Source organism: Pseudomonas putida (assembly GCF_016406145.1).
GTDB classification, from domain to species: domain Bacteria; phylum Pseudomonadota; class Gammaproteobacteria; order Pseudomonadales; family Pseudomonadaceae; genus Aquipseudomonas; species Aquipseudomonas putida_E.
Genome location: NZ_CP066306.1, coordinates 4,855,230 through 4,967,213, shown reverse-complemented (window position 1 = coordinate 4,967,213; position 111,984 = coordinate 4,855,230). Strand labels below are relative to the sequence as shown.

At 62.9% G+C, this 111,984-nt stretch carries 107 protein-coding genes, 2 tRNA genes, 1 pseudogene and 1 riboswitch (2 of these 111 running past the window's edge); of the genes and pseudogenes, 65 read left to right on the top strand and 45 right to left on the bottom strand.

Annotation, left to right across the window (positions count from 1 at the left end):
* On the top strand, positions 1–242 hold the 3' portion of the coding sequence (locus JET17_RS22910) for a DUF6482 family protein (RefSeq protein WP_012316303.1). Its footprint begins 64 nt before the window's first position; the window shows 242 of its 306 coding nt (coding positions 65–306); its start codon lies beyond the left edge, outside the window; the stop codon is at positions 240–242.
* An 85-nt stretch (positions 243–327) separates the two neighbouring features.
* The gene (locus tag JET17_RS22905) at positions 328–945 is read left to right on the top strand and encodes an FKBP-type peptidyl-prolyl cis-trans isomerase (RefSeq protein ID WP_012316302.1); all 618 of its coding nucleotides are present in this window, start codon (positions 328–330) and stop codon (positions 943–945) included.
* Between the two features lie 117 nt (positions 946–1,062).
* Here JET17_RS22905 and JET17_RS22900 read toward each other — a convergent pair whose 3' ends face one another.
* From JET17_RS22900 to JET17_RS22890, 3 genes are all read right to left on the bottom strand, one after another.
* Entirely contained in the window at positions 1,063–1,308 is a 246-nt protein-coding gene (locus tag JET17_RS22900; RefSeq protein WP_012316301.1) for a hypothetical protein, read from the bottom strand.
* A gap of 82 nt (positions 1,309–1,390) precedes the next feature.
* On the bottom strand, positions 1,391–1,732 hold the full coding sequence (locus JET17_RS22895) for a zinc ribbon domain-containing protein YjdM (protein WP_012316300.1): 342 nt from the start codon (positions 1,730–1,732) through the stop codon (positions 1,391–1,393).
* A gap of 160 nt (positions 1,733–1,892) precedes the next feature.
* Entirely contained in the window at positions 1,893–2,861 is a 969-nt protein-coding gene (locus JET17_RS22890; protein WP_012316299.1) for a polyprenyl synthetase family protein, read from the bottom strand.
* Positions 2,862–3,106: 245 nt separating this feature from the next.
* On the opposite strand from JET17_RS22890, the gene rplU reads away from it, so the two are divergent.
* The 5 genes from rplU to JET17_RS22865 all read left to right on the top strand — a co-directional run bounded on the left by rplU (position 3,107) and on the right by JET17_RS22865 (position 6,798).
* Positions 3,107–3,421 carry a 50S ribosomal protein L21 gene (gene rplU / locus JET17_RS22885; protein WP_008092021.1) on the top strand — a complete coding sequence of 105 codons (315 nt, stop codon included), beginning with the start codon at positions 3,107–3,109 and terminating at the stop codon, positions 3,419–3,421.
* 38 nt (positions 3,422–3,459) lie between these two features.
* Positions 3,460–3,717: a 50S ribosomal protein L27 gene (gene rpmA / locus JET17_RS22880; RefSeq protein WP_008092023.1), complete on the top strand. Its 258-nt coding sequence runs from the start codon at positions 3,460–3,462 to the stop codon at positions 3,715–3,717.
* A 190-nt stretch (positions 3,718–3,907) separates the two neighbouring features.
* A complete protein-coding gene (gene cgtA / locus JET17_RS22875) occupies positions 3,908–5,134 on the top strand; it encodes an Obg family GTPase CgtA (protein WP_012316298.1) in 1,227 nt (408 codons plus the stop codon).
* A gap of 87 nt (positions 5,135–5,221) precedes the next feature.
* The gene (gene proB / locus JET17_RS22870) at positions 5,222–6,340 is read left to right on the top strand and encodes a glutamate 5-kinase (RefSeq protein WP_012316297.1); all 1,119 of its coding nucleotides are present in this window, start codon (positions 5,222–5,224) and stop codon (positions 6,338–6,340) included.
* Positions 6,337–6,798 (top strand): CreA family protein, encoded by a 462-nt coding sequence (locus JET17_RS22865; RefSeq protein ID WP_012316296.1) that lies wholly within the window; start codon positions 6,337–6,339, stop codon positions 6,796–6,798. Before proB ends, JET17_RS22865 begins: the two co-directional genes overlap by 4 nt.
* Before the next feature lie 118 nt (positions 6,799–6,916).
* Here the strand turns inward: JET17_RS22865 and mksF are convergent, their stop codons facing one another.
* From mksF to mksB, 3 genes are read right to left on the bottom strand one after another with little or no spacing between them, the layout of a single operon-like run.
* Positions 6,917–9,748, bottom strand: coding sequence for an Mks condensin complex protein MksF (gene mksF, locus JET17_RS22860; RefSeq protein ID WP_012316295.1), 2,832 nt, complete (start codon positions 9,746–9,748; stop codon positions 6,917–6,919).
* Complete coding sequence (gene mksE, locus JET17_RS22855) at positions 9,745–10,452, bottom strand: Mks condensin complex protein MksE (RefSeq protein ID WP_012316294.1); 708 nt, start codon at positions 10,450–10,452, stop codon at positions 9,745–9,747. Before mksE ends, mksF begins: the two co-directional genes overlap by 4 nt.
* Positions 10,442–11,719 (bottom strand): Mks condensin complex protein MksB, encoded by a 1,278-nt coding sequence (gene mksB / locus JET17_RS22850; RefSeq protein ID WP_012316293.1) that lies wholly within the window; start codon positions 11,717–11,719, stop codon positions 10,442–10,444. The genes mksE and mksB overlap by 11 nt, the downstream gene beginning before the upstream one ends.
* Positions 11,720–11,940: 221 nt before the next feature.
* Between mksB and JET17_RS22845 the strand changes: the two genes are divergently transcribed.
* From JET17_RS22845 to JET17_RS22835, 3 genes are all read left to right on the top strand, one after another.
* On the top strand, positions 11,941–12,729 hold the full coding sequence (locus tag JET17_RS22845) for a hypothetical protein (RefSeq protein WP_042111761.1): 789 nt from the start codon (positions 11,941–11,943) through the stop codon (positions 12,727–12,729).
* Complete coding sequence (gene rimI / locus JET17_RS22840) at positions 12,726–13,181, top strand: ribosomal protein S18-alanine N-acetyltransferase (protein ID WP_012316291.1); 456 nt, start codon at positions 12,726–12,728, stop codon at positions 13,179–13,181. Before JET17_RS22845 ends, rimI begins: the two co-directional genes overlap by 4 nt.
* A gap of 106 nt (positions 13,182–13,287) precedes the next feature.
* Positions 13,288–13,872 (top strand): D-Ala-D-Ala carboxypeptidase family metallohydrolase, encoded by a 585-nt coding sequence (locus JET17_RS22835; RefSeq protein ID WP_012316290.1) that lies wholly within the window; start codon positions 13,288–13,290, stop codon positions 13,870–13,872.
* Here the strand turns inward: JET17_RS22835 and JET17_RS22830 are convergent.
* The gene (locus JET17_RS22830; protein ID WP_012316289.1) at positions 13,812–14,726 is read right to left on the bottom strand and encodes a LysR substrate-binding domain-containing protein; all 915 of its coding nucleotides are present in this window, start codon (positions 14,724–14,726) and stop codon (positions 13,812–13,814) included. The genes JET17_RS22835 and JET17_RS22830 overlap by 61 nt on opposite strands.
* Before the next feature lie 145 nt (positions 14,727–14,871).
* On the opposite strand from JET17_RS22830, the gene JET17_RS22825 reads away from it, so the two are divergent.
* Positions 14,872–15,483: a LysE family translocator gene (locus tag JET17_RS22825; protein WP_012316288.1), complete on the top strand. Its 612-nt coding sequence runs from the start codon at positions 14,872–14,874 to the stop codon at positions 15,481–15,483.
* Positions 15,484–15,558: 75 nt separating this feature from the next.
* Here the strand turns inward: JET17_RS22825 and JET17_RS22820 are convergent.
* Together JET17_RS22820 and JET17_RS22815 are read right to left on the bottom strand one after the other, a co-directional pair.
* Positions 15,559–15,635 (bottom strand) — tRNA-Met (locus JET17_RS22820).
* Positions 15,636–15,731: 96 nt separating this feature from the next.
* Entirely contained in the window at positions 15,732–16,664 is a 933-nt protein-coding gene (locus JET17_RS22815; RefSeq protein WP_012316287.1) for a FecR family protein, read from the bottom strand.
* 179 nt (positions 16,665–16,843) lie between these two features.
* Between JET17_RS22815 and JET17_RS22810 the strand changes: the two genes are divergently transcribed.
* From JET17_RS22810 to JET17_RS22800, 3 genes are all read left to right on the top strand, one after another.
* The gene (locus JET17_RS22810) at positions 16,844–18,055 is read left to right on the top strand and encodes an MFS transporter (protein WP_012316286.1); all 1,212 of its coding nucleotides are present in this window, start codon (positions 16,844–16,846) and stop codon (positions 18,053–18,055) included.
* 203 nt (positions 18,056–18,258) lie between these two features.
* The gene (locus tag JET17_RS22805; RefSeq protein ID WP_176512188.1) at positions 18,259–18,402 is read left to right on the top strand and encodes a hypothetical protein; all 144 of its coding nucleotides are present in this window, start codon (positions 18,259–18,261) and stop codon (positions 18,400–18,402) included.
* An 84-nt stretch (positions 18,403–18,486) separates the two neighbouring features.
* Positions 18,487–19,647, top strand: coding sequence for an MFS transporter (locus JET17_RS22800; protein WP_012316285.1), 1,161 nt, complete (start codon positions 18,487–18,489; stop codon positions 19,645–19,647).
* 99 nt (positions 19,648–19,746) lie between these two features.
* Here the strand turns inward: JET17_RS22800 and JET17_RS22795 are convergent, their stop codons facing one another.
* The 3 genes from JET17_RS22795 to JET17_RS22785 all read right to left on the bottom strand — a co-directional run bounded on the left by JET17_RS22795 (position 19,747) and on the right by JET17_RS22785 (position 23,776).
* Positions 19,747–22,221 carry a TonB-dependent siderophore receptor gene (locus JET17_RS22795; RefSeq protein WP_012316284.1) on the bottom strand — a complete coding sequence of 825 codons (2,475 nt, stop codon included), beginning with the start codon at positions 22,219–22,221 and terminating at the stop codon, positions 19,747–19,749.
* A 96-nt stretch (positions 22,222–22,317) separates the two neighbouring features.
* Entirely contained in the window at positions 22,318–23,274 is a 957-nt protein-coding gene (locus tag JET17_RS22790) for a FecR domain-containing protein (protein WP_012316283.1), read from the bottom strand.
* On the bottom strand, positions 23,261–23,776 hold the full coding sequence (locus JET17_RS22785; RefSeq protein ID WP_012316282.1) for a sigma-70 family RNA polymerase sigma factor: 516 nt from the start codon (positions 23,774–23,776) through the stop codon (positions 23,261–23,263). The genes JET17_RS22790 and JET17_RS22785 overlap by 14 nt, the downstream gene beginning before the upstream one ends.
* A 169-nt stretch (positions 23,777–23,945) precedes the next feature.
* Between JET17_RS22785 and JET17_RS22780 the strand changes: the two genes are divergently transcribed.
* From JET17_RS22780 to JET17_RS22770, 3 genes are read left to right on the top strand one after another with little or no spacing between them, the layout of a single operon-like run.
* Positions 23,946–24,572, top strand: a complete 627-nt coding sequence (locus tag JET17_RS22780; RefSeq protein ID WP_012316281.1) for a DNA-3-methyladenine glycosylase family protein — start codon at positions 23,946–23,948, stop codon at positions 24,570–24,572.
* Between the two features lie 30 nt (positions 24,573–24,602).
* Positions 24,603–25,655, top strand: a complete 1,053-nt coding sequence (ada, locus tag JET17_RS22775; protein ID WP_012316280.1) for a bifunctional DNA-binding transcriptional regulator/O6-methylguanine-DNA methyltransferase Ada — start codon at positions 24,603–24,605, stop codon at positions 25,653–25,655.
* A gap of 56 nt (positions 25,656–25,711) precedes the next feature.
* Positions 25,712–28,111 carry a DUF3772 domain-containing protein gene (locus JET17_RS22770; RefSeq protein WP_012316279.1) on the top strand — a complete coding sequence of 800 codons (2,400 nt, stop codon included), beginning with the start codon at positions 25,712–25,714 and terminating at the stop codon, positions 28,109–28,111.
* A 98-nt stretch (positions 28,112–28,209) separates the two neighbouring features.
* Here JET17_RS22770 and JET17_RS22765 read toward each other — a convergent pair whose 3' ends face one another.
* The 3 genes from JET17_RS22765 to JET17_RS22755 all read right to left on the bottom strand — a co-directional run bounded on the left by JET17_RS22765 (position 28,210) and on the right by JET17_RS22755 (position 31,639).
* Entirely contained in the window at positions 28,210–29,640 is a 1,431-nt protein-coding gene (locus JET17_RS22765) for an aldehyde dehydrogenase family protein (RefSeq protein ID WP_012316278.1), read from the bottom strand.
* 13 nt (positions 29,641–29,653) lie between these two features.
* Complete coding sequence (locus JET17_RS22760) at positions 29,654–31,156, bottom strand: purine-cytosine permease family protein (protein ID WP_012316277.1); 1,503 nt, start codon at positions 31,154–31,156, stop codon at positions 29,654–29,656.
* 93 nt (positions 31,157–31,249) lie between these two features.
* Positions 31,250–31,639, bottom strand: a complete 390-nt coding sequence (locus JET17_RS22755; protein WP_012316276.1) for a YybH family protein — start codon at positions 31,637–31,639, stop codon at positions 31,250–31,252.
* A gap of 246 nt (positions 31,640–31,885) precedes the next feature.
* Between JET17_RS22755 and ycaC the strand changes: the two genes are divergently transcribed.
* The 7 genes from ycaC to JET17_RS22720 are packed head-to-tail and all read left to right on the top strand — an operon-like array spanning position 31,886 to position 39,356.
* Positions 31,886–32,506, top strand: a complete 621-nt coding sequence (ycaC, locus tag JET17_RS22750; protein ID WP_012316275.1) for an isochorismate family cysteine hydrolase YcaC — start codon at positions 31,886–31,888, stop codon at positions 32,504–32,506.
* 51 nt (positions 32,507–32,557) lie between these two features.
* Positions 32,558–33,376, top strand: a complete 819-nt coding sequence (gene ppk2 / locus JET17_RS22745; protein ID WP_012316274.1) for a polyphosphate kinase 2 — start codon at positions 32,558–32,560, stop codon at positions 33,374–33,376.
* 36 nt (positions 33,377–33,412) lie between these two features.
* Positions 33,413–34,609: a monovalent cation:proton antiporter-2 (CPA2) family protein gene (locus JET17_RS22740; protein WP_012316273.1), complete on the top strand. Its 1,197-nt coding sequence runs from the start codon at positions 33,413–33,415 to the stop codon at positions 34,607–34,609.
* 39 nt (positions 34,610–34,648) lie between these two features.
* Positions 34,649–35,746 carry an AI-2E family transporter gene (locus tag JET17_RS22735; protein ID WP_012316272.1) on the top strand — a complete coding sequence of 366 codons (1,098 nt, stop codon included), beginning with the start codon at positions 34,649–34,651 and terminating at the stop codon, positions 35,744–35,746.
* 13 nt (positions 35,747–35,759) lie between these two features.
* Entirely contained in the window at positions 35,760–37,271 is a 1,512-nt protein-coding gene (locus JET17_RS22730; RefSeq protein ID WP_012316271.1) for an efflux transporter outer membrane subunit, read from the top strand.
* The gene (locus JET17_RS22725) at positions 37,271–38,356 is read left to right on the top strand and encodes an HlyD family secretion protein (protein ID WP_012316270.1); all 1,086 of its coding nucleotides are present in this window, start codon (positions 37,271–37,273) and stop codon (positions 38,354–38,356) included. The genes JET17_RS22730 and JET17_RS22725 overlap by 1 nt, the downstream gene beginning before the upstream one ends.
* Positions 38,346–39,356, top strand: coding sequence for a DUF2955 domain-containing protein (locus JET17_RS22720; protein WP_012316269.1), 1,011 nt, complete (start codon positions 38,346–38,348; stop codon positions 39,354–39,356). Before JET17_RS22725 ends, JET17_RS22720 begins: the two co-directional genes overlap by 11 nt.
* Positions 39,357–39,360: 4 nt before the next feature.
* Here the strand turns inward: JET17_RS22720 and JET17_RS22715 are convergent, their stop codons facing one another.
* The 9 genes from JET17_RS22715 to JET17_RS22675 form a co-directional block, all read right to left on the bottom strand.
* Positions 39,361–41,082, bottom strand: coding sequence for a SulP family inorganic anion transporter (locus tag JET17_RS22715; protein WP_012316268.1), 1,722 nt, complete (start codon positions 41,080–41,082; stop codon positions 39,361–39,363).
* Positions 41,083–41,357: 275 nt separating this feature from the next.
* Positions 41,358–42,458 carry a redox-regulated ATPase YchF gene (ychF, locus tag JET17_RS22710; protein WP_008099042.1) on the bottom strand — a complete coding sequence of 367 codons (1,101 nt, stop codon included), beginning with the start codon at positions 42,456–42,458 and terminating at the stop codon, positions 41,358–41,360.
* A 22-nt stretch (positions 42,459–42,480) separates the two neighbouring features.
* On the bottom strand, positions 42,481–43,065 hold the full coding sequence (pth, locus tag JET17_RS22705) for an aminoacyl-tRNA hydrolase (protein ID WP_008099045.1): 585 nt from the start codon (positions 43,063–43,065) through the stop codon (positions 42,481–42,483).
* Between the two features lie 76 nt (positions 43,066–43,141).
* Positions 43,142–43,738 (bottom strand): 50S ribosomal protein L25/general stress protein Ctc, encoded by a 597-nt coding sequence (locus JET17_RS22700; protein WP_012316267.1) that lies wholly within the window; start codon positions 43,736–43,738, stop codon positions 43,142–43,144.
* Between the two features lie 118 nt (positions 43,739–43,856).
* On the bottom strand, positions 43,857–44,798 hold the full coding sequence (locus JET17_RS22695) for a ribose-phosphate pyrophosphokinase (RefSeq protein WP_003247410.1): 942 nt from the start codon (positions 44,796–44,798) through the stop codon (positions 43,857–43,859).
* Between the two features lie 48 nt (positions 44,799–44,846).
* Positions 44,847–44,921: transfer RNA gene (locus JET17_RS22690), tRNA-Gln, on the bottom strand.
* Between the two features lie 19 nt (positions 44,922–44,940).
* On the bottom strand, positions 44,941–45,801 hold the full coding sequence (gene ispE / locus JET17_RS22685; RefSeq protein WP_012316266.1) for a 4-(cytidine 5'-diphospho)-2-C-methyl-D-erythritol kinase: 861 nt from the start codon (positions 45,799–45,801) through the stop codon (positions 44,941–44,943).
* 3 nt (positions 45,802–45,804) lie between these two features.
* A complete protein-coding gene (gene lolB, locus JET17_RS22680; RefSeq protein WP_012316265.1) occupies positions 45,805–46,422 on the bottom strand; it encodes a lipoprotein insertase outer membrane protein LolB in 618 nt (205 codons plus the stop codon).
* 4 nt (positions 46,423–46,426) lie between these two features.
* Positions 46,427–48,148: a tetratricopeptide repeat protein gene (locus JET17_RS22675; protein ID WP_012316264.1), complete on the bottom strand. Its 1,722-nt coding sequence runs from the start codon at positions 48,146–48,148 to the stop codon at positions 46,427–46,429.
* 188 nt (positions 48,149–48,336) lie between these two features.
* Here JET17_RS22675 and hemA point away from each other — a divergent pair, with 188 nt between their 5' ends.
* From hemA to JET17_RS22645, 6 genes are all read left to right on the top strand, one after another.
* Positions 48,337–49,614, top strand: a complete 1,278-nt coding sequence (gene hemA, locus JET17_RS22670) for a glutamyl-tRNA reductase (RefSeq protein WP_012316263.1) — start codon at positions 48,337–48,339, stop codon at positions 49,612–49,614.
* A complete protein-coding gene (gene prfA, locus JET17_RS22665; RefSeq protein WP_012316262.1) occupies positions 49,611–50,693 on the top strand; it encodes a peptide chain release factor 1 in 1,083 nt (360 codons plus the stop codon). The genes hemA and prfA overlap by 4 nt, the downstream gene beginning before the upstream one ends.
* A complete protein-coding gene (prmC, locus tag JET17_RS22660; protein WP_012316261.1) occupies positions 50,693–51,523 on the top strand; it encodes a peptide chain release factor N(5)-glutamine methyltransferase in 831 nt (276 codons plus the stop codon). The genes prfA and prmC overlap by 1 nt, the downstream gene beginning before the upstream one ends.
* Positions 51,517–52,272 carry a molybdopterin-synthase adenylyltransferase MoeB gene (locus tag JET17_RS22655; RefSeq protein ID WP_012316260.1) on the top strand — a complete coding sequence of 252 codons (756 nt, stop codon included), beginning with the start codon at positions 51,517–51,519 and terminating at the stop codon, positions 52,270–52,272. Before prmC ends, JET17_RS22655 begins: the two co-directional genes overlap by 7 nt.
* Positions 52,265–53,062: a glutamate racemase gene (murI, locus tag JET17_RS22650; RefSeq protein ID WP_012316259.1), complete on the top strand. Its 798-nt coding sequence runs from the start codon at positions 52,265–52,267 to the stop codon at positions 53,060–53,062. Before JET17_RS22655 ends, murI begins: the two co-directional genes overlap by 8 nt.
* 105 nt (positions 53,063–53,167) lie before the next feature.
* A complete protein-coding gene (locus tag JET17_RS22645) occupies positions 53,168–53,686 on the top strand; it encodes an acyloxyacyl hydrolase (RefSeq protein WP_012316258.1) in 519 nt (172 codons plus the stop codon).
* Between the two features lie 61 nt (positions 53,687–53,747).
* Here JET17_RS22645 and JET17_RS22640 read toward each other — a convergent pair whose 3' ends face one another.
* The 5 genes from JET17_RS22640 to JET17_RS22620 form a co-directional block, all read right to left on the bottom strand.
* Positions 53,748–54,446: an SDR family oxidoreductase gene (locus JET17_RS22640; protein ID WP_012316257.1), complete on the bottom strand. Its 699-nt coding sequence runs from the start codon at positions 54,444–54,446 to the stop codon at positions 53,748–53,750.
* Positions 54,443–55,885 carry a deoxyribodipyrimidine photo-lyase gene (gene phrB, locus JET17_RS22635; protein WP_012316256.1) on the bottom strand — a complete coding sequence of 481 codons (1,443 nt, stop codon included), beginning with the start codon at positions 55,883–55,885 and terminating at the stop codon, positions 54,443–54,445. The genes JET17_RS22640 and phrB overlap by 4 nt, the downstream gene beginning before the upstream one ends.
* Positions 55,886–55,892: 7 nt before the next feature.
* Entirely contained in the window at positions 55,893–56,774 is an 882-nt protein-coding gene (locus tag JET17_RS22630) for a MerR family transcriptional regulator (RefSeq protein WP_012316255.1), read from the bottom strand.
* Complete coding sequence (locus JET17_RS22625; protein ID WP_012316254.1) at positions 56,764–57,732, bottom strand: YbgA family protein; 969 nt, start codon at positions 57,730–57,732, stop codon at positions 56,764–56,766. The genes JET17_RS22630 and JET17_RS22625 overlap by 11 nt, the downstream gene beginning before the upstream one ends.
* Positions 57,733–57,838: 106 nt before the next feature.
* On the bottom strand, positions 57,839–58,825 hold the full coding sequence (locus tag JET17_RS22620; RefSeq protein ID WP_012316253.1) for an NAD(P)/FAD-dependent oxidoreductase: 987 nt from the start codon (positions 58,823–58,825) through the stop codon (positions 57,839–57,841).
* Positions 58,826–59,011: 186 nt separating this feature from the next.
* On the opposite strand from JET17_RS22620, the gene JET17_RS22615 reads away from it, so the two are divergent.
* A complete protein-coding gene (locus JET17_RS22615; RefSeq protein ID WP_012316252.1) occupies positions 59,012–59,917 on the top strand; it encodes a TIGR01777 family oxidoreductase in 906 nt (301 codons plus the stop codon).
* Between the two features lie 13 nt (positions 59,918–59,930).
* Positions 59,931–60,944, top strand: coding sequence for a ferrochelatase (gene hemH / locus JET17_RS22610; protein ID WP_012316251.1), 1,014 nt, complete (start codon positions 59,931–59,933; stop codon positions 60,942–60,944).
* Between the two features lie 45 nt (positions 60,945–60,989).
* On the opposite strand, the gene JET17_RS22605 is transcribed toward hemH, so the two are convergent.
* Positions 60,990–62,255, bottom strand: a complete 1,266-nt coding sequence (locus JET17_RS22605; protein ID WP_012316250.1) for a uracil-xanthine permease family protein — start codon at positions 62,253–62,255, stop codon at positions 60,990–60,992.
* Between the two features lie 2 nt (positions 62,256–62,257).
* Positions 62,258–62,896 carry a uracil phosphoribosyltransferase gene (gene upp, locus JET17_RS22600; RefSeq protein ID WP_012316249.1) on the bottom strand — a complete coding sequence of 213 codons (639 nt, stop codon included), beginning with the start codon at positions 62,894–62,896 and terminating at the stop codon, positions 62,258–62,260.
* Positions 62,897–63,056: 160 nt separating this feature from the next.
* Here upp and JET17_RS22595 point away from each other — a divergent pair, with 160 nt between their 5' ends.
* The 4 genes from JET17_RS22595 (at position 63,057) to JET17_RS22580 (ending at position 64,972) form a co-directional block, all read left to right on the top strand.
* The gene (locus tag JET17_RS22595; protein WP_012316248.1) at positions 63,057–63,614 is read left to right on the top strand and encodes a hypoxanthine-guanine phosphoribosyltransferase; all 558 of its coding nucleotides are present in this window, start codon (positions 63,057–63,059) and stop codon (positions 63,612–63,614) included.
* 2 nt (positions 63,615–63,616) lie between these two features.
* Entirely contained in the window at positions 63,617–64,090 is a 474-nt protein-coding gene (locus JET17_RS22590) for a WbuC family cupin fold metalloprotein (RefSeq protein ID WP_012316247.1), read from the top strand.
* Between the two features lie 53 nt (positions 64,091–64,143).
* Positions 64,144–64,614: a hypothetical protein gene (locus JET17_RS22585; RefSeq protein WP_012316246.1), complete on the top strand. Its 471-nt coding sequence runs from the start codon at positions 64,144–64,146 to the stop codon at positions 64,612–64,614.
* Positions 64,615–64,681: 67 nt separating this feature from the next.
* Positions 64,682–64,972 (top strand): PA4642 family protein, encoded by a 291-nt coding sequence (locus tag JET17_RS22580; protein ID WP_012316245.1) that lies wholly within the window; start codon positions 64,682–64,684, stop codon positions 64,970–64,972.
* 168 nt (positions 64,973–65,140) lie between these two features.
* On the opposite strand, the gene mqo is transcribed toward JET17_RS22580, so the two are convergent.
* Together mqo and JET17_RS22570 are read right to left on the bottom strand one after the other, a co-directional pair.
* Positions 65,141–66,646, bottom strand: a complete 1,506-nt coding sequence (mqo, locus tag JET17_RS22575; RefSeq protein WP_012316244.1) for a malate dehydrogenase (quinone) — start codon at positions 66,644–66,646, stop codon at positions 65,141–65,143.
* 603 nt (positions 66,647–67,249) lie between these two features.
* Positions 67,250–67,483 (bottom strand): hypothetical protein, encoded by a 234-nt coding sequence (locus JET17_RS22570; protein WP_012316243.1) that lies wholly within the window; start codon positions 67,481–67,483, stop codon positions 67,250–67,252.
* Between the two features lie 204 nt (positions 67,484–67,687).
* On the opposite strand from JET17_RS22570, the gene JET17_RS22565 reads away from it, so the two are divergent.
* On the top strand, positions 67,688–68,272 hold the full coding sequence (locus tag JET17_RS22565; RefSeq protein WP_012316242.1) for a YajG family lipoprotein: 585 nt from the start codon (positions 67,688–67,690) through the stop codon (positions 68,270–68,272).
* A 74-nt stretch (positions 68,273–68,346) separates the two neighbouring features.
* On the opposite strand, the gene JET17_RS22560 is transcribed toward JET17_RS22565, so the two are convergent.
* A complete protein-coding gene (locus JET17_RS22560; protein ID WP_012316241.1) occupies positions 68,347–68,553 on the bottom strand; it encodes a hypothetical protein in 207 nt (68 codons plus the stop codon).
* A gap of 160 nt (positions 68,554–68,713) precedes the next feature.
* Here JET17_RS22560 and JET17_RS22555 point away from each other — a divergent pair, with 160 nt between their 5' ends.
* A complete protein-coding gene (locus tag JET17_RS22555) occupies positions 68,714–68,974 on the top strand; it encodes a hypothetical protein (protein WP_012316240.1) in 261 nt (86 codons plus the stop codon).
* A 31-nt stretch (positions 68,975–69,005) separates the two neighbouring features.
* Here the strand turns inward: JET17_RS22555 and JET17_RS22550 are convergent, their stop codons facing one another.
* Positions 69,006–70,175 (bottom strand): 1-acyl-sn-glycerol-3-phosphate acyltransferase, encoded by a 1,170-nt coding sequence (locus JET17_RS22550; protein ID WP_012316239.1) that lies wholly within the window; start codon positions 70,173–70,175, stop codon positions 69,006–69,008.
* 122 nt (positions 70,176–70,297) lie between these two features.
* Between JET17_RS22550 and JET17_RS22545 the strand changes: the two genes are divergently transcribed.
* The 4 genes from JET17_RS22545 (at position 70,298) to JET17_RS22530 (ending at position 72,292) form a co-directional block, all read left to right on the top strand.
* A complete protein-coding gene (locus tag JET17_RS22545; RefSeq protein WP_012316238.1) occupies positions 70,298–70,483 on the top strand; it encodes a CPXCG motif-containing cysteine-rich protein in 186 nt (61 codons plus the stop codon).
* Entirely contained in the window at positions 70,483–70,743 is a 261-nt protein-coding gene (locus JET17_RS22540; RefSeq protein ID WP_012316237.1) for a putative signal transducing protein, read from the top strand. The genes JET17_RS22545 and JET17_RS22540 overlap by 1 nt, the downstream gene beginning before the upstream one ends.
* Before the next feature lie 15 nt (positions 70,744–70,758).
* Positions 70,759–71,379 (top strand): SOS response-associated peptidase, encoded by a 621-nt coding sequence (locus JET17_RS22535; RefSeq protein WP_012316236.1) that lies wholly within the window; start codon positions 70,759–70,761, stop codon positions 71,377–71,379.
* A 97-nt stretch (positions 71,380–71,476) separates the two neighbouring features.
* Positions 71,477–72,292, top strand: coding sequence for a M48 family metallopeptidase (locus JET17_RS22530; protein WP_012316235.1), 816 nt, complete (start codon positions 71,477–71,479; stop codon positions 72,290–72,292).
* A 72-nt stretch (positions 72,293–72,364) separates the two neighbouring features.
* Here the strand turns inward: JET17_RS22530 and JET17_RS22525 are convergent, their stop codons facing one another.
* From JET17_RS22525 to JET17_RS22515, 3 genes are all read right to left on the bottom strand, one after another.
* Complete coding sequence (locus tag JET17_RS22525) at positions 72,365–72,946, bottom strand: TMEM165/GDT1 family protein (RefSeq protein ID WP_174141606.1); 582 nt, start codon at positions 72,944–72,946, stop codon at positions 72,365–72,367.
* A 91-nt stretch (positions 72,947–73,037) separates the two neighbouring features.
* Positions 73,038–73,157, bottom strand: a riboswitch (yybP-ykoY riboswitch).
* 41 nt (positions 73,158–73,198) lie between these two features.
* Positions 73,199–74,194: a class I SAM-dependent methyltransferase gene (locus JET17_RS22520; RefSeq protein WP_012316233.1), complete on the bottom strand. Its 996-nt coding sequence runs from the start codon at positions 74,192–74,194 to the stop codon at positions 73,199–73,201.
* 53 nt (positions 74,195–74,247) lie between these two features.
* Complete coding sequence (locus JET17_RS22515) at positions 74,248–75,213, bottom strand: 2-hydroxyacid dehydrogenase (RefSeq protein WP_012316232.1); 966 nt, start codon at positions 75,211–75,213, stop codon at positions 74,248–74,250.
* 161 nt (positions 75,214–75,374) lie between these two features.
* On the opposite strand from JET17_RS22515, the gene JET17_RS22510 reads away from it, so the two are divergent.
* The 10 genes from JET17_RS22510 (at position 75,375) to JET17_RS22465 (ending at position 88,438) form a co-directional block, all read left to right on the top strand.
* A complete protein-coding gene (locus JET17_RS22510; RefSeq protein WP_012316231.1) occupies positions 75,375–77,057 on the top strand; it encodes a fatty acid--CoA ligase in 1,683 nt (560 codons plus the stop codon).
* A gap of 331 nt (positions 77,058–77,388) precedes the next feature.
* On the top strand, positions 77,389–79,308 hold the full coding sequence (locus JET17_RS22505; RefSeq protein ID WP_012316230.1) for a DUF1302 domain-containing protein: 1,920 nt from the start codon (positions 77,389–77,391) through the stop codon (positions 79,306–79,308).
* 25 nt (positions 79,309–79,333) lie between these two features.
* Entirely contained in the window at positions 79,334–80,698 is a 1,365-nt protein-coding gene (locus tag JET17_RS22500; protein ID WP_012316229.1) for a DUF1329 domain-containing protein, read from the top strand.
* 273 nt (positions 80,699–80,971) lie between these two features.
* Positions 80,972–83,689, top strand: a complete 2,718-nt coding sequence (locus JET17_RS22495) for a LuxR C-terminal-related transcriptional regulator (RefSeq protein WP_012316228.1) — start codon at positions 80,972–80,974, stop codon at positions 83,687–83,689.
* 159 nt (positions 83,690–83,848) lie between these two features.
* The gene (locus JET17_RS22490) at positions 83,849–85,456 is read left to right on the top strand and encodes a tetratricopeptide repeat-containing response regulator (protein WP_012316227.1); all 1,608 of its coding nucleotides are present in this window, start codon (positions 83,849–83,851) and stop codon (positions 85,454–85,456) included.
* Positions 85,453–86,145, top strand: coding sequence for a sensor histidine kinase (locus tag JET17_RS22485; RefSeq protein WP_012316226.1), 693 nt, complete (start codon positions 85,453–85,455; stop codon positions 86,143–86,145). Before JET17_RS22490 ends, JET17_RS22485 begins: the two co-directional genes overlap by 4 nt.
* Before the next feature lie 178 nt (positions 86,146–86,323).
* Complete coding sequence (locus JET17_RS22480; RefSeq protein WP_012316225.1) at positions 86,324–86,602, top strand: AbrB/MazE/SpoVT family DNA-binding domain-containing protein; 279 nt, start codon at positions 86,324–86,326, stop codon at positions 86,600–86,602.
* Positions 86,599–86,946, top strand: a complete 348-nt coding sequence (locus JET17_RS22475; RefSeq protein WP_012316224.1) for a type II toxin-antitoxin system ChpB family toxin — start codon at positions 86,599–86,601, stop codon at positions 86,944–86,946. Before JET17_RS22480 ends, JET17_RS22475 begins: the two co-directional genes overlap by 4 nt.
* Positions 86,947–86,961: 15 nt before the next feature.
* Complete coding sequence (locus JET17_RS22470) at positions 86,962–87,606, top strand: MBL fold metallo-hydrolase (protein ID WP_012316223.1); 645 nt, start codon at positions 86,962–86,964, stop codon at positions 87,604–87,606.
* Between the two features lie 109 nt (positions 87,607–87,715).
* Positions 87,716–88,438 carry an OmpA family protein gene (locus tag JET17_RS22465; protein WP_012316222.1) on the top strand — a complete coding sequence of 241 codons (723 nt, stop codon included), beginning with the start codon at positions 87,716–87,718 and terminating at the stop codon, positions 88,436–88,438.
* Positions 88,439–88,558: 120 nt separating this feature from the next.
* Here JET17_RS22465 and pta read toward each other — a convergent pair whose 3' ends face one another.
* Complete coding sequence (gene pta / locus JET17_RS22460; protein WP_012316221.1) at positions 88,559–90,646, bottom strand: phosphate acetyltransferase; 2,088 nt, start codon at positions 90,644–90,646, stop codon at positions 88,559–88,561.
* 31 nt (positions 90,647–90,677) lie between these two features.
* The gene (locus JET17_RS22455; RefSeq protein ID WP_080516522.1) at positions 90,678–90,980 is read right to left on the bottom strand and encodes a DUF3565 domain-containing protein; all 303 of its coding nucleotides are present in this window, start codon (positions 90,978–90,980) and stop codon (positions 90,678–90,680) included.
* Between JET17_RS22455 and JET17_RS22450 the strand changes: the two genes are divergently transcribed.
* From JET17_RS22450 to JET17_RS22440, 3 genes are all read left to right on the top strand, one after another.
* Complete coding sequence (locus JET17_RS22450) at positions 90,979–91,464, top strand: FKBP-type peptidyl-prolyl cis-trans isomerase (RefSeq protein WP_012316220.1); 486 nt, start codon at positions 90,979–90,981, stop codon at positions 91,462–91,464. The genes JET17_RS22455 and JET17_RS22450 overlap by 2 nt on opposite strands.
* Positions 91,465–91,606: 142 nt before the next feature.
* Positions 91,607–92,089: a glutathione peroxidase gene (locus JET17_RS22445; protein WP_012316219.1), complete on the top strand. Its 483-nt coding sequence runs from the start codon at positions 91,607–91,609 to the stop codon at positions 92,087–92,089.
* A gap of 125 nt (positions 92,090–92,214) precedes the next feature.
* Entirely contained in the window at positions 92,215–93,318 is a 1,104-nt protein-coding gene (locus tag JET17_RS22440; RefSeq protein ID WP_012316218.1) for an NADH:flavin oxidoreductase, read from the top strand.
* Here the strand turns inward: JET17_RS22440 and JET17_RS22435 are convergent.
* A complete protein-coding gene (locus tag JET17_RS22435) occupies positions 93,287–94,501 on the bottom strand; it encodes a glycosyltransferase family 4 protein (protein ID WP_012316217.1) in 1,215 nt (404 codons plus the stop codon). The genes JET17_RS22440 and JET17_RS22435 overlap by 32 nt on opposite strands.
* 174 nt (positions 94,502–94,675) lie before the next feature.
* Here JET17_RS22435 and JET17_RS27545 point away from each other — a divergent pair, with 174 nt between their 5' ends.
* Positions 94,676–95,992 (top strand): methyl-accepting chemotaxis protein, encoded by a 1,317-nt coding sequence (locus tag JET17_RS27545; RefSeq protein ID WP_012316216.1) that lies wholly within the window; start codon positions 94,676–94,678, stop codon positions 95,990–95,992.
* Between the two features lie 103 nt (positions 95,993–96,095).
* On the opposite strand, the gene cysZ is transcribed toward JET17_RS27545, so the two are convergent.
* Positions 96,096–96,824, bottom strand: coding sequence for a sulfate transporter CysZ (gene cysZ, locus JET17_RS22425; RefSeq protein WP_012316215.1), 729 nt, complete (start codon positions 96,822–96,824; stop codon positions 96,096–96,098).
* 330 nt (positions 96,825–97,154) lie between these two features.
* Here cysZ and trxB point away from each other — a divergent pair, with 330 nt between their 5' ends.
* Complete coding sequence (gene trxB, locus JET17_RS22420; RefSeq protein ID WP_003247318.1) at positions 97,155–98,117, top strand: thioredoxin-disulfide reductase; 963 nt, start codon at positions 97,155–97,157, stop codon at positions 98,115–98,117.
* Between the two features lie 73 nt (positions 98,118–98,190).
* On the opposite strand, the gene nadC is transcribed toward trxB, so the two are convergent.
* The gene (nadC, locus tag JET17_RS22415; protein ID WP_012316214.1) at positions 98,191–99,039 is read right to left on the bottom strand and encodes a carboxylating nicotinate-nucleotide diphosphorylase; all 849 of its coding nucleotides are present in this window, start codon (positions 99,037–99,039) and stop codon (positions 98,191–98,193) included.
* A gap of 243 nt (positions 99,040–99,282) precedes the next feature.
* Between nadC and JET17_RS22410 the strand changes: the two genes are divergently transcribed.
* The 5 genes and pseudogenes from JET17_RS22410 (at position 99,283) to JET17_RS27885 (ending at position 105,048) form a co-directional block, all read left to right on the top strand.
* Positions 99,283–101,448, top strand: a complete 2,166-nt coding sequence (locus JET17_RS22410; RefSeq protein ID WP_012316213.1) for a DUF1631 domain-containing protein — start codon at positions 99,283–99,285, stop codon at positions 101,446–101,448.
* Between the two features lie 85 nt (positions 101,449–101,533).
* On the top strand, positions 101,534–102,106 hold the full coding sequence (gene ampD / locus JET17_RS22405) for a 1,6-anhydro-N-acetylmuramyl-L-alanine amidase AmpD (protein WP_012316212.1): 573 nt from the start codon (positions 101,534–101,536) through the stop codon (positions 102,104–102,106).
* Positions 102,103–102,933 carry a regulatory signaling modulator protein AmpE gene (ampE, locus tag JET17_RS22400; RefSeq protein ID WP_012316211.1) on the top strand — a complete coding sequence of 277 codons (831 nt, stop codon included), beginning with the start codon at positions 102,103–102,105 and terminating at the stop codon, positions 102,931–102,933. The genes ampD and ampE overlap by 4 nt, the downstream gene beginning before the upstream one ends.
* A 135-nt stretch (positions 102,934–103,068) precedes the next feature.
* Positions 103,069–104,190, top strand: a pseudogene (locus JET17_RS27890) (HAMP domain-containing protein); the annotation flags it as partial.
* Between the two features lie 144 nt (positions 104,191–104,334).
* Complete coding sequence (locus tag JET17_RS27885) at positions 104,335–105,048, top strand: methyl-accepting chemotaxis protein (protein WP_420094558.1); 714 nt, start codon at positions 104,335–104,337, stop codon at positions 105,046–105,048.
* Between the two features lie 6 nt (positions 105,049–105,054).
* On the opposite strand, the gene JET17_RS22390 is transcribed toward JET17_RS27885, so the two are convergent.
* Together JET17_RS22390 and cra are read right to left on the bottom strand one after the other, a co-directional pair.
* Positions 105,055–105,831 (bottom strand): TatD family hydrolase, encoded by a 777-nt coding sequence (locus JET17_RS22390; protein ID WP_012316209.1) that lies wholly within the window; start codon positions 105,829–105,831, stop codon positions 105,055–105,057.
* Between the two features lie 2 nt (positions 105,832–105,833).
* Positions 105,834–106,829 carry a catabolite repressor/activator gene (gene cra, locus JET17_RS22385; protein ID WP_012316208.1) on the bottom strand — a complete coding sequence of 332 codons (996 nt, stop codon included), beginning with the start codon at positions 106,827–106,829 and terminating at the stop codon, positions 105,834–105,836.
* 296 nt (positions 106,830–107,125) lie between these two features.
* Between cra and ptsP the strand changes: the two genes are divergently transcribed.
* The 3 genes in view from ptsP to JET17_RS22370 are tightly spaced (each overlapping or abutting the next) and all read left to right on the top strand, a layout consistent with a single transcriptional unit that may run on beyond the window.
* On the top strand, positions 107,126–109,978 hold the full coding sequence (ptsP, locus tag JET17_RS22380) for a phosphoenolpyruvate--protein phosphotransferase (protein ID WP_012316207.1): 2,853 nt from the start codon (positions 107,126–107,128) through the stop codon (positions 109,976–109,978).
* Positions 109,979–110,926 (top strand): 1-phosphofructokinase, encoded by a 948-nt coding sequence (gene pfkB, locus JET17_RS22375; RefSeq protein WP_012316206.1) that lies wholly within the window; start codon positions 109,979–109,981, stop codon positions 110,924–110,926.
* Positions 110,923–111,984 carry the 5' portion of a PTS fructose-like transporter subunit IIB gene (locus JET17_RS22370; protein WP_012316205.1) on the top strand. The gene runs 678 nt beyond the window's last position, so the window shows 1,062 of its 1,740 coding nt (coding positions 1–1,062); its start codon is at positions 110,923–110,925; its stop codon lies off the right edge, out of view. Before pfkB ends, JET17_RS22370 begins: the two co-directional genes overlap by 4 nt.

Sequence of the window (111,984 nt, the reverse complement as noted above, 5' to 3'; positions counted from 1 at the left end):
CCATCGAAGGTGGTGATTATCTGCTCGAGGCCCGCATCAAGGGCCACGCCCACCCCTTGGCTGATACCCGTGGTGAACGCCTGCGTGTGCACTCGGTGGAAGACGCCCGCAAGTTGCTGCAAACCATCCCGATGGTCTCGATGAACCTGGTGCATTGGTCCGTGCAGGACGAAATGTGCGGCATGGGTTCGCATCCCGAAGAAGACCTCAAGGTACCCATCTCCCAGCGTTCGGCCTGGTAGCTGCTCGCAGCTTCCCAGTGTGCTAGGCTGCTCGCCCTTTTCATCAAGGGCGCGGCTGCACTGCGCCCTGCAGTGGAGCACGACAATGTCCGAACTCAACCTGTCCACCGACGAAACCCGCGTAAGCTACGGCATCGGCCGTCAGCTGGGCGGCCAGCTGCGCGACAACCCGCCACCGGGCGTCAACCTGGAAGCGATCGTGGCCGGCCTGACCGACGCCTTCAACGGTGCCGACAGCCGCGTCAGCGAAGCCGACCTGTCGGCCAGCTTCAAGGTCATCCGTGACGTGATGCAAGCCGAAGCCGCTGCCAAGGCTGAAGCCGCGGCTGCCACCGGCAAGGAATTCCTGGCCGAGAACGCCAAGCGCGAAGGCATCACCACCCTCGCTTCGGGCCTGCAGTTCGAAGTGCTGACCGCTGGCGAAGGCGCCAAGCCGACCCGCGAAAGCAACGTGCGTACCCACTACCACGGCACGCTGATCGACGGCACCGTGTTCGACAGCTCCTACGAGCGTGGCCAGCCTGCTGAATTCCCGGTCGGTGGTGTGATCGCTGGCTGGACCGAAGCCCTGCAGCTGATGAATGCTGGCAGCAAATGGCGCCTGTATGTGCCGAGCGAGCTGGCCTACGGCGCCCAAGGCGTTGGCAGCATCCCGCCGCATAGCGTGCTGGTATTCGACGTCGAACTGCTCGACGTTCTGTAATGCCTCTGGGGCCGCTTTGCGGCCCATTCGCGACACAAGGCCGCTCCTACAGGCCCATGATGCTCTTGTAGGAGCGGCCTTGTGTCGCGAACGAGGGCAAAGCCCTCGCAATGCCGATCAATTCCAGTCTGTTCCCACCGGGCGCAATGCCCGCGCATAGCAAAACAGGAACAGATTACGCACCAGCTCCTTGAGCACCACCGGCTCACTCGAGTTCAGCCCGCTCATGTCCAGGTCGCCTTGGTCACGCAGTTCGTCGAGCGCTTCTTCTTCGAGCACAGCGCACACTTCGCCGGTTTCGCGATGCAGGATGCGCAGGTAAGGATGGGGACGGTCCAGCCAAGCGTCGATCAGATAAGTCATGGCTATTCTCCTTGGATAGCAGTCCAATGAGAATAATTCTTATTATCAAAATAGCAAGAGACTATTGGCTGTTTTTATGTAATCAGACCTTGCGCACGAATTCCGACTTCAGCTTCATGGCGCCAATGCCGTCGATCTTGCAGTCGATGTCGTGGTCGCCGTCGCACAGACGGATGTTCTTGACCTTGGTGCCGACCTTTACCACCAGGGAGGAGCCCTTGACCTTGAGGTCCTTGATCACGGTGACGGTGTCGCCGTCCTGCAGCACGTTGCCCACCGAATCCTTTTTCACCACGTCATCGCTGCCGGCATCGGCTTCGCCGTTGGCCGACCACTCGTGGGCGCATTCAGGGCAGATCAGCTGGGTGCCATCCTCGTAGGTGTATTCAGAATTGCATTTGGGGCAGGGCGGCAAAGTGCTCACTTCGGTTCCTTAAACAGACAGACGGTTAAAGGCCCATATTGTATAAGGTTTTAACGGGGAAGTGTTTTTGTCCGTACAAATGCATCGCGGGCAAGCCTGCTCCTGCGGAACCATGCGGATCCTGTGGAGCGGGCTTGCCCGCGAAGAGGGGGACGCGATTTTAGTGCGTGCGCGCTACCGCAAACTCACTCAGCTCGACCAGTGCATCCCGGTATTGGCTGGCCGGCAGCACTTCCAGGCACTCAATGGCCCGCTTCACGTAATCACGGGCCAGCTGCGCGGTGTAGTCCAGCGCACCCGAAGCTTCGACCGCCACGCGGATCTGCTCCAGGTCTTCCAGGCCACCCTTCTGGATCGCCTTGCGCACCAGTGCAGCCTGCTCTGGCGTGCCTTCGCGCATGGTGTAGATCAGCGGCAGGGTTGGCTTGCCTTCGGCCAGGTCGTCGCCGACGTTCTTGCCCAGGGTCTGCGAATCGCCTTTGTAGTCCAGCAGGTCGTCGACCAGTTGGAAAGCCACGCCCAGGTGGTCGCCGAAGGTGCGCAGCGCCTCGCGCTGCTCGTCGGTGGCACCGGCCAGCGCTGCGGCGCTGTGGGTCGAGGCCTCGAACAGCATCGCGGTCTTGCCGCGGATGACCTCCATGTACACCTCTTCGCTGGTGCTGGCATCGCGCACGCGCGACAGCTGCAGCACTTCGCCTTCGGCGATCACCCGGGTGGCCTTGGAGAGGATCTGCATGACCGGCATGGAGCCCAGCTCGACCATCATTTCGAACGAGCGCGAATAAAGGAAGTCGCCCACCAGCACGCTCGGTGCGTTGCCCCACAGGGCATTGGCGGTGGAGCGGCCGCGGCGCATGCCGGACATGTCGACCACATCGTCGTGCAGCAGGGTGGCGGTGTGCAGGAACTCGATGGTTGCGGCGAGCAGGCGCAGGTCGTCACCCTCGCGGCCCAGGGCCTTGCCACACAGCAGCACCAGCAGGGGGCGCAGGCGTTTGCCGCCGGCCGACGTGATATAGTCGCCGATCTTCGATACCAGCGGCACGCGCGAGGTCAGCTGCTTCTTGATGATCTCGTCGACGGCGCTGAAATCGTCAGCTACCGCGCGGTAGAAGGTTTGGGGTTGCATCGGCTGCTCCAGTGAGGTTGCGCGGCATGCTAGGTCGCGGGTCCCGGTGTGTCAAGGCGCGCCGCCCGGTGAGCGGGGCCGGTACTTGCAAGCAAAACCCGGGTTGCGTACAATCGCGCACCCTAACTTCCTGGGCAGCACCTGCCTTACGCAATTGCGCCGGGCCGTTCCAGCCCTGTGCAGCCATGCCAGCCAATACTCATCATATAAAGCGCTGGGTGAGCAGGATTATCGGAGAAATACCCATGTCTTACGCAGTAATCGTTACCGGCGGCAAGCAGTACAAAGTCGCTGAAGGTGAATTCCTCAAAATCGAAAAGCTGGAAATCGCCACTGGCGAATCCGTGACTTTCGATCGCGTTCTGCTGGTTGCCAACGGTGAAGAAGTCACCATCGGCGCTCCAGTCGTCGCTGGCGCTAAAGTTGTTGCCGAAGTCGTTTCGCAAGGCCGTCACGATAAAGTACGCATCATCAAGTTCCGTCGTCGTAAGCACCACATGAAGCGTATGGGCCACCGCCAGTGGTTCACCGAGATCAAAATCACCGGTATCCAGGCTTAATCGCTCAGATCCCCTGAATTTATTTGGAGAATTGAACCATGGCTCACAAGAAGGCTGGTGGTAGTACTCGTAACGGTCGCGACTCAGAATCGAAACGCCTTGGCGTGAAGATGTATGGCAGCCAGGTCGTCAAGGCCGGCAACATCATCGTCCGTCAGCGCGGCACCCAGTTCCACGCCGGCTACGGCGTTGGCATGGGCAAGGATCACACCCTGTTCGCCAAGATCGAAGGCGTGATCAAGTTCGAGAAGAAAGGCGAGTTCAACCGCCGTTACGTGAGCATCGTCGCCGCTTAATCGCGACGTCGCTCCAGAAGCCCCGTCATGCGACGGGGCTTTTTCGTTTGTGGTGAGCCTCTTGCAAAGCTGTTTGTATGGGCTGCCGGCGTGGGTTTCTTCGGTCGTACGGGGCCGCCGCGCTCATTTTTGCAAGAGCCTCAGGTTTTTTAAGTATTCAGCTCGTCGGAAGGCGAGAGGCGGTTTTTGAATGAAGTTTGTTGACGAAGTATCCATCCGGGTCAAGGCCGGTGATGGCGGTAACGGTTGCATGAGCTTCCGCCGTGAGAAGTTCATCGAGAACGGTGGCCCCAACGGGGGTGACGGTGGCGATGGCGGCTCGGTTTACATGGTGGCCGACGAAAACCTCAACACCCTGGTTGACTACCGCTATACCCGTCACCACGAAGCCCAGCGCGGCGCCAACGGTGGCAGCACCGATTGCACCGGCAAGAAGGGTGAGGACCTGTTCCTGCGTGTGCCGGTCGGTACCACGGTGATCGACGCCTCCACCCAGGAAGTGATCGGTGACCTGGTCACCCCTGGCCAGAAGCTGATGGTCGCCCAAGGCGGCTGGCACGGTCTGGGTAACACCCGTTTCAAATCCAGCACCAACCGTGCGCCGCGCCAGACCACCCCAGGCAAGCCGGGTGACCAGCGCGACCTGAAGATGGAGCTGAAGGTCCTGGCCGACGTGGGCCTGCTGGGCCTGCCGAATGCCGGCAAGAGCACCTTCATCCGTTCGGTGTCGGCCGCCAAGCCGAAGGTCGCCGACTACCCGTTCACCACCCTGGTGCCGAACCTGGGTGTGGTCAGCGTCGACCGCTGGAAGAGCTTCGTCATCGCCGACATCCCTGGCCTGATCGAAGGCGCATCCGACGGTGCCGGCCTGGGTATCCGCTTCCTCAAGCACCTGGCCCGTACCCGCGTGCTGCTGCACCTGGTCGACCTGGCGCCGCTGGACGGCAGCAGCCCGGCCGACGCCGCCGAAGTGATCATCAACGAGCTGACCCGCTTCAGCCCGTCGCTGACCGACCGTGAGCGTTGGCTGGTGCTGAACAAGGCGGACATGCTCATGGACGATGAGCGTGACGAGCGCGTCAAGGAAGTGGTCGAGCGTCTGCAGTGGGAAGGCCCGGTCTACGTGATCTCGGCTATCGCCAAGCAGGGCACCGAGCAGCTCACTCATGACCTGATGCGCTACATCGAAGACCGCGCCGATCGCCTGGCCAATGACCCGGCCTACGCTGAAGAGCTGGCCGACCTCGACCAGCGCATCGAAGACGAAGCCCGCGCCCAGCTGCAGGCCCTGGACGACGCCCGTACCTTGCGCCGCACTGGCGTCAAGAGCGTGCATGACATCGGCGACGATGACGCGTGGGACGATGATTTCGAGGACGACGAAGACGGCCCGGAAATCATTTACGTGCGCGACTGACCGGTTGCAGTACACTAAACGCCGCTCTCTGGAGCGGCGTTTTTGTATCCACGGTATCTACAGATTCGACATAGGTTGGAAGAGAAGATGCGAAGCAAGGTGACTGGCGCCAAGCGCTGGGTCGTGAAGATCGGTAGTGCGCTGCTCACGGCCGATGGCAAGGGCCTCGACCGCGGTGCCATGGCCGTATGGGTCGAGCAGATGGTTGCCCTGCGTGAGGCGGGTGTTGAGTTGGTGCTGGTGTCCTCCGGGGCCGTGGCTGCCGGCATGAGCCAGCTTGGCTGGACCGCACGACCGAGCGCGATGAACGAGCTGCAGGCTGCCGCTTCGATCGGCCAGATGCGCCTGGTGCAGGCGTGGGAGTCGAGCTTTGGCGAGCACGGCAAGCACACCGCGCAGATCCTTCTGACCCACGACGATCTGTCCGACCGCAAGCGTTATCTCAACGCCCGCAGCACTCTGCGGACGTTGGTCGACCTGGGCGTGGTGCCGGTGATCAACGAAAACGACACCGTGGTTACCGACGAGATCCGCTTCGGCGACAACGATACCCTGGCCGCGTTGGTGGCGAACCTGGTCGAGGCCGACCTGCTGGTGATCCTCACCGACCGTGACGGCATGTTCGACGCCGACCCACGTAACAATCCAGAGGCACAGCTGATCTACGAGGCCCGTGCCGATGACCCGTCGCTCGACGCCGTAGCCGGCGGTACCGGCGGTGCCCTGGGCCGTGGCGGCATGCAGACCAAGTTGCGCGCCGCGCGCCTGGCAGCCCGTTCCGGCGCCCATACCATCATCATCGGTGGCCGTATCGAACGCGTACTCGACCGCCTCAAGGCTGGCGAGCGCCTGGGTACCCTGCTGTCGCCTGAGCGCGGCATGTTGGCGGCGCGCAAGCAGTGGCTGGCTGGCCACTTGCAAACCCGCGGCACGCTGGTACTGGACGCCGGTGCGGTTCAGGCCCTGCGCCAGGCCAACAAGAGCCTGCTGCCGGTAGGCGTGAAGACCGTACAAGGCAGCTTCCGCCGTGGCGAAATGGTGGTGTGCGTAGGCCCCGACGGCCTTGAAGTGGCGCGCGGCCTTGCCAACTACAGCGCGCTGGAAGCACAGAAAATCATTGGCCAATCGTCCGATGCCATCGAGTCCCTGCTTGGCTACAGTGCCGAGCCGGAGCTGGTCCACCGCGACAACCTGGTGCTGGTATGAACATGCTCAAGCGCGCGATTGCCGTGGCAGCCCTGGCGCTGCCGATGCTGGCAGGGGCCGAGGAAATCGGCCAGGTATCTACTGTGTTCAAGTTCGTCGGGCCCAACGATCGCATCGTGGTCGAGGCGTTCGACGACCCCAAGGTCGAAGGTGTGACCTGCTACCTGTCGCGCGCCAAGACGGGCGGAGTGAAGGGTGGCCTGGGCCTGGCCGAGGACCGTGCGGAAGCGTCGATTGCTTGCCGCCAGGTCGGGCCGATCAACTTCAAGGGTGAGTTGAAAGACGGTGAGGAGGTGTTCAAGGAGCGCACCTCGCTGGTGTTCAAGACCATGCAGGTGGTGCGCTTCCTGGACAAGAAGCGCAATACACTGGTGTACCTGGTTTACAGCGACCGCATGATCGAAGGCAGCCCGCAGAATGCGGTGACGGCGATTCCGATTCTGCCTTGGGCTCACTGATACTTTAGGGGAGGCCTTTGGCCTCCTTTCGCGACACGAGGCCGCTCCTACAGGCGAACGTATATGCCTGTAGGAGCGGCCTCGTGTCGCGAAAGGGCCGCAAAGCGGCCCCAGTTCCTCAGGCCAGCTCCTCAGCCTGATCCTCGCGCACGATCGCTTTCTCCACATCACGTCGGCTGATGTACTTCCAGTCCGCCTCGTCGATATAGATGCCATTCGGCCCGCTACCGCCTTCCAGGTCGATCGCCACATGCGCCGATACCTGTGGCTTCACACTCGCCAGAATCGGTACGAAGCCTAACTGCAGGCTGGTCTCCAGCAGTGCGGCCTGGTTGCGCTCGTCGATGTCCGCCGCCTCGTCGAGGTAGTAAGGCAGGCGAATGCGCCCGGCCAGGTCGCGGTCCATCAAGTGCAGCAACAGGTACATGTTGGTCAGCGCCTTGATGGTCATGGTGGTGCCGTTGGAGGCGGCGCCGTCGATGTCGGCGTGGATCACCGGCTGGCTGTTGATCTTGGTGATCTCGAAAGCCAGTTCGAACAGGTCTTTGAGGCCCAGCTGGTTGTGGTTGGCCGCCACCAGCCGCGCCAGGTATTCCTTGGCTTCTTCGTTCTTGTGATCCTGCTCCGAATTCTGAGTCAGGTCGAACACCGACAGGGTCTCGCCTTCCTCGTACTGGCCGGCGCTGTGGATGATCTGGTCGATGTGCTTGAGCGCTTCCTTGTTCGGCGCCAGTACCACGCGGAAGCTCTGCAGGTTGGAAACCTGGCGCTTGTTGATCTCGCGGTTGAACAGGGCCAGCTGGTGTTCGAGGCTGTCGTAGTCGCTGCGGATGTTGCGCAGGGTGCGGGCGATGTCGGTGACTGCGGCGCGGCGCGCCTTGGCCAGGGTCAGGGCCTCGTCGGTGCGGTGCGCATAGGCATTGACCAGCAGTTGCAGGCGCCGCTCCATGTCATCTTCGCTGTCGAACTTGGCCACGCCCTTGAGGCGTACCTGGGCGTACAGCGCCTCGATCTGGTTGTCGACGCGCTGCAGGGCCTGCCAGCTGTCCTGGTAATCGTTGAGTAGCGGCAACAGGTTGTCCATGGAGTCGTCGACCGCTTCCATGAACGGCGTGCCGAATGGCAGGTCGGCGGGCAGCAGCTGACGACGGCGCAAGGCGTCTTCCAGGGTGCGCTGCTTGGCTTCCAGGTCGGCGATCTGGCGGCCGACCAGCTGCAGCTTGGCCGACAGTTGCTGGACGCGCTCGGTGAACGCATCGCTGGAGCGCTTGAGTTCGTCCTGGGCCGCTTCCAGTTGCGCCAGCTGCTCCATCTTCTCCGGCTCTTCAGCTGCCAGGGTTTCGCTGCGACGGTAGTCTTCCAGGGCCTTCTGCGCATCCAGCACCTGCTGGTACAGGGCTTCTGTCTGGGCTTTGGAAGCGGTACGGTCGGCGGCCACCGATTGCTGGGTCTTGAGCTGCTTGAGCTCGCGCTCCAGGCGGTCCTTCTGGTCGCGCAGGGCGGCGCGGTCGGCCAGGGCCTGCAGGGCCGGTGGGTCGATGTGCGAAAGGTCGATGGAAATGCCCGGGGCTTCGAAGCGCTCGCCCTTGAAGCCATCGAGCACCGCTTCCAGCGATTTCACCCACAGATCGCTGTCGTCCAGTTCGATACCGCGCTCGCCCAGTGGCAGGCTGAACAGTGCGCCGTTGAACAGGCGCATCAGGCGGTCGACGTCTGCCTGCGAGAACTCTTCGCGCAGGCGGGCGTAGCTGTTGTTGTCGGCGTGATCGAGCTGCTGCTTGACCTGCTTGAGGCGCTTTTCCAGGTCGCGCACACGCTCGTCGAGGTCCTCGGCAGAGAACTGCCGCGACTGGGCCAGGGCGCCAGCCAGTTCGTCGTGGGCATCCTTGGCGGCCAGCAACTGCTGCTCCAGCACTTTGACGTCATCAACCAGGGCGAAGCGGTGCTTGAGTACCGACAGCTCGCCGAGCCAGCGCTGGATACCGGTGATTTCACGCTCCAGGCGCATCAGCTCCTGGGTGCCGCCACGCTGATCGTTCTGCAGGCGGTCCTGCTCGCCGCGGTAGTGCTCGGCCTGGATCACCAGCTCTTCCTTGCGCGCCATGGCGTATTCCTGCCAGGTGCCCAGCAGGTTGTCGAGCAGCGGCGAGAGGCGGTGCAGCTTGCCGCGCAGGATGTCGCGCTGGGCCACGCCGCCGGCCAGGGCTTCGACCAGAGGGCCGGCGGCAACCAGGGCGTTGTAGTCCTGCTCCATGCGGCGTACGTCGCGGAAGGCTTCTTCGCAGGCGGCGATGTAGTCGACGCTGCCAGAGCGCAGGCTGTGCTCGAACGCGTCGAGGAACAGCTGTTTGAGCTTGGCGGCGGTGATTTCGCGCATGTGCAGCAGGTTGATGAACAGTGCGCGGAAGGTTTTCAGGCTCTGCTCGCTGGTCGAGCGCAGCGGGATCATGGTCAGGTCCAGCGGCACCGAGGTGTGGCCGCCGACCAGCAGCCGGCGCAGCTCGTCCGGCTTGAGCTCGTAGGCTTTGAGGCCCAGGCGCTCGAGGTTGGTGAACAGCTCTTTCTGGCGCAGGCAGGTGTCGTTCTTCTGGTAGTGATCCAGGTCCAGTTCACCCTTGTAGGCAAAGAACTGGTGGCCGAAACCGCCGCCTGGCCCGCGACCGACCACGCCGATCACGTGGGGACCGTGGGGCAGGTTCAGTTCGCAGAGGATGTACGAGGTGTCGCTGGCGAAGTAGAAGCGGCGCGACTGCTCCAGGCTGTACTTGCCGAAGCTCATGTCGGACATGCGCGCCAGGATCGGGAACTGCAGGGCGTTGATCGAGGCGGATTTGCCCAGGTTGTTGGCGCCGTAGACCGACAGCGGGTGCTCCAGCGGGAACAGGCCCAGGCTGTAGCCGGCGGTGTTGAGCAGCGCGAAGCGGCGGATGCCGTAGCGTTCCTGGCTCATGCGTCAATCTCCTGTTGCTCTTCGCGGATGGCCCGGGCCAGGGCCTCTTCTTCGCTTTCTTCGCCCTCGAACGGGGTGAGGTCGAGCGGGTCGTCGGTGTGGGCCAGCGCCTCGGGGCTTTCTTCCTCGACCAGCACTGGCGTTGGCAGCGGCAGGTCGCTGTGCAGGCTGGCGGCCAGGTCGCGGTCCTGCTGCACCGACAGGCACACATCGAGGAAGCGGTGCATCGGTGGCAGGAAGCGGTAGATGCCGCCTTCCTCGTGGGCGAAGCCGAGCTGGGTCATGCGGCGCATGATCTTTTCTTCCAGCTCGTCGACAGTTTGCACTTCAGCCTGCAGGAACAGGTCACGGTATTTGTCCAGCAGCGAGGGCAGCTCATCGCGCCCGATGCTGCCGCCGTCGAGCACCGCCATCGGGTCGCGGCCCTGGTCGGCCAGGTGCTCGACCAGGATGAAAGTGAACAGCGACAGGCGCTGGGCGGTCTTGTTGACCTGCGCGGCGGCCTGCTCGGGGACGAAGTAATAGAAGCCGCGGGTATCGCACACCAGCTCGAAGCCCAAGGCCTTGAACAGGGTGCGGTACTGGTCCTGGAAGTTCGACAGCTGGGCGTACAGCTCCGGGTCGCGGCGGCTGACGTGGAACCCTTTGAACAGCTCGCGGAAGATCGGCGCGAGCTGGGACAGTTCGGAAAGATCAAGATGCATTGGCTGGGCTCGCGTTGGTTTCAGGTTGCGCTTCGCGGCTGGATGTCAGGGCGAACGAGCGCAGGCTGACCAGGTGTTCGTGGGTGGTGTACTCGCGGCGTTCGAGGCGTTCGCGCTTGAAACGCTTTTCACGCGACAGGCGCGAGAACCAGTACAGCAGTTCGTCGGTGGCGCCTTCGGGCTCCTGGTCCAGCAGCCAGACCATCAGGTCAGGCAGCGGCAGGGCATCCTCGCAGCGTTCGAGCATTTCCTTGACCGTGCGTGGCGCGCGCGGCAGCGGGCCAGTCTGGGTCTTGTGCGCCTTGGGGAACTTGGCCGGTTTCGGCTCGAAGCGGGCGAGGGCATAGACGTACGCCTCGACCTGGCTGGCGCTGCCCAGGAAGGTGCTCTGCGGCCGGGTGAACAATGGCATGGCCGCCTGCGGCACGGCGTCGATACCCTTGCGCCGGATCACCGACAGGGCCAAGGCAGCGCCGCGGGTCACGGCATTATGCCGACGCGCTTCTTCGCGCAACGGCAGCAGCAGTTCACGGGCGTGGCGCAGCGTCAGCTGGGCGCTGGTCTGCATCTCGAGGATGCGCGCATGGGTGCGCAGCAGCATGTCGTCGTCGACCAGGTGGCCCAGGCGCGCCTGTTCGCCGAGCAGTTTCAGCAGCACGGTCTCGACCTTGCGTACGCCCTGTTCGAAGGCTCCGTCGGCGTTGACCAGCTGGATCATCGGCTCGACGTATTCGTCCCAGGTCGCCAGTACTTCGGCATAACGCTGGCGCAGCGGGATCTGGCGGTTGCTGGTCTTGGCCCGTTCGGCCACGGCGACCAGCGCCTGTTCGTCGTTGTCGAGCTTTTTCAGTACGTCGCGCACGCGCATGTCGAGCAGGCGCAGTTGGCGCGCCAGGTCATCGCTGTCGCGGTTGTCGAAGGCATCCTGAATATGCCCGGCAAGGCGCTCCAGGTGGCGCAGGTAGGCCTCGATCTCCAGGCACAGGCCCAGGCGGTGCTCGCGGCGCAGGTAGGCGAGGAAGTCGTGGATCTGGGCGTTGAGCTCGAAACGGTTCGGGCTCTTGGCCACCGGGACCAGGATATCCAGGCGGATCCACACGTCGAGCAGCTGGGTAATGTCCTGCGGCGTGCTTTCCACTTGCTGGCGGCCCAACTGCTGGCGCAGTTCGACCAGGCTCAGGGTGCCTTGGTCGAAACGCTCGCACAGCGGCTCGATCAGGGCCCAGTGTTCGGCTAGGGCGCGCAGGACGCGCTTGGGTTCGATCATTGGCGTCTACTCGTTGCCAAGTAAAAAGGGGGCGATTGTACTGCATCCGGGGGGGAGGATTTCACCCCTTGGTCTGTAATGAGGGATAACCTCGGATTGGCTGGGGGTTTCCCTGGCCCCCTCGGCGGTACAGGCAGCAATTTTCTGCCGACCAGTTGCGGCGCTCGGCAGCCAACAGCGTTAGAATGCCCGATTGTTCCAGCCCCCCGGATACCCGTGCCTTGCTGACCGAGTCCCGCCGCCGCGCCTACCTTTCCGCCATGCAAGTGGTGCATTGGCTGCCGCGCGCCGAACTGCCGTTCGCTGCGCCGTCGCGGCCAGAGCTGCTGTTGCCGCAGGTTCCGGTCGAGCAAGCCGCGTTCGAGGTCAGGCCTTCGCCAGCCCCTGCCAACGAAGCGCCGGTCGCACCACAGGCGCGCTCCGGCGAACGTCCGAAAATCGAAATTCCGCGCCCGGGCAACGCGCCTAAGCCCACCGCCAAACCGGTCGAGGCCGAGGAACAAGCCCCCGCGCCACGTCCGGCCCCCGTGCCGCCACCGCGTTTCTCGCTGCAACTGCTGCGCGCCGGCAACTGCCTGCTGCTGGTGGAATTGGCCACCGGCCAGCCGTTCCAGAGCCGCGACCCATCCTACCTGCTGCTCAAGGACATGCTGCGCGCCGCAGGCCTGCCAGATGCCCCGCAGATCATCGGCGAGCCGGTGCGCTGGCCGCTGCTGGTGCGTGGCAACATGGACCAGGGGCCGGACGCCGCGCGTGATTTCGTCCAGGGCTTCATTCAGGCGCGCCTTGAAGAAGCCCCTTGCACCTGCCTTTGGCTGATCGGCATGCCGGCCTTGCGCTTTGCCGCCAATACCGACGCCCAAGCCTATTACCAAGTACTCAAGCTCGACGGCCTGGGCGACGCCTGGGCGTTGCCGGGCCTTGAACTGTTGATGGACGAGCCGCAGCGCAAGGCGGACGTCTGGAAAGCGATGCGCCAGCTGATGGCGCGCTGGAAGAGCGTTGAATGAGTGAATCGATCAGTTTCCGCCCCATGACCGAGGCGGATCTGGATGCCGTGCTGAAGATCGAATATGCCGCGTTCAGCCATCCCTGGACCCGCGGGATTTTCCAGGATGCGCTCAAGTCCTACGAAGTGTGGTTGATGTTCGATGGTCAACAGCAGGTCGGCCATGGTGTGATCAACGTGATCATCGACGAAGCGCACCTGCTGAACATTACCGTCAAGCCCGAGAACCAGGGGCGTGGCCTGGGCCTGCGCTTGCTCGAGCACCTGATGGCGCGGGCCTATCAGCTCAATGGGCGCGAGTGTTTTCTGGAAGTGCGAGCCAGCAACCAGTCGGCCTATCGCTTGTATGAGCGGTACGGCTTCAACGAGATTGGCCGTCGGCGTGATTACTACCCGGTGGCGGGCGGGCGCGAGGATGCGCTGGTGATGGCTTGTACGTTGCTCGAAGACTGACTTTCAATCCTTCCTGCTCTGTTACCAGTAATTTGTGCATGCTTAACTCCTTGTAATGGCCGCCCCGATTGGCGGCCGTGCTCATACTGGGGCAGAGGGAGCGGGGATGAGAAGGACGAAATGGCTGCTGATGGCCACAGGCGTGATGCTGGGGGGCGTGGCTCAGGCCGATGAACGTGACCTGTGGATGTTCGCGCAATGGGCGGGGGATCATCAGACCCGCCCTTTTCGGGAGATGCTGGTGGACGCCCGCCTGTATGGCGTGGTGCCGATTCACCAATTGCTGCGCTCAGCGTCGGACTGGCGGCTGTGCAAGGCTTCACCGTTTGCCGTGCCGCCGCCTGGCAACTGGCTGGCAGTGCGCTCCACGCTGGCGCTGATCAATACGCTGGAAAAGCAAGGCATCCTGCGCCAGTTCGAAGTGGTCTCCGCCTACCGTGACTCGGGCTTGAACAGGTGCGCAGGAGGTGCCGTGGGCAGCGCCCACACCCGTGCCTTTGCAGTCGATATCCTGCTGCCAGGCTGGGCCGACCCCAACCCGTTGTGCCGCTTCTGGCAGCAGCATGGCCAGGCCTGGGGCATGGGGCTGGGGCGCTACCCGACAGGCCGCATCCATATCGACACCGCGGGTTATCGCACCTGGGGCGGTGATGGCAGTGCCGCGTCGTCGTTCTGCAGCAAACCCAGGTGAGCGAGGCAGGCCTGGCTTTCTCCCATTACCCAATCGGCAAAGCGTTGGCGCTTGCCGCCGTCATCCAGCGGTTGCGGGCTTAGCAGGTGATAGGCGGACCCATCGCGCAGAAAGCCGAATGGCGCCTGCAACTGCCCGCTGTCGAGTTCATCGCGCACCATCAGCGCCGAGGCGATCGCCAGGCCCAGGCCGGCACTGGCGGCCTGCAGTGACAGGTAGAAGTGTTCGTAGTCGCTGCGTTGGCAGTGTCGCGCCTGCTGGCCACTCAGGCGCAGCCACGCGGGCCAGGCACTGGGGCGAGTGTTGCTGTGCAATTGGCGTTGGCCATCGAGTGCGGTGCCGCCATCGCGGTTGACCGGGCCGATCCATTCGTCGCAGACCTTCAGCGCGTGCAGGGTGGGCGGCCAATGGAAATCATCACGTCGTAGTGCCAGGTCAACGCCGCTGCGGGCAAAGTCCAGCGGCCCACCGGCGGCCACCAGGTGCAGTCGCAGGTCTGGGTGGGCGGCATGAAAGCGGGGCAGGCGGGGGATCAGCCAGCGCATGGCGATGGTCGGCTCGCAAGAAAGCACCAGCACATTGTCCGGTTCCTGCTGCTGCAGGCGCTGCACTGCGCTTTCGAGTTGCTCGAAGATGGCCTGGGTGGTGCCGTGCAGTGCGCGACCGGCCGGGGTCAGGAAGATTGCCCGGTTCCGGCGCTCGAACAGTTCGACACCGAGGCTTTCCTCAAGCAGGCGGACCTGGCGGCTGACGGCGCCATGGGTGACGTGCAGGCGTTCGGCGGCCCGCACGAAGCTTTCGGTTTCGGCGGCGATGTCGAAGTAACGCAACGCAGTGAGTGGGGGAAGTTTCATGGGCTTGAAGTTGCCAGCGGCGGCACGGCACCTGTGTGAGAAAAACTAGCGAATTTGCGTAACTATAAATCGATTTTCCCAGCTCACTGCTATTTCGATAATGGCGACACCTGTGCATTTTCATCGCCTATCGAGGACTTCCTTCGTGACTGAGCTTTTCGCTGTAGCCCTTTTCACCCTTCTGGCCGTCGTCAGCCCCGGCGCGGATTTCGCCATGGTCACCCGCAGCAGTTATGCACAGGGCCGCAAGGCCGGCCTGGCGGCGGCTGTGGGTATAGCCCTCGGCGTTCAGGTGCATGTGCTGTACACGGTGTTGGGTATCGCCGTGGTCATCAGTCAGAGCCCTGCGCTGTTCCTGGCCATGAAAGTGCTGGGCGCGGGGTACCTGATCTATCTGGGTTATCAGTCGCTGACCAGCACCACCCGCATCAGTCTTGATGACCAGGAACCGGCAGTGGGGCTGCTGGCTGCCTTGCGCACGGGCTTCCTGACCAACGCCCTCAACCCCAAAACCATGCTGTTCGTGATCAGTGCCTACACCCAGGTCGTACAGCCAGGTAGCCCGCTGGCGCTGGATTTCGCCTATGGTGCGTTCATGTCGTTTGCCCACTGGGCGTGGTTCAGTGTGGTGGCGGTATTTTTTTCCAGTACCGGGTTGCGCAAGGTGATGATCGAGCGCCAGCGGCTGGTCGACCGGCTGATTGGTGTAGCGCTGATAGGGCTCGGCCTGGCAGTGGCTGTATCGGGGGTGCGCTGAAAGCGAAAGAGAGGGGCTGAACTTTTCTGCGGGCAAAAGAAAAGGGCTTACCTTGCGGTAAGCCCTTTTCAAGTTTGGTGGCTACACAGGGACTTGAACCCCGGACCCCAGCATTATGAATGCTATGCTCTAACCAACTGAGCTATGTAGCCGATGGCGCGCATTATTCCCTTGTGATGCCCCTGTGTCAACACTCATTTCAAAAAAAATTTGCACGCTTTCAAAAACTTAGCCGACCAACGCTGTTTTCAGCGCACGATCAACCATTGCCCGAGAATACCGTACACCTGCAAGCGCTGCTCGGCAGCCAGTGCGTCGAGGGTTGCGCCGGAGCGGTCGAGGTTGAAGTCGCCGCTTACACGCCGGTTGGCTGCCTGTTCGTCCATCATCCATACGCGGCGGCCCTGGTAGCTGGCCAGGCGCTCGATGACTTGACCCAATGGCACGTCGAGGGCGCGCAGGTGGCCGCTGCGCCAGGCGTTCGCATTTTTGACATCGACCTTCTGCACGGGGTTGATCCGGGCATCGGTGAAGGTCACCCGCTCACTCGCCGACACCATGCGCTGGTCGTTACCTTGGGTGATCATGGCCTTGCCATTGAGCACCACCAGTTCGTCATGCCCGGCATGGCGCGCCACCATCAGGCGAGTGCCGAACACCTGGATACGCGCATCGTCCACCTGCAGTTCAAGGGCGCGGCCGTCGAGCATCACGTGCAGCTCGACCTGGCCCTGCACAACCTGCAGCAGACGGGTGCGCCCGCGCAGGTCGGCATTCAGTGCACTCGCGCTGTCCAGGTGCAGGGTTGAGCCGTCGGCCAGGCGCACGCTGCGCCGCTCCCCAGCGCCAGTGTGCAGTTCGCTGCCCAGGCGCTGCATCAGTGGCCAGTACAGGTACGTCAGCACGGCCAGCGCCAGTAGGAACAGCAATGCCAGCCCTTTGCCGAGGTAGCTGCGTCGCACGGTGACCTGGCGCGGTCGAGGCCCTGCCGGTGGCGCTTGCAATTGCTGCCAGCAGGCTTCGAGCTCGGCGTAGGCATGGGCATTGAGCGGGGCCTGGCACCAGCGGGCGAATGCCTGGCGTTCATGGTCATCGCAGTCAGGTTGGCGTAGGCGGGCGAACCACGCCAGTGCTTCCTGTTGGGCGTCGGCCTGGATCTGCGTGGCGGGCATCGGGCTCATGCTGGAATGTGCTCGCTAAAGGGCATTTTTCGCCCAACGATTGCGGGAATCAGGTGCGAGGATGCTAATTATATTGAGAACCATTTGCAAGTGCGCGGTTGTAGAGGATAAAAAGGTAGCTATGTATCCATTTGTTTCCTGATAATCGGATCCCAAACCTGCGGACGGAAATCAAGCTCATGGCCATCAGCAGCACCTCCACCGCCAGCACCGGTTCGGCAAGCCAAGCCAACCCACTGGTGATGCGCATCATCGCCTTCTGCGCGCTGGCGCACCTGATCAATGACCTCATCCAGTCGGTGCTGCCGGCGATCTACCCGATGCTCAAGGCCAATTACGACCTGAGCTTCACCCAGATCGGCCTGATCACACTGACCTTCCAGATAACGGCATCGTTGCTGCAGCCCTGGGTCGGCTTTTTCACCGACCGCCGGCCAACACCGAACCTGTTGCCGCTCGGCACCCTGTGCACGTTGGTAGGTATCATCATGCTGGCCTTCGTCGGCAGCTTCCCGATGATCTTGCTGGCTTCTGCGCTGGTGGGTATCGGCTCGTCGACCTTCCACCCGGAGACCTCGCGGATTGCGCGGCTGGCCTCAGGTGGGCGTTTCGGCCTGGCGCAGTCGACCTTTCAGGTCGGTGGCAACGCAGGCTCGGCCTTCGGCCCGCTGCTGGCGGCCGCAATCGTCATCCCGTTCGGCCAGACCCATGTGGCCTGGTTCGGGGTGGCCGGGCTGTTGTTCTTTGCCGTGACCCTGATGCTGCGCCGCTGGTACACCGAGCATCTCAACCAGGCCAAGGCGCGCAAGGTGGTGCAGGCCATCCATGGCATCTCGCGCAAGCGTGTGATCGCGGCGTTGATCGTGCTGGGCCTGCTGGTGTTCTCCAAGTACTTCTACATGGCCAGTTTCACCAGCTACTTCACCTTCTATCTGATCGAGAAGTTCGACCTGTCGGTGGCCAGTTCGCAGTTGCACCTGTTCCTGTTCCTTGGCGCGGTCGCGGCTGGCACCTTCTTTGGTGGGCCGATCGGTGACCGTATCGGGCGCAAGGCGGTCATCTGGTTCTCGATCCTCGGTGTGGCGCCGTTCACCCTGGCGCTGCCGTACGCCGATCTGTTCTGGACCACCGTGCTGAGCGTGGTCATCGGCTTTATCCTGGCGTCGGCGTTCTCGGCGATCGTGGTGTACGCCCAGGAGCTGGTACCGGGCAGTGTGGGCATGATTGCCGGGGTCTTCTTCGGGCTGATGTTCGGCTTTGGCGGGATTGGCGCGGCGCTGCTGGGGTACGTTGCGGATTTACGCGGTATCGAGTACGTGTATGGCGTGTGTTCGTTCCTGCCGTTGTTCGGTCTGTTGGCCGTGTTTCTGCCCAATACAGGTAAGCGCTGACAGCGTAGGGGCTGCTTTGCAGCCCAATCGCCGGCAAGCCGGCTCCCACAGGTAATTGTGTTAACTCTTGGAAATTGGCAAGACAGTTGCTCCCACTATCGGGGCAGTGCTGATGTTCGCTGTGGGCGCCGGCAATTGACGGCTCAACCTGGCTTGGCCTAGAGTGCCGCCTCTTTTCCCCAACCTGCGTAGTAGCCAAAGCAATGCGCCGTACCCAGTCCCTCCCACACGCCCGCCAGCCTGCCCTCCAGGCCATGCGTCGCGCGTGGCCGAGCGATACGGTGCTCAAGCGTCGCCGCAGTGTGCTGTTTGCCTTTACCTTCTCGCCACACCTCGCCCTGAACTGACCTGCGCCCCTGCGTCGTCCGCCGTCCCGGCGTGCGCCTGGGCGCCTGTATTTGCGCGTCTTTTCAGTTTGCTGGGAGTGATACATGAACATGCGTTTGCTGGTGGGCCTTCTGTTCGCCGTGTCTGTGGTTGGCTTCAGTCTGGGGGCCAGCCTGCCGCTGGTGTCGTTGCGTTTGCATGAGGCCGGTGCCGGCACCTTGCAGATCGGCATCATCTCGGCCATCCCCGCTGCGGGGATGATGCTTTCGGCGTTCATGGTAGACGCCTGTTGCCGGTACCTGACCCGGCGCACCATCTACCTGCTGTGCTTCAGCCTGTGCACCGTGAGCATCGCCTTGCTGGAGTCGGCATTCGATTCGGTCTGGATGCTGGCCCTGCTACGCCTGGGCCTGGGTGTCGGCATGGGCATCGCGATCATCCTGGGCGAGTCATGGGTCAACGAACTGTGCCCGGATCACAACCGCGGCAAGATCATGGCGCTTTACGCCACCAGCTTCACCGGCTTCCAGGTGCTCGGCCCGGCGATGCTCGCAGTGATTGGCGCCAACAGCCCCTGGATCACCGGTGTGGTGACCTTCTGCTATGGCCTGGCGCTGCTGTGCATTGTGCTGACCGTGCCCAACGATCATGTGGAGCATGGTGAAGAGGGCGAGAAAAGCTTCGGCCTGGCGGGCTTCTTTCGCGTAGCCCCGGCATTGTGCGTGGCTGTGCTGTTCTTCTCCTTCTTCGATGCGGTCGTGCTGTCGTTGCTGCCGGTGTATGCCACCAGCCATGGTTTTGCCGTAGGCGTGGCGGCGCTGATGGTGACGGTGGTGTTCGCCGGTGACATGGTTTTCCAGTTGCCGCTGGGCTGGCTGGCCGACCGGGTCGAGCGCACCGGCCTGCACCTGGTGTGCGGACTGGTGGCGATGGCGATCGGTATCGCCTTGCCTTGGCTGCTGCAGATGACCTGGCTGCTATGGCCGCTGCTGGTGGTGCTTGGCGCCGTGGCAGGGGGTATCTACACCTTGGCGTTGGTGCTGATCGGGCAGCGTTTCAAGGGCCAGGACCTGGTCACCGCCAATGCCAGCGTTGGCCTTTTGTGGGGCGTCGGCAGCCTGGTCGGGCCGCTGGTCAGCGGCGCGGCGATGGATGTGGCGCCGCATGGGCTACCGATGGCACTGGCGATCATGGCGGGGCTGTTCGTGTGCTTTGCCCGGCAGTCGTACCGGCGGGCCGGTAAGCTGCGGGCAGTGGCGGACTGAGGGTTGTTGTTGCCAGTGCTGGCCCTATCGCCGGCAAGCCCGCTCCCACAGTTGCACCTGAGTCCTTGATTGTAGTGGGGGCGGTGCTGGCAGCCTGAGTCAGAAGCTGCCGCGCAAGGTCACTGACACATTGCGCGGGTCACCCCAGTAATACCCGGTCGGCGTCGGCGCCACCTGGCGGTAGTACTTCTTGTCGAAGATATTGTTGGCATTGAGCTGCAACGAGTAATGCTCGTTGAACCGGTAGTTGACCATCGCGTTATACACCGCATACCCGGCCTGCGAGGCCTCGGCGCTGCCGCTGCGGTTGTAGATGTCGCTCTGCGCCTGCACGCCGCCGCCAACGGTCCACGCTTGCAGCTCGCCCGGCAGGCGATAGCTGGTGAACAGGCGCAGCATGCGCTTGGGGTCTGTGGTGCGGATGGCGTTGCCGGTGTTGCTGATGGTGTCCTTGAGTTGCTTGGTGGTGTTGTAGGTGTAGCCACCGGTCACGTTCCAGCCTGGCAATACTTCGCCGGAAATCTCCAGCTCGAAGCCTTGGCTGCGGTTCTTGCCTGCAGCCACCTTGCAATAACCCGAGGTGTAGTTGGGCGGGCAGGGGTTGGGGCCGCTCAGGTCATCCAGGGCGTTGCCGACCTGGTAGATGCGGAAGAACGCCAGCGAGGTGTTCAGCCGCCCCTCGTAGAACTCGCCTTTGATTCCGGTCTCGTAAGCTTCGCCTGTGGTTGGCTCCAGCACCGAGCCGCTGACGTCGGTGGCGGTCTGCGGGTTGAAGATTTCGGTGTAGCTGGCGTAGCTACTGAAGTTGTCATTGAGGTCGTAGATCAGCGCTGCATACGGCACGATCTTGTTGTCGACGCTGAACTTGCCGTTCGACTTGACGTTGTTTTCCTGCTCGTAGTCATACCAGTTGGCTCGCGCCCCGATGATTGCCGTGAGCGGGTCGGCCAGGGAAATGCGCCAAGTGGCGTAGGCCGCTTCCTGGGTGGTGCGTGTGCGTACCGGATGTGCGGTGATGTTGATGTCCGGTTCGGCCAGGCTGGTCTTTGGGTCCCACTCGCGGATGTCGAAGACCCCTGAGGAGACGAAGTTGGTGGCCGAGGCGTAGGAATCGTTGCGAATGCGCTCGACACCAAGCATCAGGTCATGGGTGCGACCGAGCAGCTCGAACGGCCCGTTGAGGGTGGCGCTCAGGTTGTTCTGCAGGCTCTCGCCGCCGTCGCCCTCGGTAACCTGATAGTTCATCAGATAGGGGTTGTTGCTTGGGTTGGCAGCGCCGCTGGCGCGGGTGAAGTAAGTCTGCTTGAAACCGTGGTCATCCAGCTCGAAGTGCGTGCGCTGGGCCATCAGCTTGAGCGACCAGTCGTTGTCGAAACGGTGTTCGAGCTCGGCAAAGGTCTGCAGGTTGCTGCGGTCCCAGCGGTTCCAGTCAGCACCCAGGTAAGTGCTGCGGCCAAACGGCAGGGGCGACCCATCATAGTCGGCGGGCAGGTTGCCCCAAGCGCCGGTGGCATCGAGCTTGGTCCACTCAAGGCCTGTGGTCAGGGTGGTGCTGTCATTCAGATCGAAGGCCAGCACACCGTAGAACACCTCTTTGCGCTCTTGGCGCGAGTCCTGGAAATGGTCTTTGTCATCGTGTACGGCGATCACCCGGCCTCGCACGTTCCCGGTTTCTGTCAGCGGGCCGGAGATATCGGCGACATAACGCTGGGTATCCCAGGAGCCGAGGGTGACGCTGCCTTCGCCCTGGAATTCGTGCGTCGGGCGTTTGCGCACCAGGTTGACGGTGCCTGACGGGTTACCCGCGCCGCGGATCATGCCGGTGGCCCCGCGCAAGATCTCGGCGCGGTCGATGATGGCCGAATCGCTCTGGATGAATGAGCCACCGCCGCTGCCCTGCACCACGGTGGCGCCGTCGTACTGGATGGCATCGATCGCATAGCCGCGCGAGTAGTACTGCACGCGTTCGCTGTCGGTGAGGTTCACCACCACACCAGGCGTCTGCTCCAGCAGGTTGGTCAGGTTGGTGATGTTCTGGTCGTCGATGCGCTGGCGGGTGACCACGGTCACCGACTGCGGGGTGTTGCGAATGCTTTGCGCGGTCTTGCCGATGGTGACCGCACCTGTCGTGTAAGAGCCACTGTGCTCGGTGGTTTCGCCCAGGCGATCGCTGGAAATACTGGTGGTACCCAGTTGCAGTGCGCCACCGGCGTCCAGTGCTGGTATCAGTAGAAAGCTGTTATCGCCTTCCTGTTGCGCTTGCACATCGCTGCCCATCAGCACGAGGGTCAATGCTTGGGCCGGCTCATGGCGGCCCTGCACGCCCTGGGTGGTCTTGCCCTGCAGGCTGTTCGCATCGAACGACAGGCTCAGGCCGCCTTGCCGCGCCAACTGGTCCAGTGCAGGGGCCAGAGGGCCTGCGGGGATGCTCCAGTCGATTTGCCGGTGCTGGCTGGCGGGTGCAGCCGCGACCTGTGCGGGCAATGCCAAGGCGCTGCCTAGGCCGAGGCCGAACACGGCGGCGCGCACGGCATGGCGCAGCCTGTCGTTGCGGGGGGAACACGGGTGGATCATGGACCGCTCCTGAAGGTTTCGTAGACCACTTTTCGGGTTTTGTTCCTTCAGGCCGGACGAGAATGAGATTCCACCTCATTCTTTTTCAAAAAAAGATCAGGCAGCCCCGACGCTGACCCAATAGCGTGTGCGGTAATCGACACGTACCGGCAGGCTGCGGGTAAGCAGTTGCAGAATCTGTTCGGTATCGTTCAGCTGGTAAGTGCCGGATACCTTCAGCGCGGCCACATCGCCAGCGCAGCGCAGCAGCCCCGGGCGGTAGCGGGCCAGTTCGGCGCAGAACTCGCCCAGTGGCATCTGTTGCACGCTGAGCACACCGTCGGTCCAGCCCCATGGGTCGGCATGCAACGAGGCAAGCGCGTGAGCCCCGTGCGGCGATACTTGCAACACCTCGCCCGCCTGCACCACGCGTGGTGAAGGGGAGGTGGGGAACAAGGTGACTTTGCCGCGGCGCACGGCCAGCAACAGGCCCTGATCATTTTCGCGCAGCAGCAGTTGGCCGTCACGGGTAGCCAGGGCGCCGACCCGGGTGGTGATGCGGAACGGGCGGTTGTCGCCAGGGTTGCTGGCCAGGCTGACTTCGCCGCGCAGCAGGGTCAGTTCGCGCAGCTCGGCGCTGTAGTGCAGGTCGATGGCGCTGGCCGTGTTGAGCTGGATCTGGCTGCCATCACTACCCTGCAACCGGCGACGCTCGCCTGTGCCGGTGCTGTTGTCGGCCATCAGCGCGGGCAGGCCGAGCGGCTCGCGCGCGGCCCAACCGGCGCTGCCGCCGATCGCCAGCACCGCCAGCAGCTTGAGGTGGTCACGGCGGTTGATGCGCTGACGCTGGCGGCCATCGAGGGTGCGCCGGCTAAGGTCGCTGGGGAGCCCCGCCAGCTCGTCGCTGAGGGTGCTCACCCGCTGCCAGGCCTGGGCGTTGTGCGGGTGGTGGGCCAACCATTGCTGGAACTGCTGTTCGGTAGCCGGGTTGGGGTTGTCGAAGCGCAGCTTCACCAGCCATTCGATGGCCTGGTCGACCTGGGCCTGCGCAGGTACTTGATCAGAGCTCGGCATAGCGCAACCGGTAGCAGACGCCCAGAGCCTTGGCCAGGTCGCGTTCGACGGTGGCACGCGAAACGCCAAGGCGAAGGGCGATCTGCGCGATGCTCAGGCCATCGAGCTGGGCCAGCAAAAAGGCCTGACGGGCGCGGGGCCTGAGCTGGTGCAGGGCGCGGTCAAGGCGCTCGAGGGCATCCAGAATCACCAGGCGATGCTCTTCGCTGGGTACTTCGCCTGCGGGTACATGGGCGAGGCTTTCCTGGTAGGCGCGCTCCAGGGCGCGACGGCGGAACTGGTCGATCATCAGGCCGCGTGCGATGCTGCTCAGGTAAGCCCGCGGTTCTTTGATCGGCGAAACCTGGCGCGCGCGCAGCAGGCGCACGAAGGTGTCCTGCGCAAGGTCTGCGGCGTGTTCCTGGCAGCCGACCCGGCTGCGCAGCCAGCCACGTAGCCAAGCGTGATGGGACTGATAGAGCAGGGCGACTTCGGCCGGTTTGAGCGTGTCGTTGAGCTGCATCGTAGCGGCTGATCCCATGAAGCACACGTTACTGTGAATAGTTCTCAATTCTATGCGTGGATGATGGCATGGGGCAATGGTTGCCAGGAATTAGCTGCGCAAGATTCGGCGTTTCCCCGATGAGTGACTGGGCTAAGCTGGTCCTGCCTAGAACCCACTGGAGCTACGGATGATCCTGGCCGACCTCTCGCCTGAAGCCTACCGCGAAGCCACCGATTACCTGGCCGCGCTGGACCCTGACTGGGCGCGGCACATTACTGCGACCGGGCCGTGCCTGCACCAGGCGACACCGGGGCGTGAGCCGTATGAGGCGCTGGTACGGGCGATTGCCTACCAGCAGCTGCATGCCCGTGCGGCCGAAGCGATACTGGGGCGATTGCTGGCGCTGTTTCCTGACGATGGGTTTCCCGCGCCGAGGCAGTTGCTTGAGGTGGCGCCGGAAACGATGCGTACCTGTGGGTTTTCCGCGAGCAAGCTGGCGACAATCCACGGTATTGCCCAGGCCGCGCTGGACGGGGCGGTGCCGTGCCGGGAAGAGGCATTGGGCATGAGCGACGAGGCCTTGATCGAGCGCCTGGTTGCCTTGCGCGGCGTGGGCCGCTGGACTGTCGAGATGCTGCTGATCTACAGCCTGGAGCGCTCGGATGTTTTGCCGGTGGACGATTTTGCGGTACGGGAGGGGTATCGTCGCCTCAAGGGGCTGGGCAAGGCACCGACGCCGGCGCAGATGCGATCGCTGGGCGCCGGGTGGCGTCCGCACCGCACGGTGGCAGCCTGGTATCTGTGGCGGGCCTGAGACGAATCAGCTTGGTTGAGGCATACCGCAATGACCCCCTACACCACTGACGACCAACGCTGGCAAGCCGTCTATACTCGCGACGCGGCAGCAGCAGGCCATTTCGTCTACGCCGTGGGCACCACCGGCATTTATTGCCAACCCGGCTGCAAATCGCGCATGGCCAAACGCGAGAACGTCGAATTTTTCACCGATGCCGCCGCCGCGCAGGCCGCAGGCTATCGCCCCTGCCGGCGCTGCCAGGCCAAGCCGTCGAGCATTCGCCGCTGCGAACTGGTAGCCCGCGCCTGCCGCCTGCTCGAAACCCCCGACAACCCGCCCAGCCTCGGCCAGCTCGGTACACAACTGGGTGTCAGCCCGTACCACCTGCACCGCCTGTTCAAGGCCGAAACCGGGCTTACGCCAAAGGCCTATGCCGCAGCCTTCCGCGCTCGGCGCCTGCGCGAGCGGCTGGGTGAGGGGAAAACATCGGTGACCGATGCCATCTTTGATGCCGGGTACAATTCCAATAGCCGTTTCTACGAAAGCGCCGATCAACGCTTGGGCATGCGCCCGCGTCAGTACCGCGCCGGTGGCGCGGGTACGGCCATTCATTTCGCTGTGGGGCAGTGTTCACTGGGGGCGATCCTGGTGGCACAGAGCGAAAAAGGCATCTGTGCGATCCTGTTGGGTGATGCTCCTGAAGCGCTGCTCGAGCAATTGCAGGATCAATTCCCCAAAGCTCGCCTGATCGGCGGCAATGCCGAGTACGAACGACTGGTGGCGCAGGTGGTGGGCTTCGTCGAGGCGCCTGCCCTGGGCCTGGACTTGCCTCTGGATGTGCAGGGCACCGCGTTTCAGGAGCGGGTCTGGCAAGCACTGTGTGAGGTTCCGGTGGGCGGCCGGGTCAGCTATACCGAGATCGCCGAGCGCATTGGCGCGCCCAAAGCCGTGCGCGCAGTGGCCATGGCTTGCGCGGCCAACCGTATCGCCGTGGCGATTCCTTGTCACCGGGTGGTGCGCCTTGACGGCGACATCAGCGGCTACCGCTGGGGGGTGGAACGCAAGCGGCAACTGCTGGACCGAGAAACGGCACTCTCCTGAACGCCCCAAGCCGCGTAGAATCCACCGCCAAATCGAATTGTGAAGAGGAATGTTCGATGAGGCGTGTCAGCCTTGCCCGATTTTACCTGGTGGTAATGGCCCTGATGCTGGCGCTTGCGTCGCCGGCCTGGTCGGCTTCCGTGCCGGTTGCCAACCTGGTTGCCAGCGAGCTGCCGGTGCTGGATGAAAACGCAAGCATCGAGCAGTTGAGCGATAGGCTCGACCAGATTCGTCAGGGCGTAACCAGCAACGCCAATGACGATCTGCTCTCGCAACTGCGCATGGCTACCGTGCAGGTCCAGCGACAGGCCGATGCGCTGAGTACCTTGCGCGCAGCCGACGCGCAGAAGCTCGACGACAAGCTCAAGGTCATCGGCCCGGTACAGAAAGATGAAGCCCCAACCCTGGCCTTGCAACGCAAGGAGCTGGAGGCGCAGAAAAAGTCGGTGCTCGCCGAGCAGGATCAGGCCACCAAGCTGACCCAGTCGGCGCGCGACCTGTCCACGCAAATCGTCAACCTGCGCCGTAGCCAGTTCAACTCGCAAGTTACCAGCCGGGCGGCCAGTCCGCTGAGCCCGGCCTTTTGGCAGTCGCTGATCCGTCCTACCGAGGACGATGTGATGCGCCTGCGTGATCTGCGCGGCGAGGCCGCCGACGCCGTCGCCAGCGCCTTCAGCGCTGAACACCGCGGGTTCTTCATCACTAGCCTGGTGGCTGCGATCCTGGTCTGGACACTGGTCCGCCTGGTTCTTGAGCGCCTGCTCGCTGCAGCCATGATCCGCTGGCTGCCCGAAGGCCGCCTACGCCGAAGCGCGCTGGCCTTGAGCGTGAGTCTGGCCACCTTGGGCACTATCGCCGGCGCCGTGTCGCTGCTGCGTTGGGGCCTTCAAAGCAGTGCCATGCTGGGCTCGGACATAGCCAGCCTGACCAACCACTTCCTCATGCTCGTGGTGTTCAGTGCCTTCATCACCGGCCTTGGCCGGGCCATGTTGATGCTGCAACGGCCTTCCTGGCGCCTGCCGCCGATCCCCGACGAAGTGGCCAGTGCTCTGGGTTGGTTCCCCAAGTTGCTGGCCCTGGCACTGATGGTGATGCTGACCTTCGAGCGCATCAACAGTGTGATCGGCACCAGCCTGGCGCTGACTGTCGCCACCAACGGCCTGACCGCGCTGGTGGTAGCCGCCATCTTCTCCGCGGCGCTCATACGTTACCGCCGGACCTTGCGCAAACATGAGCTGGCGCGCCCGACCGGCCTGGCAGGGCTGATCCCGTTCGTGATCGTGGTGTGGGTCGGGCTTATCGTGCTGACGCTGCTGGCCGGCTACCTCACCCTGGCCTACTTCCTCACGGCCAAGCTGCTGTGGATCAGCATGGTCGCCACCTGCGCCTACCTTTTGACCACCTTCCTGGCTGATCTGTGCGAAACCCTGCTGTCGCCGCGTCAACCCGGCGGCCTGGCACTGGCGTCGTCGCTGGGCCTGGCACCACGCCACCAGGCCCAGGCCAGCACCATCCTGACCGGTGTCAGCCGCACGGTCCTGCTGTTCCTGGCGGTGATGCTGGCGTTGATGCCGTCGGGCACCAGCCCCGGCGAGTTGCTGATGAGCCTGGGCGACTGGGACGGCACCGGTGGCAAATTGCTCGGCAACCTGAACATCGTGCCGCAGGACATCCTGCTGGCCGTGGCGATGCTGTTAGGCGGCATGCTCGGTATCCGTGTACTCAAGCGCTGGCTGAGCGAGCGCCTGCTGCCGGAAACCGACATGGACGCCGGCATGCGTGCTTCGCTGGTAACCCTGGTCGGTTACCTGGGCTTCCTGTTCCTGGCCATGCTGGTGATGTCGACCCTGCGGATCAACCTCACCAGCCTGACCTGGGTAGTCAGCGCCCTGTCGGTGGGTATCGGTTTCGGCTTGCAGCAGATCGTGCAGAACTTCATTTCCGGTCTGATCCTGCTAACCGAGCGCCCGGTCAAGGTGGGCGATTGGGTGAGCCTGGCCGGCGTCGAGGGTGACATTCGCCGGATCAACGTGCGCGCCACAGAGATCCAGATGTCCGACCGCTCCACGGTGATCGTGCCCAACTCGCAGTTCATCTCGCAGAACGTGCGCAACGTAACCATGGGCAATGCCTTGGGTGTGGTGGGCATCACCCTGACCTTGCCGCTGGAGACCGATGCCAACCAGGTTCGCGACCTGCTGCTGACTGCCTTTCACGAGCATGAGGCGATCCTGGATGCGCCGGCTGCGTCGGTAACCTTCAAGGACCTGACTACCAGCGGCATGGTGATCAGTGTCAGCGGCTATGTGGCGGGGCCGCGGCAGGTGTCGGGGGCGCGCAGCGACCTGCTGTTCACCATCCTGGGGCGTTTGCGGGATGAGGGCATTCCCCTGTCTTCACCGCAGAGCATGGTGCTGGTGCAGGAGGGCGCGCGCCCGGCTGACGAGCCGGCGTAACACCCCAGCGCGCAAGCCGGCCCCTCAGGTGCTACGTCAGGCCCCAGAGTGGATGTCGGCTTGCCGGCGCTTGGGCCGCCTGGCGGCCTCTAGGGCAATCAGCCCAGGCACCGCGTCACATGTTTGACCGACAGGTAGCCCGACAACCCCCAAGGCCCGAGCTCCCGCCCGATGCCGCTACCCTTGGTGCCGCCCCAAGACGTCTCGACGAACACCGCTTGCACCGAGTTGATCCACACATGCCCGACTTCCAGCGCATCGGCCACCCGCTCGGCGCGCTCCAGGTCCGCTGAGCAAACGGTGGCGACAAGGCCGAAACGGCTGTCGTTGGCCTCGGTAATTGCGTCTGCTTCGGTCGAGAATCGACGTGCGCACAGCACCGGCCCGAAGATTTCTTCATTCCACAGGCGGCTGTCCACCGGGACGTCGGCATACAGCGTCGGGCTGACAAACCAGCCGTCGCGGTCCAGTGCTTTGCCACCGGCCAGGCACTGCAGGCCTTCTTCACGGGCTGTGGCAAAGTAGCTGGCGACCTTCAACCATTGCGCCTGGCTGGTCAGCGGGCCCATGTCCACTTCTTCCGTCAGTGGGTTACCGACGCGCAGCGTTTCCAGTGCCTGCTGCAGGCGTGGCAGCAGCGCATCGGCAATGCCATCGTGTACCAGCAAGCGCGAGGTGGCCGAGCACATTTGCCCAGCGTTCCAGGTGATGCCGGCGACGATCCACTCTACCGCCTGGTCCACATCGCAATCATCGAACACCACGATTGCCGATTTGCCGCCCAACTCCAGGGTCACGGGTCGGCACTGTGCCGATGCGCTGCGCATCACCTGGCTGCCGACGCTGTTGCTGCCGGTGAACGACAGCTTGTCCAGGCCGCTGTGGCTGCTTAGTGCGGCGCCAGTCTCGGCCTTGCCGTTGACAATGTTCAGCACGCCGGCAGGCAGGCCCAGGGTATCTGCGATCTGGCCGTAGGCCTGCTCGATCAGCGGGGTGACTTCCGAAGGCTTGAGCACCACGGTGCAGCCTGCAGCCAAGGCCGGTGCCAGCTTCCATGCGCTGGTCACCAGCGGGAAGTTCCACGGCACGATCAGGCCAACCACACCCACCGGCTCCAGCCGGGTGCGGGCAGTGAAGCCCGGTGCGGCCAGCGCCACTTCGCGATTCCTTTCCGGCAGTTGCTCGGCCAGGTCGGCGTAATAAGCGAAGGTGGCTATGGCATCGTCCAAGTCGATTTCGGCCTCATGGCGAGGCTTGCCGTTGTTGCGCATTTGCAGGTTGATCAATGCTTCACGGCGTTGCCCGAGCTGCTCGGCAAAACCGCGCAGGTAGGCCGCACGCTCGTTGGCGCTGACCTGCTTCCAGGTGGGCAGGGCTTCGCGCGCCGCCGCAACGGCCAGGTCGACCTGGGCAACGCTGGCGGCCATCAGTTCGGCGAAAGGTTGGCCCAATGCAGGGTCATTGACGCTGATGCAGTCGCTGCCCTGGCCTTCGACCCAGCGGCCGGCAATGTAGTGGGAAGTGGTCATGATCGTTATCCAGTCAGGCCATTTCGGCCGGGTTCAGCACCGGCATGTGCGCGGTGCTTTTGCAGCGCACCCAGCGCGGGCCGTTGGGGCCATACACACCAGCAGGTTCAGGGAAAAGGTTGAGCAGCAGCAGGTAAAGCACACCGGCCATGCCCAGGGTTACCGGCAGGCTCACGTCGATGCCGCCAGCCAGGTCGCCCAGCGGGCCGACGAACTGCCCAGGCAGGTTGACGAAGCACAGGCCTACCACCGCGCTGGGGATCCACGCCCCCATGCCGCGCCAGTTCCAGCCATGCAGGAACCAGTAGTGGCCGCCGCGTTGGCCGCGGGTGAACACTTGCAGGTCGTCGGCGTGGTAGAAGCCGCGGCGGGTGATCAGGCCGAGAATCATGATCACCATCCACGGGCTGGTGCAGGTAATGATCAGCACGGCGAAGGTCGAAACGCTCTGCACCAGGTTGAAGGTGAAGCGGCCGATGAAGATGAAGGCAATGGCCATTACCCCGATCAGTACGGTGGCGCCCGCGCGGCTGAGCAAGCGCGGGAACACGCTCGACATGTCCAGCCCGGTGCCATACAGCGCAGTTGTGCCGGTAGACATGCCACCGATCACCGCGATCAGGCACACCGGCAGGAAGAACCAGCTAGGCGAAATCGCCAGCAGGCCACCCACGTAATTGTTGGCGGCGATGTAGTCCGCGGCCTGGGTGGCCACCAGGGTGGCGGTGCACAGGCCGAACAGGAACGGGATCAGCGTGGCGGCCTGGGCGGCGATCACTGCCAGCATGATGCGCGCCTTCGGCGTTTGCCGTGGTATATAGCGCGACCAGTCGCCGAGGAAGGCGCCAAACGATACCGGGTTGCTCATGGCCAGAATCGCCGCGCCGACGAAGGCCGCCCAGAATCCGGCCTGACCAAGGTTCACGCTCCCGGCGTAGCCCGCATCGAACGGGCCGGCGAAGGCGAAGATACCCAGCAGGAACAGCAGGCTAGAGGCCCACACGGCAACCTTGTTGACCCACAGCATGAAGCGGAAGCCGAAGATGCACACCACCAGCACCAGGATGGCGAACAGGCCGTAGGCCAGGCCCAGAGTCAGGTCGGTTTCGGGCAGCCCGGCCAGGCGCTTGGCGCCGCCGACCAGGGCATCGCCGGAACTCCATACCGACAGCGAGAAGAACGCCACGGCGGTGAGCAGCGACAGGAACGAGCCGACGATGCGCCCATGCACGCCGAAGTGGGCGCCCGAAGACACCGCGTTGTTGGTGCCGTTGAGCGCGCCGAACAAGCCCATGGGCGCAAGGATCAGCGCACCCACGCCGACGCCGAGCAGGATCGCCCAGACCCCGGCCTGGAACGACAGCCCGAACAGTACCGGGAAGCTACCCAGCACGGCGGTGGCAAAGGTGTTGGCACCGCCGAAGATCAGGCGGAACAGGTCCAGGGGGGAGGCGTCGCGTTGATCGTCAGGGATCTGTTCGACGCCATTGGTCTCGATACCGGTCGAGTGGCTCATGGTGATGCTCCAGCGCGGTTGTTGTAGGCCGGCGCGGTGCGCGGGCCCTCTTGTGGGTGCGATGGCAGGGCGGCAGGGCCGCGTAAAGGTGAATCAGGCTACGGTGACGACCGACAGATGCTCATGGCAGGCCAGCCAGCGTTCACCGTGGCGGCGGAACACGATGGTTTCGCGCTCGGCCAGTCGGTGCTGCTCGCCGGCGATGCGGATGTGCGTGGCAACATCGTGCATGAAGATCGCCACATCACCCTGCAGGCTTACCTGCGCATTGCTCGAAAGGCAGCCGAGCACGGCAAAACCCTCGGCCTGCCATTGGGCCCAGAGGTCTTCGTAGGCGCCGCGCGACAGCAGCGGTTGCGCCAAGGTGTGGAAAAGAAAGGTGGCGTCTTCGCTGAAACAGGCGAAGTAGCGGGCGGTGTCGTTGCTGGCGAAGGCGGCTACGAGGTCGGCGGCGGCCTGCCGTACCTGAAGTGTCTGGTCCACGGGAGTGGCCTCACGGTTATTGTGATTGTGGTGAAGCGATTCTGGTGGGGGTTGGCGGGGGAACAAATCGCTGGGGGGAAATAATTAGTTCAGGAATTTGTGAAGTGATTGCAGGTACACGCTTGGCAGACGTTTGATCTCAGGAGGAGGTGTCATACCCAGAAGCGAACCGACTGACGGTCTTACCCACCCCCCATCCTTGCCTACGCTGAAACTCCCACCCCAACGTTAGCAAGGAGATCGGTCATGGCCTTCCAATACAAGCGTCTGGACAAGAGCAACACTGCGGTTTTGCTGGTCGATCACCAGACCGGCCTGCTGTCGCTGGTTCGGGACATCGACCCCGACCGTTTCAAGAACAACGTGTTGGCGCTCGCTGACCTGGCCGAGTACTTCAAGCTGCCCACCATCCTCACCACCAGTTTCGAAACCGGCCCCAACGGGCCGCTGGTGCCCGAACTCAAGGAGCAATTCCCCGACGCCCCCTACATCGCCCGGCCGGGCAACATCAACGCCTGGGACAACGAAGATTTCGTCAAGGCGGTGAAGGCCACCGGCAAGAAGCAGTTGCTGATCGCCGGGGTGGTCACGGAAGTCTGTGTGGCCTTCCCGGCGTTGTCGGCGCTGGAGGAGGGCTTCGAGGTGTTCGTGGTCACCGATGCCTCCGGCACCTTCAATGAGCTGACCCGTGATTCGGCCTGGCGGCGGATGGAGGCAGCCGGGGCGCAACTGATGACCTGGTTCGGGGTGGCCTGCGAGCTGCATCGCGACTGGCGCAATGATGTTGAAGGGTTGGGCACGTTGTTCTCCAACCACATTCCCGACTACCGCAACCTGATGACCAGTTACAGCAAGTTGGCCAAGTAAAACGGCAGGGATCGACCATACTCACTGTTCATTCGCCCCAAGGAGCGTGTCATGGCCAAGCCGTCCAGGAAGAAAGACTTGCAGGCGCCTGTCGAGAAGCTGGGTGGCAAGGCCTATGACAAACAGCTGAAAAACCTGCATGTGGAATTGGTGAAGCTGCAGGAATGGGTCGTGGCCAAGGGCCTGAAGGTGTGCATCGTGTTCGAGGGCCGTGATGGTGCTGGCAAGGGCGGTACCATCAAGGCCATCACCGAGCGGGTCAGCCCACGAGTGTTCCGTGTGGTGGCGCTACCGGCGCCGACTGAACGGGAAAAGTCCCAGATGTATGCCCAGCGTTACCTCAACCACCTGCCGGCAGCGGGGGAGGTGGTGATCTTCGATCGCAGCTGGTACAACCGCGCCGGCGTTGAGCGGGTGATGGGCTTTTGCACCGACGAGCAGGCCGGCAAGTTCCTCGCGGTGGTGCCCTTGCTGGAGAAACTGATGGTCGAGTCGGGGATCATCCTCATCAAGTACTGGCTCGAAGTCAGTGCCCAGGAGCAGACCCGCCGCCTGCAGGACCGCATCAATGACGGCCGCAAGGTATGGAAACTCTCTCCCATGGACCTTAAGTCCTACACCCGCTGGGACGAATACACCCTTGCCCGCGATGAGATGTTCGCTGCCTCCGACTCATCGTGGGCACCGTGGTTCCTGGCCCACTCCGACGACAAACGCCGTGCTCGCCTGAACATCATCAGCCATCTGCTTTCGCGCATTCCCTACAAGGACGTTACCGGTGACAAGGTAGTGAAGCTGCCCAAACGGGGCAAGATCGGCAAGTACAAAGCTGTAGCCTATCCCTTCAAAGTGGTCCAAGAGCGTTTCTGATTCCCTCACTGCGCATGGTCGCAAGGGTACGAACCTATGCCACATGATGGCAGCCTGCTGCAGGCTACAGTGGTCTTCCTGCTGGCCGTGGTACTTCTGGTGCCACTGGCGCAGCGTCTGAAGATGGGGGCGGTGCCTGGCTATCTTCTTGCCGGCATTCTGATCGGCCCTTCGGTATTTGGCCTGCTTGATAACCCAGGCAACGTGGCACGGATTTCGGAGATCGGTGTGGTCATGTTGCTGTTCGTGATTGGCCTGGAGCTATCACCACAGCGCTTGTGGACCATGCGGCGGGCGCTTTTTGGTGTCGGGACGCTGCAGGTCGGGCTGACTGCCTTGGTGCTTGGCTTGCTGGCGTACGCTGTGTTTGGCCAGTCGAAACCGGCGTCCATCGTTCTGGGGCTGGGTCTTGCCCTGTCGTCCACCGCGTTCGGCCTGCAGGTGCTGGCCGAACGCAAGGACCTGGGCAAACCGCACGGCCGCCTGGCCGTGGCCATCCTGCTGTTTCAGGACATCGCCGCCATACCGCTTATTGCCGTCGTGCCGTTGCTCGGCGGTGATGTCAGCACTACCGATGAGCGCGCTTGGCCGCTGCTGGCGGTGTCACTTGGCATTGGCCTGGTGATCGTCAGCGGCCGTTACCTGATGACGCCGGTGTTCAGATGGACAGTCGGGTCAGGCCTTCCTGAGCTGTCGACCGCCACCGCCTTGCTGGTGGTGCTGGGCACGGCCTGGGTGATGGAGCATGTGGGCGTATCCATGGCCTTGGGCGCTTTTCTTGCCGGTGTACTGATGGCCGAGTCACCGTTTCGCCACGAACTGGAAACCCAGATCGAGCCGCTCAAGGGCCTGTTGCTGGGGTTGTTTTTCGTCGGGGTGGGAATGAGCGCCGATTTGCGTCTGCTGTTCGGCATGCCTCTGGCCGTGCTGGGGCTGACGTTGTTGTTGGTGGGCATCAAGTTGCCGCTGCTCTGGGGGTTGGGCCGGCTGGCGGGTGGGCTGACTCACCCGCAGGCGCTGTGCCTGGGGGTGGTACTGGCATCGGGCGGAGAGTTTGCGTTCGTCGTATTCAAAATGGCGCACGAACATCACGTACTGACTCAACAGGTGCACGACCTGCTGGTGCTCGCGATCACCCTGTCGATGGCGGTAGTGCCGCTGGTGATGATGGCCCTGGCGCGGCAGCTGCCTGAGCGCGATATCTCGCACCCTGCACCCAGAACGGACCACTGAATCGCGCCTCCTGGCGCACTGAGCACGAGGAGATGAGTCATGCAGCCGAGTATCAAACTGGACAGCGCCCGGTCACGGGGCCTGCTCGATGTGCTCATCAAGGCAGGCCTGGTGGCTGCCCTGGTGCTATTTGCCTTTCAGGTTTTCCAGCCATTCCTGGAGCTGATGCTGTGGTCGGTGATCCTGGCGGTGACGTTGTATCCGCTGTACCAGCGCATCAAGCGTGGTTCAGGTTTCAAGGACGGCTATGCGGCGACACTGGTGGTGCTACTGGTGCTGGTGGTATTGCTGGTACCGATCTACCTGGTGGTGATGTCCATCGGTGAATCGGTAGACCACCTGGTGTCGCTGATCAGGAGCGACAGCTGGAGCGTGCCGGTGCCGCCCGACTCTGTGGCCAACTGGCCACTGATCGGGCCGAAAGTCCATGCGCTGTGGCTGTCAGCCTCCGAGAACCTGGCCGATGTGATTGCGCAATGGATGCCCCAGCTCAAGAGCGCCGGGCGTACGGCATTGGGTGCGGCGGCCAGTGCCGGCGGGGCCTTCCTGCTGTTCGTCGGTGCGATTATCATTTCCGGCGTGATCATGGCTTTTGGTGATCGTGGCGAGATCGCAGCACAGCGCATCGCCATGCGGATTTCTGGAGAAGAGCGAGGCAAGCCGCTTGCCACGTTGTGTACCGCTACCATTCGTGCGGTGGCGCAAGGGGTGATCGGCATCGCCTTCATCCAGATGCTGCTGATCGGTGTGGGCTTCGTGATCAAAGGCGTACCAGGTGCCGGCATGCTCGCCATTCTCATCCTCATGCTGGGGATCGCCCAGGCCCCGGCGACGTTGATCACCTTGCCGGTGATCATCTACGTACTGAACGTCGAGGGCTTCACCGTGGCCACTATCGTGTTCGCTGTCTACACCTTCGTCGCCGGGCTTGCCGACAACGTTCTCAAACCCTTGCTGCTGGGCCGCGGGGTGGATGTGCCAATGCCGGTTGTGTTGATCGGTGCGCTGGGCGGCATGGTGGTCAAGGGCATTATCGGGCTGTTTCTCGGCCCGGTGATCCTCGCTGTGACCTACGTGCTGTTCTGGCAATGGGTGGCCTTGCAGGTGCCGGAGCAACCTGCGCCGCCGGCAGCCTGAGCCAAGGCCTGCCATGCCCAGGCGCTGCTGTGGGTTGAGCCTGCTGATGGTGCTGGCCGGTTGCACCCAGGTCGGCCCGGACTATGAGACGCCCCGGCACGCGTGGCTGGGCAGCTGGAGTACGCCATTGCTCGAGCAGGCCCAGCGCAGGGCTGCGCAGCCGGAGCTGCGCCAGTGGTGGGCAGTGTTTGCCGACCCGGCCTTGGACGCACTGATCGCCGAGGCCGACGCCAATAACACCAGCCTGCGCGTAGCCGGCCTGCGCGTCGCCGAGGCCAGGGCGCAGTTGGCCATCGTCCAGACCGGGCGTTATCCACAGTTGCAGCAACTGCGCGGGCAGAGTCTGTACCTCAAACAGGACCAGTCCGGCACCGCCAGCGCCCGCGATTCGGTGTTCTGGCAGTCCAGCGCGGGTTTCGATATCGGGTGGGAAATCGATTTCTGGGGGCGTTTCAGCCGCGCCATCGAAAGCGCCGATGCCGCTTATTTCGCGTCCCAGGCCAATTACGCCGACGCCATGCTGCTGATGCGTGCGCAGGTGGCCGACACCTACTTTGCCCTGCGCACCGCCGAGGCGCGGCTGCAGATCGCAACGGAAAACGCCAGGCGCCAGGCGCGTAGCCTGGAAATTACCGAGCGGCTGTTCCGCCACGGCGAGAACGACGAGCTCGACTGGCAGCAGGCGCGTACCCAGTACCTGGCAACTCAGGCCACGATTCCCGAGTTCGAAAACCAGCTCAATGCCTTGCGCAATGTGCTCTGCGCGTTGCTTGACAGACCGCCCGGGCCACTGCCGCAGCTGGCTGCGCGGTACGGCCAGTTACCGCTGCCGGACCGGGCTGTGTTGCAGGACGTGCCCGCCAGCCTGCTGCAGCGGCGCCCCGACATTCGTGCCGCCGAGCAAGCCGTGGCGGCGCAGTCGGCACTCGTCGGGGTGGCCACCGCGGATCTTTATCCACAGCTGAGCCTGCTGGGCAGCATCGGCTGGACTTTCGTATCGGCCAATCAACTGCCCAACACCTTCGACCTGGCTGCCGGGCCAAGCCTGATATGGAGCCCCTTCGACTACGGCCGCCGCAAGAATGCCGTGCGTGTCGAGGATGCGCGCCTGCAGCAGTTGATTGAGCTGTACCAGCAAGGGGTGCGTGAAGCTGCGCGTGAGGCCGATGACGCCGCCAGTGGTCTGGTGCGTTCGCTGCAGAGCGCCAGCATTCGCCAGGACGCCTCGCAGGCCGCTCAGCGCTCGCTGAACCTGGCCAGCGCCCAATACCAGGAAGGCTTCGCCGATTTCCAGCGCGTGCTCGATGCCCAGCAACTGCTGTTGCAGCAGCAGGACGGCTACCTGGTCAGCCGGGGGAACGCAGTGAGCAGCCTGGTGACGCTGTATAAAGCGCTGGGCGGTGGTTGGGACAACCAGCGCAAGCCCGTTGACCCGGCCACCCGCCAGCAGATGGAAAACCGTACCGATTGGGGTGACCTGCTGGACGAGCCGGCCCCCGCCGACCCTGAACAAGGTGAGCCCTGATGAGCGACGCCGTGGACACGCCCCCTGACCGCGCCATGCACTGGGTGTTGGTGCTGATCATAGTGAGCCTGGTCTGGTACCTGCTTGCCGACCGATTCACGCCTTACACCCAACAGGCTCGTCTGCAAGCCTATGTGGTGCCTGTGGCCGCTGAAGTTGCCGGGCAGGTCAAGCGCGTGGCGGTGGGCAACAACCAGCAAGTGCGCCAGGGTGATGTGCTGTTCGAGCTGGATCAGGAGCAGTACCGCATTGCCCTGACCCGCGCCCAGGCAGATCTGGATACGGTACGCCGGCAGATTGGCGCCAATACCGCTGGCATTGACTCGGCCCAGGCCGCCTTGGTAGCGGCTCAGGCCAACGAGCGCAAGGCCCGCCAGGATGCCGAGCGGCTCAAACGGCTGATCGAAGAAGACCCAGGTACCGTGTCGGTACGTCGCCTTGAAGGGGCGCAGGCAACCCGTGACCAGGCCATCAGCCAGGTGGCGGCAGCGCGCGCGGAAGTCGAACGGGCGCGGGAGCAGCAAGGCGGGGTGGAGGCGGACAACGCGCAACTGCGCAGTGCGGCGGCCAATGTGGAAAAGGCCCGGCTGGACTTGGCCCGCACCGTGGTGCGCGCCGATGCCAATGGGCTGATCACTGACCTGCGCACTGACGTGGGCCACTACGTTCCCGCCGGCAGCGCGATGATGACCCTGATCGCCATCCACGACGTGTGGATAAGCGCCGACATGACCGAGAACAATCTCGGCCGTCTGCGCCCTGGTACACCGGTGCTGGTGGTGCTGGACGCCATCCCCGGTAGGGTATTGCAAGGGCATATCCGCAGCATCGGCTATGGCGTGAGCGTGGGGCAGGGCACGCCGCCGGGTGCCTTGCCGACCGTACAGAACAGCCGCGAATGGCTACGCTCGGCGCAGCGTTTTCCGGTGATCGTCGAGCTCGACCGAGACCAACTTGCAGACAGGTCCGGGCTGCGTGTGGGCGGTCAGGCCGAGGTCATGGCCCTGCCCGGCGAAGGTAACCCTCTGAGCCTTCTAGGGCGCGTGTTCATGTGGCTGATGAGCTGGCTGTCGTATGCCTATTGAGCTGCGACGCCTGCGTGCGCTGCGCCTGGCCTTAGGCGTGGCGCTATGCCTGGTAGCGAGTTTTGGCCTTGGCCTGCCGGTGCCCATACTTGCGCCGGTATTCGCGGTGCTGTTGTTGGCCATGCGCAGTGAGCCGTTGCCGATCAAGGCGGCACCGATGTTGGCAATACTGGTGTTGCTGAGCTGTGGCAGCGGCCTTTTGCTGATACCCATTTTGCGCCATGCGCCGGTGAGTGGCGTGTTGCTGGTCGGCGTGGGGGTATTTCTGGTGTTGCGCTATGCGCTCAAGGGGGGCAACGGCTTGCTTGCCAACCTGTTGGTGGTTGGCCTGACCATGATAGCGGCTGCCGGTACCAGCGATTTCACCCTGGCGCTGATGGTGGTCGAGGCGATGGCCAAGGGCATGCTCCTGGCGGTGCTGGGGACGGCGTTGGCCCATGTGCTGGTTCCAGAACCTGCGAATGCGCCTGCGCAACCTGCGCCGCCATTGCCCGATCGCGCCGATGTCGGCTGGATAGCCTTGCGTGCCACGCTGATCGTCATGCCGGCGTTCCTGCTGGCGCTGATCGCGCCCGACGCGTTCATGCCCCTTATCATGAAGGCGGTGAGCCTTGGGCAGCAGGCTGGCGAGACCCGGGCCCGGCATGCCAGTCGTGAGCTCATCGGCTCGACGGTGCTGGCAGGGGTGTTGGCGATGCTCATGTGGGCAGCATTGAGCGTGTTCGTGCACCTGTGGATGTTCTTCCTGTGGGTGCTGCTGTTCACGCTTTGGCAGGGGCGCAGGCTCTATGGCGTGGCAAGCACGCGGCACAGCCCTGCGTACTGGGTGAGTTGCCTGACCACCCTGCTTATCCTGCTGGGGCAGTCAGTGCAGGACAGTGCAGCCGGCCAGGACGTCTATCGGGCGTTTGCGGTTCGCATGGCGTTGTTTCTGGCCGTGTCGCTGTACGCCAGTGCCTTGCTGATATGGCTCGACCGGCGTCGGCTCAGGGCCGTTTAGCGACTCAAGGCTTCCAGTCCACTCCGGTGTCCTGCAGATAAGCATCCACCGCAGCGCCGACAGTGGGGTGAAACGCCGTCTCGCCCATGTGCTGGAGCAATTCGAACCGTTTCATCTTGTCTTTCACCGGGTCCTTCATCTCGGCGAACTGCAACTCGACTCCCCGGGCCTCCAGCGCCCGGTCGAGTTCGGCCAGCATGTCCGCCGAAGTGATATCGATGCTGGTCACCGGTTCCGCTGCAATCACCAACCGCTGCACGGGGGTAGGCGACTCATCCACCGCCGCCAGCACCGTGGCCTGAAACTGCTCGGCATTGGCGAAGAACAGCGGCGCATCCCAGCGCAGCAGCACCAGGCCCGGTATCCGGCGAGCCTGTGGATAACGCTGCACGTCATGGTAGCCGCGGGTGCCGTCGACCCGCCCGAGCACCGCATGATGCGGCCGCCAGCCATCCCACAGGAACTCGATCACCGAAATCGCCACGGCAATGCAGATGCCGGGGATGGCGCCGAACACCGCAACCCCCACGAAGCAGGTGAACGACAGCCAGAACTCCCATTGCTGCATGCGAAAGATGCGCTTGAGGTCGGCGAACTCGAAAAGCCCCATTGCCGCCGCGATCACCACTGCGGCCAGTGCACTGGTGGGCAGGTATTGCAGGAGGTTGGGCGCGACCAACAACAGGATTGTCACAGCCATCGCGCCGATGATGCCGGTAAGCTGGGTCTTTGAGCCGGCCGCCTCAGCTACCGGAGTGCGCGATGAGCTGCTGCTGATCGGGATGCCCTGGAACAGCCCGGAGGCCAGGTTGGCCACGCCCAGGCCGAACATTTCCTGGTTCGGGTTGACCGGTGTTTTCAGGCGCGCCGCGTAAGTGCGTGACAGCACGCTGGTATCGGCGAACGACACCAGTGCCACGGCTATGCCGCCCAGCAGGACCTCGACCAAGTCGATGCCGGTTACCCATGGGAAGGTGAAGCTGGGCAAGCCCTGGGGTAGCTCACCGAGTACTTTCACGCCCATCTGGTCGAGGTCGAACAGGCTTACCGCCAGGGTGGCGAGTACCACGGCGATGAGGATGCCCGGTAGGCGCTTGTAGGGCTTGAGCAGCAGAATCAGCGCCAGGCTGGCGCCGCCTACTGCAAAGCTGGGCCAGTGCCCCTGGCCGGCGATCAAGGTCTGTGCCAGCTGCCACAGATCGCGCAGGGGCCCCTGGCTGTCGATCGAGAGGCCGAACAGCTTGGGCAACTGGCTGATCAGCACGGTGAGCGCGATACCGTTCATGTAGCCGTAGCGGATAGGCTTGGACAACAACTCGGTGATGAAGCCTAGCCGCAGCAGCCCAGCGATCACGCAGAAGGCGCCGGCCACCAGGGCCATCAGGCTGGCGATGGCGATGGCTCGCTGGGGGTCGCTGGCAGCGTACTGCACCACCACGGCCAGGATCGGCGCGGCCAGCGCTGAATCCGGGCCGAGCACCAGGATTCGGCTGGGGCCGAACAAGGCGTAGGCCAGCAACGGAACGATGGTCGCGTACAAGCCGTAGATGCCGGGTACACCGGAGGCTTCGGCGTAGGCGATGCCCACGGGCACCAGCATGGTGGTGAGCACCAGCCCGGCAGCGATGTCCTTGGGTAGCCAGGCGAGCTGGTAGTGCATCAGGGTAGCCAGCCCAGGAAGCCAGCGTTGCCAGTCGAAGCCGGGGCGGGGAGGTGTTTCATGCATGGTGGGGGCTCCAGGGCGGAGGACGCATGAACGTGCTTTTTAGCGGGCTGGCCCGAATGGGCGCTACTGCGGCAGCCCCCCAGACGTAAGCCAATTACCAACTTGAAACCAAATGCTTCAATTCAAGATAGCTTGGGAATTGTCCCGTGCAGGCCACAGCAATCCACGCATCCGCCCAGGCGTATCACCAACGCCCTGTGAACAACAAAAAAACCCTTGAGCCGCGAGGCTTCAAGGGTTTTTCACTCGGCCCGTTTCAGGCCCGTGCTTACAACTCAGACGTTGAAGCGGAAGTGCATGACATCGCCGTCTTTGACAATGTAGTCCTTGCCTTCCAGACGCCACTTACCGGCTTCCTTGGCACCGCCTTCACCCTTGAACTGGATGAAGTCGTCATAGGCCACCACTTCAGCGCGGATGAAGCCTTTTTCGAAGTCGGTGTGGATCACACCTGCTGCCTGAGGTGCGGTGGCACCGACGCGTACGGTCCAGGCACGCACTTCCTGCACGCCGGCAGTGAAGTAGGTCTGCAGGTTGAGCAGCTCGTAACCGGCGCGGATCACGCGATTCAGGCCAGGCTCTTCCAGGCCCAGGGCCTCGAGGAACATGTCCTTCTCTTCACCGTCGTCCAGTTCGGCGATCTCGGCTTCGATCTTGTTGCACACCGGCACCACGACCGCGCCTTCTTCTTCGGCAATGGCTTTGACCACGTCCAGGTGCGGGTTGTTGTCGAAGCCGTCTTCAGCCACGTTGGCGATGTACATCACCGGCTTGCTGGTCAGCAGGTGGAAGCCACGGATGACGGCTTTCTCGTCGTCGGCCATGTTCTTCATCAGGCTGCGTGCCGGCTTGCCTTCGGTGAAGTGCGGGATCAGCTTTTCCAGGATTGCCTTTTGCGCCAGGGCTTCCTTGTCGCCGCCCTTGGCGTTGCGGGTGACCTTCTGCAGTTGCTTCTCGCAGCTGTCCAGGTCAGCGAAGATAAGCTCCAGGTCGATGATCTCGATGTCGCGCTTGGGGTCGACGCTGTTGGAAACGTGGATCACGTTTTCGTCTTCGAAGCAGCGCACCACGTGGGCGATGGCGTCGGTCTCGCGGATGTTGGCGAGGAACTTGTTGCCCAGGCCTTCACCTTTCGAGGCGCCGGCCACCAGGCCGGCGATGTCGACGAACTCCATGGTGGTCGGCAGGATGCGATTAGGCTTGACGATTTCCGCCAGCGCAGCCAGGCGCGCGTCGGGCATCGGCACGATGCCGCTGTTCGGCTCGATGGTGCAGAAAGGGAAGTTCTCCGCCGCGATGCCAGACTTGGTCAGGGCGTTGAACAGGGTGGACTTGCCGACGTTGGGCAGGCCGACGATGCCGCAATTGAAACCCATGGGTATTCCCCTCTCTAGGAAATCAGGCCTTCTGGCTGTGCAGCTCGCGCATTGCCTTGGCGAAATCGCCGGCAAGCACGTCCGGCAGCACGCCGAGGGCAAAATCGATGCTGGCGTCGAGCTTCTCCTGCTCGGCGCGCGGCGCGCGGCCCAGGACGAAGTTGGAAACCAGTTTGGCGTCACCCGGGTGGCCGATGCCAAGCCGCAGGCGGTGGAAGTCGTTCTGGTTGCCGAGCTGCGCGATGATGTCGCGCAGGCCGTTGTGCCCACCATGGCCACCGCCGCGCTTGAGCTTGGCGACGCCTGGAGGCAGGTCGAGTTCGTCATGCGCCACCAGGATCGCTTCCGGCTTGATGCGGAAGAAATTGGCCAATGCCGCCACGGACTGGCCGCTACGGTTCATGTAGGTGGTGGGGATGAGCAGACGAACATCGTTGCCCTGATGGCTGAATTTAGCCGTCAGGCCGAAATACTTGCGGTCAGCGGTCAAGGAGACGCGCTGGGCGCTGGCAATGCGTTCAACGAAAAGAGCCCCTGCGTTATGCCGGGTCTGTTCGTATTCGGGGCCGGGGTTACCCAGGCCGACGATCAACTGGATGGCGGTCACGTAGGGGCTCTTCCTTGGAGTTGGTGGGTTACGGTGCGCGGCACTGTAACCCGATCAACACCGGCGCGCGAGTGGATTACTCAGCGGCGCCTTCTTCAGCTTCTGGAGCAACGCGTGGAGCGTGAACGTTGGCAACAGCTTTGTCATCACCGTGGGCCAGAGCGACGAACTCTACGCCTTTCGGAGCTTTCAGGTCCGACAGGTGGATGATGGTGCCGATTTCAGCATTGCCCAGGTCGACTTCGATGAACTCAGGCAGGTCTTTGGCTTCGCAGGAAACTTCGATCTGCGATTCAACGTGCGAGATCTCGCCGCCTTTCTTGACCGGGGCTTCTTCGTTGATGAAGTGCACTGGAACAACAGCGGTCAGCTTCTGGCCAGCAACGACGCGAACGAAGTCGGCGTGCATGATGAAGCCTTTGGCCGGGTGGCGCTGCATGGCCTTGACTACGACGTTCTGCTTGGCGCCGTCGACGTTCAGCTCGATAACGTGGCTGAAGGCAGCTTCGTTTTCGAACAGCTTGGCGATTTCCTTGGCCACGATGGTCAGGGATTGAGCTTCTTTATCGCCACCGTATACAACGGCCGGGATGTTCAGCGAGTGACGCAGGCGGCGGCTCGCACCTTTCCCCAGGTCACTACGCACTTGGGCGTTCAGAGTGAAATCAGTCATTTTGTTTCTCCAAAATAGCCCCCCGAGGGCGTTTGCGACCAGCGCCAACGGGGATGGCAAAAAAGCCCCGCCCCAACACATGCTGGGGCGGGGCGCTTCATATCAACACGTATTCCGCTTAGCGGAACATCGCACTGATCGATTCTTCATTGCTGATGCGGCGCACCGCCTCAGCGACTACCGGTGCGATATCCAGCTGGCGGATACGGTCACAGGCTTGAGCAGCGGCGGACAGCGGAACGGTGTTGGTCACCACCAGCTCGTCCAGTACCGACTTCTCGATGTTCTCGATCGCACGGCCCGAGAGGACAGGGTGCGTGCAGTAGGCATAAACCTTGGCAGCGCCGTGTTCTTTCAGTGCCTTGGCCGCATGGCACAGGGTGCCGGCGGTATCGACCATGTCGTCTACCAGGATGCAAGTGCGCCCTTCGACGTCGCCGATGATGTGCATGACTTCGGAGTGGTTGGCCTTTTCACGGCGTTTGTCGATGATACCCAGGTCGACACCCAGGGACTTGGCGACGGCACGTGCGCGCACGACACCACCGATGTCCGGGGAGACGATCATCAGGTTCTCGAAACGCTGGTCTTCGATATCGTCGACCAGTACGGGCGAGCCGTAGATGTTGTCGACTGGGATATCGAAGAAACCCTGGATCTGGTCAGCGTGCAGGTCGACGGTGAGAACACGGTCGATACCCACGACAGTGAGCATGTCAGCGACGACTTTGGCGCTGATGGCTACACGTGCCGAACGCGGACGGCGGTCCTGGCGGGCGTATCCGAAGTAAGGAATCACGGCGGTGATTCGGGATGCTGAGGAGCGGCGGAAGGCGTCGGCCATCACTACCAGTTCCATCAGGTTATCGTTGGTCGGGGCACATGTCGGCTGAATAATGAAGACGTCTTTACCGCGGACATTTTCATTGATCTCAGTGCTGATCTCACCGTCGGAGAATTTACCGACAGAGACGTCACCGAGAGGGATATGCAGCTGACGTACGACACGCCGAGCCAGATCGGGGTTAGCGTTCCCCGTAAAGACCATCATCTTGGACACGCGCAGTACCTGGAGGCTGAGGGTATACCTGGATGAGTATAAGGAAAATGGCAGGGGCGGCTGGATTCGAACCAACGCATGGCAGGATCAAAACCTGCTGCCTTACCGCTTGGCGACGCCCCTGTATCTCTTGCTGCGAGCGCTAGGCACTCGACTTCTTGACCAGACTTTGCAGCTTGCGATGCAACATCGAAACATTGCTTCCTTTCGCCACAAACCCTGTTTGGGTCGCTGAAAGAAGGGCCAGAACTTTATCAGCTTCGGCTTTGCTTGGGAAGGCCCCAAACACACAACTTCCAGTGCCGGTTAATCGAGCTTCAGTGAATTTACCCAGTGAATTCAACGCGTTGCGAACTTCCGGGTAACTCTGCTCTACCACCGGTTGGCAGTCATTTCGACTGTTTCCCTCGGGAACGGGGCGCATCTTAAGGGGGAGGGAATCACGTGTCAACTGTGGATGTGAAAAAATTTCTACTGTGCTGACAGACACTTGCGGCACCAGCACGACGTACCAGGGTTCGGCCGGGTCGACCGGCGTCAGTTGCTCACCCACTCCTTGGGCGAATGCTGCATGGCCACGCACGAACACCGGCACGTCGGCACCCAGTGTCAGGCCCAGGGCAGCCAGGCGATCCTCATCCCAATCCAGTTGCCACAAGTGCGCCAGCGCCAGCAGTGTGGTCGCTGCATCCGAGCTTCCGCCACCGATGCCGCCGCCCATGGGCAGCACCTTGGTCAGCCAGATGTCGGCGCCAAGGCCGGTGCCGGACTGTTCCTGCAACCTACGTGCGGCGCGCACGATCAGGTTGCTGTCGTGGGGCACCGCTTCGATTTCGGTGTGCAGGCGGATAGCGCCGTCTTCACGCAATGCGAAGGTCAGCTCGTCGCCGTGATCGAGGAACTGGAAGACGGTCTCCAGCTCATGGTAACCATCCGGGCGGCGGCCGATGATGTGCAGCCACAGGTTGAGCTTGGCCGGGGCGGGCAGGGTGAGCCTGTGCATCGGTCAGTGCCCCAGCTGGCGCGGCTGCCAGTCCTTGACCACCAGGGTCACGTCGAGGTCCTTGCCGTGCAGCTTCAGGCGCTCGGGCAGCCAGTAGCCGTTCTGTTCGGTGTAGCTCAGGTACTGCACCTGCCAGCCGTCCTGGTCGAGGCTGGCCAGGCGGCTGTCGCCATCGAGGGTCAGCTTGCTCTTGCTGTCGGGGGCAGGCAGGCCGCGCACCCACCAGACCAGGTGCGACACCGGCAATTGCCAGCCCAGCTGTTCTTCCAGCAACGCTTCTGGGCTGGCCGCTTCGTAGCGGCCCTGATTGGCCACTTCCAGTACCACACCGCCGGGGCGGCCGGTCAGGCGTGCAGCGCCTCGGCCCAGCGGGCCGGCCAGGCGGATGTCGTAATAGTCCTGGCGCTGCAACCAGAACAGCGTGCCACTGCCGGAGTCGCGCGGGGCGCGGATGCCGACCTTGCCGTTGATCTGCCAGCCGTCAAGGCTGCTCAGTTGCTCTTTATGGGCGCGCCACTGCTGTGGGTCGCCGTGGCCCTGCAGGGCCTCGCGGCTACCGAAGCCGGCACAGCCGGCCAGCAGGGCGATCAGGGTGAAGGTGATGCAATGGCGCAAAAACATGGCGTTAAAGGGTCTCGGATCCGGTCAGGCGCAAGACGGTCTTGCGCAGGATAGGGCTGTCGGGCTGGGCCTCGAAGGCCTTGGCCCATACCTGGCGAGCTTCACGGCGCTTGCCGTTGGCCCACAGAACCTCACCCAGGTGAGCAGCCACTTCATGGTCGGGGAAGCGCTCCAGGGCCTGGCGCAGGTAACGCTCGGCCTCTTCGAGGTTGCCCAGGCGATAGGCGACCCAGCCCATGCTGTCGAGGATTGCCGGGTCGTCCGGGGTCAGCTGATAGGCCTTTTCGATCAGGGCCTTGGCTTCACCGTAACGGGTCGTGCGGTCAGCCAAGGTATAGCCCAGGGCGTTCAGCGCCATGGCGTTTTCCGGTTCGCGGGCGATGATGGCGCGCAGGTCTTTTTCCATTTGCGGCAGGTCGTCACGCTTTTCGGCCAGCATGGCGCGGGTGTAAAGCAGGTTGAGGTCGTCCGGGTAGCGCTGAATGGCCTGTTGCAGCACCTGGTTGGCTTGGGCGTCCTTGTTGTTGTTGCTGTAGCTTTCCGACTCGATCAGGTACAGCTGGGTGGCGAGCTCCGGCTGCGCCTCGCGCGCCTCGGCGAGCTGGCGGGACGCCTCGGTGCCACGGCCGTTGGCGATAAGGATATCGGCCTGACGCAATTGTGCCGGCAGGTAATCCGGGCCCGGGCCGACCAGTGCGTATTCGCGCAGGGCGCCGGCCGGGTCGTGGCGTTCTTCGGCGATGCGGCCCAGGTTCAAGTGGGCGGCGTCGACGTTGCTGTCACGCTCGATCAGCTCACGCAGGTAGCTCTCGGCTTCGTCCCAGTCCTTGTTCTCCAGGCACACCAGCGCCAGCGAGTAACGCAGCTCGTCGTCATCGGGGTATTGCTGGACCAGGCTGACGAACTCGCCCTTGGCGTCGGCGATGCGGTCCTGTTCGACCAGGGTGCGCGCATAGGTCAGGCGCAGGCGCTTGTCTTCCGGGTTGTCGCGGATCGCCCCGCGCAGCAGCGGCAGGGCTTCCGGGCCGCGGTCCAGGGCCTGGAGCAGGCGGGCACGAAGCAGGGTCGGGGCTATCTCGCCATTCTGCGCCGGGTGGGCTTCAAGCAGTTCGAGGGCTTCTTCGGCTTTGCCGTCCTGGTTCAGCAGCAGGGCCTTGCCGAACACCAGCTGGCTGTTGTCGGGGTACTTGACCAGTAGGCGGTCGAAACTCTGCATCAGGCCGTCGCGGGTGCTCTGGTCGGTCTCTGCGGCCGACAGGGCGAGGAAGTCGAAGTGCGTATCGCCCTGGCCCTGCAGCACCTTCTCCATATAAGTCATGGAGTCGTCATAGCGGCCTGCCCGCGCCAGCTGGATGGCAGCGGCGCGCTGGGCGTCGAGGTTCTGCGGGTCGTTGCGGGCCCAGATCAAAGCGCTGTCCAGGGCCGGCTCGTCGGCGCCGAGGTATTCGGCTATGCGGTAGGCACGCTCGGACACGCCCGGGTCCTGGGTTTTTTCGGCCTGGTCGGTGTAGTTTGCCAAGGCGATATCAAACCGGTTGCGCTGGCCGGCCAGTTCGGCCACCAGCAGGCTGTAGAGCGTGTCCTGCTTGAACGACCCATACACCACGGGCTTCTCGGCCTCGGCCTTGCCGGCTTCGGCAACGGGAGGCTCGGCCTTTTGCGGGGCCAGGCTCTGGCAGCCCTGGAGCAGGGCGAAGGCAAGCAGCAGTGCGTAGGGTCTGTTCATATAAAGAGGCTTAGAAGGACTTACCGGCGGTCGGAGCATGATGACACAAGCGCGGGGGCAAACCCACACGCGAAGGTCGCGGTTTACAGTGATGCTCTTGGTATATAGGGACAATAGCGAACGGTGGTTGTTCTAAAACCTGCGAAAGAGGACAATTATCGGCTTCTCGTCACAACCAGCGACCTTGCATGGCCTTTCTTGCACTTGGTATCAACCATAAGACTGCCTCGGTAGACGTACGCGAGCGCGTGGCGTTTACCCCAGAGCAGCTGGTCGACGCCCTGCAGCAGCTCTGCCGGCTGACTGCCAGCCGTGAAGCGGCGATCCTGTCGACCTGCAACCGCAGCGAGCTCTATATAGAGCAGGATCAGTTGTCCGCCGAGGCGGTCCTGCAGTGGCTGGCCGATTATCACCGCCTGAGCCTGGATGAACTGCGGGCCAGCGCCTATATCCATGAAGAGCATGATGCCGTCAGGCACATGATGCGGGTGGCCTCGGGCCTCGACTCGCTGGTGCTTGGCGAACCGCAGATCCTGGGCCAGATGAAGTCGGCCTATGCCGTGGCGCGCGAGGCTGGCACCGTCGGCCCGCTGCTTGGGCGCCTGTTCCAGGCCACCTTCAGTGCGGCCAAACAGGTGCGTACCGACACCGCGATCGGCGAGAACCCGGTGTCGGTGGCGTTTGCTGCGGTCAGCCTGGCGCGGCAGATCTTCAGCGACCTGGGCCGTAGCCAGGCGCTGCTGATCGGCGCCGGTGAAACCATCACCCTGGTTGCCCGCCACCTGCATGAGCAGGGCGTGCGCCGTATCGTCGTGGCCAACCGGACACTGGAGCGGGCCAGCCTGCTGGCCGAGCAGTTCGGTGCTCACGCGGTGCTGCTGGCCGATATCCCACAAGAGCTGGCGCACAGCGACATCGTCATCAGCTCAACCGCCAGCCAGTTGCCCATCCTGGGCAAGGGCGCGGTGGAAAGTGCGCTGAAGCAGCGCCGGCACAAGCCGATCTTCATGGTCGACATCGCCGTGCCGCGCGACATCGAGCCAGAGGTAGGTGAACTTGACGACGTGTACCTGTATACCGTCGATGACCTGCACGAAGTGGTCGCGGAAAACCTCAAGAGCCGCCAGGGCGCAGCCCAGGCGGCCGAAGAGCTGGTCTCGGTGGGCGCAGAAGACTTCATGGTGCGTCTGCGCGAACTGGCCGCGGTCGACGTGTTGCGCGCCTATCGCCAGCAAAGCGAGCGCCTGCGCGACGAAGAACTGCAAAAGGCCCAGCGTCTGCTGGCCAACGGTGGCAACCCCGAGGACGTACTGGCGCAACTGGCCCGGGGGCTGACCAACAAACTCCTGCATGCGCCCAGCGTGCAGCTGAAAAAGCTCTCGGCCGAGGGCCGCCTCGATGCGCTGGCCATGGCCCAGGAACTCTTTGCCCTCAACGAGGGCTCGACGGACAAATCCTTGCAATGAAAGCGTCGCTGCTGAACAAACTGGACACGCTCCAGGACCGCTTCGAGGAACTCACCGCCTTGCTCGGTGATGCCGAAGTCATTTCCGACCAGGCGCGCTTTCGCGCCTATTCTCGCGAATACTCCGAAGTGGAGCCGGTGATCGGCGCCTATAAAGAGTGGCGCAAGGTGCAGGACGACCTCGAAGGTGCCCAGGCGCTGCTCAAGGACGCCGACCCCGATATGCGCGAAATGGCCGTGGAGGAAGTGCGCGAAGCCAAGGAGCAGCTGGTGGGGCTGGAGTCGCAGCTGCAGCGCATGCTGTTGCCCAAAGACCCTAATGACGGGCGCAACGTATTCCTCGAAATTCGCGCCGGCACCGGCGGCGACGAGGCGGCCATCTTCTCGGGCGATCTGTTCCGCATGTATTCGCGCTATGCCGAACGGCGCGGCTGGCGCCTCGAGATTCTCTCCGAGAACGAAGGCGAGCACGGCGGCTATAAAGAGATCATCGCCCGCGTCGAAGGCGACAGCGTTTATGGCAAGCTCAAGTTCGAGTCTGGCGCGCACCGCGTGCAGCGGGTGCCTGAAACCGAATCGCAGGGCCGTATCCACACCTCGGCGTGCACCGTCGCGGTACTGCCGGAGCCGGATGAACAAGTGGCTATCGAGATCAATCCGGCTGATTTGCGCGTGGACACCTACCGCGCATCCGGCGCCGGTGGTCAGCACGTCAACAAGACCGACTCGGCCATCCGTATCACGCACTTGCCTACCGGCATCGTGGTGGAGTGCCAGGAGGAGCGTTCGCAGCACAAGAACCGGGCCCGAGCCATGTCCTGGCTGTCGGCCAAGCTCAATGACATGCAGACCAGCGCCGCGCAGAACGCCATCGCCAGTGAGCGTAAACTGTTGGTAGGTTCGGGCGACCGCTCAGAACGAATCCGTACCTACAATTATCCACAGGGGCGGGTGACCGATCACCGTATCAACCTGACCCTGTATTCCCTCGACGATATCCTGGCCGGGGGTGTGGACGCTGTGATCGAACCGTTGCTGGCCGAGTACCAGGCTGATCAGCTGGCGGCATTGGGGGACTGATGACCATCATTGCCAGCCTGCTGCGCAACGCGCAACTTCCGGATTCGCCCACCGCACGCCTGGACGCCGAACTGCTGCTGGCGGCGGCCATCGGCAAATCACGCAGCTACCTGCACACATGGCCTGAGCGTATCGTCAGCAGCGAGGATGCGCAGACCTACGCGGGCTACCTGCATCGTCGCCGCAGCGGCGAGCCTGTTGCCTACATTCTGGGCCAACAGGGTTTCTGGAAACTCGACCTGGAAGTGGCACCCCACACGTTGATTCCGCGCCCTGATACCGAGCTTCTGGTCGAGACGGCGCTTGAGTTGCAGCCTGCAACGCCCGCCAAGGTGCTCGACCTGGGCACTGGAACCGGCGCGATAGCGTTGGCCTTGGCCAGCGAATGCCCGGCTTGGCAGGTCACGGCACTGGACCGGGTCGAGGAAGCGGTAGCGCTGGCTGAGCGTAATCGTCAGCGCTTGGGCCTGGGCAACGTCAAGGTGCTCGCCAGCCACTGGTTCAGTGCCTTGGACGGGGAGCGTTTCGACCTGATCCTCAGCAACCCGCCGTACATCGCTGCCGAAGACCCGCACCTGGCTGCCGGTGATGTGCGCTTCGAACCCAGCAGTGCACTGGTGGCCGGGGCCGATGGCCTGGACGACCTGCGGCTGATTGTTGGCCAGGCGCCGGCGCATCTGCTGCCCGGTGGCTGGCTGCTGCTCGAACACGGCTACGACCAGGCACCTGCCGTGCGTGCGCTGCTGACCGGGCAAGGCTTCATCGAGGTGGCCAGCCGCAAGGACCTGGGCGGCCACGAACGTATTTCCCTGGGGCGCCTGCCATGCTGACCGATCAGGAGTTGTTGCGTTACAGCCGGCAAATTCTACTGGCACAGGTGGATATCGAAGGCCAGTTGCGCCTCAAGCAAAGCAAGGCGCTGATCATCGGGCTGGGTGGTCTTGGCTCGCCGGTGGCGCTCTACCTGGCAGCAGCGGGTGTAGGTGAGCTGCACCTGGCAGACTTCGATACCGTCGACCTGACCAACCTGCAGCGCCAGGTCATCCACGACAGTGGCAGCGTTGGCATGAGCAAGGTGGACTCGGCGCTGCAGCGGCTTGAGGCCATCAATCCTGAAATTACCTTGGTCGCCCATCGTCAGGCGCTGGACGAAGATTCACTGGCTGCTGCGGTAGCAGCCGTCGACCTGGTGCTGGACTGTTCCGACAACTTTGGTACCCGGGAGGCGGTCAACGCAGCTTGCTTCGCCCATGGCAAGCCGCTGGTCAGTGGTGCAGCCATCCGCCTCGAAGGGCAGCTGTCGGTGTTCGACCCTCGGCGCGATTACAGCCCTTGCTACCATTGCCTGTACGGCCATGGCAGCGAAGACGAGCTGACCTGCAGCGAAGCCGGAGTGATCGGCCCGCTGGTGGGGCTGGTCGGCAGCCTGCAGGCGCTGGAAGCCATGAAACTGCTGGCTTGTTTTGGTGAGCCGCTGGTGGGCCGTTTGCTGCTGATCGACGCACTGGGCACGCGCCTGCGTGAACTGCGGGTCAAGCGTGACCCGGCTTGTGCGGTATGTGGCAAACGCGATGGCTGAGCGCTCGGCACCGGTCGGCGTGATGGACTCCGGGGTCGGCGGTTTGTCGGTCCTGGCTGAGATCCAACGCTTGCTGCCCAGCGAGTCGCTGCTCTATGTGGCCGATTGCGGGCATGTGCCGTATGGCGAGAAAACCCCCGACTACATCCGGCAGCGCTGCCGGCGCATTGCCGAGTTTTTCCAGGCGCAAGGTGCCAAGGCGATGGTCCTGGCCTGCAACACCGCAACGGTGGCAGCAGTTGCCGACCTGCGTGAGCGTTACCCCGACTGGCCGCTGGTAGGGATGGAGCCGGCAGTGAAGCCTGCCGCTGCTGCCACCCGTTCTGGCGTGGTCGGTGTGCTGGCCACTACCGGCACTTTGCAGAGCGCCAAGTTCGCCGCCTTGCTCGACCGCTTCGCCAACGATGTACGTGTGGTCACCCAGCCTTGCCCTGGGCTGGTCGAGCTGATCGAGACGGGTGACCTTGGTAGCCTGCAATTGCGCCAGCTTTTGCTTGGCTATGTGCAGCCCTTGCTTGCGGCAGGTTGCGATACGTTGATTCTCGGGTGTACCCATTACCCGTTCCTGCGCCCGCTGCTGGCCGGTATGGTGCCCGCCGATGTGGCTATCATCGATACCGGGGCTGCGGTGGCCCGGCAACTGAAACGGCTGTTGGCCGCACGCGAACTGCTGGCAGATGGGCCGGCGCGCGATGCTGCATTCTGGTCCAGCGCCGATCCGCGATCATTGGAAAACATCCTACCAGTGCTGTGGAACACCTCTGGCAGTGTGCAAAGGCTTCAGTTGTAAAAAAAACGTGAAAAACAGCTGAACTATCGTCCCACTCCTGATTTCTATCCTTTGCCTGCCATGAGGCGAACACTTACAACAGCATTGGAAAGAAGGATGTTTCTCATGAGGAAACTGCTCGGCTTGGCGGCGGCTGCCGCCGTCACTTTGGGACAAATCGCGGTAGTACAAGCTGCCGATGTTTCGTTATCGGTAGGGCAAACGGGTGATTCCACCCAGGTTTATCGTCTGGGCCTTCAGTCCAACTGGGATGCTAGCTGGTGGCAGACGAGCGTCGGTCGGCTGACCGGTTATTGGGATGGGGCTTACACCTATTGGGATGGCGACGAGACGGCGAGCAACCATAGCCTGTCTTTCGCACCTGTATTCGTCTACGAGTTTGCCGGTGAGTCGGTGAAGCCTTACATCGAGGCGGGCATCGGTGTGGCTGCATTTGCCAGCACTGAGCTTGAAAGCAACGAGTTGGGTTCGTCGTTCCAGTTCGAAGACCGAATCGGTTTCGGGCTGCGTTTTGCAGGTGGGCATGAGATTGGAGTGCGGGCAATCCACTATTCCAATGCCGGCATCAAACAGCCCAATGATGGAGTCGAGAGTTACAGCCTGCATTACCGCATGGCACTGTAAGTTTGTCATTGCCATCCAGATCGCGGGGCCGCGATATGGATGGCAATTCCCCCCTCATCACTTAGCGTGACAATGGCCACAAGCTACTCAGGTTGGTGACCTCCAGCACAAGCTCCGGCTCGCGCAGTGGCAAGCGTTGCAGCAGCTCCTGGGCTGCGCTCTGTGGCGTCCACTCTTCAGGATAGGCCATCGCTGACGTGACTGGCGTCTTCAATGAGTGCGGCGCCACCACTGTCAGGTCAATGCCCTGATTTTTCAGCGATTGACGCGCCTCGCGAAACCACTGCGGTGTGTTGTTCCAGCCTGCTGTCACTTGCGTGGGCGCATACAACTGCAAGGCTGAATAACGGTTGAAAATTGCCATTACCTGCGGCTTGTCGCCTTTCACCAGCAACGGTAAAACCTGGCCCAGGCAGTGCTCGGCCGCCAGTTGGTTACTGCTTACGATCGTCTCGAACACGTCTGTGACCGCTACCGTATCCGGCAGATAATCGCTGGCCCCTGCATTGATGATCAGGCTGTCCAGCGACCCCCAGGCATGACAAAGCTGAAGGCATGCGCTGGCCGCCTGGTCCTCGTCATGCAACTGCCATGGCAGGCGCAACAGACGGCTGCCGTGGTGCGCTGCCAAGGCGTCGAGCGCTTGGCAATCCTTGCCACTAGTCGCTACCCGGTGCCCTAGCCCGAGCAACTGCTCCACCAAGGCCAAGCCCAGACCGCTACTAGCCCCCGTAACCCAGAAAATTCGCGGATGATTCAATACGCGGTCCCCTCACCCTGGCTGCGCGATAACCCCTTGAAGGCCTCCAGTGCACGCTGGCGGCTACTACTAAGGTCAACTATAGGACGATGGTACGAATTATCAGCGAAAAGATCCTTGTTTTGCGTAGGCTGATGGATACTTTTTTCATCCAGCCCGCGCAACTCGGGTACCCAGTGGCGAATGAAGTGCCCCTGTGGGTCGAAGCGTTGCGACTGCGAAACGGGATTGAAAATACGGAAGTAAGGTACCGCGTCTGTGCCCGTGGAGGCGCTCCACTGCCAGCCGCCATTGTTTGCAGCCAGATCTCCGTCGATCAGGTGACGCATGAAGTGCCGTTCGCCCAGGCGCCAGTCGATCAGCAGGTTCTTGCTGAGGAACATGGCGACGATCATGCGCAGACGATTGTGCATCCATCCGGTGTGCAGCAACTGACGCATGGCCGCGTCAATGATAGGGAACCCGGTGCGTCCCTGTTCCCAAGCCTCAAGGTCGGCAGGGGCGTCGCGCCAAGGCAGTAATTCGGTGTGTGTGCGGAATGCTCGGTGGCGTGACACCTGTGGATAACCGGTCAGGATATGCTTGTAGAACTCGCGCCAGAGTAATTCGTTGATCCAGGTCTGGGTGCCGGTACTACCACTGTCGAACTCGCCGCGGTTGCTCGCCAGTGCGGCGTGCAGGCACTGGCGGGGCGAGATTACCCCGGCCGCCAGGTAGGCCGAGAGTTGGCTGGTGCCAGGTTTTGCCGGCAGGTCGCGCAGGTGGTGGTAATCCTCGATGGTTTCGTCCACGAAGCGTGACAGTCGGGCTTGCGCTTCGTCCTCGCCCGCAGGCCAGTGTTCGCTCAGGGCGCGCGATGGTTTGTCGAAGCCTTCGATGTGCTGTGGAATGGGGTCGCTGGCGATGCCTACGGGGGCCTGGCGCTTTACCCGAGGCGCTTGCGACGGCAGGCTTCGGTGCAGGTGTTCCAGGCAGACTTTCTTGAACTGACTGAAGACCTGGAAGTAATCACCACTGCGGGTCAGCACGCTACCGGGGCGGAACAACAGCTGATCGAGGTAGTTGTGAGCCTGAACGCCGGAGGCTTCCAATAGCGCGCGGGTCGCCTGGTCGCGGCTGTTTTCGTTGATGCCGTACTCATCGTTCCAGTGCACCGCTTCGATCTTGTGCTGGCGGCATACGTCGAGCAGCGTTTGGGCCGCCTGGTCCCAGGTGTCGATCCTGCGCACCAACAACGGAATATTAAGGCCCTCCAGTGACTGTCGCAGGTCGCGCAGGTTACGCAGCCAGAAGTCGACCTTGCAGGCAGCGTCGTCGTGCGCCTGCCACTGGCCTGGGCTGGCTAGCCACAAGGCCACGGCAGGGCCGCGTTCGCAGGCGGCGCTCAGGGCGGTGTTGTCGTTGACGCGCAGGTCGCTGCGCAGCCAGATCAGTTGCATGGGGTATCTACTCTACAGGCGGGCGGTCATTACCTTGCAGCGTGCGCAATGCCGCCTGCGGGGTATCGAACAGGAAAAGCTCGGGCAGGCCGAAGGCTTGCACTTGGGCTTGGTGAAGGGAGATCGTGGCACCGCCCAGCAGCTTCGTCCCCGCTATCCCCTGAAGGGTACGGAGCAGGGCCCTGCTTTCGATGCGCGGGCCCAGGTGCAGCAGCACAGCGCGAGGTTGCAGGGCGGTGACGGCGCGTTGCAACTCCACTCCGCTCACGGGGTTTTCAAGCACTTCGACAGGGATGCCACTGCTGCTCAGCAGCCAGGCATAAAGCCAGAGGCTGGGGTCGAAGGCGTGTTCACTGTCTTCGGCCAGCAGCACGGCCGGGCCGTGCAGTGACTGATTGTCGTGATAGACCCGCGCCCCCAGCTTGCTGCGCAGCCAAGTGTGGAAGAACACCTGTTCGAGCCTGGCATTGAAATAATTGCACCAACGTTGAGCCAGGCTATCTAGCAATGGCAGCAGCAATTTTTCGCACAGGGTGATGGCCGGATACAGCGCCATGGCTTGATTCAGTTGCTGGTCGAGGCTGCGCTGGGACAGGTTGGCGATGGCCTCTATCAACTGTTGCTGGCGGGTTTGCCAGTCGCCTTGCGGGGCAGCGCCGGGTGGCTTGTCGAGCAGCTCGCGCACTTGGCCGACCGATGCGCCCCGTTCCAGCCAAGCCAGGATCGCTTCGACACGTTCGACCTGATCGCGGCCATACAGGCGGTGGCCCTTGGCGGTACGTTGCGGCTTCAGCAGCCCATAGCGCCGCTCCCAAGCGCGCAAGGTTACCGGATTCACACCGGTGCGGCGTGCCAGTTCACCGATGGGCATGGGCGCTTCAGACAGCATTACGTAGCCCCAGGCTGTCAGGGTGTGGCTGCAAGTAGGCCTGTTGCTGCAGGTACGGGTCAGGGTGCTTGCGCAGATAGTGTTTGAGTAAGGTCAGCGGTACCACGAGCGGTACGACCCCTTGCTGGTACTGGTCGATGATGTGTTGCAGCTCGGCCTTGTCCTGCTGCGTCAGTGCGTCTTTGAAATAGCCACTGAGGTGCTGCAGTACGTTGCCATGGGTACCGCGACTAGCGCAGCGACGCAGCGCCTGCATCAACTGGCTGAAATAGCGGGGCCCGATGACTTGAGGGTCATCGTCCCGGCTCATGCTGCCAAGCAGGCGCCCAAGCTGTCGGTAAGCCTGCGGGTTGTTGGCCATTAGCAGGTATTTGTAGCGCGAATGGAAGCGCACCAGTGCGCCACGGCTCAAACCCTCGGTCAGCAGGCGCTGCCAGTCCGCATAGGCGTAGACGCGGCTGATGAAGTTCTCGCGCAGGACCGGGTCGTGCAAGCGACCCTCTTCTTCGACCGGCAGGTCCGGACGACGGGCGCAGAAGGCCGCTGCATAGGCGCCTCTGCCGCCCTGTGCTGCCGGGTGACCGTTATCCTGGTAGACCTTGACCCGCTCCAGCCCGCAGGACGGCGACTTCTGCATGAAAATGTAGCCACAGATATCGTCCAGCTCAGCGGCCATTTGTTCGCCGTAACTGGCGAGCGGGCCAGTGACGTCCATGCCAGGGTCGCGTGTCCCAACCACGGCGGGATGTTCGGGGTCACCGACCAGGCGGATCGGGTCTCGGGGTATCCCCAGGCCGATGGCGACTTCGGGGCAGACCGGTAGCCAATCGAAGTGTTCTTCCAGTTGGGTGCGGCACAGATCGGACGACTTGTGCCCGCCGTTGTAGCGCACACTGTGGCCTGTCAGGCATGAGCTGATGGCAATGCGGGGCTTACTCTGGGCGGATGGATCGTGCATGGCTGCCTCCGAAAACTTGTACATGGAATCGCGCGTGTACAAGGGTATTCCAGCACAGCCGCAAACTTATGCAAACTAGTATTTTTGTATAGTTTTGCAGTTTTGTTTATTCAAGATGCTCCAACAGCCGTCGGGCCGCCTCCTGACCGCTGAGCCAGGCGCCTTCCACGCGGCCAGACAGACACCAGTCGCCGCAGGCATAGAGCCCTTGGTCGGCATCGGCCAGTGCGCCCCATTCGTGACTACCGGCCGGCCGCGCATACAACCAGCGGTGTGCCACGGAGAAGGACGGTGCGGGCACCACGCAGCCGACCAGTTCGGCGAATTCTCCCCATAGCTGCTCGATTACTTCTTCCTTGGCCAGGTCGATATGCTGCTTGCTCCACGTGGATGTGGCATGCAGTACCCAGGTATCGAGCTGCTCATCGCGGCCTGGCTTGCTACGGTTGCGTGCCAACCAGTCGAGCGGGTTGTCCTGCACGAAGCAGCCCTGCATCGGTGTGTCCAGCGGTGTCTGAAAGGCCAAGGCAACGGCCCATGTGGGTTCCATCACCACGCCTGCTGCCACGGCGGCCAGTTTGGGGGTCGCCGCAAGCAGCGGCGTGGCCTGGGGCGCGGGCACGGCGATCACAACGCGGCTGAACGGGCCATGGCTGCAGCCTTCGGTATCCTGAAGGTGCCAGTACTGCTTGCCGCGAAACACTTCGGCAATGCGGCAGCCAAAGTTCACCGTGACGTCCTTGAGCATGCCGCGGGTGATCGCGCTCATGCGGGGCACGCCTACCCAGCGGGTCTGCTCGTCGGGCGAGGGAGTCAGTTCGCCGTCACGGTAGTTGTACAGCTGCGGTTTCCACTGTTCGGCCCAGCCGGCGGCTACCCATTGCTGCACCTGCTCGACGAAGCGCCGGTCGCGCGCAGTGAAGTATTGGGCGCCCAGATCGAGCGCCCCGGCCTCGCTGCGTTTGCTGGCCATGCGCCCGCCACTGCCGTGGCCTTTGTCGAACAAGTGAACGGATTGTCCGGCCTTTTGCAGGGCCTGGGCAGCGGAAAGGCCGGCGATACCGGCACCGATGATGGCAATAGGTACTGTCATGATGGCCTCTTCGAACCTTGCTGTAAGCAGACTACGCTGTCAGGCAAACCTGTACAATACTTAAAATCTGTATAAGGTTATTCCGCTTCATAGGGCAGGTTGGCCTATGTTTATCTGAGAGCGTTGGGTTAAAAAAGTGCCTTGTTGTAAAAATAGACCATCGCCGCACTCTGTGAGGACACAGCCATGCATATATTGCTGACAGGCGGCACTGGCTTAATCGGCCAGCATCTTTGCCCGTTCTGGCTCGCTCAGGGGCATCGCCTGACCGTGTGGAGCCGGCGCCCTGATCAAGTTGCGCGCCTATGTGGCAGCGGGGTGCGCGGGATTGCCCAGCTGGAGGAACTTGCCGCAGACGAGCCGGTGGACGCAGTGATCAACCTGGCTGGCGCGCCGATTGCCGACCGGCCCTGGACCGCAGCCCGGCGCAATGTGCTGTGGGCCAGCCGTATCAGCCTTACTGAGCAATTGCTGGGCTGGCTCGGTACCCGCGAGCAACGTCCCGAAGTGCTTATTTCGGGGTCTGCGGTGGGCTGGTATGGCGATGGCGGTGAGCGTGAATTGACCGAGGCATCGCCGCCGGTGCGCGAGGATTTCGCCAGCCAACTGTGCATTGCCTGGGAGGAAACCGCGCAGCGCGCGCAGGCCCTTGGGCTGCGCGTAGTGTTGGTGCGCACGGGGTTGGTGCTGGCCAGCGATGGCGGTTTCCTGTCGCGCCTGCGCCTGCCGTTCAAGCTTGGGCTGGGCGGCCCGTTGGGCAATGGGCGGCAGTGGATGCCTTGGGTGCATATAGACGACCAGGTTGCCCTGATAGATTTTCTCTTGCGGCATAAGGACGCCAGTGGTCCTTATAATGCCTGCGCGCCAGAGCCTGTGCGTAACCGCGAATTCGCCCGGCGCCTGGGCCGGGCCCTGCACCGGCCTGCGCTACTGCCGGTACCTGGCCTGCTGCTGAAGGCGGGCCTTGGAGAGCTGTCGACGCTGTTGCTTGGTGGCCAGCGGGCACGTCCTGTGCGTTTGCTGGCCGCAGGCTTCACGTTCCGTTACAACGATCTGCAATCGGCCCTGGACAACCTGTCCAGGCGCCTCTGACATAGGACGCTGCATGACCGATCACGCTCTGTTGCTGGTCAACCTGGGTTCTCCGGCTTCCACCTCGGTAGCCGATGTGCGCCGCTACCTCAACCAGTTCCTGATGGACCCTTACGTGGTCGACCTGCCATGGCCGGTGCGGCGCTTGCTGGTGTCGCTGATCCTGATCAAGCGCCCAGAACAGTCTGCCCATGCCTATGCCTCGATCTGGTGGGACGAGGGCTCGCCGTTGGTGGTTTTGACGCGTCGCCTGCAGGCCGCAATGGTGGAGCACTGGCCTCATGGTCCGGTGGAAATCGCCATGCGCTATGGCGAGCCGGCACTGCCGCAGGTGCTTGAGCGCCTCGCCGCTCAAGGTGTGCGCAAGGTGACACTGGCGCCGCTTTATCCACAATTCGCTGACAGTACGGTGACTACGGTAGTGGCGTTGGCCAACCAGACTGTTGCCGAACGCGCCTTGCCTTTGCAGTTGCGTGTGCTGCAACCGTTCTATGACCACCCTGAGTACATCGATGCCCTGGTGGCCAGCGCCCGGCCTTATCTTGAACAGGACTACGACCATCTGTTGTTGAGCTTCCATGGCTTGCCCGAGCGGCACCTGAAGAAGCTCATGCCTGGCAGCAAGCATGATTTGCGGGCAGCGGACTGCTGCAAGGATGCCAGTGCCGAAGTGCGTGCGGTGTGCTACCGGGGGCAGTGCCTGGCGTCGGCCAAGGCGTTCGCCACCAGGATGGGCATCCCGGATGGCAAGTGGTCTGTCTCGTTCCAGTCGCGGTTAGGCCGAGACAAGTGGATCGAACCCTATACCGAGACGCGTCTGGATGAACTGGCCAAGGCCGGTGCGAAGAAGCTGCTGGTGATGTGCCCGGCATTCGTGGCCGATTGCATCGAAACGCTGGAGGAAATTGGCGATCGCGGCAAGGAGCAGTTCATCGAGGCAGGGGGCGAAGAGTTGGTGCTTGTGCCGTGCCTGAATGATCACCCGGAGTGGGTGAGGGTGCTGGCGCGGATGTGTGAAAAGGCTTGAATTGAAGGGGCCGCTTTGCGGCCCTTTCGCGACGCAAGGCCGCTCCTACAGGTCCAGCTTCTCTTTTTTCCAGCCATCGTTGCCCGGCAGGATCAGGTTCAGGGCAATGGCCACGATAGCGCACAGGGCGATGCCCTTCAGGCCCCAATCATCAGGGCCGTCGCCGCTGCCGATCAGCACGCCGCCGATACCGAACACCAGGGTCACCGACACGATCACCAGGTTGCGAGCTTCGCCCAGGTCGATCTTGTGGCGGATCATGGTGTTCATGCCCACCGCCGCGATCGAACCGAACAGCAGGCAGAGGATGCCGCCCATCACCGGCACCGGGATGCTTTGCAACAATGCGCCGAACTTGCCGATGAAGGCCAGGGTAATGGCAAAGATCGCCGCCCAGGTCATGATTTTCGGGTTGTAGTTCTTGGTCAGCATCACGGCGCCGGTCACTTCGGCATACGTGGTATTGGGTGGGCCGCCGAACAGGCCGGCTGCCGTGGTGGCTAGGCCGTCACCCAGCAGGGTGCGATGCAGGCCAGGCTTCTTCAGGTAGTCGCGCCCGGTCACGCTGCCGACTGCGATCACGCCGCCGATATGCTCGATCGCCGGGGCCAGGGCTACCGGCACGATGAACAGGATGGCCTGCCAGTTGAACGCTGGTGCGGTGAAGTTGGGGATCTCAAGCCAAGGCGCGGCGGCGATCTTGGCGGTATCGACCACGCCAAAGGCGAACGCCAGTGCAAACCCAACCAGCACCCCGGAGATGATCGGCACCAGGCGGAAGATGCCTTTGCCGAATACCGCGACGATCAGGGTGGTGAGCAACGCTGGCATGGAAATCAGCATGGCGGTCTTGTACGGCATAAGGACCGCGCCGTCACCGCCCTTGCCCATTGCCATGTTGGCCGCGATCGGTGCCATGGCCAGGCCGATGGAAATGATCACCGGGCCGATCACCACGGGTGGCAGCATGCGGTCAATGAAGCCGGTGCCCTTGATCTTAACCATCAGGCCCATGAAGGTGTATACGAAACCTGCGGCCATTACGCCGCCCATGGTCTCGGCCAGGCCGAACTGGCCTTTGGCGAGGATGATCGGAGTAATGAAGGCAAAGCTCGAGGCCAGGAATACCGGGACCTGACGGCCCGTGACCAGCTGGAACAGCAGGGTGCCGATGCCAGCGGTGAACAGCGCGACGTTAGGGTCAAGGCCGGTGATCAGCGGCATCAGCACCAGCGCGCCAAATGCCACGAAGAGCATCTGCGCGCCCGAAACGACCTGGCGCCATAGCGGGTCGTTGAAGCCGTCCTGCATGGTCAGGCGTCCTTCTGCTTGGTGCCGAAGATCTTGTCGCCGGCGTCGCCCAGGCCCGGAACGATATAGCCGTGTTCGTTGAGGCGCTGGTCGATCGAGGCGGTGTAGATCTGGACGTCCGGGTGGGCTTTCTCCACCACGTCGATGCCTTCTGGCGCTGCAACCAGCACCATGGCGCGGATTTCCTTGCAGCCTGCCTTCTTCAGCAGGTCGATGGTGGCGACCATCGAGCCGCCGGTGGCAAGCATCGGGTCGATGATCAGCGCCAGGCGCTGGTTGATGTCCGGCGCAAGCTTTTCCAGGTAGGTGTGTGCTTCGAGGGTCTCCTCGTTGCGGGCGACACCCACGGCACTGACCTTGGCGCCCGGGATCAGGCTGAGCACGCCGTCAAGCATGCCGATGCCGGCGCGCAGGATCGGTACCACGGTGATCTTCTTGCCAGCGATTTTTTCAACTTGCACCTTGCCACACCAGCCATCGATCTCGTAGGTTTCCAGTGGCAGGTCCTGGGTGGCTTCGTAGGTCAGTAGCGCGCCGACTTCCTGGGCGAGTTCGCGAAAGTTCTTGGTGCTGATGTCGGCACGGCGCATCAGGCCGAGCTTGTGGCGGATCAGCGGGTGGCGGATCTCACGAGTGGGCATAGGGGGGGCTCCGAAAGGCGGGCAAAAAAACCGCGCTAGATTAATCTATTCAGCCTTTGCTGTCGTGCAGTCCTTTTGCACGTTAGTCCATAAATGCTTGATCTGTGACGAGCGGATGCGTACCTTTGCCCGCTTTTCCAAAATCCCCCTGGAGAGCGCAATGTCCGCTGATCTCGAGCACATCCGTCAAGTCATGCGCGAGGCAGACTGCCTGTACAACGAAGCCGAAGTCGAAGCGGCCATTGCCAAGGTTGGCGAGCAGATCTGCAAAGACCTGCACGACAAGAACCCGGTGGTGTTCTGTGTAATGAACGGCGGCCTGATCTTCGCTGGCAAACTGTTGACCCACCTGCAGTTCCCGCTGGAGGCCTCGTACCTGCATGCCACCCGCTACCGCAACCAGACCAGTGGCGGTGAGCTGTTCTGGAAGGCCAAGCCTGAAGTGTCGTTCATCGACCGTGACGTGCTGATCGTCGACGATATCCTCGACGAGGGTCACACCCTCAGCGCCATCATCGAGTTCTGCAAACATGCCGGCGCCCGCTCGGTGCACACTGCAGTGCTGATCGACAAAGACCATGACCGCAAGGCCAGCCCGGATCTGAAGGCCAGCTATGTGGGCCTGCCGTGCATCGATCGCTATATCTTTGGTTATGGCATGGACTATAAAGGTTACTGGCGTAACGCGAACGGCATCTTTGCCGTCAAGGGACTGTGATCATGAGCCAGCCTGCTTTCATCGACCAAGCGTTGTTTGCCGGGCTGGCGCAGAAAGCCGCCGACGCACCGCGTGGTCGCTACCATCACAACTTCCATGAAATGCAAGACCCCTGTCACCGCTTGGCGGTGGGCTTGCAGCCGTCCACCTACATTGCGCCTCACCGGCACCTGAGCGAGGACAAGGCCGAGACTTTGTTGGCGCTCAAAGGCCGCTTGGGGCTGCTGATGTTCGATGAGCACGGTGCAGTGGTCGACAAGCGCGTCCTTGAAGCCGGTGGCGAGTGCCTTGGCGTGGACCTGCGCCCGGGCATCTTCCATTCCCTGGTGGTGCTCGAGGCAGACAGCATTCTGTTCGAGTGCAAGGCCGGCCCGTACCGGCAGTTGGCCGACGACGAGCAGGCCCCTTGGGCGCCGCGTGAAGGCGAAGAAGGTGTCGCCCGGTATCACGCCTGGATGCTCGCGCAGTTCGATTGACAGCCCCCGTTGTTCAGCATGCTAGAGTGCTCCTTCATGCCAAGGAGCCTCACATGCGTGCGATTCTACCCCTGCTGCTGGCAGTCAGCCTGCCCCTTGCCGCCGCACCGCTGCACAGCCAGTTTCTCCCGCCCGATGACCAGTCCCTGCGCCAGGAAGCGCCGACAGGCCAGCAACTGTTGCAGGTAACCGATTACTCGGTAGTGGTTGGGGCGCAGCGCCAGTCTGATCAACAGCCAATTCCGATCACAGCCTCCCTGCAGATGCGCCTCAAAGGCAAGCCGCTGAGTAAAGGTGCGACCATCAGCCAGGTGTTGCTCACATTCGATGGCGAGGCGGGCAAGAGCCTGAAAAAACCGCTGTATGACGACAAGACCCGCACTTTGAGCCTGAACTATCCGGTCAGCGACTACCGCGTGATCATGGACCTGCTGCGCAACGAGACGGTGTACGTACAATTTCTGACCTACTCCAACGGCCACGTCTGGGCCGACTTGCACACGGGTACCGTACGTACGCGTTGAGACGTTGCGCGGGTGGGGGGTAAACTGCCGTCCTTCGAAATTCGTGATGGTCCAGTTGGAGCCGGCAATGCGCAAAGACAAGAAGCAGGTGATTGGTGACGAAATCAGCGACGACTACGTCAAGTCGTTCCTCCAGTTTGAGCCTGCAGATGGTGTGACCTCGCCTTCTCAGCACAAGCTGATCAAGGCTTACCGCGGCCTGCGTGTCGACGATTTCGAGCGCTTCGTAGGGTTCTTCGTCGAAGCCGGGCTGGACCTGGATGGCAAAGACGAACAGGGCAAGACCTTCGTCGAAGTGATCGCCGACCAGCGCAACGCGGCTGAATACATCGAGATCATCGAAAAAGCCCGGGGCTGATAGATCCCAGCCACAAAGAAACGCCCTAGGGGTATTGCCAGTCAGTTAGCGTTATCACTGCGGCGCAGTTCTTGAGTTCTGCGCCGTATCTGTAGGAGCTGGCTTGCCGGCGATGGGCCGCAAAGCGGCCCTGGATCGCTTACCTGACTGGCATTACCCCGAGGGGCGTTAGGCGTAGTGCTTGGCCGGACTGTTCTCTACCAGGTCCAGCGCCTCATCGTTTTCGGCACTGATCTTGTGGTACAGGGCTGCATCGGTGGCCAAGGTCTTCTCGCGAGCCGGGAAGATTTCCTTGAGCTTGGCAGCCCAGGCACCCTTGGCCTGCTCGGGGAAGCAGCGCTCGATCAGTTCAAGCATGATCGACACGGTCACCGAAGCGCCAGGGGATGCGCCGAGCAGTGCCGCGATACTGCCGTCCTGTGCCGACACCAACTCGGTACCGAACTGCAGGATGCCGCCTTTTTTCGGGTCCTTCTTGATGATCTGCACGCGCTGGCCAGCCACTTCCAGGCGCCAGTCTTCAGCCTTGGCCTGCGGGTAGAAGCGGCGCAGCGACTCGAGGCGCTGCTCCATCGACTGCATCACTTCGCTGACCAGGTACTTGGTCAGGTCCATGTTGTCGCGGGCCACGGCCAGCATCGGGCCGATGTTGCCCATGCGCACCGACAGCGGCAGGTCCATCAACGAGCCGTGCTTGAGGAACTTGGTGGTGAAGCCGGCGTAGGGGCCGAACAGCAGCGATGTCTTGCCGTCCACCACGCGGGTGTCCAGGTGCGGCACCGACATTGGCGGCGCGCCAACGGCTGCCTGGCTGTAGACCTTGGCCTGGTGCTGCTTGACGATTTCCGGGTTGTCGCAGCGCAGCCACTGGCCGCTTACCGGGAAGCCGCCGAAGCCTTTGCTCTCCGGGATGCCGGACAGTTGCAGTAGCGGCAGTGCCGCACCGCCGGCGCCGAGGAACACGAAGCGGGCGTCCACTTCACGGCTGCCGCCGCTGTTGACGTCCTTGATGCTGACGGTCCAGCCAGCGCCGTTACGGCGCAGGCCGACGACCTTCTTGCTGTACTTGACCTGCGCATTCTGCGAGTCGCCCAGCAGCTTGAGCAGCTTGTTGGTCAGTGCGCCGAAGTTGACGTCGGTACCTTTGGTCACGCGGGTGGCGGCGATGTGCTGGTCGGCCGGGCGGCCGGGCATCATCAGCGGCATCCACTCATTCATCACCGCCTTGTCTTCGGTGTATTCCATCTCGGCGAAGGCGTGGTGCTGCTTGAGCAGCTCGAAACGCTTCTTGAGGAAGGAAACCCCCTTGTCACCTTCGACGTAGCTCAGGTGCGGGACAGGGTTGATGAAGGCACGGGCCGGGCCGAAATTGCCTTTTTTGCTCAGGTAAGCCCAGAACTGGCGCGACACCTCGAACTGGGTATTGATGTGCACGGCCTTCTTGATGTCGATGCTGCCATCGGCGGCCTGGGGCGTGTAGTTCAGCTCGCACAGGCCGGCATGGCCGGTGCCTGCATTGTTCCAGGGGTTGGAGCTTTCCGCGGCCCCGGAGTCCATCGCCTCGACGACCTCAAGCTTCAGGGTCGGGTCGAGCTCCTTGAGCAGTACGGCCAGGGTGGCACTCATGATGCCCGCGCCTACCAGTACTACATCAACCGATTCGTTCTGCGCCATTAACGCGTCTCCACAATCTACAGCTACCTAATTGACAGCATAGGACCCCAGGTGTGCCAGGATCGCCATGTCCGACTCTTCGCAGTTCTTGCAACTTCCGCGGACACCGCCAAATCAGTCTTCGGGTTCGTATATTGAACGCCGTTTGCCACAGGTGCGGCAATTCGACTTATGGTCAAGGTGTCGTGCGTGCGTTATGGAACGGATTCAGACGCCCATGTGAAATGAGCGTATCAGCCGCCTGTTCAGGGCTGTTCGGGACACATCTGTCGCTATTGCACATGCCAGACTGTTCATTTGCTCGCCACACTCTCGTGAAGTTGTGAAAACCGTTTTTTTCACGCTCTTTTGGAGACGTGAACCTCAAAAGGGGACTGCGCGATGGCAACCCGCAGGTTCATGCAGTGCGAAGGGCCGGAAAAGCAGGCACGACAGCCGATGCAAGACCTGAGTGGAAGGCTCTCTGTGGGCGAAGCGGTGAAGGTGCCGGGGTCAAACGGCAAATGCGGGGCCCGATCAGGAGACGTCCTTATAATCGGGGGGAGATTATAACGATGTCGCGGGCAGAAAGGTCGTTATTCGTGCTTTTTATTGCAGCGTTTGTCAGGCCGGCAGGGTGCGCCGCTGCCAATGGTGGCTTGCATGGGCGCAAACCCGGGCGCTGGCGGGCAGTGGGCGGCCCAGCCAGGCAAGCTGAATTTCTTTGACCTGCACCCAGCCGCTGCTGCCTGGCGGCTGGCTGCATTGCTTGAATCCCAGGCAGTTGCCGTCGCCATCGAGGCGGGCATAGGTATTGTGGCGCGGGCGTTGGAAGAGCAGGGTCCAGAGCGAGGCCATGGTGTCGAGTCCTGTGTGTTAGGGCTTGCGGCGAGGATAACAGCAGGACCATGAACCAAGTGTGACACAAGGGCCTGGCTTCAACCGGCAAGCCTCGAGAAGACGCCTGCGCCCCGTGCGGTCTGCTTTTACTTGTAGCTTGCCGCTTGTAGCTTGCCGCTAGGTATACTGTGAGCCTTTGCCGCATTTTCTGGAGAAACACGCATGTTGCAACGTCTGTTGTTCGGTTTGCTTGCCGTGGCCAGCCTGAGCCTGGTCGGTTGTGCCCACAGCCCGCAACAACTCAGCCCGCAACCCAAGCTCAACGCCCAGCTCGCCCCGGTCGGCCATGGCCAGCCGGTGGTGGTCAAGGTGGTGGACGGCCGGGCTTCGCAGTCCCTGGGCACTCGTGGTGGCATGTACCCCGAGACCAGCACCATCAGCGTCAATGGCAATGACATCGTGCCCAAACTGCAGGCTCAGGCCGAGGCGGCCGTACGCCTGTTGGGCTTCACCCCTTCGGCCAGCGCCTCCAACGCGCCGCAGCTGACCGTGACCCTGGCCGAGCTGAAGTACCAGTCGCCCAAGGAAAACCTGTACGTGACAGAGGCCACCATCGGCGCCACCTTCCGTGCTGATGTGTCGAACGCTAACCGCCGTTACAGCGGCCGCTACGGCGCCTCGTTGGACCAGCGCTTCGGCATGGCGCCCAACCAGGAAACCAACACCAAGCTGGTGGGGGATGTGTTGAGCGATGCGTTGACTCGCTTGTTCAAGGACCCGACCATCGGCCAGGTACTGGGCGAATAAGCTTTTCGCTGTACCGAGAACAAACCCGCTGCCTGCGTGCCAGGCAGCGGGTTTTTTTTGGTTTTTCGAAGGCCTCAGGCCGCTTCGATATGAAAATCCAGCACGCTCACGCCCGTCAGCAGGTCCACCTCTGGCAAATGCTCATGCGCATGTCCGCCCAGGGCGCAATACACCAGCCACTGGCGGTCCTGGACATTGATGGCAAAACCATCGATCAACGCCTGCTGTTCATCGCTCTGGGCAACGAGATAGAGGCGATCCTGATTTTCGGCGTGCAGCATGAACTCGCTCCGGTTCGGGAAAAGGCCGACAGGGTGGCCTGCCCTGATGACGAGCGTGTGACAGATGAAATTTAGTGACACTTTGTCGCCAAGTTCAGGCGTTGGGGCCGGCCTTCGGTAGAATGCCGGCCTTCGCTGACGTTCTGACCGAGGTTGCGTGATGTCCTTGCAAGTGCTCTGGGGGGTTCTGGCCGCCCATCCGACCAAGCTGATCAATCTGCTGGCACTGTTGATGACCTGCCCGGGCGGGTTGCTGCTGCACAGTGCACGGCGTCGCCAGGCTATCACCCGCGAGAGCCTGGCAGTGGATGACGGGCTGGTGGATGCATTCGACCAGCGGGTGCCGCGCTATTACTACATTCTCGGCTTTTCCTGCCTGGCGATGGCCTTGCTGCTGTCCTGGTTCAGTACCTGGATCTGAAACATGCGGGGCCGCCAAGCGGCCCCTGTGATCAGGCTACCGGCGCCTGTTGTCTGACCTGATACTGGTTGCGCACCGGCGTGGCGTATTGCAACACCAGGTATGGCCGCTGCTCCTGCGGGCAGGCGTCCAGGCGGCGTTGCCATTCTTCCTTGGCTTTTGCCAGCTCCTCTGCCGGGAACAGCTTCTCGGCGCTCGGCACCTGCAGTGCCTCATCCTTTTCGCCCCACATTGCATAGGCCAGGTAGTGCACCGGGAACAGTCGGTAGCCACCCAGGATCTGCCGGTCGATCTCCTGCGCCAGCTGCTTGGTGTCCTCGTAGAACGCGGTTACCGGCGGGGCGAAGTTGATGTGTACACGGCCCTTGTAGCCGGTGATGCCCTTGGCGATGCTGTTGTCGTCTTCACCTGGCGCTTTCTGATAGGTGCCGGTGGTTGCACGGATATACAGTTCGCGCGCCTTGGCCTGGTCGCAGGGGTCGTACTCGTAGCTGATCGACACCGGAGTGAGGTTAAGGCCCTGGATCACCGCACCGAAAGGCTCGTCCTTGCGGCTCATGTGGAACATCTTGAGGATGGCCGAGTCGGTGCGGTCATCACCATCCTTGGCACGGCCTTCGGCCTGGGCTATCCAGATCGAGGCGCCGTCGGTGCGGATCGAATGGTTGATGTAGGCCGAAAGCAGCTGGTAAGCCGCGAGCTTTTCGCGCCGGCCAGTGAGCGAGCGGTGGACGATGAAGCTCTTGTTCAGGCGCATCATGTCGCTGACGAACGGCTTTTGCAGCAGGTTGTCGCCAATGGCGATGCGTGGCGTCGGCAGGCCAGCGTGGTACACCGCGTAGTTGACGAAGGCCGGATCCATGACGATGTCACGGTGGTTGGCCAGGAACAGATAGGCGGTACCGGATTTGAGTTGCTCGACGCCTGTGTACGTGACCCCGTCGGTAGCGCGCTCGATGGTGTGGTCGACGTAGTATTCGACCTTGTCCTGCAATGTGGACACGCAGGTAACCCCGGCGAACTCCTTGCGCAGGCGCCGTGCGATCAGCGGCTTGAGCAACCAGCCGAATGCCCCGGCTGCGCGCGGGAAGCGGAAGTGGGTGAGGATATCGAGGAATGCCGGGTCGCTGAGCAGGCGTGCCAGCACGGCAGGGACCTCAGCATCGTCGTACGGTCGGATGGCATCGAATTCGCCCATCATGCTCTCTTGTTGGAAACGGCTAGGGTAATAAAGTAGGGGTGGGGCCCGAAAAACGGCTCGGACACACGCAGGCCCTGTAAACAGACCGGCAATTATACGCATAAGTCACTGCGGAGGCCGCGATGCTGGAAACCGACTTCTACGATTGCCCTTATTGCGGCGAGCGCGTGGAAACCACCGTGGACATCTCCGGTGGCGACCAGATGTATACCGAAGACTGCCAGGTATGTTGTCAGCCGGTGGTGTTCATCCTGCAGGTGCACGGCGACGAATGGATGCTCGAAGTCAGACGCGAGGACGATGCCTGATGCAGCGGATCTACGAACCGGAAACATTGCTGGAGGCAGAAATGCTCGCTGGCATGCTGGCCAGCGAGGGTATCGAGGTGCACCTGGTCGGCCGTGACCTGATGGGTGGTGTTGGCGAGTTGCCGATGCAAGGCTTGCTCGGGCTCGCAGTGGCCGATGAGCAGGCAGGTTACGCACGGCAGCTGATCGATGCGTACAATGGCGCCCAGCCGCTTGTCGGCGACGAACCGGAGAGCTATCCCGGTACCTTGATCTGCTAGGTTCTGAAATCGCCCATGTGTGGACGCTATGCCCTGTTTCGCTGGCCCCAGGTGCTGGCAAGCCTGCCAGGCTTTCCTGCCGGCCAGCCGGCGCAATGGAATATCTCGCCCGGCGCTTCGGTGCTGATCCAGCGCCATGTCGACGGCCAGATGCAATTGGCCAAGGCGCGCTGGGGCCTGACCCCGGCCTGGCTCACTGACCTCTCACGCACCCCCGCGCATGCCCGGGCCGAAACCTTGGCCGAGCAGCCGATGTTCCGTGAAGCGTTACGTCTGCGGCGTTGCCTGATGCCAGCCAACGGCTTTTACGAATGGCGTGGCACGGTGCGCAAACGCCCTTACTGGTTGACGCCGGGGGAGGGCTCGTCGTTGTATTTCGCAGCCATATGGGAAGCTTACCCGGTCCAGGACCAGGTGTGGCTGAGCTGTGCGGTGGTGACCCAGGCGGCGATGAACCAACGCCGGCCGTTGATTCTCGATGAGGCGGGGCAGGCCGCATGGCTGGACCCTGAAACACCGCTGCCGCGTTTGCATGAGCTGCTCGCCAGCCCACCGGCTACGCTACGTGAGCGGGCGCTGGCGAATTTCGTCAATGACCCGAAGCTGGATGCGCCCGAGTGCTTGACGCCGGCCTGATGGGGCCGATACGGGCGAAGAAAATCTTCCCTACGGCTCTGGTAGCCCATGGGCGACTCGGCCTAGGATATCCCGCATGTAAAAAGGGAGTGTTTTCATGCGTAAGTCTTTTGTCGTCAGCCTCTTGAGTGCTGGCATCCTGCTGGCTGGCTGCCAGGCGGTCAATACCACCAGCGGCGGTGCTGTCGGCGTCGAGCGCAAGCAGTACATGTTCAGCATGCTCTCGACCGATGAGGTCAACCAGATGTACGCCCAGTCGTACCAGCAGACCCTCGGCGAGGCGTCGAACAAGGGCGTGCTGGACAAGTCCAGCGCCGATGCCAGGCGCGTGCAGGTGATTGCCGACCGGCTGATCGCCCAGGCGCCGAAATTCCGCCCGGATGCCGCCCAGTGGCAGTGGGAGGTCAATGTGATCAAGAGCGATGAGCTCAACGCCAACTGCGGCCCTGGCGGCAAGATCATTGTCTACACCGGCCTGATCGACCAGCTCAAGCTCACCGATGCCGAGATTGCCGCCGTGGTGGGCCATGAAATCGCTCACGCCTTGCGTGAACACAGCCGCGAAGCGATGTCCAAGGCTTATGGCGTGGAAATGGCCCGCCAGGGCGCAGGTGCGCTGTTTGGCCTTGGCCAGAACAGCATTGCGCTGGCAGACCAGGTAGTGAACTACGCCATGACCCTGCCCAACAGCCGCGCCAACGAAAACGAAGCCGACCTGATCGGCCTGGAACTGTCGGCGCGTGCCGGCTATGACCCGAATGCCGCGATCACCTTGTGGAACAAGATGAGCAAGGCGTCCGAGGGCGCGCCACCTGAGTTCATGAGCACTCACCCGGCCTCTGACAGCCGGATCGCCTCGTTGCAGGCGGCGATTCCCAAGGTCATGCCGCTGTATCAGGCTGCCAAGAAGTAAGAGCAGCTACAAGCTACAAGCTACAAGCAAGAGCAGTACGCGTACATCTGCTCTTTCTTGCAGCTTGCAGCTTTACCCCACCCACCCACTGGTTTTCATTGCCGAGTAGACGGCGACGATCGCCAGCACGATGAAGGCCGTCGCGGCCAGGCGACGAATCAGCGTAAGCGGCAGTTTTTCTGCGGCGAAATTGCCCGCCAGGACTACCGGTACGTTCGCAATCAGCATGCCTAACGTGGTACCGATGATGACCATGATCAGGTGCGGGTACTGGGCTGCCAGCATCACCGTGGCAACCTGGGTCTTGTCACCGATCTCGGCCAGGAAGAACGCGATCAGCGTAGTAAGGAACGGGCCGAAGCGCCGCGCAGGGTTTTCATCATCATCCATCTTGTCTGGCACCAGGGTCCACAGGGCCGTGGCGGTAAAGCTCGCGGCGAGAATCCAGTGCAGCGTCGACTCGCTGAAGAACCCGCTGACCCAGGCGCCTACGGCACCTGCGGCGGCATGGTTGGCCAAGGTGGCGGCGATGATGCCGGCGATGATCGGCCAGGGCTTGCGGAAGCGGGCAGCCAGAATGAGTGCGAGCAGTTGCGTCTTGTCGCCGATTTCGGCCAGGGCGACGATCGCGGTAGGTACGAGGAGAGATTCCAGCATCAGGATTCCTGTGGGGGCGGGTCGACACGGCTATGACACGTACAGCCTCCCCGCCCCGGGTAAGGTGTGCGTGTCATAGGTCTTGTCAAACCCTGGATCCGTCTGCGCAGATCGTGGGTCGCACGCGCCATGGCCTGTGGGCCAAGTGTGTTGACGCGTGCCGGGCAAGCAGGTTGCTTGCGGGAGACTACTCCCCTAGGACGGTGCGGATTCTGCCTAGCCCAAACGCTTTGGGCAAGCCCTGTTTTATCAACGTGTTGCCTGATAGATGCGAAAACCGTCTGCCTCGGCGCAGGTCCGGCAGTTGCCCAGGGCGCCTTCGATCAGTGGCTGATAACGCAGGAAACTATTTGCGACCAAGCGCATTTCGCCACCTTTTCGCAGATGTTGTCCTGATTTTTTCAGCAAGTTTTCCGATGCCTGGTAGTTGGTGTGCACACCGGTATGAAACGGCGGGTTACTCAGGATCAGGCTCAAGTCGCCTGGCGCAGCATCGATACCGTCGCCACTGATGACTTCACCTTCCAGCTTGTTGGCCGCCAGCGTCAGGCGGCTGGCGGCCACGGCGAAGGCGTCCACGTCCAGCATCGTTACCCGGCTTTGTGGGTAACGGCGTTTGACTGTGGCGCCGAGTACGCCGGCACCACAGCCGAAGTCCAGTACATGGCCCACTGGCAGGTTATCCAGGTGTTTGAGCAGCAACGCCGTGCCGCGGTCCAGACGGCCGTGGCTGAACACGCCAGGCAGGCTGACCACCTGCAGCGGGCCGTCTTCCAGTTCAAGCGCGAAGCGTTCGGCCAGGCTTTCCAGTGGCTTGGCTTCGGGCGCGTTGTCCACGGTGACCTGCCACAGCTGGCAATGCCGGGCACTGTCGAGCTTGCGTGGCTTGCCCAGGGCCTGCAAATGCTTGGCTGCGCCTTCGATACCGCCGCGTTTTTCGCCCACCAGGTAGAGTTCGCCGCCGCCCAGGCGTGACGCCAGTGCGTTTAGCAGGTAGGCCGCCAGCTCGCGCGACTTGGGCAGGAACAGCACAGCCGCCTCGAAGGCGACCGGCGGCACGTCGACGCCGTAATGGCTGCGCCCGGCAAAGCGGGCGTCAAGCATGGCCTGATCGCCCGCGTGCCAGGTCCAGGCATTGGCCTTTGGCAACTGGCCGAGCAGGTCATCGGCGGGGGCGCCGGCGATCAGCAGTGGACCCTGGAACAGGTCCGCCTGGCGGAGCAAAACTTCACTGCGCGGGTCCATGGACGACGCCTCCTGAAAAAAGTGGCGCAGTGTAGCAGAGCCTGCCCTTGCGCTCAGCTGACCACGCGGCGTGGCTGGCCGGCAAAGAATGCCTGGGTGTTCTCGCTGAGCTGGCCGACGATGCGCTGGCGCGACTCCACCGCGCCCCAGGCGCTGTGCGGCGTGATCAGCAGGCGCGGGATGTCGCCGGCCAGCAGCGGGTTGCCGTTGACCGGCGGCTCGACGCTCAGCACGTCGGTGGCGGCGCCGCCCAGATGGCCGCGACGCAGGGTGTCGGCCAGGGCCTGCTCGTCGATCAGGCCGCCACGTGCAGTATTGACCACCAGCGCGCCGGGCTTGAGCAATGCCAGCTCACGTGCGCCTATCATGTGCCGTGTGTGTTCGTTGAGTGGGCAGTGCAGGGTCAGGGCATCGACTTGCGGCAGCAGTTCATCCAGCGGCAGGCGATCGTTGCGCGCAGGGCGCCCGGGGATCTGCCCGCTCAGCACGCGCATGCCAAAGGCTTCTGCAAGCCGCGCGACGGCGCCACCGAGTTCGCCATGGCCGAGCAGGCCAAGGGTCTTGCCTTCCAGTTCCACGATCGGGAAGTCCAGCAGGCAGAACTGGCTGGCCTTGGCCCATTGGCCCTCGGCCACCGCCTGGTTGTAGTCGCACAGGCGCGTGGCCAGTGCCAGCAGCAGGGCCAAGGTGTGCTGTGCCACCGAGGGCGTGCCGTAGCCTTGGCAATTGCAGACGGTGATGCCCTGGGCGCGGGCGGCAGCGAGGTCGACGTTGTTGGTGCCGGTGGCGGCGACCAGGATCAGCTTGAGCTGTGGGTTGGCAGACAGGGCGTCGGCGTCGAGCATGACCTTGTTGCTGATCACCGCAACGGCGCCCTGCAGGCGCTCGGCTACCTGATCCGGGCGGGTGGCGTCGTACAGTTCGAACGCGTCGAACTGGCTCTGCAAAGGTGAAAGGTCGAGGTCACCAAGGTCCAGGGATTGATGATCGAGAAACACGGCGCGACGCGTGCTGGGCATAGATACGGCTCCAGTGGCAGGGCAAGGGTTGATCCATCGACCGAACAATGCCACTCATACCTCGCCTAGCCAAATCATTCCTTCGGCTGATTTGACCGTCACATTGGCGAACTACAGTAGGCCACAGACTTGTCCGGCTCGCTTTTCAAGAAGGGATAACCATGCTGCAGACCCGCATCATCAAGCCCGCCGAGGGCGCCTACAGCTTTCCTCTGCTGATCAAACGCCTGCTGATGTCCGGCAGCCGCTATGAAAAGACCCGCGAGATCGTCTACCGCGATCGGTTGCGGCTGACTTATCCACAGCTCAACGAGCGTATTGCCCGCCTGGCCAACGTGCTGACCGAAGCCGGGGTGAAGGCCGGTGACACCGTGGCGGTGATGGATTGGGACAGCCACCGTTACCTGGAATGCATGTTCGCCATCCCGATGATCGGCGCGGTGGTGCACACCATCAACGTGCGCCTGTCGCCTGAGCAAATCCTCTATACCATGAACCACGCCGAGGACCGCTTCGTACTGGTCAACAGCGATTTTGTCGGCCTTTACCAGGCCATTGCCGGGCAGTTGACCACGGTCGACAAGACCCTGCTGCTGACTGATGCCCCGGACAAGACCGCCGAGCTGCCGAACATGGTGGGCGAGTACGAGCAGTTGCTCGCGGCGGCCAGCCCGCATTACGACTTCCCTGACTTCGACGAGAACTCGGTCGCCACCACGTTTTACACCACCGGCACCACAGGAAACCCTAAGGGCGTCTACTTCACGCATCGCCAGTTGGTGCTGCATACCTTGGCCGAGGCCTCGGTGACCGGCAGTATCGACAGCGTCCGCCTGCTTGGCAGCAATGACGTGTACATGCCCATCACGCCCATGTTTCACGTGCATGCCTGGGGCATCCCGTACGCGGCCACCATGCTCGGTCTGAAGCAGGTGTACCCGGGCCGCTACGAGCCCGACATGCTGATCAAGCTCTGGCGGGACGAGAAGGTCACCTTCTCGCACTGCGTACCCACCATCCTGCAGATGTTGCTCAATTGTCCCAGCTCCCAAGGCCAGGACTTCGGCGGCTGGAAGATCATCATCGGTGGCAGTGCGCTCAACCGCTCGCTTTATCAAGCGGCGCTGGCCCGGGGCATTCAGCTGACCGCGGCCTATGGCATGTCCGAGACGTGCCCGCTGATTTCTGCCGCGCACCTGAACGATGAGCTGCAGGCCGGCAGCGAAGACGAACGCGTGACCTACCGCATCAAGGCAGGTGTCCCGGTGCCGCTGGTGGAGGCAGCGATCGTCGATGGCGATGGCAATTTCCTTCCGGCCGACGGCGAGACCCAAGGCGAACTGGTACTGCGTGCCCCGTGGTTGACCATGGGGTACTTCAAGGAGCCGGAGAAAAGCGAGGAGCTGTGGCAGGGCGGCTGGCTGCATACCGGTGACGTCGCCACCCTGGATGGCATGGGTTACATCGACATCCGTGACCGTATCAAGGACGTGATCAAGACGGGGGGGGAGTGGATCTCCTCTCTGGACCTTGAGGACCTGATCAGCCGACACCCTGCTGTGCGCGAGGTTGCGGTGGTTGGGGTTGCCGACCCGCAGTGGGGCGAGCGGCCGTTTGCCCTGCTGGTGGTGAGCGACGGCCAGGTCGTCGATGCCAAGGCGTTGAAGGAGCACCTCAAACCGTTTGTAGAGCAAGGGCACATCAACAAGTGGGCGATTCCCTGCCAGATCGCCGTTGTTACAGAAATTCCCAAGACCAGTGTCGGAAAACTCGACAAGAAGCGCATCCGCCAGGACATCGTCCAGTGGCAGGCCAGTAACAGCGCCTTCCTTTCCACGCTGTAGTCGCGTTGCGGGTCGTGTACCCCGGGGCACGACCCGCAGACCAGAGCGGCCGGCACCTTGCCAATCGGTAAAAATCGGCCATGCTTGAGCACTGCCGGTGCGCAACCTGGGAACACGCCAGGGCGAATTGGCCAAGGGTGTGCAAATCACACTTTAGAGGGATCAAGCACCTTGGTCTGCTGGCTATAGTCGGGGCCAGGGGATTTTCAGGAATGGGGGAGGGCGACACGCGCAACACGTGTCGCCACGGGCGCAAGCCTGCATACCGGTCGCACGGGCCGTTCTTGAAAGGACTCACTGCCATAACAAAAAAGTACATGGAGTAGCGTCGATGACATCTGCAAACCCGTTCTGGCGTCGGGCCAAGCTGCCTTTGGCCGTCAGCCTTGCTTCCACGCTCGCAAGCCCTGCTTTCGCGGTCAGTTTCAACATCGGGGAAATCGAAGGCCAGTTCGACTCGTCGCTCTCCGTCGGGGCCAGCTGGTCGACCGCCAACCCCAACAGCAACCTGATCGGCGCCAACAACGGCGGCAAGGGTCTTTCGCAAACCTCGGACGATGGTCACCTCAACTTCAAGAAAGGTGAAACCTTCTCGAAGATCTTCAAAGGCATCCATGACCTTGAACTGAAGTACGGCGACACCGGCATCTTCGTGCGGGGCAAGTACTGGTACGACTTCGAACTCAAGGACGAGAACCGCGAGTTCAAGGACATCAGCGATTCAAACCGCAAGGAGGGCGCCAAATCGTCTGGCGCCGAACTGCTCGACGCGTTCGTCTACCACAACTACGCCATCGGCGATCAACCAGGTTCGGTGCGTCTGGGCAAGCAGGTAGTGAGCTGGGGGGAGAGTACGTTCATTGGTGGCGGCATCAACGCAGTCAACCCGATCGACGTCTCAGCGTTCCGTCGGCCAGGGGCTGAAATCAAGGAAGGCCTGATCCCCGTCAACATGTTCTACGTCTCGCAAAGCCTCACCGACAACCTGTCGACCGAAGCTTTCTACCAGATCGAGTGGGACCAGACCGTTGTCGACAACTGCGGCACATTCTTCTCCCAGCCCGACGTGATCGCCGACGGCTGCGACAACAACCTGGCCGTGCTGGCCACGCAGAACACCTTGGCCAGCAGGCTTGGGCCGCTGGCTGCGCCGGTCGCGGCCACTCTGGCCGCGCGAGGCGTGAGTTACGGCTCCCCCGATGAGGGCGTGATCGTCCGTCGTGGCGCGGACCGCGATGCCCGGGACAGTGGTCAGTTCGGCGTTGCTTTGCGCTACATGTACGAGCCGCTCAATACCGAGTTCGGTGGCTACTTCATGAACTACCACAGCCGTGCGCCAATCTTCAGCGGTCGCGGTGCCGATGCCCAGTACTACAGCACAAGCGGCCTGGCGGGCGCGCTGGTCAGTGCGGGTGTGCCGTCTGCTGCGCTGGCAAGCCTGTTGCCAAGCCTTATGCCGTTACAGGTTGCAGGCAACTCCAGCTACTACGTGGAGTATCCGGAAGACATCCGTCTGTATGGTCTGAGCTTCTCGACCACACTGCCTACCGGTACCGCCTGGAGTGGTGAAGTCAGCTACCGGCCGAACGCTCCAGTGCAGTTGAATACCACCGATATCCTCTATTCGGGCCTGACGCCGCTCAATCCGGATGTCTCTGTGTTGCCTGGAACACCTGGTGCGGACCAGCCTGGCTATCGTCGCAAGGAAATCACCCAGCTGCAGACAACATTCACCCACTTCTTCGATCAGGTGATGGGGGCGGAGCGGCTGACCATGGTCGGCGAAATCGGCTGGACCCACGTCGGCGGCCTGGAAAGCACATCCAAGATGCGCTACGGGCGTGACCCGGTGTTCGGCCCGGGGCCTCTGCCCAATGGCCAGTGCGAGGCGCTCAACAGCAGTACCCTGGGCACCGCCGATGCCAACAACGTATCGCGCTACTGCGAGAACGATGGCTATACCACGTCTGATTCCTGGGGCTATCGCGTTCGCGCTATCTGGGACTACAACAACGTCATTGCCGGTGTGAACCTGCGCCCCAGCGTAGCCTGGTCGCATGACGTCGATGGTTACTCGCCGGGCCCTGGCGGCAACTTCGAGGAAGGCCGCAAGGCAGTCAGCCTTGGGCTGGACGCCGAGTACCAGCAGACCTACACCGCGAGCCTTTCGTACACCAACTTCTTCGACGGCAAGTACAGCACCGTGGATGATCGCGACTTCCTCGCCCTCAGCTTCGGCGTGAACTTCTAAGCACACAGATCCAGGACGACACGACATGAACAAGACCAGAAGTCTGCTGCAAGCCGGTGTACTGGGCCTGTCCCTGCTGGCAACCGGCGTCATGGCTGCGGTTTCCGCCGATGAAGCGGCAAAGCTTGGCAGCACCCTGACCCCGATGGGCGCGGAAAAGGCCGGTAACGCCGACGGTTCCATCGGCCCGTGGCAACCGTTGTCAAAGACCGCAGGCAGCGTCGATGCCAAGGGCTTCCTTTCCGACCCGTATGGCAGCGACAAGCCACTGTTCACCATCACCGCGCAGAACGTTGACCAGTACAAGGACAAGCTGTCGCCAGGCCAGGTGGCGATGTTCAAACGCTACCCGGAAACCTTCAAGATCCCGGTGTACAAGACCCATCGTGGCTCCACGGTGCCTGACGAGGTGTTTGCCGCAATCAAGAAGAATGCCACCGCGACCACGCTGGTCGAAGGCGGCAACGGGCTGAACAACTTCCAGACCGCAGTGCCATTTCCGATCCCCAAGAGTGGCATTGAGGTTATCTGGAACCACATCACCCGCTACCGTGGTGGCAGCGTTAGCCGCTTGGTAACCCAGGCCACGCCGCAGCAGAACGGCTCCTACAGCCTGGTGTACTTCGCTGATCAGTTCGTCTTCCGCGACAAGATGAAGGACTTCGATCCGAACAACCCGGGCAACGTCCTCTTCTACTTCAAACAGGAAGTGACCGCGCCAGCGCGTCTGGCCGGTACCGTGCTGCTGGTGCATGAAACCCTCGACCAGGTGAAAGAACCGCGCAAGGCGTGGATCTACAACGCCGGCCAGCGTCGCGTGCGCCAGGCGCCACAGGTGTCTTATGACGGGCCGGGTACCGCAGCCGACGGCCTGCGTACTTCGGACAACCTGGACATGTACAACGGTGCACCAGACCGCTACGACTGGAAACTTGAAGGCAAGAAGGAGATGTACATCGCCTCCAACGCTTACAAACTCGACGATCCGAAGCTCAAGTACGCCGACATTCTCAAGGCCGGTCACATCAATCAGGATCTGACCCGCTATGAGCTGCGCCGGGTCTGGCATGTGGTCGCGACGCTCAAGCCGGGCCAGCGCCACATCTATGCCAAGCGCGACTTCTATATCGACGAGGACACCTGGCAGGCAGCGGTGATCGACCAGTATGACGGCCGCGGCCAGCTATGGCGGGTTTCCGAGGCGCATGCCCAGGACTACTACAATGTGCAGGTACCGTGGTACACCCTGGAGGCCATCTACGATCTGCAATCGGGCCGCTACCTGGCCTTGGGCATGAAGAACGAAGAGAAGCGCGCCTACGACTTCGGCTTCAGTGCCAGCAAGTCAGAGTTCCAGCCTGCTGCGCTGCGCCAGTCGGGTATTCGATGAACCGCTAGTGCTGCACACCTTGTGATACTCCCAGAACGCCCCGGCTTGCCGGGGCGTTTCTGTTCCAGCCTCTTGTTGTACTGGCCGGCGCAGTTATAAAACGGGTGAATACCTCGCCAAACCCCGCGCCAGCCCTCTGTCCATCAGGCTTGTCGTTTTTTGTCGTAGTCTTTTACAGGCCATTTGCGCCCATCATCTTCAAATACGCCGCGTTACCCGCTAGTCTCGGAACAATCCGTACCGCCGTAGTCTTCCAACCAGAACGAGCCGGCCATGACTGATTTGTCCCGTACGCATGGAGTCGCCAGCCAGGCCGTGGGCCTGCTGGACGGGCGTTTCTTCCGGCCGCCGCTGCCGCACGGCCACGTGCCGCGTGCGCGCCTGTGCCAGCGTTTGCAGGCTGGCCTCAGCGGCCGTTTGTTGCTGGTCAATGCCCCGGCAGGCTTCGGCAAGAGCTCCCTGGCCATCGAATTCTGCGAGGCGCTGCCCGACCATTGGCGCAGCCTCTGGCTTGGGCTCAGCCAGCGCGATGCTGACCCGGGCCGTTTTCTCGAACGCTTGCTTGAGGGTCTGCAGCAGTACTGCCCGGCGTTGGGCGGCCAAGCCATGGGCCTGTTGAAAATGCGCCAGCGCCACCAACCCTTCGCGTTCGAGGAATGGATCGACGGCCTGCTCGACGAGTTGGCGTTGTACCTGCAAGCCGATACACCCTTGCTGCTGGTACTGGACGACTATCACCTGGCCCAGGGGCCGGTGCTCGATCGCTGCCTGCAGTTTTTTCTCAACCACTTGCCGGGCGGCTTGGTGTTGCTGGTCACCAGCCGCCAGCGGCCAGACTGGCACCTGGCGCGGCTGCGGCTCTCACGGCAACTGGTCGAAATCAACGAGCAGGAACTGCGCCTGACGCCCGACGAGGCCCTGGCCGTTCTTGGTCGCCAGCCTACAGGCCTGCGCGGGCAGGCCTTGGACAACCTGATCCAGCGCAGCGACGGCTGGGTTGCCGGGTTGCGGTTCTGGCAACTGGCAGCGAGTGAGTCAGGCGACGAGCATGCGCTGCCCCAGGCTCTGCATGGCGGGGAAGGGTTGATTCGCGATTATCTGCTGGAAGAAGTCATCGAAATCCTGCCTGAGGACGTGCAGGCGTTTCTGTTCGACACTGCGTGCCAGGAGCGCTTCTGCGCGGCGTTATGCGATGCCCTGCGTCAGCGCGACGACAGCGCGGCCATCCTTCGTTACCTGCAGGCTCACCAGGTGTTTCTGGTGCCGCTGGACGAGCATGGCCACTGGTATCGATACCATCACCTGTTCTCCGACCTGTTGCGCAGCCGCCAGTCCAATGAACCGCAGGCGCGTCTGCACCTGCGTGCCTGCCGTTGGTTTCAGGCTCAAGGGCTGCTTGACGAAGCGGTGGAGCAAGCCCTGCGGGCCGGCCATCTGGACGTCGCCGCCGACCTGGTGCAGAGCCTGTCGGAGGAGCAGTTGCTGGCCGAGCAGAACGTCGGCATGTTGCTGCGCTGGAAGATGGACTTGCCCGACAGCCTGCTGATCAGTACGCCCCGGCTCATCGTGCTGTACAGCTGGGCGCTGGGCCTGGCCTGCCAGTTGGACGCAGCCGAAGAGCTGGCAAGCTACCTAAGCCGCTTTTTGCCGGCACCTTCAGCCACCGCGCAAAGGTCCATGCTGGCCCAGTGGCTGGCCTTGAGCGGGGTAATTGCGCGTGGCCGCGGTGATCGCGAACGCACCCTGGCTTATTGTGGTGAGGCGCTGCAAAGCCTTCCGTGCAAACGTTATGGGCAGCGTCTGGTGTGCCTGTCGACGCTGTCCAACCTGGCCATTGCCGATGGCGACTTCTGGCGAGCGCGTGGTTGGAACCGCGAGGCGCTGGAGTTGGCCCAGCGGGTTGGCAACCCTTTGTTCGAAGCTTTGGCGCACTACGACCGTGCCCGGGTGCTACATGCCAGGGGCGAGGCATTGCGCGCGCTGGATGAGGTGCGCCAGGGTCTGCAACGCCTCCAGGGTCTTTCGGCCCAGCGGCTGTATGCCGTGCGCGCGCGGCTGACCTTGTACGAGGGTTACCTGCTAGTGACGCGCCTGCAGCCTGCGCAAGGGCGTGCGCGCTTGCGTGCGGGGCTGGGTGAGGCGCGCGCCTGTCGCGATATCAGCGTGCTGATAGGCCACTGTGTGATCGCTACCCTCGACGGCCGCGAAGGGCACTACGCCGACGCCTTCGCCGAGTTGGCCGAAGCCGAGAGGCTGATGCACATCTGGGATGTGCCGCCGATCTTCTACCTGGCCATGATCACGCTGGTGAAGTGCGAGTTGTGGCTGGCGCAGGGGCGTACCGACCTGGCCGAGTCCTGGTTGCTGCGTCTGGGCCAGACCTACGGTGGCGAGCAGCCTGCGGCGGCGCCGGAGTTCCACCCGTTGTTACCGCTGCACATCGAATTGCAGCAGGCCTTGCTCGAACGCATCCAGGGCCGCAGCGAGGATGCCGCAGCGCGCTTGCGCGGCCTGGTCGAGCGCGGGCAGGTCGGCGGCGGCATGATGCTGACCCTGAGCGCGCTGTGCCAATGGATCGCCTTGTTGCTGGAGCAGGGGGGCGAGGCGCAGGCTGCAGAGCGCTTGCCCATGGCCCTGGCAGCGGCCCAAGGCGGGGTGATGCAGCCGTTTCAGCGGTTGATCGAGCTGCACCCGCTGTGGCTTCGCGAGCAGTTGCTCGCACGCCCTGCCTGCAAGGTTCAGGTCGAGCTGCTGGCTCGTCTGCCCGAGCTGGCGGCGCCGGGCAGCGGCACGTGCGAGTCGCTGAGTGGTCGTGAGCTGGCAGTGCTGGAATTGATCGCCCAAGGCTGCTCGAACCAGCAGATCAGCGAGCGCCTGTTCATCTCGCTGCACACGGTCAAAACCCACGCCAGCCATATCAACAGCAAACTCGGGGTGGAGCGGCGTACCCAGGCGGTGGCACGGGCCAAGTCGCTGGGCCTGCTGGCCTGATGCCGGCCGTTGGCGGCCTGGCCGGATAAATAACGGCCCCGGCCAGCCTCACGCTGCAGCACTGCCTGCCCTCATCTTTTGCGCCTGGCTGCCGATACACGTTTCGGCGGCATGCATCGCCGCACGCCATCCTCCCATCATCCAATACAGGTCGTGTTGATGCTGCAGTACGGGCAAAAGAGCTTTCTGATCGTCGATGACTTCACCGACTTTCGCACGTCGACGCGCTCCATGCTGCGCGAGCTGGGCGTGCGTGACGTCGACACTGCCGACAGCGGTGAGCAGGCCCTGCGCATGTGCGGGCAAAAGCGCTATGACTACATTCTTCAGGATTTCCACCTTGGGGATGGCAAAAAGAACGGCCAGCAAGTGCTGGAGGACATGATCCTCGACAAGCTGATCAGCCATGAGTGCGTGTTCATCATGGTGACCGCCGAGAGCAGCCAGGCCATCGTGCTCAGCGCCCTGGAGCACGAGCCCGATGCCTACCTGACCAAACCGTTCAACCGGGTAGGTCTGGCCCAGCGCCTCGACAAGCTGACGCAACGCAAGGCCTTGCTCAAGCCGATCCTTCAGGCCCTGGACCGTGGCCGCCCGGCCGAAGTGCTGGCAGCGTGCGCCGAGTTGTGCAAAAAGGACCCGCGTTTCGCGCCCCTGTGCCTGCGTTACCGGGCTGATGCTCTGCGAGATCTCAACCGCTTCGACGAGCTGGAAAAGTTCCTCAAGGGCATTCTCGCCAGCCGTCCGCAGCCGTGGGTGTATGCGGCGTTGGGCAGCCTGATGCACAAGCGTGGCCAGCATGCCCAGGCCCAGGGCGTTTATGAGCAGGCGCTCAAGGCTTTTCCAATCATGCCGAGCCTGTACGACGGCATGGCCGACGTGCTGGTGGCCCAGGGTGAGACCAAGCGCGCGCAAAACATGCTCGAAGAAGCCGTGCGCCTTTCACCTCTGGCGGTAAGGCGACAGGCCGCGCTGGGCAAACTGGCGTTGGACAACGAAGACTTCGAAGGCGCCTCGAAGGCATTTCGCCACGCGGTGAACCAAGGCCAGAGCTCGCGCTACAAGGATGCTGAGAGCAACCTTGGGCTGGTCCAGGCTTTGATGAACAAGAACGCCGGCTTCGGCCTGGATGCACGTACCCGGGTCGAGATCAACACCGTGCTCAGCGAAGTGGCCAAGGACAACGTCGAGGATCAGGGCCTGCAAGTGCGTGCGCGCTTGATGAAAGCGGCCAGCCTTCAGCAGGCCGGTGATTCAGAGACCGCAGCCAAGCTGACCGAGCAGTCCCTGCAGCGGCTGGACAAGATGGACCAGTTCTTCTCGGTCGAAGCCGCGCTGACCGTGGCCAAACAGCTTCAGTCGCTGGGCCAGGAAGGCGCCGGTGGTACCATCCTCAAAGGCTGTGTTGAAACCTACGGCGATGACCCCAAGGTCATGCAGAGTGTGGCCAAGCTGACGGATGACCCCGCTGTGCTCGGGGCCGTCACCGAAGCGGTCGACCTCAACCGTCAGGGTGTGCGCAGCTATCAGGCCGGGCAGCTCAGTGAAGCCTTGCAGATGTTCCGCAAGGCCCTTTCACTGCAACCTAAGAACATCAGCATTGCCCTCAACACTGCCCAGGCGCTGTTGCGCATCGGTGGCGAGGCCGCACCGCCAGCAATCCTGCAGGAGTGTCGCAACTGCCTGACCAGCGTCGCGGGTATTCCTGCCAGCGACAGCCGGTATGATCGCTACCGCAAACTGCACATCAAGGTGTTCGGCGCATGAGCCAGGACAACCAGGGGCTGGATTTTTCCACGGTGATCGCCTCCACCGTGCACGACCTGAAAAACTCGTTGTCAGCGCTGATCCAGTCCCACGACCAGTGGCTGGCGCGCCTGCCCGAGGAGTTGCGCGGGGGCACCGAGCTGGGCGTGATCGAACACGAATTCCGCCACCTCAATGGCATGCTGGTGCAAATGCTGGGGCTGTACAAACTGGGCGTCAACCAGTTGCCGGTGTGCCCGGACTATCACGAGCTGGACGACTTCATCGAAGCGCAACTGGCGGCTCATCAGCAAGTGCTTGAGCACAACGATATCCTCGCCACCTGGCGCATCGACAGCGAAAATCCGCTGGGTTTCTTCGATCGGGAACTGGTCGCTTCGGTGATCGCCAATGTGATCACCAACGCCACCCGCTATGCCGGGCATGCGCTGTTGATCAGCATCGCCGAAGAAAACGAGCAATTGGTGATCAGCGTCAATGATGACGGCCCTGGCTACCCGGCACGCATGCTCGAGCGGCAGCAGGATTATGTACAGGGCATCGATGCGCAGAGCGGCAGCACCGGACTTGGCCTTTATTTCGCGGCACGCATCGCTGCGCTGCATGAGCGCGATGGCGTGCGCGGGCGAATCGAGATCGCTAATGGTGGGGCGCTTGGCGGGGGATTGTTCAGGTTGTATTTGCCGTAAAGCCTGGTGGCGGATCGCATGGTCCGTAGTGCCGCCATGGCCGGTTGTAAGTCGATTCCCAAGGCATTGTGAGGCATCTCCTACTCGTGGAATGCGGGCTTTTATCGGGGCCTGACAAGTGACAATGTAGATACGAAGTTTCTACATTTTACTTGCATTCACTTGGAGGGTTTCTACTATGTATCTACCTTGGGAGATACTCATGCAGATAAAGATTCAGCAGTGGGGCAACAGTGCGGCGATTCGTTTGCCGGCAACAGTGCTTAAACAGATGCATCTTGGCGTCGGCTCCACACTTAGCCTGGACACGCAAGGCGAGACCATGGTCCTCAAACCTGTCAGGGCCAATCCCAGATACACACTTGAAGAGCTGATGGCACAATGTGACCTGAATGCACCGGAGCCCGAGGACATGGCTGACTGGAACGCCATGCGTCCAGTGGGGCGTGAAGTGTGAAGCGGGCTAAATTCGGCCGAGGCGATATTGTTCGGGTCAATCTCGACCCTACCATCGGTCGCGAGCAGCAAGGGGCCGGGCGCCCAGCCCTGGTTGTCACGCCAGCAGCATTCAATGCTTGCGGGCTGGCCGTGATCGTTCCCATATCCCAAGGTGGGGATTTCGCAAGGCATGCGGGTTTTGCGGTTACCCTCAGTGGTGCGGGCACCCAGACCCAAGGCGTAGTGCTCTGCAACCAGATTCGCACGGTCGACCTTGAAGCCAGAGGCGCCAAACGGGTCGAGTCGGTACCCGAGGTCGTGATCCTCGATGCGCTGGCTCGTGTTCAAACTTTATTCAATTGATTGCTGTGGTCATTCATGGAAAAAGCGTCGCTAGCTCTCATCCGCGAAACCTTCCCCGTCGGGCCTTTGCAGTGCAACTGCACCCTGATCGGCGACCCGCTTACCAAAAAGGCCATCGTCGTCGACCCGGGTGGTGACCCGGACAAGATCCTCGCCCGCCTGCAGGCCCACGGCCTGACCTTGGTGAGCATCATCCATACCCATGCGCACTTCGATCATTTCCTCGCCTCGGGCAAGCTCAAGGAGCTCACTGGTGCGACCTTGCACCTGCACAAGGACGACCAAGTGCTGTGGGACAACCTTGAGATGCAGTGCCAGATGTTCGGCGTCCCTTATACCCCGGTGCCCTCGCCAGATCGCTGGCTGGGTGACGATGAAGCGCTGGCCTGCGGCTGTGGCGTGGCGTTGCACACGCCCGGGCATACGCCGGGTTCGATGAGTTTCTGGTTCGCTGACGCCAAGCTGTTGGTTGCCGGTGACACCCTGTTCCGCCGTGGCATTGGCCGCACCGATTTGTGGGGCGGCGATCAGCGGGCTATCGTTCGCTCGATCAAGGAGCGGCTGTATCGTCTGGATGAGGATGCAATCGTGGTCACCGGCCACGGCCCCGATACGCGGCTGGGTGACGAAATGCGCGAGAACCCCTTCGTGCGGGCCTGAGCCGGCATAAACAGCCTGTCATGGAATTTTTTCGCTCAAGCGCGATCCAAGGCTGGCATAAATGCATTCATGATTTGCCGCATACACGAATTCTTGTAGGAGCTTGTCCATGTTCACCATGCGTCGCCTGATTATCGTCGCAACCGCTGCAGCCCTGATGACCGGCTGTGCCGGCCAGAACCCCTACGACAGCCAAGGTCAGGCGCAGGGTGGGTCGACCGGGATGAGCAAGACCGCCAAGTACGGCGGCCTGGGCGCGCTGGCCGGCGCCATCGCCGGTGCCGCCATCGACCACGACAACCGGGGCAAGGGCGCGCTGATCGGCGCCGCTGCGGTAGGTGCTGCCGCTGCCGGTTACGGTTACTACGCCGACAAGCAGGAAGCCGAACTGCGTGCCCAGATGGCCAACACCGGCGTCGAAGTGCAGCGCCAGGGTGACCAGATCAAGCTGATCATGCCAGGCAACATCACGTTCGCCACCGATTCGGCGAACATCGCGCCAAGCTTCTACTCGCCGCTGAACAACCTGGCGACCTCGTTCAAACAGTTCAACCAGAACACCATCGAAGTGGTTGGTTTCACCGACAGCACCGGCAGCCGCCAGCACAACATGGACCTGTCGCAGCGCCGTGCCCAGGCAGTGAGCGCCTACCTGACCTCGCAAGGCGTGGACGCCTCGCGCGTGTCGGTGCGTGGCATGGGCCCGGACCAGCCGATTGCCAGCAACGCCGATGCCAATGGCCGGGCGCAGAACCGTCGCGTCGAGGTCAACCTCAAGCCTATTCCCGGTCAGCAGTATGATCAGCAGGGGCAGGTGCAGCAGTATCCGTAAACCATGAGGGCCGCTGTGCGGCCCAATCGCCGGCAAGCCGGCTCCCACCGGGATCGCAAGCGCCACACATCCCGGTGGGAGCCGGCTTGCCGGCGATTGGGCTGCAAAGCAGCCCAGGTTTTAACGCACCACGCTGGCCTGTATGGCTGTAAGCGCGATCGTGTGCACGATATCGTCCACCTGTGCGCCGCGCGGCAAGTCGTTCACCGGTTTGCGTAGCCCTTGCAGCATCGGCCCCAGGCTGACGCCATCGGTACTGCGCTGCACAGCCTTGTGGGTGGTGTTGCCGGTGTTCAGGTCTGGGAACACGAACACCGTGGCGCGCCCGGCCACTTGGCTGTTCGGCGCCAACTGGCGGGCGATTGCCGGGTTGGCGGCAGCGTCGTACTGCAGCGGGCCGTCAATCACAAGGCCCCGCTCGGCTTCCTGCGCCAGGCGCGTTGCTTCGCGCACTTTCTCGACTTCCTCGTCGCTCGCTGAGTCACTTGAATAGCTGATCATCGCCACCCGTGGCGCGATGCCGAAGGCTTGCGCCGATTCGGCGCTCTGCCGCGCGATTTCAGCCAGCTCGCTGGCGCTGGGGTGCGGGTTCATCACGCAGTCGCCATACACCAGCACCTGCTCGGGGAACAGCATGAAAAAGACCGAAGATACCAAGCTGGCGCCTGGCGCGGTCTTGATCAGCTGCAGGGCAGGGCGGATGGTATTGGCGGTTGAGTGCACCAGGCCGGAGACCAGGCCGTCGACCTCGTCCAGCGCAAGCATCATGGTGCCGATCACAACCGGATCTTCCAGCTGCTGCTCAGCCATCGGCGCATTGAGGTTCTTGCTTTTGCGCAGGTCGACCATCGGCTCGACATAGCGCCCGCGAATCAGCTCAGGGTCAAGGATTTCCAGGTCCGCTGGCAGAGTGATCCCCTGCGCACGGGCCACCGCTTCGACTTCCTCGGGCTTGGCCAGCAGCACGCACCGTGCGATGCCGCGCGCCTGGCAGATCGCAGCCGCCTGCACCAGCAACGGCTCGGCGCCTTCGGGCAGGACAATACGTTTGTTGGCCTGCTGCGCCCGCTGTATCAGCTGGTAGCGGAACACCGCCGGCGACAGGCGCAACTCACGGGGGGTACCGCAGCGCTGGTGCAGCCATGCAGCGTCGAGGTGGCTGGCGACAAAATCGGTGATGAATTCGGCGCGCTCACGGTCGTCCACCGGAATCTCGCGGTTGAGCGAGTTGAGCTGGTTGGCCGTGTCGTACGAACCGGTGCTGACCGAGAGGATCGGCAGGCCAGCCTGCAGGGCGCCGCGGCACAAACCGAGGATGCGTGCATCGGGCTTGCTGTCGCTGGTCAGTAGCAGGCCGGCCAGGGGCACGCCATTGATCGCGGCCAGGCTCACGGCCAGGATGATGTCGTCGCGGTCGCCCGGGGTTACCACCAAAGTGCCGGGGGTAAGCAGTGGCACGGTATTGGCCACGGTGCGCGCACAGATGATGATCTTGTTCATGCGCCGTTGCTCGTAGTCACCGGCATTGATCACTTGGGCGCCAAGCAGGTCAGCCACATCGCGGGTGCGCGGGGCGTTGAGTTCGGATTGGTAGGGGATGCAGCCGAGCAGCCTGAAGTCGTTGCCGCGCAGCAGCGGCGAGTGCTCGCGCAGGCGCGCGGCGAACTCGGCCATGCTTTCATCGGTGCGGACCTTGTTGAGGATCACCCCGAGCACTTTCGGGTCGCGCGGGCCGCCGAACAGTTGAGCCTGCAGCTCGACCCGCCCGGACAGTTCGCTGAGCACTTCGTTTTCCGGTGCCGACACCAGGATCACCTCGGCATCCAGGCTTTTGGCCAGGTGCAGATTGACCCGCGCTGCGTAGCTGGCGTGGCGGGTTGGCACCATGCCTTCGACCACCACCACGTCATTGCCTACGCAAGCCTGCTGGTAGAGGCGGATGATTTCTTCGAGCAGCTCATCCAGTTGGCCATCGCCGAGCATACGCTCGACCTGGGCAAGGCTCAGCGGCATTGGCGGTTTGATACCGTGGGTGCGTGCGACCAGTTCGCTGGAGCGCTCCGGGCCGGTGTCCCCGGGGTGAGGCTGGGCGATCGGCTTGAAAAAACCGACCTTGAGCCCGGCGCGTTCCAGGGTACGCACCAGGCCGAGGCTAATGGATGTCAGGCCGACACCAAAGTCGGTCGGCGCAATGAAAAATGTCTGCATGCGTGCTTCTCGGAATAAGCGTTGCAAGGAATCAACGACCAAGGGTATCGCTATCGGCCTCTTGTGCACACCAACCACAGGCGAAAGCCTGGCCAATGTGCTGCGCACGCTGCTGGGGATCAAGCACCCACGGGCGCGCCTGCCACGGTGGCTGGTGGCGCAGGTGCTGGGTGTGGCCGCAGGACAGGTCGACCACCCAGTGGCCTTCGATGTCCTGGTGAAAGCCGATGATCCGACTGATGGGTCTCCCCGCAGCCGCGCTGCGTTCGCAATCGGGCGATGCGTTGGTTACACTTGTGCGCTCTACATACTTTTGCAAAAGGTCTTGCCCCATGCTGATCGCCGCCAACAAGGCAGTCTCCATCGACTATACCCTGACCAACGACGCCGGGGAGACCATCGACAGCTCCGCCGGTGGCGCGCCGCTGGTCTACCTGCACGGTCACGCCAACATCATCCCGGGCCTGGAAAAAGCCCTGGAAGGCAAACAGGCTGGCGACGAACTGAACGTCAGCATCGAGCCTGAAGAGGCCTACGGCGAGTACCTGGCCGAGCTGGTCAGCACCCTGAACCGCAGCATGTTCGAGGGTGTCGACGAGCTGGAAGTAGGCATGCAGTTCCACGCTTCGGCACCGGACGGCCAGATGCAGATCGTCACCATCCGTGACCTGGACGGCGACGACGTGACTGTCGACGGCAACCACCCGCTGGCTGGCCAGCGTCTGACCTTCCAGGTCAAGGTCGTCAACGTGCGTGATGCCAGCGAAGAAGAAATCGCTCACCGTCACGTCCACGGTGAAGGTGGCCATCACCACTGATTTTCTGCGCTAAGCTCAGAAAGTCGCCAGGCGCTCGGACAAGCCGACATACCTCCCGGGGAGGTGCACGGCTTGAATGAGCGCCTTTTTAGTGGGCGCTGTTCGCCCCAGCGGCAACCGGGAACCTGAGAGGGGATTCATCATGAGTGCATTTCACGACCTGACGTTGAAGGCGCTGAACGGCCAGGACCTGCCTTTGGCACCGTTCAAGGGCCAGGTAGTGCTGGTGGTCAATGTCGCCTCCAAGTGTGGCCTGACGCCGCAATACGCTTCGCTGGAAAAGCTGCAACAGCAGTTCAAGGGTAAAGGCTTCAACGTGCTTGGCCTGCCCTGCAACCAGTTCGCAGGCCAAGAGCCCGGCAGCGAGAAGGAAATCCAGGAGTTCTGCAGCCTCAACTATGGGGTGAGCTTCCCGCTGGGGGCGAAGCTCGAGGTCAACGGGCCGCAACGCCATTCGCTGTACCGCCTGCTGGCGGGTGAGGGCGCGGAGTTTCCCGGCGATATCAGCTGGAACTTCGAGAAGTTTCTGGTGGGCAAGGACGGGCGGGTGCTGGCGCGCTTCGCGCCGCGTACAGCGCCGGATGATCCAGCCGTGGTGCAAGCCATCGAGAAAGCGTTGGGCTGAATATCCCTGGGGCCGCTTCGCGCCCCCAGCGATACCGCAGAATCACCCCGATCAATAATGCTGGGCCACGCCTTCCACTGGCCCTAATCTCAGGCGCATTTCCTCACCCCAGACGGAAGCGCCCCATGTCCACCAACCCTCTGTTCAAGCCTTTCACTCTCGGCGCGCTCGAGCTGCCGACTCGTGTCGTGATGGCGCCGATGACCCGTACCTTCTGCCCTGGCGGTGTACCGCACGAGGGGGTGGTCGAGTACTACCGCCGCCGCGCCGCCGCAGGTGTCGGCCTGATCATCACCGAAGGCACCACGGTTGCGCATACGGCCGCCAACGGCTATGCCAATGTTCCGCGTTTCCATGGGGAAGATGCCTTGGCCGGTTGGAAGCGTGTAGTCGATGCTGTCCATGCAGAAGGTGGGCGTATCGTCCCGCAGCTGTGGCATGTGGGTGCGGTACGCCGCCTGGGCACCGAGCCGGACGCCGGAGTGCCGGGCTATGGGCCAAGCGAAAAGGTCAAAGATGGCCAGGTGCTGGTGCACGGCATGACACACGGCGATATCCGTGAGGTGATCGCCGCGTTTGCCGCAGCAGCACGCGATGCCCAGGCCATCGGCATGGACGGTGTGGAGATACATGGCGCCCACGGCTATCTGATCGACCAGTTCTTCTGGGCAGCCAGCAACCGTCGCGAAGATGAGTACGGCGGCGACCTGGCGGGCCGCTCGCGCTTTGCCATCGAGCTGATCCAGGCCGTGCGGGCAGCTGTGGGTCCTGACTTCCCGATCATCTTCCGCTTTTCCCAATGGAAACAGCAGGATTACAACGCTCGCCTGGTTGAAACACCCGAGGCGCTGGCCGCTTTCCTCAGACCTCTGTCCGATGCTGGGGTGGATATTTTTCACTGCTCGACGCGACGGTTCTGGGAGCCGGAGTTCGATGGTTCCGAGCTCAACCTGGCCGGTTGGACACGCAAGCTGACTGGCAAACCGACCATTACCGTGGGCAGCGTCGGGCTCGATGGCGAGTTCCTGCAGTTCATGGTCGATACCGACAAGGTGGCCAAGCCCGCCAGCCTCGAAGGTTTGCTGCGTCGCTTGGGTGATGAGGAATTTGACCTGGTGGCCGTAGGCCGGGCACTGCTGGTGGATGCCGAATGGGCGCAGAAGGTTCGCGAAGGCCGAGAAGCGCAGGTGCTGCCGTTCAGCCGCGAGGCGCTGTCGACCTTGGCTTGACCGCCAGGGCGGTGCGTGCAGGCTCGGTACCCGCAGGCTCCGCCAGGCAAGCGCTGTAAAGGTGCGTCTCGAATTGCTCGATGATCGCCGGCCAGCCTTGGCGGCTGGCATGCTGGCGGGCATTGAGACGCACCCGGCGCAGGGTTTCGCTTTCTTCGAGCAGCCAGCAGGCCGCATCGATGAACGCCACCTGATCACCGGGCATGGCCAGGGCGCCGCTGTGCCCGTGGCGGATATGCTGGGCGGCAGCGGCTTCATCATACGCAACTACCGCCAGCCCCGAGGCCATGGCTTCGAGCACTACATTGCCAAAGGTCTCGGTCATACTGGGGAACAGGAACAGGTCACCGCTGGCATAGTGCTCGGCCAGTGATTCACCCCGCTGGGCACCACAGAACATGGCATCGGGCAATTGCTGTTCGAGCGCGGCACGCTGCGGGCCGTCACCAACCACGATCAAGCGCAGCCGCTTGTGTGGATAAGTCTTCTTCAGGGCGTCCAGAGATGGGCCTAGCAGCCCCAGATTCTTTTCCGCTGCCAGGCGCCCGACGTGCAGTACGGCGATGTCTTCAGGACCCAACCCCCAAGTATCACGCAACGCCTGCCTGCGCCTGGCCGGGTTGAACAGGCAGGCGTCGACGCCACGGGCCATCAACGCAAGGCGTTCGAAGCCACGCCGTTCCAGTTCAAGCTTCTGGCTAGCGCTGGGTACCAAGGTGGCGGCGGTGCGTCGGTGGAACCAGCGCAGGTAATGGGTAAGCAGCCGCGCCAGCAGGCCAAGGCCATACCGGCCGCAGTACTGCGGGAAATTGGTATGGAAACCACTGACCACTGCCACGCCCAGGCGCCTGGCAGCGCGTAATGCGCTGAGCCCCAATGGGCCTTCTGTGGCAATGTACAGCACATCCGGGCGCTGCCGGCGCCAGCGCCTCAACAGCTTGTGCATCGACACTTCGCCCCATTGCAGCCCTGGGTAGCCCGGCAGGCCCCAACCGCGGCACAGCAACAGGTTCTGATCGTCACCTGCAGGCAATTCGCCGGCCTGGCGTGGCCGTACGATCTCCACCTGGTGGCCACGCTGTCGCAAGCCATCGCCAAGTCGGCCGAGCGTATTGGCCACGCCGTTGATTTCGGGTGGGAAGGTTTCGCTGACTAGGGTGATGCGCAGGGCAGGTGTGTTCATGAAAAAAGTGTCCGCTTGCTGCGTTGCGCTCATGTGACAGCATTGTGACGCGCCGATGACGCCTGATTGCCGGCAGCTTCAGCGGGATGAATATTTCCTTGGGTAGTACTCAAGAGCCCCTCCAGGCAGCCGATGAAGATGCATTCGATCAGGTGACGCGCTCCGGGAGCGGTGATGTTCAACAGCAAGCTCAAAAAAGAAATCCAGCAACTGCGCGAGGAGCTTCATTCCATCGAGCAGATCAAGAACAGCCTGGACAGCGAAATGCTGGTGCTCCAGCTCGACCCCCAAGGGCGTATCGAGCTGGTCAACGGCAACTTCGAGAAAGAGATGCTGTACCGTAGCGAGCAACTGATCGGGCGCAGTATCGAAGACATCGTGCCGGAACACGTGAAGACGCTCGATTTCTACCGGCGCATGAAAAGCGCCATCAGCCGCGGCGAACACCTCAACGGTGCTTTCCGGTTGTTGCGTGGCAACGGCGAAGAAGCCTGGTTGCGTTCGATCCTGCAGCCGGTCAAGGGCAGTGACGGGCGCATCAGGCATTTCTCCATGCACTCCAGCGACCTGACCCGCACCATCGAGACCTCGCGCGAACATGAAAGCCTGATCAAGGCATTGATGCGTTCAACCGCGGTGATCGAATTCAACCTCGACGGCCAGGTGCTGACTGCCAATGACCGCTTTCTGCAAACGGTGGGTTACAGCCTGGAGCAGATTCGCGGCAAGCATCACCGCATGTTCTGCGAACCGGAAGAAGCCAACTCGGCGGGATATCAGGCGTTCTGGGACAAGCTGCGCCGCGGTGAGTACGTGGCCGACCGGTTCAAACGGATCGATGCCCATGGCCGTACGGTGTGGCTGGAGGCGTCCTACAACCCGATCATCGATGCCCATGATGTGCTGTACAAGGTGGTGAAGTTCGCCACCGTGATCACCGACCAGGTCAATCAGGAGCAGGCCGTGGCGCAGGCGGCAGACATCGCTTACAACACCTCGCTGGAAACCGACAACAGTGCGCACAAGGCCACCGATGTGGTCACCCAGACCGTCGAAGTGATGCGGGGGTTGGAAGGGTCGATGCAGGAAGCCGCCGAAGGCATCCAGGCGCTGGACAAACAATCGAAGGTGATCGGCGCGATCATCAAGACCATCAGCGACATTGCCGGCCAGACCAACCTGCTGGCGCTCAACGCGGCCATCGAGGCCGCCCGGGCGGGTGAGCAGGGCCGTGGCTTTGCCGTGGTTGCCGACGAAGTGCGCCAGCTGGCTTCACGTACCAGTACCGCCACCGAAGAGATCGCCAAGGTGGTGCAGCAGAACGAGCAGCTGGCCCAGGCGGCCGTGGACATCATCGATACCAGCAAGCGCCAGGCCGAACAGGGGCTGGCGCTGGCGGCTGATACCGGTGGGGTGATCGTCGAGATTCAGGAAGGGGCGAAGAAAGTTGTGGATGCGGTCGGGCAGTTTTCCAGCCGGTTGGGGCAGTAAGGCCCTGGATTTCAGCGGTGATGCGCATGTTGCTGGGGCCGCGTTGCGGCCCTTTCGCGACACAAGGCCGCTCCTACGGCGGGCCGTGCATGCCGGCCCCGGATCAGTTGCGCTCGCGTACCCAGAACAGCGTGGCCCCTGCCACCGCAGCCGGCATCATCAGCACGTTCACCACCGGCACCATCAGCGCCAGGTAGGTGATGCCGCCAAAGCCCAGGCTCTGCCAGCGCTTCTGGCGCAGCCAGGCGAGCATGTCCTGCCAGCTCATCTTGTTGTTGTCCGCCGGGTAGTCGATGTACTGGATGGCCATCATCCACACACCGAAGATCAGCCACAGCGGTGCTGCGATCACGTTCACCACCGGGATGAACGAGAGGATGAACAGCGCGATGGCCCGTGGCAGGAAGTAGCCGAGCTTGCGCATTTCGCGGCCGAAGGTGCGTGGCACCATCGCCACCAGCTCGCCCCAGCTGAACGCCGGGAAGTTGTCCTCGCCACGTACCACCACCTCGACCTTTTCGGCCAGAAAACCATTGAAAGGCGCGGCGATGATGTTGGCCACCAGGGTAAAGGTGAAGAACACCATCAACACCAGCAAGGCGACGAAAAGCGGCCAGAGTATGTAGCTGAGGAAGCTCAGCCAGTCCGGCAGGGTTGGCATCAGGGCATCGAGCCAAAGGCCGAACTGGTGGCCGGCGAAGTAGATCATGCCGCCGAACAGCAGCAGGTTGATCGCCAACGGCAGCAGCACGAACAACCGCAGATTGGGGCTGAGCACCAGTTTCAGGCCTTCGCGCAGGTACTGGGGGCCAGAGAGGACAGGGGCTTGCATCGATACGCTCCGCAGAGAAGGGAAAACGCGCTGACCTTACCGGCTTTGCCGCGCCGACGAAAGGCGGGCAGCGTATGGGAAACTGCCTGTAACAAAAGCACCATGGCCTTTTCCACAGGAGAAATTGACGTATAGAGGATGCCTATGAGGTGGATTGTCGAAGGATATTTCCTTAATCTCTGCCACCTCGCTACAGTGCGCTCAACTTTCAGGTTTTGGACCTGCGCGTTGTAGCCTTCCCCAAGTGCTGCGTGGGTCCTTTTTAATTTCCAGCTGGCGCAGCCGGTATACCGATGCCGGCCCCTGAGGCCCGCTCGACAGGAGTTCGACATGTCTGAAGTACGTCATTCGCGCGTCATCATCCTCGGTTCCGGCCCTGCCGGTTACAGCGCCGCGGTGTACGCCGCCCGCGCCAACCTCAAGCCGCTTTTGATCACCGGCATGCAGGCCGGTGGCCAACTGACCACCACCACCGAAGTCGACAACTGGCCGGGCGACCCCCATGGCCTGACTGGCCCGGCGCTGATGCAACGCATGCAGGAACACGCCGAGCGTTTCGAGACCGAGATCGTCTTCGACCACATCAACGCCGTCGATCTGGCCAACAAGCCCTTCACTCTGCAGGGTGACAGCGGCAAGTACACCTGCGACGCGCTGATCATCGCCACAGGCGCCAGCGCGCGTTACCTGGGCCTGCCGTCGGAAGAAACCTTCATGGGCAAGGGTGTGTCGGCCTGCGCTACCTGCGATGGCTTCTTCTATCGCAACAAGCCGGTGGCTGTGGTCGGCGGCGGCAACACTGCCGTCGAAGAGGCGCTGTACCTGGCCAACATCGCCAGCAAGGTAACCTTGGTGCACCGCCGCGAAACCTTCCGCGCCGAGAAAATCCTGGTCGACAAGCTCAACGCCCGTGTCGCCGAAGGCAAGATCGAGCTCAAGCTCAACGCTACGCTGGACGAAGTGCTGGGTGACAACATGGGCGTGACCGGTGCGCGCCTGAAGAACAACGATGGTAGCAGCGACGAAATCAAGGTCGACGGTGTGTTCATCGCCATCGGCCACACGCCGAACACCTCGCTGTTCGAAGGCCAGCTCACCCTGAAGGACGGCTACCTGGTAGTCAACGGCGGCCGTGAAGGCAACGCTACCGCTACCAATGTTGAAGGTGTGTTTGCCGCAGGTGACGTGGCTGACCACGTTTACCGCCAGGCGATCACCTCTGCCGGTGCCGGCTGCATGGCGGCACTGGATGTCGAGCGCTACCTGGACGGCCTGGCCAACGCCTCGTTCTGATCCGCAGCGCACAAAAAACCGGCCATCTGGCCGGTTTTTTTGTGTCTTGGGTTTTGTGCAGGTTTCGCCCCCTTCAGAGGCTCAGGCGCATCGACAGGTCGACGGCCTTCACATCCTTGGTCATCGCACCAATGGAGATGTAGTCCACGCCAGTCTCGGCAATCACCCGCAGGGTGGTTTCGGTCACCCCGCCACTGGCCTCGAGCTTGGCTTTGCCAGCGGTAATGCGCACTGCTTCGCCCATTTCGTCCAGGCTCAGCTCGTCGAGCATGATGATGTCGGCACCGGCGCTCAACGCTTGGCGTAGTTCATCCAGGCTCTCCACCTCGATTTCCACCGGCTTGCCCGGAGCAATGCGGTGGGCTGCCGCTACTGCTTCGGGCACACCGCCGCTGGCGGCAATATGGTTTTCCTTGATCAGGAAGGCATCGAACAGGCCGATGCGGTGGTTGTGGCAGCCGCCGCAGGTCACCGCATATTTTTGCGCCAAGCGCAGGCCGGGCAGGGTCTTGCGGGTGTCGAGCAGTTGCACCTGGGTGCCTTCGACCAGGTCGGCGAGCGCGCGCGCACGTGTAGCCACGCCCGACAGCATCTGCAGGAAGTTCAGCGCACTGCGCTCGCCGCTGAGCAGTGAACGTGCCGGGCCTTCGAGGTGGAACAGCACCTGGTTGGCCGTGGCGCGGTCACCATCGGCCACCTGCCAGTGCACCGCCACACGCGGGTCGAGTTGACGGAACACGGCATCGACCCAGGCGGTGCCGGCAATCACGCAATCTTCGCGGGTGATGATGGTGGCCTTGGCCAGGCGCTCGGCCGGAATCAGCTGCGCGGTGATGTCGCCGCTGCCGATGTCCTCCAGCAGCGCGCGGCGCACGTTGGCTTCGATCTCGGCGGTCAGGTCGGCAAGGCGTAGGTTCGGCATGGTCGGCTCCACAAGCTAGTTGCCGGCGATTATAGGGCAGGGGGGCTCTGTTTACAGCCGCCTTGCACCTGACCTTTGGTCAGGCCGAGTGAGCATTTGGCAAAAAATACAGTCATTTACCGGCGGGTGAAGAGGTGCTGGCAGGCATCGGCATTTTTACCGATAATGGCGCCCAGTATTTGGCGTCATAGCTTTGACGATTATCCATTTTTATCGAACACGTCGCCCAGCAAGGAGTTCGGGATGCATAAAGAAGGCAAGGTGGTGCCCCTGGCGGCCGCCATCGATCGAGGTGCGCGCACGCCCTTGCCTTGCCTGCCGATGCTGTTGCTGCAGGTGCGCGACAAGGCGGCCCTGCAATTGCGCCAAGGCTTGCAGGCCTTGTTCGACAACGCTGACGATACGCTCTTTGAAATGGCCGAGAAGGCTGCTGACCGTTTCGATCAGAACCTGTATTTCGAGGCCATGCGCGACTTGCGCCTCAAGCGCAAGAGCATCGAGCGCGGCTTTCTCGACACGTTCTACGAGAGGTTCGCCCGCATAGGCGAGGCCGAGCCACTGGGCTTCGTGGCGATTACCGATCACCCGAAAAACAAGGCGCAACAGGAGCGGGCAGCGACCGTAGAGGGTATGGTTGCGCGCGTTCTGTCGCGCGACGGAATTGCCCTGGAGCAGTTGAACCTGCGTTTGCAGGCGCTGCTCGAATGTGCACTGGACCTGCAAAAAAGCCCCCTAGCGCCTGGCGCATTGTGTGGCTACTTCCTTGATGCCGGGCGTAACCTGGGTGTTGGCCTGCGGGTCAAACTGGTCCTGCTGAAGTTGTTCGAACGTTACGTGCTGCGTGATACCGACGTGCTCTATGGCGAAGCCAACCAGTTGCTGGCCGCTGCCGGCGTGCTGGCAGAGCTACCGCCTGCGCCGCGCCGGCGTGCCGAGGACTGTCGCCTGAGCTCGCGGCGGATGCCGGCCAGCCTGGGGCCTGACGAGGCCGCCGGCGCGGACAGTGCCGGCCAGGCTTTCTTCACCTCGGTGCAAGGGCTGCTGGCACCGGCCCGCGGCAGGATCGCGCCACGCTTGCAATCTATTGCCACAGCCCAGCCGATAAGCACCGCCGACCTGCTGCGCCTGCTCACGCATTTGCAGCACTATGTGCCGGCCACCTTCGATGAAGACGATTTCGACCTTGGCCAGCAGCTCGAACAGTTGCTGTTGCGGGTCAGCGTGCGTAGTGGCACCCGCCGACGTATTGCCACGGCCGACATAGACATGATCAACCTGATCGGCCTGCTGTTCGACTACATCCAGGCCGATGACAACCTGCCGCACAGCCTGCGGGCGCTGATTGCCCGCCTGCACATCCCGTTGCTTAAGGTGGCATTGCTCGACAAAGGGCTGTTCAGCCGCGCCAGCCATCCTGCCCGGCGCTTGCTCAATGAGATCGCTGCCGCCTCAATCGGCTGGGAGACTGGTAGCGAAGGCCTGCGTGACAGCCTGCACCTGCGGGTAGGGCGCATCGTCCAGCGTTTGCTCAACGACTTCACCGAGGACTCGGCCCTGTTCGCCGAACTGCTGGAGGACTTTATGGCCTTCAGCCAGGATGAACGGCGGCGCAACGAACTGCTCGAGCAACGCACCCGCGATGCCGAAGAAGGGCGTGCGCGGGCCGCGCAGGCGCGCCAGCAGGTGCAACAGGTACTCAACCAGCGCTTGCGCGGTCGGGTGCTGCCTCAAGCGGTCGTGCAGATGCTGGTGCAAGCCTGGAGCCAGGTGCTGCTGCTGGCATGGCTCAAACAGGGTGAGGGCTCTTCGGCGTGGATCAACGCCCTTGCGACCATGGACACGCTGCTAGCCAGCATCATCCCCCGGCGGGATCCGCAGGCCCTGCTGCAGCAAGTGCCCGGCCTGCTCAAGGCATTGCGCGAGGGTTTGGCCGGCGTGGCGCTGGACTCGCAGGCGACCCGCGACTTTTTCCAGCAACTCGAGCAACTGCACCTGCGTGCCTGCGCAGGGGGCGAGCTACCTCCTACTCCAGGCGATCAGGCTCTGGCCGAAGTGCTGGTGGCGGAGGACATCGTGCTGGCCATGGCCGAAGAGCCCGCTTGTGCGCCGCTGCACCAGCACGACGAGCAAGCCGCACAGCTACGTGCGGTACAGCGCCTGCGCATCGGCACCTGGATAGAAGTGCTCGACGATGACGAGCCGTTGCGCTGCAAACTGGTGGCGCGTATCGACAGCAGTGACCGCCTGGTATTCGCCAACCGCACCGGGATGAAGGTCCGCGAGTGGAACATGCTGGGCCTCGCCCAAGCACTGCGCCTTGGTGAGGTGCGGCTGCTGGATGATGGCCTGCTGTTCGAGCGGGCGCTGGAGACCGTGCTGGAAACCTTGCGCCAGCAGCAGGTTCATTGACCTGCTGCTGCAGATTCACATGCAAAGCGCGATACTGGCAGGGCATACTGCGCCTCTGTACCCAGCGTTCTTCAGGAACTGCCCCATGCAATTGGACCGTGCCACCGGCTGGTTCCACGGAAACGGAATCACCCACTGCCCTTCGCCGAACTTCAACGCGCGACCGGAGGGCGAATCGATTTCCCTGCTGGTGATCCATAACATCAGCCTGCCGCCGGCCTGCTTCGGCAGCGGCAAAGTCCAGCAATTCTTCCAGAACCGCCTGGACCCCAGCGAACATCCCTACTTTGCCAGCATCAGCCACCTGACGGTATCAGCACACCTGTTTGTGGAACGCGACGGTGCAGTGACCCAGTTCGTGTCGTTGCTCGACCGTGCCTGGCATGCTGGAGTGTCCTGTTTTGACGGGCGAGAAGGCTGTAACGACTTTTCCATCGGTATCGAGCTGGAAGGTACCGACGATCTACCCTACAGCGACGCCCAGTACAGTGTGCTGACGCAACTCACCCGGCAGATTCAGGCGGCCTGGCCCGCGATCGGCCTGGGCCGGATCCAGGGCCATAGCGACATTGCCCCGCAGCGCAAGACCGACCCCGGCCCGGCATTCGACTGGCAGCGTTACCGCACAGCCATGCAGGACAACGAGGACAAGGCATGAGTTTTCTGGTGTTGATACTGGCGTTGTGGGTCGAGAAGTTCTCCGCCCTGCGCCATCAGGTACAGCGCGATGGCTTCTTCCTGGGCGAGCTGGTGCGCCTGGAGCGCAGCGGGAGGGTGCATCCCTGGTGGAGCCTGGCCATCCTGGTGCTTGCACCCGTGGCAGTGCTGGTGTTGCTGCTGCACGTGCTCGACCCGGTGGCCTATGGTTTGCTGGCCCTGCCGGTGCACCTGCTGGTGCTGATCTACAGCCTCGGCCGTGGCGATGCCAAGGCCGCCCTTGGGCCGTTTCGCGATGCCTGGCGGCGCGGCGACGACCAGGCCGCGCTGCATGTGGCCGAGCGCGACCTGGGCCTGGTAGCTGATGAACCCCAGGCTTTGCTGGTGCGCGTGCAAGGCTACCTGTTGTGGCAGGCCTATCAGAGTTTCTTCGCCGTGATCTTCTGGTACTTCGTGCTCGGCCCCGGGGCGGCGCTGGCCTATCGCCTGCTGGCGCTGACAGGCGATAACAGTTGCCAACCTGCACTCAAGGCCCGGGCCGAGCAGCTGCGGCACATCATGGACTGGCTTCCGGTGCGCGTGTTGGCCCTGAGTTTCGCCCTCGTCGGCAATTTCGTCGCAGTGACCCGCGTGATGCTGCACGAACTGCTCAACTGGCACATCAGCGCCGGTCACCTGGTGGCCAGGGTCGGGCGGGTTGCCGATGACATTCCCGACCAAGAGGACAGCCAGCGCGGTCTGGCTAGGCTCGATAGCCTGTGGGAGCTGCTGCTGCGCTGTGCGGTGCTGTGGTATGCGGGCTTTGCGTTGTGGACGGTGCTGGTCTGAGCGCCGGTTAACCTTAAGTTACAAACCTCCGGTTCGATCTGCGCTATACAGGTGGCCTAGTGCTACCCCTCGCAGAACAACAAGAATTCAAGGAGGTGCCCCGTGAAGCGTCTGCTCTACCCGGCAATCGCACTGATGAACCGGCTGAGCTTCGGCCAGAAGTTCAGCCTCATCAGCGCCCTGTTCTTCCTGCCCATGCTCGCCACCAGCAGCTACCTGGTGCGCGACGCCTATCAGCAATTTCAGGCAACCCGTGCCCAAATGCAGGGTATTACCCCGCTTAGCGGCAGCTTGGCATTGCGCACCGACCTGGAAGCCCTCGGCAACCTCATGCAGATCAATGCCGTGCTCGGGCAGTCGGGCCAGGCCGGCGACCTGGAGTCGCGCATCGCTGCGTTGCAGGACAATATCCGGGCTCAGATGCAGGCCCTGCAGGGCCATGAGGCGGTTCCCCAGGCCAAGCTCGACGAGCTGGCTGACGCTTTTGCCAGCGCCCAGGCCGAAACGTCTTTGCAGGCCAAGGTCGCCCTGTTCGACAAGCTGCTGGCTCAAGCACAGGTGCTGAGCAAACTGGTGGCCAGCCAGTCCGGCCTGAGCCAGGACAGCCAGGTTTCGGTGCGTCAGTTGAGCGAACTGCTTGGCACTGCCACCGCCCAGGTGACCCTGGCCTTGGGCGAGGGCAGGACGATGGGTGCCATCGCGCTTGGCCGAGGGTTCATCGACTCGGCCGGCAGCGTCCGCTTCGAAGACCTGCTGCAGCGCCTGGAGCGTTTGGCGGCAGACTATGGCATGCGGGTGGATGAAGCCTTGGCCAGTGACCTTGGCGTCGCCACGGACATGATAGCCGCGGCGCAGGCCAGCAAAGCTTCCGTCAAACAAGCCGCCGCATTGTTCGAGGAACGTGTGGTGGTTGCTGAAACCCTGGATGCGCCTTGGCCCGCCTTCTATCAACAGGTGAGTGAGCTGATGGCTCACACTTACCAACTGAACGAGGAAGTCCTTGGGCATCTGCACCTGCAGTTGCAGGAGCGCCTTGGTCAGCAGCGCCTGCGCATGGTCGCCTTGGTGGCCGTGCTGGCGGGCGTTTTCGCGCTGATCCTTTACCTTTACGGCGGCTTCTATGTCTCGACCCGCACGACGCTGCGCAAGCTGGGGGGCGCGATGGACAAGGTGGCGGCCGGTGACATGACGGTCAGTTTCAAGGCCCACAGCCGCGACGAACTGGGCGAACTGGCGCAGGGTTTCAGCGAAACCGTGCGCCGTATCCGTTGCCTGATCGAGCAGGTCGGCCACACCGTTGTGGCGGTCGAAGTGCAGGCGGGGCAGGTACTGGCGGTATCGGCACGCAGCAGCCAGTCAGTCAGCGGCCAGCGTGAACAGATCGAGCAGGTAGCCACCGCGATGAACCAGATGAGCGCCACTGCGCAGGAAGTGGCGCGCAGCGCTGCATTGGCTGCCGATGGTGCGCAGCAGGTCAACCACGAAAGTGCCAATGGGCGCACGTTGGTGCAAGAGCAGCAGGGCAGCATTGGCCGGTTGGCGGCCGAAATCGACCATACTGTGTTGGCGATCAACCAGCTCGCTGACGACAGTCAGGCGATCAGTCAGGTCCTTGAGGTGATCCGCAGTATCGCCGAGCAGACCAACCTGTTGGCACTCAACGCTGCAATCGAGGCAGCCCGGGCCGGTGAGCAAGGGCGGGGGTTTGCCGTGGTCGCTGATGAAGTGCGCACCTTGGCCAAGCGTACCCAGGACTCCACTGCGCAGATAGCGCAGATGATCCAGCGTTTGCAGGACGGTGTCGGGGCAGCGGTTCGCGCCATGGGCAGTAGCCATCTGATGGCTGCGGGCACGGTCGAGGAGGCTCGCCAGGTGCAGCAGGCGCTGGGCAACATCCTTGGCGCGGTTGGCGGCATTGTCGAGCAGAACCAGCAGATAGCGGCGGCGGTAGAGCAGCAGACGGCGGTGGCCCATGACATCGACCAGAACATCGTGGCGATCAACCAGGCGGCACAGGACACCTCGTTGGGGGCTTGCCAGACCGAAGATGCCAGCCGGGCATTGTCGGAGCAGGTGGTGGAATTGAAACGGTTGATCGGGGCGTTCAGGGTTTAGCCAGTACTACCAGCCAAACAGCTCACAGGCATTCTTGCTGCTGGTCTCGGCCAACACTTGCACATCAATGCCCATCACCTCAGCCAATGCCCCGGCAATCTCCGGTAGATGCTCCGGGCTGTTTCGCTCACCGGCAAACATCGCCGGGGCCATGTCCGGGGCGTCAGTTTCCAGCACGATGCTTTCCAGCGGTAGGCGCGGCAGGGTCTTGCGCAAACGCACTGCTTGAGGCCAGGTACCGGCACCACCCAGCCCAAGCCGGAAACCGAGCTTGATGTATTCGCGCGCCTCTTCATAGCTGCCCGCGAACGCGTGGATGATCCCGGCCCGCGCCGGCTTGTAGCGCTTGAGTGTGGCAATCACCTGGGCATGGCTGCGGCGCACGTGGAGCAGGGCGGGCAGTTCGAAGTCACAGGCCAGCTGCAATTGCCCTTCGAACAGCGATTGCTGGCGCGCCTTGTCCAGCGTTTCGACGTAGTAGTCCAGGCCGAACTCGCCCACGGCGCACAGCCGCGGATCGCCATGCAGGCGTTCAAGCCATTGGCGCAACTGCACCAGGTGCTCGGGGCGATGCTGCTCCAGGTAGATCGGATGCAGCCCAAGCGCTGCGCGCACGCGCTCATCGCTGCAGGCCAAGTCCCACACCCGCTGGAAATTGGCCTGATAAACCCCCAGCACTACCATGCGCTCCACCCCACGCCCTGCCGCATTAGCCATCAGGCGCGTGCGGTCGGCATCGAAGTCGGGGAAGTCAAGGTGGGTGTGAGTGTCGATCAGGCGCATGTTCAGGCCACAGTAATACGTTGCTTGAAGGTTCGGCCGATGGCATGCACGCCAGGTTCGTAACGCTTGTCCTCGATGGCCGCCAGGGCCAGTTCCAGGGCGGTGGCGGCAATCAGGCCATGTTGCTGGGCCATGGCGTTGACCGGCAGGGGCAGGAAATCGAGCAACTGGTTGTCACCGAAGGTGCCCAGGTGCAGCAGGCGCGAATCGGCCGGGCGCGCCTGCAGGGTGTCGAACACGCCTTGCAGCAGCACGTAGGACGTCGTGACCAAGGCATCCGGCAGGCCGCCCAGCTCGTCGATCAACTGCTGCATCAAGCGCTGGCCGCATTCGCGGCTGAATGCCTCGCCTTGATAACGGCGCACGTCCCCGGCAAAACCCTGCATGGCTTCGTCGAAGCCGCCTGCGCGGGCCTGGCTGACCGACAGCTCCGGGCGCGCGCCGATCAGCGCGATGCTGCGCGGTGCCGTGGCCAGCAGGCTATCGGCCAACTGGCGGCTGGCATCGCGATCATCGCTGATGACCGAACAAAAATGTGCCGGGTTCAGGCGCCGGTCGATGGCGATCACCGGCAGGCCCTTGTCCTGCAGTTCACGGTAGCTGTCATCTTCGGGGGGCAGGCAACTGGCGACGAACAGGGCATCGCAACGCCGGGCCCGGAACAGCTGCTGCAGTTGGCGCTCACTGTCGGGCCTGTCATCGCTGCTGGCGATCAGCAGTTGATAGCCACGGGCGCGGGCGCCTTGCTCCAGTTGCTTGGCAATGCGCGCGTAGCTGGGGTTTTCCAGGTCCGGCAGAATGAAGCCCAAGGTGCGGGTATGCCGGCTGCGCAGGCCCGCAGCCTGGGGGTTGGGCGTGAAGCCGTGGGCCTCGACCACCGCACGCACCCGCTCGACGGTGCTGTTGCTGATGCGCTGCTGTTCGGCCTTGCCATTGATGACGTAGCTGGCAGTGGTCACGGACACACCAGCCAGACGGGCGATATCGCTGAGTTTCACCGAATTTTCCTTGTTATTACCGGGGCGGGCTATACAACCAGACCGGGCAGTTTGACCCGGGCTGGTCGCCACGCGCAGACGACCATTGTCGCAATTGTCCGACAGGATGGGGCTTTTTCCCTGGAAGATTATCGAGTAACGTGGCCGCTTGGTCAGATTAAACGTTTCAGCTATTAATTTTTCTGCCTTCCCTGCCGCTCGTGCAAGGCCGTTGACTGGCTGAATACGTGAATTTCACAACAATACCTCAGTACCCGGTGCAAAAGTGCGCGCAGGGGCTGCAAAAGGAGAAGGTCATGCTCGAGCTCGCCAAAGAGCAGATAGCCATGGGCCAGACGGCCGCCGACAAAGGCCAGGCCCTGCGCCTGCTGGCGGATCGACTGGTCGCTGACGGCCTGGTCGCCGAAGGGTATCTGCAGGGCCTGCAGGCGCGCGAAGCGCAAGGTTCCACATTCCTTGGCCAAGGCATCGCCATCCCCCACGGCACGCCGCAGACCCGCGACCTGGTGTATGCCACCGGCGTGCGTTTGCTGCAGTTCCCTGAAGGCGTGGACTGGGGTGACGGCCAGATCGTCTACCTGGCCATCGGCATTGCCGCACGCTCCGACGAGCACCTGCGTCTGCTGCAGTTGCTGACCCGTGCCCTGGGAGAGACCGACCTGGCCGAAGCCCTGCGCCGTGCCAGTTCCGCAGAAGCGCTGCTCAAGTTGCTACAGGGCGCACCCCAGGCGCTGGCGCTGGATGCGCAACTGGTCAGCCTGAACCTGCCCGCCGAAGACTTTGACGAGTTGGCCTGGCGCGGTGCCCGCCTGTTGCAGCGTGCCGGGTGTGTCGACAAAGGTTTTGCCGCGGTGCTGCAGCAGGCCGAGCCCTTGCCCTTGGGCGAGGGGCTCTGGTGGCTGCACAGCGAGCGGCAGGTACGTCAGCCAGGCTTGGCCTTCGTCACCCCGCAGCAGCCGCTGCGCTACCGCGACCAGCCACTCAATGGCCTGTTTTGTCTGGCCAGCCTCGGCGCTGCCCACCAGGCGCTGCTCGAGCGCCTGTGCGAGGTACTGATCGAGGGGCGCGGGCAAACGCTTTACCAGGCCACCAGCAGCCGCGCGGTACTTGAGGTGCTGGGTGGTGAGACCGCTCCCGACTGGCCCAGCGCTCGTATCGTGCTGGCCAACCCACATGGCCTGCACGCCCGTCCGGCAAAAATCCTGGCGCAGCTGGCCAAGGGTTTCGAGGGCGAAATCCGCCTGCGTGTGCTGGACAGCGCGCAACCTGCGGTTTCGGTCAAGAGTTTGAGCAAGCTGCTCAGCCTTGGCGCGCGCCGTGGCCAGGAACTGGAGCTGCTGGCCGAGCCGTCTATTGCCGGTGATGCCTTGCCGGTACTGCTGGCGGCAATCGAGCAGGGCTTGGGTGAGGACGTTGAGCCATTGCCGAAAACTGCGGCCGCGGTGAGCCCAGCGCCCGTCGAGGTGTTGCAGGCGCCGGCTGCCGGTAGCCGTATCCAGGCCGTGGCTGCGGCCCCCGGCATTGCCAGTGGGCCCGCCCATGTCTGCGTCGAGCGTGACATCGATTATCCGCTGCGTGGCGAATCGCCAGCGCAGGAGCGGGTCAAGCTGGGCCGGGCACTGGATACAGTGAACGCCGAGTTGCAGGCCTTGGTGCAGCGCAGCGACAAGGCCGTCGGCGAGATCTTCGTCACCCATCAGGAAATGCTCGCCGACCCTGCACTGGCCGACGATGTAGAACTGCGTCTGGCCCAGGGTGAAAGCGCCGCCGCCGCGTGGATGGCCGTGATCGAAGCGGCGGCCCGCCAACAGGAGGCATTGCATGATGCGCTGCTCGCCGAGCGTGCTGCCGACCTGCGCGACATCGGCCGCCGGGTGTTGGCGCAGCTGTGCGGTGTGCAGACGCAGGCCGAGCCTGAGCAACCTTACGTGCTGGTGATGGGCGAGGTCGGCCCCTCTGATGTTGCCCGCCTGGACCCGGCGCGGGTCGCCGGTATCGTCACTGCCCATGGCGGCGCAACCGCGCACAGCGCGATCGTTGCGCGGGCCTTGGGCATCCCGGCCGTGGTCGGCGCGGGGGCGGCGATTCTGCTCCTTGAACCTGGTACGCCGCTGTTGCTCGATGGCCAGCGAGGCGTAGTCAGCGTCGCCCCGCCAGCTGATGAGTTGCAACGTGCGCTGGCCGAGCGTGACCTGCGCGAGCAGCGTCTGCAAGCAGCCTGGGCCAACCGTCATGAGCCAGCGGTAACCCGCGATGGCCATGCCGTCGAAGTATTCGCCAACATCGGCCAGAGCGGCGGCATCGACAAGGTGGTGGAGCAGGGCGCCGAAGGTGTCGGCCTGCTGCGCACCGAGCTGATCTTCATGGGCCACTCGCAGGCGCCGGATGTCGCCACCCAGGAAGCCGAATACCGCCGTGTGCTCGATGGGCTGGGCGGGCGGCCACTGGTCGTGCGCACCCTCGATGTGGGTGGGGACAAACCGTTGCCCTACTGGCCGATCGCAGCCGAGGAAAACCCGTTCCTCGGTGTGCGTGGCGTGCGCCTGACCTTGCAGCGCCCGCAGATCATGGAAGACCAGCTCCGAGCCCTGCTGCGCGCCGCTGATCAGCGCCCGTTGCGCATCATGTTCCCGATGGTCGGCCAGGTGCATGAGTGGCGGGAAGCGAGGGCGATGGTCGAGCGCCTGCGTGAAGAAATTCCGGTAGCCGACCTGCAACTGGGCATCATGGTCGAAGTGCCGTCCGCCGCCTTGCTGGCGCCACAACTGGCCCGCGAAGTGGACTTTTTCAGTATCGGCACCAATGACCTCACCCAGTACACCTTGGCCATCGACCGTGGCCACCCCAGCCTGTCGGCCCAGGCCGACGGCCTGCACCCGGCAGTGTTGAGCCTGATCGACATGACCGTGCGCGCTGCCCATGCCGAGGGCAAGTGGGTAGGGGTGTGCGGTGAACTGGCCGCGGACCCGCAGGCGGTGGCGGTGCTGCTGGGCCTGGACGTGGACGAGCTGAGCGTGGCCGCCCGCAGCGTTGCCGAAGTCAAGGCCCTGGTTCGCCAGGCCGATCATCAGACGGCCCGCGCCCTGGCGCGCGAGGCCCTGCAACAAGACAGCGCCGCAGCGGTTCGCGCGCTGGTGGAGCGTTACTGAATGGCCAAGATCCTTACCCTGACCCTGAACCCGGCGCTGGACATCACCGTAAGCCTCGACGCCCTGCGCCTCGGCCACGTCAACCGCGCCCAGGACCAGCACAGCCATGCCGCCGGCAAAGGGCTGAACGTGGCCCAGGTACTGGCCGACCTGGGGCACAGCGTGACCGTCGGTGGTTTCCTTGGCCAGGACAACCTGCAACCGTTCGAGGCGTTGATCGAATGGCGCGGCTTTGCCGATTGCTTCGTCCGTGTGCCGGGTGAGACGCGCAGCAACCTCAAACTGGTCGAGGCTGATGGCCGGGTGACCGACATCAATGGGCAAGGCCCGCAGGTCGATGAGGCTGCGTGTGAGGCCCTGATGCGCCTGCTTGAACAGGCCGCCCCCGGGCATGACGCCGTGGTGGTGGCTGGGAGCCTGCCACGCGGTATCAGCCCGGACTGGTTCGCCCGGTTGCTCGAACAGCTCAAAGGCCAAGGCCTGAGGGTTGCCCTCGACAGCAGCGGTGCGGCCCTGCGCGCAGGCCTGCAGAGCGCCCCCTGGCTGGTCAAGCCGAACACCGAAGAGCTGGGCGAAGTGCTTGGCCTTGACGTGAACAGCGCCGCCGAACAGCAGGCTGCCGCCCAACGACTGCTGGCCACGGGTATCGAGCACGTGGTGGTGTCGGCGGGGGAGCAAGGCGTCAGCTGGTTCACTGGTGGCCACACGCTGCACGCCCAGCCGCCGCAGGTGCCGGTTGCCAGTACGGTGGGGGCGGGCGACTCGCTGGTGGCCGGCATGGTTCACGGCTTACTGCTGGCTGAAGCGCCTGCGCAAACCCTGCGCCGCGCCACGGCCATCGCTGCACAGGCCGTGACCCAGGTCGGCTTCGGTATCCGTGACCGCGAGCAACTGGCGCGCCTGGAGGCCGCCGTGCAACTGACAGAACAACAAGAGGCTCGCCGATGAACATTGCCATTGTCACCGCCTGCCCCAACGGCCAGGTATCCAGCGTGCTGAGTGCGCGCCTGCTGGCCGCTGCCGCCCAGCGCCGCGGCTGGAAAACCTGCGTGGAAGTGCAGGATGCCGAACACCCCGACCGCCAGCTGAGCACCGCGCAGATCGCTGATGCCGACTGGGTGCTGGTTGTCAGCACCGGGCCGGTTGACCTGGCCCGCTTCGCGGGCAAGCGTTTGTTCCAGAGCACACCGGCGCAAGCGCTGGCCGACCGTGAAGGTTTCCTCGACGAGGCGGCCGCAAATGCCCAGGTACAGGCCGATGCTCATCAAGCCGAACAGCCCCTGGCCACTGCTGGGGCCAAGCTTGTCGCGGTAACCGCCTGCCCGACTGGCGTGGCGCACACGTTCATGGCCGCCGAGGCCCTGCAGCAGGCAGCGCAACAGCTTGGCTATCAACTTACGGTAGAAACCCAAGGCTCGGTCGGCGCCCGTAACCCGTTGTCGGCCCAGGCCATTGCCGACGCCGACGTGGTGCTGCTGGCTGCCGATATCGAAGTGCCCACCGCCCGTTTTGCCGGCAAGCGTATCTACCGCTGTGGTACCGGCATTGCCCTCAAGCAGGCCCGCGCCACGCTGGACAAGGCCCTTGCCGAGGCCAAGGTGGAAAGCGCTGGTGACGCTGCAGCCGCTTCAAGTGCCGGCAAGGCCGAGAAAACCGGTGTTTATAAACACTTGCTGACAGGTGTTTCCTTCATGCTGCCGATGGTGGTGGCAGGCGGCTTGCTGATCGCCCTGTCGTTCGTCTTCGGCATCGAAGCCTACAAGGAACCGGGCACCCTGCCGGCTGCATTGATGCAGATCGGCGGCGAGGCCGCATTCAAGCTGATGGTGCCGTTGCTGGCGGGGTACATTGCCTGGTCCATCGCCGACCGCCCGGGCCTGGCGCCCGGCATGATCGGCGGCCTGCTGGCCAGCACTCTGGGCGCCGGATTCATCGGCGGTATCGTTGCCGGCTTCCTCGCCGGTTACAGCGCCAAAGCCATCGCGCGCTGGGCACGCCTGCCGAGC

Excerpts from the sequence above, each read along its gene's own strand:
- JET17_RS22785 (WP_012316282.1), bottom strand. The coding sequence starts at position 23,776 with ATGCAGCTCAACGACACGCTCAAACCGGCCGAAGTCGCCCTGCTCTAT.
- JET17_RS22580 (WP_012316245.1), top strand. The coding sequence starts at position 64,682 with ATGCGCAAAGACAAGAAGCAGGTGATTGGTGACGAAATCAGCGACGAC.
- ppk2 (WP_012316274.1), top strand. The coding sequence starts at position 32,558 with ATGGCCAAGCCGTCCAGGAAGAAAGACTTGCAGGCGCCTGTCGAGAAG.
- JET17_RS22780 (WP_012316281.1), top strand. The coding sequence starts at position 23,946 with ATGATCCTGGCCGACCTCTCGCCTGAAGCCTACCGCGAAGCCACCGAT.
- JET17_RS22725 (WP_012316270.1), top strand. The coding sequence starts at position 37,271 with ATGAGCGACGCCGTGGACACGCCCCCTGACCGCGCCATGCACTGGGTG.
- JET17_RS22445 (WP_012316219.1), top strand. The coding sequence starts at position 91,607 with ATGAGTGCATTTCACGACCTGACGTTGAAGGCGCTGAACGGCCAGGAC.
- JET17_RS22515 (WP_012316232.1), bottom strand. The coding sequence starts at position 75,213 with ATGCCCAGCACGCGTCGCGCCGTGTTTCTCGATCATCAATCCCTGGAC.
- cysZ (WP_012316215.1), bottom strand. The coding sequence starts at position 96,824 with ATGCAAGCCCCTGTCCTCTCTGGCCCCCAGTACCTGCGCGAAGGCCTG.
- JET17_RS22700 (WP_012316267.1), bottom strand. The coding sequence starts at position 43,738 with ATGACTGATTTCACTCTGAACGCCCAAGTGCGTAGTGACCTGGGGAAA.
- JET17_RS22465 (WP_012316222.1), top strand. The coding sequence starts at position 87,716 with ATGTTCACCATGCGTCGCCTGATTATCGTCGCAACCGCTGCAGCCCTG.
- prmC (WP_012316261.1), top strand. The coding sequence starts at position 50,693 with ATGACCATCATTGCCAGCCTGCTGCGCAACGCGCAACTTCCGGATTCG.
- rimI (WP_012316291.1), top strand. The coding sequence starts at position 12,726 with ATGAGTGAATCGATCAGTTTCCGCCCCATGACCGAGGCGGATCTGGAT.
- JET17_RS22770 (WP_012316279.1), top strand. The coding sequence starts at position 25,712 with ATGAGGCGTGTCAGCCTTGCCCGATTTTACCTGGTGGTAATGGCCCTG.
- JET17_RS22585 (WP_012316246.1), top strand. The coding sequence starts at position 64,144 with ATGCGTGCGATTCTACCCCTGCTGCTGGCAGTCAGCCTGCCCCTTGCC.
- JET17_RS22570 (WP_012316243.1), bottom strand. The coding sequence starts at position 67,483 with ATGGCCTCGCTCTGGACCCTGCTCTTCCAACGCCCGCGCCACAATACC.
- ychF (WP_008099042.1), bottom strand. The coding sequence starts at position 42,458 with ATGGGTTTCAATTGCGGCATCGTCGGCCTGCCCAACGTCGGCAAGTCC.
- rplU (WP_008092021.1), top strand. The coding sequence starts at position 3,107 with ATGTCTTACGCAGTAATCGTTACCGGCGGCAAGCAGTACAAAGTCGCT.
- ycaC (WP_012316275.1), top strand. The coding sequence starts at position 31,886 with ATGGCCTTCCAATACAAGCGTCTGGACAAGAGCAACACTGCGGTTTTG.
- JET17_RS22470 (WP_012316223.1), top strand. The coding sequence starts at position 86,962 with ATGGAAAAAGCGTCGCTAGCTCTCATCCGCGAAACCTTCCCCGTCGGG.
- JET17_RS22630 (WP_012316255.1), bottom strand. The coding sequence starts at position 56,774 with ATGCTGTCTGAAGCGCCCATGCCCATCGGTGAACTGGCACGCCGCACC.
- JET17_RS22555 (WP_012316240.1), top strand. The coding sequence starts at position 68,714 with ATGTCCTTGCAAGTGCTCTGGGGGGTTCTGGCCGCCCATCCGACCAAG.
- JET17_RS22720 (WP_012316269.1), top strand. The coding sequence starts at position 38,346 with ATGCCTATTGAGCTGCGACGCCTGCGTGCGCTGCGCCTGGCCTTAGGC.
- JET17_RS22815 (WP_012316287.1), bottom strand. The coding sequence starts at position 16,664 with ATGAGCCCGATGCCCGCCACGCAGATCCAGGCCGACGCCCAACAGGAA.
- phrB (WP_012316256.1), bottom strand. The coding sequence starts at position 55,885 with ATGCAACTGATCTGGCTGCGCAGCGACCTGCGCGTCAACGACAACACC.
- JET17_RS22485 (WP_012316226.1), top strand. The coding sequence starts at position 85,453 with ATGAGCCAGGACAACCAGGGGCTGGATTTTTCCACGGTGATCGCCTCC.
- JET17_RS22810 (WP_012316286.1), top strand. The coding sequence starts at position 16,844 with ATGGCCATCAGCAGCACCTCCACCGCCAGCACCGGTTCGGCAAGCCAA.
- JET17_RS22865 (WP_012316296.1), top strand. The coding sequence starts at position 6,337 with ATGAACATGCTCAAGCGCGCGATTGCCGTGGCAGCCCTGGCGCTGCCG.
- JET17_RS22765 (WP_012316278.1), bottom strand. The coding sequence starts at position 29,640 with ATGACCACTTCCCACTACATTGCCGGCCGCTGGGTCGAAGGCCAGGGC.
- JET17_RS22890 (WP_012316299.1), bottom strand. The coding sequence starts at position 2,861 with ATGCAACCCCAAACCTTCTACCGCGCGGTAGCTGACGATTTCAGCGCC.
- hemA (WP_012316263.1), top strand. The coding sequence starts at position 48,337 with ATGGCCTTTCTTGCACTTGGTATCAACCATAAGACTGCCTCGGTAGAC.
- JET17_RS22390 (WP_012316209.1), bottom strand. The coding sequence starts at position 105,831 with ATGCGCCTGATCGACACTCACACCCACCTTGACTTCCCCGACTTCGAT.
- JET17_RS22905 (WP_012316302.1), top strand. The coding sequence starts at position 328 with ATGTCCGAACTCAACCTGTCCACCGACGAAACCCGCGTAAGCTACGGC.
- JET17_RS22545 (WP_012316238.1), top strand. The coding sequence starts at position 70,298 with ATGCTGGAAACCGACTTCTACGATTGCCCTTATTGCGGCGAGCGCGTG.
- ampD (WP_012316212.1), top strand. The coding sequence starts at position 101,534 with ATGCAATTGGACCGTGCCACCGGCTGGTTCCACGGAAACGGAATCACC.
- JET17_RS22590 (WP_012316247.1), top strand. The coding sequence starts at position 63,617 with ATGAGCCAGCCTGCTTTCATCGACCAAGCGTTGTTTGCCGGGCTGGCG.
- ispE (WP_012316266.1), bottom strand. The coding sequence starts at position 45,801 with ATGCACAGGCTCACCCTGCCCGCCCCGGCCAAGCTCAACCTGTGGCTG.
- JET17_RS22540 (WP_012316237.1), top strand. The coding sequence starts at position 70,483 with ATGCAGCGGATCTACGAACCGGAAACATTGCTGGAGGCAGAAATGCTC.
- JET17_RS22595 (WP_012316248.1), top strand. The coding sequence starts at position 63,057 with ATGTCCGCTGATCTCGAGCACATCCGTCAAGTCATGCGCGAGGCAGAC.
- JET17_RS22435 (WP_012316217.1), bottom strand. The coding sequence starts at position 94,501 with ATGAACACACCTGCCCTGCGCATCACCCTAGTCAGCGAAACCTTCCCA.
- JET17_RS22520 (WP_012316233.1), bottom strand. The coding sequence starts at position 74,194 with ATGGACCCGCGCAGTGAAGTTTTGCTCCGCCAGGCGGACCTGTTCCAG.
- murI (WP_012316259.1), top strand. The coding sequence starts at position 52,265 with ATGGCTGAGCGCTCGGCACCGGTCGGCGTGATGGACTCCGGGGTCGGC.
- JET17_RS22450 (WP_012316220.1), top strand. The coding sequence starts at position 90,979 with ATGCTGATCGCCGCCAACAAGGCAGTCTCCATCGACTATACCCTGACC.
- JET17_RS22655 (WP_012316260.1), top strand. The coding sequence starts at position 51,517 with ATGCTGACCGATCAGGAGTTGTTGCGTTACAGCCGGCAAATTCTACTG.
- JET17_RS22510 (WP_012316231.1), top strand. The coding sequence starts at position 75,375 with ATGCTGCAGACCCGCATCATCAAGCCCGCCGAGGGCGCCTACAGCTTT.
- mksB (WP_012316293.1), bottom strand. The coding sequence starts at position 11,719 with ATGATCGAACCCAAGCGCGTCCTGCGCGCCCTAGCCGAACACTGGGCC.
- JET17_RS27545 (WP_012316216.1), top strand. The coding sequence starts at position 94,676 with ATGTTCAACAGCAAGCTCAAAAAAGAAATCCAGCAACTGCGCGAGGAG.
- JET17_RS22760 (WP_012316277.1), bottom strand. The coding sequence starts at position 31,156 with ATGAGCCACTCGACCGGTATCGAGACCAATGGCGTCGAACAGATCCCT.
- JET17_RS22645 (WP_012316258.1), top strand. The coding sequence starts at position 53,168 with ATGAGGAAACTGCTCGGCTTGGCGGCGGCTGCCGCCGTCACTTTGGGA.
- JET17_RS22900 (WP_012316301.1), bottom strand. The coding sequence starts at position 1,308 with ATGACTTATCTGATCGACGCTTGGCTGGACCGTCCCCATCCTTACCTG.
- ampE (WP_012316211.1), top strand. The coding sequence starts at position 102,103 with ATGAGTTTTCTGGTGTTGATACTGGCGTTGTGGGTCGAGAAGTTCTCC.
- JET17_RS22800 (WP_012316285.1), top strand. The coding sequence starts at position 18,487 with ATGAACATGCGTTTGCTGGTGGGCCTTCTGTTCGCCGTGTCTGTGGTT.
- JET17_RS22715 (WP_012316268.1), bottom strand. The coding sequence starts at position 41,082 with ATGCATGAAACACCTCCCCGCCCCGGCTTCGACTGGCAACGCTGGCTT.
- nadC (WP_012316214.1), bottom strand. The coding sequence starts at position 99,039 with ATGCCGAACCTACGCCTTGCCGACCTGACCGCCGAGATCGAAGCCAAC.
- JET17_RS22615 (WP_012316252.1), top strand. The coding sequence starts at position 59,012 with ATGCATATATTGCTGACAGGCGGCACTGGCTTAATCGGCCAGCATCTT.
- JET17_RS22830 (WP_012316289.1), bottom strand. The coding sequence starts at position 14,726 with ATGAAACTTCCCCCACTCACTGCGTTGCGTTACTTCGACATCGCCGCC.
- rpmA (WP_008092023.1), top strand. The coding sequence starts at position 3,460 with ATGGCTCACAAGAAGGCTGGTGGTAGTACTCGTAACGGTCGCGACTCA.
- JET17_RS22440 (WP_012316218.1), top strand. The coding sequence starts at position 92,215 with ATGTCCACCAACCCTCTGTTCAAGCCTTTCACTCTCGGCGCGCTCGAG.
- JET17_RS22505 (WP_012316230.1), top strand. The coding sequence starts at position 77,389 with ATGACATCTGCAAACCCGTTCTGGCGTCGGGCCAAGCTGCCTTTGGCC.
- trxB (WP_003247318.1), top strand. The coding sequence starts at position 97,155 with ATGTCTGAAGTACGTCATTCGCGCGTCATCATCCTCGGTTCCGGCCCT.
- mksE (WP_012316294.1), bottom strand. The coding sequence starts at position 10,452 with ATGCATCTTGATCTTTCCGAACTGTCCCAGCTCGCGCCGATCTTCCGC.
- upp (WP_012316249.1), bottom strand. The coding sequence starts at position 62,896 with ATGCCCACTCGTGAGATCCGCCACCCGCTGATCCGCCACAAGCTCGGC.
- hemH (WP_012316251.1), top strand. The coding sequence starts at position 59,931 with ATGACCGATCACGCTCTGTTGCTGGTCAACCTGGGTTCTCCGGCTTCC.
- JET17_RS22500 (WP_012316229.1), top strand. The coding sequence starts at position 79,334 with ATGAACAAGACCAGAAGTCTGCTGCAAGCCGGTGTACTGGGCCTGTCC.
- ptsP (WP_012316207.1), top strand. The coding sequence starts at position 107,126 with ATGCTCGAGCTCGCCAAAGAGCAGATAGCCATGGGCCAGACGGCCGCC.
- lolB (WP_012316265.1), bottom strand. The coding sequence starts at position 46,422 with ATGTTTTTGCGCCATTGCATCACCTTCACCCTGATCGCCCTGCTGGCC.
- JET17_RS22805 (WP_176512188.1), top strand. The coding sequence starts at position 18,259 with ATGCGCCGTACCCAGTCCCTCCCACACGCCCGCCAGCCTGCCCTCCAG.
- JET17_RS27885 (WP_420094558.1), top strand. The coding sequence starts at position 104,335 with ATGAACCAGATGAGCGCCACTGCGCAGGAAGTGGCGCGCAGCGCTGCA.
- JET17_RS22455 (WP_080516522.1), bottom strand. The coding sequence starts at position 90,980 with ATGGGGCAAGACCTTTTGCAAAAGTATGTAGAGCGCACAAGTGTAACC.
- pta (WP_012316221.1), bottom strand. The coding sequence starts at position 90,646 with ATGCAGACATTTTTCATTGCGCCGACCGACTTTGGTGTCGGCCTGACA.
- JET17_RS22565 (WP_012316242.1), top strand. The coding sequence starts at position 67,688 with ATGTTGCAACGTCTGTTGTTCGGTTTGCTTGCCGTGGCCAGCCTGAGC.
- JET17_RS22620 (WP_012316253.1), bottom strand. The coding sequence starts at position 58,825 with ATGACAGTACCTATTGCCATCATCGGTGCCGGTATCGCCGGCCTTTCC.
- JET17_RS22675 (WP_012316264.1), bottom strand. The coding sequence starts at position 48,148 with ATGAACAGACCCTACGCACTGCTGCTTGCCTTCGCCCTGCTCCAGGGC.
- JET17_RS22480 (WP_012316225.1), top strand. The coding sequence starts at position 86,324 with ATGTATCTACCTTGGGAGATACTCATGCAGATAAAGATTCAGCAGTGG.
- JET17_RS22605 (WP_012316250.1), bottom strand. The coding sequence starts at position 62,255 with ATGCAGGACGGCTTCAACGACCCGCTATGGCGCCAGGTCGTTTCGGGC.
- prfA (WP_012316262.1), top strand. The coding sequence starts at position 49,611 with ATGAAAGCGTCGCTGCTGAACAAACTGGACACGCTCCAGGACCGCTTC.
- JET17_RS22790 (WP_012316283.1), bottom strand. The coding sequence starts at position 23,274 with ATGCCGAGCTCTGATCAAGTACCTGCGCAGGCCCAGGTCGACCAGGCC.
- JET17_RS22495 (WP_012316228.1), top strand. The coding sequence starts at position 80,972 with ATGACTGATTTGTCCCGTACGCATGGAGTCGCCAGCCAGGCCGTGGGC.
- ada (WP_012316280.1), top strand. The coding sequence starts at position 24,603 with ATGACCCCCTACACCACTGACGACCAACGCTGGCAAGCCGTCTATACT.
- JET17_RS22560 (WP_012316241.1), bottom strand. The coding sequence starts at position 68,553 with ATGCTGCACGCCGAAAATCAGGATCGCCTCTATCTCGTTGCCCAGAGC.
- JET17_RS22550 (WP_012316239.1), bottom strand. The coding sequence starts at position 70,175 with ATGATGGGCGAATTCGATGCCATCCGACCGTACGACGATGCTGAGGTC.
- JET17_RS22530 (WP_012316235.1), top strand. The coding sequence starts at position 71,477 with ATGCGTAAGTCTTTTGTCGTCAGCCTCTTGAGTGCTGGCATCCTGCTG.
- JET17_RS22535 (WP_012316236.1), top strand. The coding sequence starts at position 70,759 with ATGTGTGGACGCTATGCCCTGTTTCGCTGGCCCCAGGTGCTGGCAAGC.
- JET17_RS22795 (WP_012316284.1), bottom strand. The coding sequence starts at position 22,221 with ATGATCCACCCGTGTTCCCCCCGCAACGACAGGCTGCGCCATGCCGTG.
- mqo (WP_012316244.1), bottom strand. The coding sequence starts at position 66,646 with ATGGCGCAGAACGAATCGGTTGATGTAGTACTGGTAGGCGCGGGCATC.
- JET17_RS22490 (WP_012316227.1), top strand. The coding sequence starts at position 83,849 with ATGCTGCAGTACGGGCAAAAGAGCTTTCTGATCGTCGATGACTTCACC.
- JET17_RS22730 (WP_012316271.1), top strand. The coding sequence starts at position 35,760 with ATGCCCAGGCGCTGCTGTGGGTTGAGCCTGCTGATGGTGCTGGCCGGT.
- JET17_RS22410 (WP_012316213.1), top strand. The coding sequence starts at position 99,283 with ATGCATAAAGAAGGCAAGGTGGTGCCCCTGGCGGCCGCCATCGATCGA.
- pfkB (WP_012316206.1), top strand. The coding sequence starts at position 109,979 with ATGGCCAAGATCCTTACCCTGACCCTGAACCCGGCGCTGGACATCACC.
- mksF (WP_012316295.1), bottom strand. The coding sequence starts at position 9,748 with ATGAGCCAGGAACGCTACGGCATCCGCCGCTTCGCGCTGCTCAACACC.
- JET17_RS22625 (WP_012316254.1), bottom strand. The coding sequence starts at position 57,732 with ATGCACGATCCATCCGCCCAGAGTAAGCCCCGCATTGCCATCAGCTCA.
- cgtA (WP_012316298.1), top strand. The coding sequence starts at position 3,908 with ATGAAGTTTGTTGACGAAGTATCCATCCGGGTCAAGGCCGGTGATGGC.
- JET17_RS22740 (WP_012316273.1), top strand. The coding sequence starts at position 33,413 with ATGCCACATGATGGCAGCCTGCTGCAGGCTACAGTGGTCTTCCTGCTG.
- proB (WP_012316297.1), top strand. The coding sequence starts at position 5,222 with ATGCGAAGCAAGGTGACTGGCGCCAAGCGCTGGGTCGTGAAGATCGGT.
- JET17_RS22835 (WP_012316290.1), top strand. The coding sequence starts at position 13,288 with ATGAGAAGGACGAAATGGCTGCTGATGGCCACAGGCGTGATGCTGGGG.
- JET17_RS22735 (WP_012316272.1), top strand. The coding sequence starts at position 34,649 with ATGCAGCCGAGTATCAAACTGGACAGCGCCCGGTCACGGGGCCTGCTC.